This is a genomic window from Pseudomyxococcus flavus (genome assembly GCF_050038885.1).
Taxonomy (GTDB): domain Bacteria; phylum Myxococcota; class Myxococcia; order Myxococcales; family Myxococcaceae; genus Myxococcus; species Myxococcus flavus.
Map to the genome: position 1 here is coordinate 8,845,041 of NZ_CP143624.1, position 114,849 is coordinate 8,959,889.

98 protein-coding genes and 1 riboswitch (2 of these 99 running past the window's edge) are annotated in these 114,849 nt (G+C 71.0%); of the genes, 53 read left to right on the forward strand and 45 right to left on the reverse strand.

Annotated features, from left to right (window positions below):
* From VZL07_RS36600 to VZL07_RS36610, 3 genes are all read left to right on the forward strand, one after another.
* On the forward strand, positions 1–131 hold the final stretch of the coding sequence (locus tag VZL07_RS36600) for an S-(hydroxymethyl)glutathione dehydrogenase/class III alcohol dehydrogenase (protein WP_426752586.1). 982 nt of this gene lie to the left of the window's left edge; the window shows 131 of its 1,113 coding nt (coding positions 983–1,113); the start codon falls outside the window, past its left edge; its stop codon occupies positions 129–131.
* Positions 128–979, forward strand: coding sequence for an S-formylglutathione hydrolase (fghA, locus tag VZL07_RS36605; protein WP_426752587.1), 852 nt, complete (start codon positions 128–130; stop codon positions 977–979). The genes VZL07_RS36600 and fghA overlap by 4 nt, the downstream gene beginning before the upstream one ends.
* A gap of 126 nt (positions 980–1,105) precedes the next feature.
* Positions 1,106–1,849 carry a head GIN domain-containing protein gene (locus tag VZL07_RS36610; protein ID WP_426752588.1) on the forward strand — a complete coding sequence of 248 codons (744 nt, stop codon included), beginning with the start codon at positions 1,106–1,108 and terminating at the stop codon, positions 1,847–1,849.
* A gap of 24 nt (positions 1,850–1,873) precedes the next feature.
* Here the strand turns inward: VZL07_RS36610 and VZL07_RS36615 are convergent, their stop codons facing one another.
* From VZL07_RS36615 to VZL07_RS36625, 3 genes are all read right to left on the reverse strand, one after another.
* Positions 1,874–2,092 (reverse strand): DUF3185 family protein, encoded by a 219-nt coding sequence (locus VZL07_RS36615; RefSeq protein ID WP_426752589.1) that lies wholly within the window; start codon positions 2,090–2,092, stop codon positions 1,874–1,876.
* 51 nt (positions 2,093–2,143) lie between these two features.
* The gene (gene rnr / locus VZL07_RS36620; RefSeq protein ID WP_426752590.1) at positions 2,144–5,830 is read right to left on the reverse strand and encodes a ribonuclease R; all 3,687 of its coding nucleotides are present in this window, start codon (positions 5,828–5,830) and stop codon (positions 2,144–2,146) included.
* Between the two features lie 107 nt (positions 5,831–5,937).
* The gene (locus VZL07_RS36625) at positions 5,938–7,320 is read right to left on the reverse strand and encodes a protease inhibitor I42 family protein (RefSeq protein WP_426752591.1); all 1,383 of its coding nucleotides are present in this window, start codon (positions 7,318–7,320) and stop codon (positions 5,938–5,940) included.
* A gap of 195 nt (positions 7,321–7,515) precedes the next feature.
* On the opposite strand from VZL07_RS36625, the gene glp reads away from it, so the two are divergent.
* From glp to VZL07_RS36640, 3 genes are all read left to right on the forward strand, one after another.
* Entirely contained in the window at positions 7,516–8,748 is a 1,233-nt protein-coding gene (glp, locus tag VZL07_RS36630; protein WP_426752592.1) for a gephyrin-like molybdotransferase Glp, read from the forward strand.
* 117 nt (positions 8,749–8,865) lie between these two features.
* Positions 8,866–9,540: a GTP cyclohydrolase II gene (ribA, locus tag VZL07_RS36635; RefSeq protein WP_426752593.1), complete on the forward strand. Its 675-nt coding sequence runs from the start codon at positions 8,866–8,868 to the stop codon at positions 9,538–9,540.
* A 49-nt stretch (positions 9,541–9,589) separates the two neighbouring features.
* Entirely contained in the window at positions 9,590–10,423 is an 834-nt protein-coding gene (locus tag VZL07_RS36640; RefSeq protein WP_426752594.1) for an MBL fold metallo-hydrolase, read from the forward strand.
* Here the strand turns inward: VZL07_RS36640 and lipB are convergent.
* From lipB to lpdA, 5 genes are all read right to left on the reverse strand, one after another.
* The gene (gene lipB / locus VZL07_RS36645) at positions 10,413–11,504 is read right to left on the reverse strand and encodes a lipoyl(octanoyl) transferase LipB (protein WP_426752595.1); all 1,092 of its coding nucleotides are present in this window, start codon (positions 11,502–11,504) and stop codon (positions 10,413–10,415) included. The two genes, VZL07_RS36640 and lipB, sit on opposite strands and share 11 nt — an antisense overlap.
* On the reverse strand, positions 11,501–13,105 hold the full coding sequence (locus tag VZL07_RS36650; RefSeq protein ID WP_426752596.1) for a ClpX C4-type zinc finger protein: 1,605 nt from the start codon (positions 13,103–13,105) through the stop codon (positions 11,501–11,503). The genes lipB and VZL07_RS36650 overlap by 4 nt, the downstream gene beginning before the upstream one ends.
* Before the next feature lie 207 nt (positions 13,106–13,312).
* Positions 13,313–14,581: a dihydrolipoamide acetyltransferase family protein gene (locus tag VZL07_RS36655; RefSeq protein WP_426752597.1), complete on the reverse strand. Its 1,269-nt coding sequence runs from the start codon at positions 14,579–14,581 to the stop codon at positions 13,313–13,315.
* A 60-nt stretch (positions 14,582–14,641) separates the two neighbouring features.
* Entirely contained in the window at positions 14,642–15,571 is a 930-nt protein-coding gene (lipA, locus tag VZL07_RS36660; protein WP_426752598.1) for a lipoyl synthase, read from the reverse strand.
* A gap of 257 nt (positions 15,572–15,828) precedes the next feature.
* Positions 15,829–17,226: a dihydrolipoyl dehydrogenase gene (lpdA, locus tag VZL07_RS36665; protein ID WP_426752600.1), complete on the reverse strand. Its 1,398-nt coding sequence runs from the start codon at positions 17,224–17,226 to the stop codon at positions 15,829–15,831.
* Between the two features lie 80 nt (positions 17,227–17,306).
* Between lpdA and VZL07_RS36670 the strand changes: the two genes are divergently transcribed.
* On the forward strand, positions 17,307–18,443 hold the full coding sequence (locus VZL07_RS36670; protein ID WP_426752601.1) for a hypothetical protein: 1,137 nt from the start codon (positions 17,307–17,309) through the stop codon (positions 18,441–18,443).
* 15 nt (positions 18,444–18,458) lie between these two features.
* Here the strand turns inward: VZL07_RS36670 and VZL07_RS36675 are convergent, their stop codons facing one another.
* The 10 genes from VZL07_RS36675 to hisG all read right to left on the reverse strand — a co-directional run bounded on the left by VZL07_RS36675 (position 18,459) and on the right by hisG (position 26,357).
* Positions 18,459–18,830 carry a DofB protein gene (locus VZL07_RS36675; protein ID WP_426752602.1) on the reverse strand — a complete coding sequence of 124 codons (372 nt, stop codon included), beginning with the start codon at positions 18,828–18,830 and terminating at the stop codon, positions 18,459–18,461.
* 341 nt (positions 18,831–19,171) lie between these two features.
* Complete coding sequence (hisIE, locus tag VZL07_RS36680; protein ID WP_426752603.1) at positions 19,172–19,783, reverse strand: bifunctional phosphoribosyl-AMP cyclohydrolase/phosphoribosyl-ATP diphosphatase HisIE; 612 nt, start codon at positions 19,781–19,783, stop codon at positions 19,172–19,174.
* The gene (gene hisN, locus VZL07_RS36685; RefSeq protein WP_426752604.1) at positions 19,780–20,559 is read right to left on the reverse strand and encodes a histidinol-phosphatase; all 780 of its coding nucleotides are present in this window, start codon (positions 20,557–20,559) and stop codon (positions 19,780–19,782) included. Before hisN ends, hisIE begins: the two co-directional genes overlap by 4 nt.
* Positions 20,556–21,317 (reverse strand): imidazole glycerol phosphate synthase subunit HisF, encoded by a 762-nt coding sequence (gene hisF, locus VZL07_RS36690; protein WP_426752605.1) that lies wholly within the window; start codon positions 21,315–21,317, stop codon positions 20,556–20,558. Before hisF ends, hisN begins: the two co-directional genes overlap by 4 nt.
* Positions 21,317–21,853: an imidazoleglycerol-phosphate dehydratase gene (locus VZL07_RS36695; protein WP_426752606.1), complete on the reverse strand. Its 537-nt coding sequence runs from the start codon at positions 21,851–21,853 to the stop codon at positions 21,317–21,319. The genes hisF and VZL07_RS36695 overlap by 1 nt, the downstream gene beginning before the upstream one ends.
* A complete protein-coding gene (locus VZL07_RS36700) occupies positions 21,850–22,566 on the reverse strand; it encodes a HisA/HisF-related TIM barrel protein (RefSeq protein WP_426752607.1) in 717 nt (238 codons plus the stop codon). The genes VZL07_RS36695 and VZL07_RS36700 overlap by 4 nt, the downstream gene beginning before the upstream one ends.
* Entirely contained in the window at positions 22,563–23,156 is a 594-nt protein-coding gene (hisH, locus tag VZL07_RS36705; protein ID WP_426752608.1) for an imidazole glycerol phosphate synthase subunit HisH, read from the reverse strand. Before hisH ends, VZL07_RS36700 begins: the two co-directional genes overlap by 4 nt.
* A complete protein-coding gene (locus VZL07_RS36710) occupies positions 23,153–24,190 on the reverse strand; it encodes a pyridoxal phosphate-dependent aminotransferase (protein WP_426752609.1) in 1,038 nt (345 codons plus the stop codon). Before VZL07_RS36710 ends, hisH begins: the two co-directional genes overlap by 4 nt.
* The gene (gene hisD, locus VZL07_RS36715; protein WP_426752610.1) at positions 24,187–25,497 is read right to left on the reverse strand and encodes a histidinol dehydrogenase; all 1,311 of its coding nucleotides are present in this window, start codon (positions 25,495–25,497) and stop codon (positions 24,187–24,189) included. Before hisD ends, VZL07_RS36710 begins: the two co-directional genes overlap by 4 nt.
* Positions 25,497–26,357 carry an ATP phosphoribosyltransferase gene (gene hisG, locus VZL07_RS36720; RefSeq protein ID WP_426752611.1) on the reverse strand — a complete coding sequence of 287 codons (861 nt, stop codon included), beginning with the start codon at positions 26,355–26,357 and terminating at the stop codon, positions 25,497–25,499. The genes hisD and hisG overlap by 1 nt, the downstream gene beginning before the upstream one ends.
* A 301-nt stretch (positions 26,358–26,658) precedes the next feature.
* Here hisG and thiO point away from each other — a divergent pair, with 301 nt between their 5' ends.
* The 3 genes from thiO (at position 26,659) to moaA (ending at position 30,282) form a co-directional block, all read left to right on the forward strand.
* Positions 26,659–27,777 carry a glycine oxidase ThiO gene (gene thiO, locus VZL07_RS36725; RefSeq protein WP_426752612.1) on the forward strand — a complete coding sequence of 373 codons (1,119 nt, stop codon included), beginning with the start codon at positions 26,659–26,661 and terminating at the stop codon, positions 27,775–27,777.
* 182 nt (positions 27,778–27,959) lie between these two features.
* On the forward strand, positions 27,960–29,195 hold the full coding sequence (locus tag VZL07_RS36730; protein ID WP_426752613.1) for an HD-GYP domain-containing protein: 1,236 nt from the start codon (positions 27,960–27,962) through the stop codon (positions 29,193–29,195).
* Between the two features lie 67 nt (positions 29,196–29,262).
* Positions 29,263–30,282: a GTP 3',8-cyclase MoaA gene (gene moaA, locus VZL07_RS36735; protein WP_426752615.1), complete on the forward strand. Its 1,020-nt coding sequence runs from the start codon at positions 29,263–29,265 to the stop codon at positions 30,280–30,282.
* Between the two features lie 82 nt (positions 30,283–30,364).
* Here the strand turns inward: moaA and VZL07_RS36740 are convergent, their stop codons facing one another.
* Entirely contained in the window at positions 30,365–30,703 is a 339-nt protein-coding gene (locus VZL07_RS36740; protein ID WP_426752616.1) for a DUF4870 domain-containing protein, read from the reverse strand.
* A 167-nt stretch (positions 30,704–30,870) separates the two neighbouring features.
* Positions 30,871–32,745: a phosphomethylpyrimidine synthase ThiC gene (gene thiC, locus VZL07_RS36745; protein WP_426752617.1), complete on the reverse strand. Its 1,875-nt coding sequence runs from the start codon at positions 32,743–32,745 to the stop codon at positions 30,871–30,873.
* Positions 32,746–32,791: 46 nt separating this feature from the next.
* Positions 32,792–32,899: riboswitch (TPP riboswitch) on the reverse strand.
* Positions 32,900–33,108: 209 nt separating this feature from the next.
* Here thiC and VZL07_RS36750 point away from each other — a divergent pair.
* The 6 genes from VZL07_RS36750 to VZL07_RS36775 all read left to right on the forward strand — a co-directional run bounded on the left by VZL07_RS36750 (position 33,109) and on the right by VZL07_RS36775 (position 39,735).
* Entirely contained in the window at positions 33,109–33,540 is a 432-nt protein-coding gene (locus VZL07_RS36750; protein WP_426752618.1) for a CBS domain-containing protein, read from the forward strand.
* A gap of 32 nt (positions 33,541–33,572) precedes the next feature.
* Positions 33,573–35,027: an SLC13 family permease gene (locus VZL07_RS36755; RefSeq protein WP_426752619.1), complete on the forward strand. Its 1,455-nt coding sequence runs from the start codon at positions 33,573–33,575 to the stop codon at positions 35,025–35,027.
* A gap of 117 nt (positions 35,028–35,144) precedes the next feature.
* Positions 35,145–35,642 (forward strand): OsmC family protein, encoded by a 498-nt coding sequence (locus VZL07_RS36760; RefSeq protein ID WP_426752620.1) that lies wholly within the window; start codon positions 35,145–35,147, stop codon positions 35,640–35,642.
* Between the two features lie 27 nt (positions 35,643–35,669).
* Positions 35,670–37,085 carry a sigma-54-dependent transcriptional regulator gene (locus VZL07_RS36765; RefSeq protein ID WP_426752621.1) on the forward strand — a complete coding sequence of 472 codons (1,416 nt, stop codon included), beginning with the start codon at positions 35,670–35,672 and terminating at the stop codon, positions 37,083–37,085.
* A gap of 335 nt (positions 37,086–37,420) precedes the next feature.
* Positions 37,421–37,816 carry a BlaI/MecI/CopY family transcriptional regulator gene (locus VZL07_RS36770; protein WP_426752622.1) on the forward strand — a complete coding sequence of 132 codons (396 nt, stop codon included), beginning with the start codon at positions 37,421–37,423 and terminating at the stop codon, positions 37,814–37,816.
* A complete protein-coding gene (locus tag VZL07_RS36775; RefSeq protein ID WP_426752623.1) occupies positions 37,813–39,735 on the forward strand; it encodes a M56 family metallopeptidase in 1,923 nt (640 codons plus the stop codon). The genes VZL07_RS36770 and VZL07_RS36775 overlap by 4 nt, the downstream gene beginning before the upstream one ends.
* Positions 39,736–39,741: 6 nt before the next feature.
* On the opposite strand, the gene VZL07_RS36780 is transcribed toward VZL07_RS36775, so the two are convergent.
* Genes VZL07_RS36780 through VZL07_RS36790 form a run of 3 tightly spaced genes read right to left on the reverse strand, consistent with a single transcriptional unit; the run spans position 39,742 to position 42,723 of the window.
* Positions 39,742–40,848 (reverse strand): sensor histidine kinase, encoded by a 1,107-nt coding sequence (locus VZL07_RS36780; RefSeq protein ID WP_426752624.1) that lies wholly within the window; start codon positions 40,846–40,848, stop codon positions 39,742–39,744.
* Complete coding sequence (locus VZL07_RS36785; protein ID WP_426752625.1) at positions 40,845–41,558, reverse strand: response regulator; 714 nt, start codon at positions 41,556–41,558, stop codon at positions 40,845–40,847. Before VZL07_RS36785 ends, VZL07_RS36780 begins: the two co-directional genes overlap by 4 nt.
* Positions 41,533–42,723, reverse strand: a complete 1,191-nt coding sequence (locus VZL07_RS36790) for a sensor histidine kinase (protein WP_426752626.1) — start codon at positions 42,721–42,723, stop codon at positions 41,533–41,535. The genes VZL07_RS36785 and VZL07_RS36790 overlap by 26 nt, the downstream gene beginning before the upstream one ends.
* Before the next feature lie 578 nt (positions 42,724–43,301).
* Here VZL07_RS36790 and VZL07_RS36795 point away from each other — a divergent pair.
* The 5 genes from VZL07_RS36795 to VZL07_RS36815 all read left to right on the forward strand — a co-directional run bounded on the left by VZL07_RS36795 (position 43,302) and on the right by VZL07_RS36815 (position 50,203).
* Entirely contained in the window at positions 43,302–45,527 is a 2,226-nt protein-coding gene (locus tag VZL07_RS36795; RefSeq protein ID WP_426752627.1) for a hypothetical protein, read from the forward strand.
* Positions 45,524–46,021, forward strand: coding sequence for a hypothetical protein (locus VZL07_RS36800; RefSeq protein WP_426752628.1), 498 nt, complete (start codon positions 45,524–45,526; stop codon positions 46,019–46,021). The genes VZL07_RS36795 and VZL07_RS36800 overlap by 4 nt, the downstream gene beginning before the upstream one ends.
* Positions 46,012–47,034 carry a hypothetical protein gene (locus tag VZL07_RS36805; RefSeq protein WP_426752629.1) on the forward strand — a complete coding sequence of 341 codons (1,023 nt, stop codon included), beginning with the start codon at positions 46,012–46,014 and terminating at the stop codon, positions 47,032–47,034. The genes VZL07_RS36800 and VZL07_RS36805 overlap by 10 nt, the downstream gene beginning before the upstream one ends.
* Before the next feature lie 9 nt (positions 47,035–47,043).
* Positions 47,044–49,371 (forward strand): di-heme oxidoredictase family protein, encoded by a 2,328-nt coding sequence (locus tag VZL07_RS36810; protein ID WP_426752630.1) that lies wholly within the window; start codon positions 47,044–47,046, stop codon positions 49,369–49,371.
* 178 nt (positions 49,372–49,549) lie between these two features.
* Complete coding sequence (locus VZL07_RS36815) at positions 49,550–50,203, forward strand: LysM peptidoglycan-binding domain-containing protein (protein ID WP_426752631.1); 654 nt, start codon at positions 49,550–49,552, stop codon at positions 50,201–50,203.
* Positions 50,204–50,273: 70 nt separating this feature from the next.
* Here the strand turns inward: VZL07_RS36815 and VZL07_RS36820 are convergent, their stop codons facing one another.
* The 4 genes from VZL07_RS36820 to VZL07_RS36835 are packed head-to-tail and all read right to left on the reverse strand — an operon-like array spanning position 50,274 to position 54,316.
* A complete protein-coding gene (locus VZL07_RS36820) occupies positions 50,274–50,726 on the reverse strand; it encodes a MerC domain-containing protein (RefSeq protein WP_426752633.1) in 453 nt (150 codons plus the stop codon).
* 11 nt (positions 50,727–50,737) lie between these two features.
* Positions 50,738–52,153: a DUF3526 domain-containing protein gene (locus VZL07_RS36825; RefSeq protein ID WP_426752634.1), complete on the reverse strand. Its 1,416-nt coding sequence runs from the start codon at positions 52,151–52,153 to the stop codon at positions 50,738–50,740.
* A gap of 20 nt (positions 52,154–52,173) precedes the next feature.
* A complete protein-coding gene (locus tag VZL07_RS36830) occupies positions 52,174–53,601 on the reverse strand; it encodes an ABC transporter permease (RefSeq protein WP_426752635.1) in 1,428 nt (475 codons plus the stop codon).
* Between the two features lie 10 nt (positions 53,602–53,611).
* A complete protein-coding gene (locus VZL07_RS36835; protein WP_426752636.1) occupies positions 53,612–54,316 on the reverse strand; it encodes an ABC transporter ATP-binding protein in 705 nt (234 codons plus the stop codon).
* A 129-nt stretch (positions 54,317–54,445) separates the two neighbouring features.
* On the opposite strand from VZL07_RS36835, the gene VZL07_RS36840 reads away from it, so the two are divergent.
* Entirely contained in the window at positions 54,446–56,347 is a 1,902-nt protein-coding gene (locus VZL07_RS36840; RefSeq protein WP_426752637.1) for a DUF5829 family protein, read from the forward strand.
* A 44-nt stretch (positions 56,348–56,391) separates the two neighbouring features.
* On the opposite strand, the gene VZL07_RS36845 is transcribed toward VZL07_RS36840, so the two are convergent.
* The 7 genes from VZL07_RS36845 to VZL07_RS36875 all read right to left on the reverse strand — a co-directional run bounded on the left by VZL07_RS36845 (position 56,392) and on the right by VZL07_RS36875 (position 64,404).
* Positions 56,392–57,279, reverse strand: coding sequence for a LysR family transcriptional regulator (locus VZL07_RS36845; protein WP_426752638.1), 888 nt, complete (start codon positions 57,277–57,279; stop codon positions 56,392–56,394).
* Between the two features lie 183 nt (positions 57,280–57,462).
* The gene (locus tag VZL07_RS36850) at positions 57,463–58,038 is read right to left on the reverse strand and encodes a TetR/AcrR family transcriptional regulator (RefSeq protein ID WP_426752639.1); all 576 of its coding nucleotides are present in this window, start codon (positions 58,036–58,038) and stop codon (positions 57,463–57,465) included.
* Between the two features lies 1 nt (position 58,039).
* Positions 58,040–59,350 (reverse strand): FtsQ-type POTRA domain-containing protein, encoded by a 1,311-nt coding sequence (locus VZL07_RS36855; protein WP_426752640.1) that lies wholly within the window; start codon positions 59,348–59,350, stop codon positions 58,040–58,042.
* Between the two features lie 97 nt (positions 59,351–59,447).
* A complete protein-coding gene (locus tag VZL07_RS36860; protein WP_426752641.1) occupies positions 59,448–60,047 on the reverse strand; it encodes a TetR/AcrR family transcriptional regulator in 600 nt (199 codons plus the stop codon).
* Positions 60,048–60,141: 94 nt separating this feature from the next.
* The gene (locus tag VZL07_RS36865; protein ID WP_426752642.1) at positions 60,142–60,645 is read right to left on the reverse strand and encodes a DUF6232 family protein; all 504 of its coding nucleotides are present in this window, start codon (positions 60,643–60,645) and stop codon (positions 60,142–60,144) included.
* A gap of 57 nt (positions 60,646–60,702) precedes the next feature.
* Complete coding sequence (locus tag VZL07_RS36870) at positions 60,703–62,988, reverse strand: patatin-like phospholipase family protein (protein ID WP_426752643.1); 2,286 nt, start codon at positions 62,986–62,988, stop codon at positions 60,703–60,705.
* A gap of 228 nt (positions 62,989–63,216) precedes the next feature.
* Positions 63,217–64,404 carry an SRPBCC family protein gene (locus VZL07_RS36875; RefSeq protein ID WP_426752644.1) on the reverse strand — a complete coding sequence of 396 codons (1,188 nt, stop codon included), beginning with the start codon at positions 64,402–64,404 and terminating at the stop codon, positions 63,217–63,219.
* A gap of 235 nt (positions 64,405–64,639) precedes the next feature.
* On the opposite strand from VZL07_RS36875, the gene VZL07_RS36880 reads away from it, so the two are divergent.
* The 13 genes from VZL07_RS36880 (at position 64,640) to VZL07_RS36940 (ending at position 86,846) form a co-directional block, all read left to right on the forward strand.
* Positions 64,640–64,861: a hypothetical protein gene (locus tag VZL07_RS36880; RefSeq protein ID WP_426752645.1), complete on the forward strand. Its 222-nt coding sequence runs from the start codon at positions 64,640–64,642 to the stop codon at positions 64,859–64,861.
* A gap of 160 nt (positions 64,862–65,021) precedes the next feature.
* On the forward strand, positions 65,022–65,702 hold the full coding sequence (locus VZL07_RS36885) for a phosphoribosyltransferase (RefSeq protein WP_426752646.1): 681 nt from the start codon (positions 65,022–65,024) through the stop codon (positions 65,700–65,702).
* Between the two features lie 243 nt (positions 65,703–65,945).
* Positions 65,946–68,066 (forward strand): PAS domain-containing sensor histidine kinase, encoded by a 2,121-nt coding sequence (locus VZL07_RS36890; RefSeq protein WP_426752647.1) that lies wholly within the window; start codon positions 65,946–65,948, stop codon positions 68,064–68,066.
* Entirely contained in the window at positions 68,063–69,430 is a 1,368-nt protein-coding gene (locus tag VZL07_RS36895; protein WP_426752648.1) for a sigma-54-dependent transcriptional regulator, read from the forward strand. The genes VZL07_RS36890 and VZL07_RS36895 overlap by 4 nt, the downstream gene beginning before the upstream one ends.
* 108 nt (positions 69,431–69,538) lie before the next feature.
* Positions 69,539–69,925 carry a response regulator gene (locus VZL07_RS36900; RefSeq protein WP_426752649.1) on the forward strand — a complete coding sequence of 129 codons (387 nt, stop codon included), beginning with the start codon at positions 69,539–69,541 and terminating at the stop codon, positions 69,923–69,925.
* Between the two features lie 441 nt (positions 69,926–70,366).
* Complete coding sequence (locus VZL07_RS36905; RefSeq protein ID WP_426752650.1) at positions 70,367–78,577, forward strand: Ig-like domain-containing protein; 8,211 nt, start codon at positions 70,367–70,369, stop codon at positions 78,575–78,577.
* A 70-nt stretch (positions 78,578–78,647) separates the two neighbouring features.
* The gene (locus tag VZL07_RS36910; RefSeq protein WP_426752651.1) at positions 78,648–80,510 is read left to right on the forward strand and encodes an OmpA family protein; all 1,863 of its coding nucleotides are present in this window, start codon (positions 78,648–78,650) and stop codon (positions 80,508–80,510) included.
* Complete coding sequence (locus tag VZL07_RS36915) at positions 80,510–81,676, forward strand: FecR family protein (RefSeq protein ID WP_426752652.1); 1,167 nt, start codon at positions 80,510–80,512, stop codon at positions 81,674–81,676. The genes VZL07_RS36910 and VZL07_RS36915 overlap by 1 nt, the downstream gene beginning before the upstream one ends.
* A 71-nt stretch (positions 81,677–81,747) precedes the next feature.
* Positions 81,748–83,196 (forward strand): CHASE2 domain-containing protein, encoded by a 1,449-nt coding sequence (locus VZL07_RS36920; RefSeq protein WP_426752653.1) that lies wholly within the window; start codon positions 81,748–81,750, stop codon positions 83,194–83,196.
* 90 nt (positions 83,197–83,286) lie between these two features.
* Positions 83,287–85,071 carry a diguanylate cyclase domain-containing protein gene (locus tag VZL07_RS36925; RefSeq protein ID WP_426752654.1) on the forward strand — a complete coding sequence of 595 codons (1,785 nt, stop codon included), beginning with the start codon at positions 83,287–83,289 and terminating at the stop codon, positions 85,069–85,071.
* Between the two features lie 17 nt (positions 85,072–85,088).
* Entirely contained in the window at positions 85,089–85,670 is a 582-nt protein-coding gene (locus VZL07_RS36930) for an aspartyl/asparaginyl beta-hydroxylase domain-containing protein (RefSeq protein WP_426752655.1), read from the forward strand.
* Positions 85,660–85,866, forward strand: a complete 207-nt coding sequence (locus VZL07_RS36935; RefSeq protein WP_426752656.1) for a Nif11-like leader peptide family natural product precursor — start codon at positions 85,660–85,662, stop codon at positions 85,864–85,866. Before VZL07_RS36930 ends, VZL07_RS36935 begins: the two co-directional genes overlap by 11 nt.
* Positions 85,863–86,846: a sulfotransferase family protein gene (locus tag VZL07_RS36940; protein WP_426752657.1), complete on the forward strand. Its 984-nt coding sequence runs from the start codon at positions 85,863–85,865 to the stop codon at positions 86,844–86,846. Before VZL07_RS36935 ends, VZL07_RS36940 begins: the two co-directional genes overlap by 4 nt.
* Before the next feature lie 182 nt (positions 86,847–87,028).
* Here VZL07_RS36940 and VZL07_RS36945 read toward each other — a convergent pair whose 3' ends face one another.
* The 4 genes from VZL07_RS36945 to VZL07_RS36960 form a co-directional block, all read right to left on the reverse strand.
* Positions 87,029–87,532 (reverse strand): DUF6232 family protein, encoded by a 504-nt coding sequence (locus tag VZL07_RS36945; RefSeq protein ID WP_426752658.1) that lies wholly within the window; start codon positions 87,530–87,532, stop codon positions 87,029–87,031.
* Entirely contained in the window at positions 87,525–87,938 is a 414-nt protein-coding gene (locus VZL07_RS36950) for a DNA-binding response regulator (protein ID WP_426757452.1), read from the reverse strand. The genes VZL07_RS36945 and VZL07_RS36950 overlap by 8 nt, the downstream gene beginning before the upstream one ends.
* A 120-nt stretch (positions 87,939–88,058) precedes the next feature.
* The gene (locus tag VZL07_RS36955) at positions 88,059–89,417 is read right to left on the reverse strand and encodes a sigma-54-dependent transcriptional regulator (protein ID WP_426752659.1); all 1,359 of its coding nucleotides are present in this window, start codon (positions 89,415–89,417) and stop codon (positions 88,059–88,061) included.
* A complete protein-coding gene (locus VZL07_RS36960) occupies positions 89,407–91,524 on the reverse strand; it encodes an ATP-binding protein (protein WP_426752660.1) in 2,118 nt (705 codons plus the stop codon). The genes VZL07_RS36955 and VZL07_RS36960 overlap by 11 nt, the downstream gene beginning before the upstream one ends.
* Before the next feature lie 153 nt (positions 91,525–91,677).
* On the opposite strand from VZL07_RS36960, the gene VZL07_RS36965 reads away from it, so the two are divergent.
* The 9 genes from VZL07_RS36965 (at position 91,678) to VZL07_RS37005 (ending at position 98,338) form a co-directional block, all read left to right on the forward strand.
* Entirely contained in the window at positions 91,678–92,361 is a 684-nt protein-coding gene (locus tag VZL07_RS36965; protein ID WP_426752661.1) for a TetR/AcrR family transcriptional regulator, read from the forward strand.
* Positions 92,358–93,155, forward strand: coding sequence for a CoA transferase subunit A (locus tag VZL07_RS36970; protein ID WP_426752662.1), 798 nt, complete (start codon positions 92,358–92,360; stop codon positions 93,153–93,155). Before VZL07_RS36965 ends, VZL07_RS36970 begins: the two co-directional genes overlap by 4 nt.
* Positions 93,152–93,892 carry a CoA-transferase subunit beta gene (locus tag VZL07_RS36975; RefSeq protein WP_426752664.1) on the forward strand — a complete coding sequence of 247 codons (741 nt, stop codon included), beginning with the start codon at positions 93,152–93,154 and terminating at the stop codon, positions 93,890–93,892. Before VZL07_RS36970 ends, VZL07_RS36975 begins: the two co-directional genes overlap by 4 nt.
* A gap of 42 nt (positions 93,893–93,934) precedes the next feature.
* Positions 93,935–94,972, forward strand: a complete 1,038-nt coding sequence (locus VZL07_RS36980) for an alcohol dehydrogenase catalytic domain-containing protein (protein ID WP_426752665.1) — start codon at positions 93,935–93,937, stop codon at positions 94,970–94,972.
* Between the two features lie 49 nt (positions 94,973–95,021).
* On the forward strand, positions 95,022–96,278 hold the full coding sequence (locus tag VZL07_RS36985) for a hydroxymethylglutaryl-CoA synthase family protein (RefSeq protein WP_426752666.1): 1,257 nt from the start codon (positions 95,022–95,024) through the stop codon (positions 96,276–96,278).
* Positions 96,279–96,443: 165 nt separating this feature from the next.
* The gene (locus VZL07_RS36990; protein ID WP_426752667.1) at positions 96,444–96,932 is read left to right on the forward strand and encodes an Hsp20/alpha crystallin family protein; all 489 of its coding nucleotides are present in this window, start codon (positions 96,444–96,446) and stop codon (positions 96,930–96,932) included.
* 172 nt (positions 96,933–97,104) lie between these two features.
* Positions 97,105–97,509, forward strand: a complete 405-nt coding sequence (locus VZL07_RS36995; RefSeq protein WP_426752668.1) for a hypothetical protein — start codon at positions 97,105–97,107, stop codon at positions 97,507–97,509.
* 101 nt (positions 97,510–97,610) lie between these two features.
* Positions 97,611–97,754, forward strand: coding sequence for a hypothetical protein (locus tag VZL07_RS37000; protein WP_426752669.1), 144 nt, complete (start codon positions 97,611–97,613; stop codon positions 97,752–97,754).
* Positions 97,755–97,837: 83 nt separating this feature from the next.
* Positions 97,838–98,338 carry an SgcJ/EcaC family oxidoreductase gene (locus tag VZL07_RS37005; protein WP_426752670.1) on the forward strand — a complete coding sequence of 167 codons (501 nt, stop codon included), beginning with the start codon at positions 97,838–97,840 and terminating at the stop codon, positions 98,336–98,338.
* A gap of 12 nt (positions 98,339–98,350) precedes the next feature.
* Here VZL07_RS37005 and VZL07_RS37010 read toward each other — a convergent pair whose 3' ends face one another.
* The 5 genes from VZL07_RS37010 to VZL07_RS37030 all read right to left on the reverse strand — a co-directional run bounded on the left by VZL07_RS37010 (position 98,351) and on the right by VZL07_RS37030 (position 104,501).
* A complete protein-coding gene (locus tag VZL07_RS37010) occupies positions 98,351–100,819 on the reverse strand; it encodes a heavy metal translocating P-type ATPase (protein ID WP_426752671.1) in 2,469 nt (822 codons plus the stop codon).
* A 71-nt stretch (positions 100,820–100,890) separates the two neighbouring features.
* On the reverse strand, positions 100,891–101,475 hold the full coding sequence (locus VZL07_RS37015; protein ID WP_426752672.1) for an HMA2 domain-containing protein: 585 nt from the start codon (positions 101,473–101,475) through the stop codon (positions 100,891–100,893).
* Complete coding sequence (locus VZL07_RS37020) at positions 101,472–101,741, reverse strand: hypothetical protein (RefSeq protein WP_426752673.1); 270 nt, start codon at positions 101,739–101,741, stop codon at positions 101,472–101,474. The genes VZL07_RS37015 and VZL07_RS37020 overlap by 4 nt, the downstream gene beginning before the upstream one ends.
* Positions 101,738–102,958, reverse strand: a complete 1,221-nt coding sequence (locus VZL07_RS37025; protein WP_426752674.1) for a hypothetical protein — start codon at positions 102,956–102,958, stop codon at positions 101,738–101,740. The genes VZL07_RS37020 and VZL07_RS37025 overlap by 4 nt, the downstream gene beginning before the upstream one ends.
* 259 nt (positions 102,959–103,217) lie before the next feature.
* Positions 103,218–104,501, reverse strand: coding sequence for a glycosyl hydrolase (locus tag VZL07_RS37030; RefSeq protein ID WP_426752675.1), 1,284 nt, complete (start codon positions 104,499–104,501; stop codon positions 103,218–103,220).
* 56 nt (positions 104,502–104,557) lie between these two features.
* Between VZL07_RS37030 and VZL07_RS37035 the strand changes: the two genes are divergently transcribed.
* The 7 genes from VZL07_RS37035 to VZL07_RS37065 all read left to right on the forward strand — a co-directional run bounded on the left by VZL07_RS37035 (position 104,558) and on the right by VZL07_RS37065 (position 111,506).
* On the forward strand, positions 104,558–104,884 hold the full coding sequence (locus VZL07_RS37035) for a serpin family protein (RefSeq protein WP_426757453.1): 327 nt from the start codon (positions 104,558–104,560) through the stop codon (positions 104,882–104,884).
* Positions 104,885–105,056: 172 nt separating this feature from the next.
* Complete coding sequence (locus VZL07_RS37040) at positions 105,057–105,656, forward strand: DUF6624 domain-containing protein (RefSeq protein ID WP_426752676.1); 600 nt, start codon at positions 105,057–105,059, stop codon at positions 105,654–105,656.
* Positions 105,657–105,667: 11 nt separating this feature from the next.
* Positions 105,668–106,912 (forward strand): hypothetical protein, encoded by a 1,245-nt coding sequence (locus VZL07_RS37045; protein WP_426752677.1) that lies wholly within the window; start codon positions 105,668–105,670, stop codon positions 106,910–106,912.
* 3 nt (positions 106,913–106,915) lie between these two features.
* On the forward strand, positions 106,916–108,244 hold the full coding sequence (locus VZL07_RS37050) for a JmjC domain-containing protein (protein ID WP_426752678.1): 1,329 nt from the start codon (positions 106,916–106,918) through the stop codon (positions 108,242–108,244).
* A 61-nt stretch (positions 108,245–108,305) separates the two neighbouring features.
* Entirely contained in the window at positions 108,306–108,458 is a 153-nt protein-coding gene (locus VZL07_RS37055; RefSeq protein WP_426752679.1) for a hypothetical protein, read from the forward strand.
* A 63-nt stretch (positions 108,459–108,521) separates the two neighbouring features.
* Complete coding sequence (locus VZL07_RS37060; RefSeq protein ID WP_426752680.1) at positions 108,522–109,877, forward strand: IS1182 family transposase; 1,356 nt, start codon at positions 108,522–108,524, stop codon at positions 109,875–109,877.
* 225 nt (positions 109,878–110,102) lie between these two features.
* Positions 110,103–111,506 carry a hypothetical protein gene (locus tag VZL07_RS37065; protein WP_426752681.1) on the forward strand — a complete coding sequence of 468 codons (1,404 nt, stop codon included), beginning with the start codon at positions 110,103–110,105 and terminating at the stop codon, positions 111,504–111,506.
* 34 nt (positions 111,507–111,540) lie between these two features.
* Here the strand turns inward: VZL07_RS37065 and VZL07_RS37070 are convergent, their stop codons facing one another.
* Entirely contained in the window at positions 111,541–112,818 is a 1,278-nt protein-coding gene (locus VZL07_RS37070; RefSeq protein WP_426752682.1) for a cytochrome P450, read from the reverse strand.
* Between the two features lie 99 nt (positions 112,819–112,917).
* On the opposite strand from VZL07_RS37070, the gene VZL07_RS37075 reads away from it, so the two are divergent.
* Both VZL07_RS37075 and VZL07_RS37080 read left to right on the forward strand, forming a co-directional pair.
* Positions 112,918–113,706, forward strand: a complete 789-nt coding sequence (locus tag VZL07_RS37075; RefSeq protein ID WP_426752683.1) for a thioesterase II family protein — start codon at positions 112,918–112,920, stop codon at positions 113,704–113,706.
* Entirely contained in the window at positions 113,703–113,963 is a 261-nt protein-coding gene (locus tag VZL07_RS37080; RefSeq protein WP_426752684.1) for an acyl carrier protein, read from the forward strand. Before VZL07_RS37075 ends, VZL07_RS37080 begins: the two co-directional genes overlap by 4 nt.
* Positions 113,964–113,967: 4 nt before the next feature.
* Here VZL07_RS37080 and VZL07_RS37085 read toward each other — a convergent pair whose 3' ends face one another.
* Positions 113,968–114,849 carry the end of a type I polyketide synthase gene (locus tag VZL07_RS37085; protein WP_426757454.1) on the reverse strand. Its footprint extends 4,641 nt past the window's final position, so only the last 882 of its 5,523 coding nucleotides appear in the window; its start codon lies beyond the right edge, outside the window — the gene reads right to left on this strand; it ends in the stop codon at positions 113,968–113,970.

Genomic DNA, 114,849 nt, shown 5'->3' on the forward strand with positions numbered 1-114,849 from the left:
ACTGGTACATGAACGGGAAGATCAACGTCGACGACCTCATCACGCACACGCTGAAGCTCGAGGACATCAACAAGGGCTTCGAGATGATGCACCGCGGAGAGTCCATCCGCAGCGTGGTGAAGTTCTCATGACGGCAGCCCCCACCCTGCTCAGCGAGCACCATTGCTTCGGGGGCTCCGTCGGCTTCTACAAGCACGCCTCCGAGGCGTGTGGCGGCGACATGCGCTTTGGCATCTTCGTTCCCCCGCAGGCGCGGGAGCGGAAGGTGCCGGTGCTCTACTACCTCGCCGGCCTCACGTGCACGGAGGAGACGTTCCTCATCAAGGGCGGCGCGCAGCGCGTGGCCGCCGAGCTGGGGCTGATGCTGGTGGCGCCGGACACGAGCCCGCGCGGCGCCGGCTACCCGGGCGAGGACGCGTCGTGGGACTTCGGCGTGGGCGCGGGCTTCTACCTGGACGCGACCCAGCAGCCGTGGTCCGCGCGCTACCGCATGGGCACGTACATCACGCGTGAGCTGCCCGCGCTCATCGCCGCGAACTTCCCCGCACAGGCGGACCGCGAGGGCATCTTCGGGCACTCCATGGGCGGCCACGGCGCGCTGGTGACGGCGCTGCGCAACCCGGGACGCTACCGCTCCGTGTCCGCCTTCGCCCCCATCTCCGCGCCCATGCGCGTGCCCTGGGGACAGAAGGCCTTCACGGGCTACCTCGGCGACAACCAGGAGGCGTGGCGTGAGTACGACGCCACGGAGCTGCTCCGCGCCGGCAAGGCGCGCCTGCCGCCGCTGCTCGTGGACCAGGGCACGGCGGACAAGTTCCTCGCGGAACAGCTTCGTCCAGAGCTGCTGCGTGAGGCCTGCGACGCCGCGGGACAGCCGCTCACCCTCCGCATCCATGACGGCTACGACCACGGGTACTACTTCGTGTCCACCTTCATGGAGGACCACCTCCGCCACCACGCCGCGCTGCTGAACGCGTAGGCGGCGCCCGTGCGCACGGTGGAGGAAATCTCCACCGTGCTCATGGGGCCAGGTGACACGCGGCCCCGCCCCGGGTGTTCCGTTCTCCGGGACGTCGATGACGTCCGAACCCCTGGGAGTGAAGGCATGCGCATCGCGAAGTCAGGAGCCTGGGTGGGGACCGCATTGCTCGCGGTGGCCCTCTCCGCGTGTTCGCTCGGCCCTTTCGTGGAGGGCAATGGACAGGTGGTGGAGGAGGAACGGGAGACTCCCTCCTTCGATGAAGTCCATGTGAGTGACGGCATCGAGGCCATCGTCGTCGTGGACCCGGAGCAACCGCGCCGCGTCATCGTCGACGGCGACAGCAATCTGGCGGCGCTCATGCGGACCGACGTCCAGTCCGGAAGCAAGCTCCGGGTCCGGTTCCTCTCGGAGGACGTCGGAGACTGGGAGTCCGCCAACCCGCTGCGCGTGCGTATCACCATGCCAACGCTGCGGGAATTCGAGCGTTCCGGAGGGGGCACCGCGAACCTGGGCGGCTCGATTGACGGTCCCTCGTTCCGCCTCACCGCCAGCGGCGGGGGGACACTCCGGGCGATGGGGCTCGCCGTGGAGCGGATGGAGCTGGAGACGAGCGGCGGCGCGGAGACCACGCTGGAAGGGCAGGTCGACGTGCTGGACAGTGAGATGTCCGGTGGCGGCAGGCTGCACGCCGCGGGCCTGAGGGCTCACGACGCGCGCCTGGAGTCCAGCGGAGGCGGCACCACCGAGCTGCAAGTCACCGACACCTTGCGCGTCGAGGCATCTGGCGGCGCCAGCATCACCATCATCGGAGCCCCTGCGGTGCTCGATGAAGACCTCTCCGGCGGCTCGACGCTCCGCTTCGAGTAGCCCAGGCCTCGAGCCAGGGCCGGCTCAGCGCCGTCGCCGGCCGCCCCCCATGAGCACCATCAACACGCCGCCCGCGAGCGCCGCGCCGCCGCCCGCGAGGTACAGCGTGGTGCGGTCCGTGTTCCGGCCCGTGAAGAGCTCCGTGGCCCGCTCCGCGAGCGAGTCGCGAGCCTTGAGTCCGGACCAGAGCAACACCGCACCCGCGATGGCGAGCATGACTCCCAGAAGCCGGACGAAACTCACGTTGCCTCCCGCTGCCTCGGGCCCTACCACCAGCAAGGGCCCACATCGGACTTAGCGCTTCTTGTTCTTGGCGGGCCGTTTCTTCGCCGCGGCGGCCTTCGGCGTCTTCGCGGCCACACGCTTCGCGGCCTTCTTGGTCGCGACCGCCGTCGACTGGGCTTTTGAAGCTGCCCTGGCTGGCTTCGTTGCGCGAGCAGGTGCGGCCTTCTTCGTCTTGGCCGCGGCCTTCTTGGCGCCTCCGGACACCGCCTTCTTCGCAGTGGCCTTCTTGGCGGCGACAGTCGCCGCCTTCTTCGCCGGAGCCTTCCTCGTGCCTCCGCCGGGCGCCGCCTTCTTCCCCGTGGCCTTCTTCCTGGAGGAGGTCGGCGCCGCCGTTGTCGCGGGAGCCTTCTTGCGCGAAGCACGACGCCGGACTGGCGCCACCTCGGCAGTCGGAGGCTCGCTCACCTCGGGCGCAGACGGACCGCTGCTGAGGGGTTGCGCTTCAGCTGCTCGCCCTTCTTCGGTGCCCACTGGCTTCGCCTGTGCCGCCCCACCCTGCGGCCCTCCCCGGGCCCGGGATGCCGGGCCGGTGTCTGGTATGGGCGCCGGCTGCTCCCACGGCCAACGCTCCGTCGCGGCAGCTTCGGCTGCGGGACGCCCTGGGGCGGCCACTGGCGCAGGCGTCTCGGCCCGCGCCTCCGCCTGCACGCCTGGCGGCTCCAGGGAGAAAGCCCGTTCGGCCTCCGTCGCCGGCCGAGGCCGGGGCGCGGGGAACCGGGGCCCCTGCCCGCCTTGCGGCTTCTGGAAGGACTTCGACTGCCCGGATGGTGCGCCGCGGCCCTCCGTTCCCCTGTGACGCTGTGCCGCCAGGGCCCGGATCCTGTCGAAGCCGGGATGTGGAGACAGCGACGGCTCGGCTGGCGCCTCCCAGGGGGCGGCCGCGCCGGGTGCCTCGGCGGGAGACTGGGCCGCTGGCTCCGCGGGCAGTTCCGGCCGCACGACCATCCTCCGCTTGGACCAGGGCGCCTGGCCGGCCTGCTCGTCGGGCCGCCGCGCCTGCTCCTCGTGCGCGCGGGGCGGGAGCCGAGGCTCCTTCCGGTGTGGCGCGGCCTCCTCGCGCCGGCCCTCTCGCGAGAAGCGCCCGCGCGGGCGTCCGGGCGCCCATTCCTCGCGACCGCCTTGCGCCCCTCGGGCCGCCGCAGCCTCACGCTCCCGGCGCCCAGGCCGACCCGCGTGCTCACGCCCGCCAGCCCGCTCCCGATGCGTCGGCGCTTCGACCATCCACGCCTGACGACGGCGCGGCTTCTCGCCCAGTGCACCGGCCCGGCCCAGCGGCGCCTCGCCCTCGAACTGAAGCGCCTCGAAGTCAATCTTCTTCGCCGTCACGTTCACGGACGTCAGCCGGACGCGGAGCTTCTGGCCCACGCGCACGCGCCGGCCATTCGCGTACACCAGTGAGTGCGTCAGCTTGTCCAGCTTCGCGCCCGGGCCAAGCGTCTCCGCCTTCACCAAGCCTTCGACATGCTCCTCGTCCAGCTCGACGAAGAAGCCGAAGTCGGTGATGGCCGCCACCGTGGCGGCGAACTCCTCGCCCACGCGGTCCCGCATCATCAGGCACGCGTAGAAGGACACGACCTCGCGCTCCACCTGCATCGCCGCGCGCTCGCGCTCGGAGCACTGTGCAGACATGTCCTCGAGCTGGTCCTCCTCGCGCTCCAGCATCGACGGAGACGGCTTGCGCCCCCGCCGCGCCCAGTGCGCCTTGAGCAGCCGGTGCACCAGCAGGTCCGGGTAGCGGCGGATGGGCGACGTGAAGTGCAGGTAGTGCTCCGCCGCCAGGCCGTAGTGGCCCACGCGCGACGCGGTGTACACGGCCTGCATCATCGAGCGCAGCAGGAGCTGGTTCAGCGCCCGCTGCTCCGGATGGCCCTGGAGCTGGCTGACGAACGCGTCCAGCTCCTTCGAGGACACGCCGTCCTCGAAGCGCAGCTTGAAGCCATAGGCCTCCGCGAGCGCGGCGAAGGTGGCCAGCTTCTCCGGGTCCGGCTCGCCGTGGAACCGGTACACGGTGGGCAGGCCCTCGTCCTGGAAGAACATGGCCACCGCCTCGTTGGCGGCGAGCATGCACTCCTCGATGAGCCGGTGACTGTCCTTGCGCTCGCGCTTGTCCATGCGCAGCGGCAGGCCATCCTCCCCCAGCACCACCTTGTGCTCGGGCAGGTCGAAGTCGATGGCGCCACGCTCCTTGCGCATCGTCATCAGCGCGCGCGCCAGCGCCATCAGCCGCTCGAAGTGCGGCTTGAAAGCGTTGCGGTGGGGCACGTCCTTGCCGTCGAGGACGTCCTGCACCTCGTTGTACGTGCACCGCGCCACGCTGCGCATCACGGCCGGATACAAGGCATACGAGCGACGCTGGCCGCGGCGGTCGAACGTCATGTCCGCCACCATGCACAGCCGGTCCTCGTCCGGGCGCAGCGAGCAGATGCCGTTGCTCAGGCGCTCCGGCAGCATCGGCAGCACGCGGTCCGGCAGGTACACGGAGGTGGCGCGCCGCAGCGCCTCCGCGTTCAGCGCGCTGCCCTCCAAGACGTAGTGGGACACGTCCGCGATGGCCACCACCAGCCGCCACCCGTCCGCGCGCTCCTCCGCGTAGACGGCGTCGTCGAAGTCGCGCGCGTCCTCACCATCGATGGTGATGAGCGGCAGCGAGCGCAGGTCGCGGCGCTGCTCCCCACGGGCCTCGTCCTCCGACACCGTCACCGCGTAGCGGTCCGCCTCGCTCATGACGTCGGGCGGGAATTCATCGGAGAAGCCCTGTGAATAGGCGACGCCCAGGACCTCGGCGCTCGGCGTGCCGGGCTTGCCCAGCGAGCCCGTGACTTCGCCGTGAAGGCCCCGGTCCGGATCCAGCATCTGGGCGCCGATGCCCAGCTGCACCTTCACCAGGTCGCCCTCGCGCGCCATCTGCGTCAGGGGCACGCGGATGGGGCCGGGCAGGCTGGAATCCGTGGGGTACACCACGCCATGGCGTCCCTTCACCACGTACGTGCCCACCGCCAGCTCGCGCCGGCGCTGCACGACGCGGATCAGCCGTCCCTCCAGCCGAGGCGGCCGCCCGGAGACGGCCACCACCACCCGGTCGTTGTCGAGCGCCCGCTGCGCCTCGTGCGGCGGCAGGAAGACGTTGTCCCCCTCGCCGGATAGCGGGTGGACGAAGCCAAAGCCATCGCGGTGGACGTGGAGGATTCCCTCCAGCTGGTCCTGCCCGTCGGCCGCATCGAAGCGCCCGTGACGCGAGGGCCACTCGCCCCGGCCGCCGCGGAAGCCGCCGGACTTCGCGCCAGGGCGCCGCTCGCGCCCCGAGTCCCGGTCCTGCCACGCGGAGCCCTTGCCGCGTCCGCCCCCGTCCTGCCGGCGGGCAGCGAAACCACCGGGGCCCGCACGTGGCCCCTGGCGCTTGAGGTCTCCGCCAGGGAAGCCTTCGCGCCGACGGCCCGCGGCCTCGTGGCCACGCTGACGCCACGCGACGGGCCCGCCCTGCTCCCGTGCCTCCGACTCACGCCGGGAGGGCATGCGAGGCACGAAGCGCTTGCCTTCCTTGAGGATGTCGCCCTGGCGGACGAGCTCGCGCAAGGTGCGCTTGAGCACCGTCTGCTGTCCAGGGTGCAGGCCCGCGAGCCGGAGAAGCTCCTTGATGCCCAGCGGGTGGTCTGCGTCAGCGAGGATCTGCTTGAGGAGTTCTGGAGAAAGGCTCACGGTGGGATCGCGGCCAGGCCGCTACGGGAACGGGTAAGCCCGAAGCAGCCGGACGGGAACCCCCCGGCGATCAGCCACCGCCCGGAACCTGCGCCGGGCAGCGACCGTCAAGGCTTGACCGTGACGTTGATTTTGAAGGAGCGGTCAACCAGGCCCGGGGAAAGCGCCTTGGCCAGGAAGAACTCCACCTCGAAGCTACCCGGGTTGCGCGGCGTGAAGAAGAACTCGCGGGTGCCGGGGCCGTCCTCGGGCGCGGGTTCGAAGTTGGCCTCGCGCAGACCCACGCGCTTGGCCACCGTCGGCTCGATGGCCCAGGTGAAGCCGGGCTGCTCAGGCAGGCGCACCGTGAGGCCGTGGTTGAGGCGCACGTCCACGGACGTGGGCACCTCGCCCTCGATGTGCACCAGCTCCATCTCGTCGCGGGACACCGCCCGGGCCTCGGACGGACGCGGCTCCACGTTCTCCGCGTGGATGCGGCCACCCCAGCCGGACGTCTTGTCGATGACGCCCTGCACCTGGAGCGTGTGGCCCACGTGCTTGCGAAGCGCCTTGCCCGCGGCCTTGCCCTCGATGATGAAGGACACCTGCTGGCGCGTGCCGCCGTTGGACACGACGAGCACGTACTCCTCGCCCATCATCTCCAGGTTGCCGCGCACGCCAGCGAAGCCCTTGATGCCCGCGCCCATGCCGGCCGCCGTCACCATGGAGACCTCTCCGGGGGACAGGTAGCGCAGCCGCGCCTCCGTCTCGACGGGAGCGGCCTCCACCACCTCGGCGTCCGGCTTCTTGGCCGAGTACTTGCGCACGTCCACCACGCCGCCGTGGTTGGTCGTCTTGCGGATCAGACCGACGACGGAGACCTTGTGGTCCACGTAGGCCGGGAGCACTTCCTGATCCGGCCCCTGGAGGAGGAAGGTCAGCTCGCGCTTGTCGCGTCCGACCACCACCAGGTGCGGAAGATCATTGGTCACCACCAGGCGGCCCTTGAGGCTGCCCTCGCCCGTCACACCGCGGCCCTCGCCGGCCGTCAGGAGCTGCTCCAGCTCACGCTTGGTGAGCGGCTCGCCCGGAGGCGGCAGCTTGGTGGCGCGGGGACGCGGCTTCTCCACCGGGGGCGCGATGGGGAACGAGGGCGCGGCGGATGCCTTCGCCGTCTTGCCACCCGCGGCGGCCTTCGCGGCAGGTGCCTTCGCGGGAGGCGCCTTCGGGGACTTCGAGGCCGGAGCAGCCTTGGCGGCGGATGCCGTCTTTCCCGCGGGAGCGGCCTTCTTCGCGGTGGCCTTCTCCTGCACGGCCTTCTTCACCGCGCCCTTGGCCCCCTTCGAGATGTCCGACGCCGCCTTCGCCAATTTCGTCGCCGCCTTTGCCACCCGTTTTGAGGCGTTCTTGATCAGATCCAGCCGGGCAGCGGAGTCCTTCTTCGCAGCGGGCTTTGCGCCAGCCTTGCCAGCGGGAGTCGTCTTCTTGGCCCCGGACTTGGGCTTGGCCATCGACGCAGTCTCCTTGAGAGTTCCCGTGTCCTTTCAACGGGTTGGCGACCTACCCTGGGGGCAGGCAAGCCTCGCGATCAACGTTGCTTGTAACGATGATCAGGTAGGCTGTCAAACTAACACTTGATTATCTCACGGACTTTGTCCGTGTACAGGGTTCGCGCCACGAAGCCCGAGCATCGCTATAAGCCGGACATGAACGACTCCGCCACCTTGCTCCCCGAGGAAGAAGCCCGCTCGCGGATCCTGGGCCTGTGCGCTCCCCTGCCCGCCGAATGGCTTGCGCTCGACGAGGCCCTGGGCCGGGTGCTCGCCGAGGATGTCACGGCGCAGCGGACCCTGCCTCCCTGGGACAACTCCGCCATGGACGGCTACGCGGTGCGTAGCGCGGATCTCACGGGTCCCCTGCCCGTCCGGCTCGAGGTTGGAGAAACCATCTACGCAGGCGCCATGCCGGCCAGGGCCCTGGCCCCCGGCGTGTGCGCCCGCATCATGACGGGTGCCCCCCTGCCCGCGGGGGCGGACGCGGTGGTGATGCGGGAGCGGACGCAGGCCGTCCCCGATGGCGGCGCGGATCAGGTGGACGTGCTGGAAGCCGTGGGGCCGGGGAGCTTCGTGCGTCCGCGGGGCGAGGACGCTCGCGAAGGCCAGGTGCTCCTGAAGCTCGGGACGCCGCTGGGCATCCCGGAGCTCGGGCTCCTCTGGGCGCAGGGGCGGCAGGCCGCGCCCGTGCACCGGGCACCCCGGGTGGCCATCCTCTCCACCGGCGACGAGCTGTGCCGCGTCGACGAGCCCCCCAACGGGCGCATCGTCGACACCAACGCCCCGTCGCTCGCGCTCGCGGTCCGGCGGGCGGGAGGCCTCCCCACGCTGCTGGGCATCGCCCGGGACACCCGGGACTCGGTAGAAGCCGCGCTCTCGCGGCTGGACGGGTTCGACGTGGTGCTCACCAGCGCGGGCGTGTCCGTGGGCGAGCGCGACTACGTGAAGGAGGTCCTGGCGGCGCTGGGCGTGGAGCAGCACTTCTGGCGCGTGGCCATCAAGCCCGGCAAGCCGCTGGTGGTGGGCCGGCGCGGCGCCACCCTGTTCTTCGGGCTTCCGGGCAACCCGACCTCGTCGCTGGTCACCTTCGAGCTCTTCGTTCGCCCGGCCCTGCGTCGGCTCCTCGGCCATGCGCAGGCTGCGCCCGGACGGGTCCCCGGTCGCCTGGAGGGGCGGCTCAGCAAGCCCGTGGGACTTGCGCACTTCGTGCGGGTCACGGCCGCCTGGAGAGAGGGCAGCCTCTGGGCGCGCCCGCTGGCGACCCAAACGTCCGGTGTTCTCCGCTCGGCCGCGGCGGCGACCCATCTGCTGCACTTCCCTCGAGAAGCGAACAGCTTGAGTGAGGGAGACGCGGTAGAGTTGCTCCCACTCTCCTGGGTGGCCTGAGGAACGAAGGACGCCATGGGGCATCCACCAGCGGGGCTCATGTGGAAAGCGCGAGCCCGCCTTGACTTGCGAACCTGAGGACCTCAAACAGGGGCTCGTTTCTGGAGATGACTCGATATGTCGGACACTCGCTCACCTCAGGTCCTTCCGAACCGCAAACCCACGCAGCACCTGGAGCGGTTCTCGGAGGCGGACATCCCTACCGAGCGCGGGACGCTGCGGACCATCGTGTTCCGGGACAAGCGCAACGGCCGTGAGCATGTGGCGCTCGTGGTCGGCGACGTCGCGGGGGGCGAGGGCGTGCCGGTCCGCATCCACTCCGAATGCCTGACCAGCGAGGTCTTCGGCAGCCTCAAGTGCGACTGCCGGGAGCAGTTGGACCGGGCACTCGACTTCATCGCCCAGGCCGGACAAGGCGTCGTCCTCTACCTGCGCCAGGAGGGCCGCGGCATCGGGCTGGGGAACAAGATCAAGGCCTATGCGCTCCAGGCCAAGGGCCTGGATACCTACGAGGCCAACCGGCAGCTGGGCTTCGCGGACGACCTGCGCACCTATGACATCGCGGCGGAGATGCTGCGGAGCCTGGATGTGCATTCGGTGGACTTGATGACCAACAACCCGCTGAAGATCGCGGGCATGGTCGAAGAGGGCATTCCGGTCCGGCGCCGAATCCCTTCCCGGACCGAGCACAATCCGCATAACGTCGACTACCTGAGGACGAAGCGCGAGCGCACGGGGCACCTGATTGAGCTCTTCGCCGAGGACGACGACACGGAAGCCAAGGCAGGCTGAGAAGCCCCTCGCGCGGCGGCGCAACACCGTCGCGCGCAATCAAGCCCGTGTGCCCTTCGAGGTGCGGTTCTGGGGTGTGCGGGGCTCCATCCCTTCGCCTGGAGCGAGCACCCGGCGCTACGGCGGCAACACCCCCTGCGTGGAGGTCCGCTGTGGAGACGAGCTGCTGATCTTCGACCTGGGCACGGGCGCGCGTGCCCTGGGTCAGGCGCTGCTCGCGAAGAAGAAGCCGGTCCGTGGCTCCATCTTCATCTCGCACTACCACTACGACCATCTCCAGGGGCTGCCCTTCTTCGGGCCCATGTTCCTGCCGACGAGCGCGCTGGACGTGTACGGGCCGTCTCGCAACGGGCAGTCGGTGAAGCAGCTCCTCAGCGGACAGATGGCGCCGCCCTACTTCCCCGTGACGGCGGAGGGCGTGTTCCGGGCGCAGCTCACGTACACGGACCTGGCCGCCACGCAGACGCTCACGCTGGGCCCGGCCCAGGTGCGCACCATCGAGCTGAACCACCCGGGCGGCAACATGGGCTACCGCGTCGAGTGCCAGGGGCGCTCCCTGGTGTACGCCACCGACCTGGAGCACGGCACCGAGATGGACGATGCCTTCTACGCGTTCGTCCGGGACGCGGACGTCCTCATCTACGACGCCATGTACACCGAGGACGAGTACCACGGCCGCACCGGGCCGGCCCGCACCGGCTGGGGCCACTCCACGTGGCAGGCCGCCGTGCGCGCGGCGGATGAGGCGGGCGTGAAGAAGCTCGTGCTCTTCCACCACGACCCGTCTCGCGATGACGCGGGCATGGACCGCCTGCTGCGTCAGGTGCGAAAGCACCGCCCGGACGCCATCGCGGCCCGAGAGTCGCTGGTCATCAAGCTGTAGCGCCCTTCCCCGCCACGGCGCGCTTCACCGTCTCGCGCAGCCCCCGGAACGGCAGCCGCTCCAGGGCCGTGGGCACGTCCACCCACTCGAAGGCGTCGTGCTCGGCGCCCAGGCGTACGGCCGTGTCCGGCGGGACGTGGACGGCGAAGCCGCTCTCCTCCACCAGCCGGGGTGGCAGGGCTTCGCCCAGCGCGAAGGCATGGCGATAGTCCAGGTCCGTCAGCGGCAGCCGCAGGCCGGTCTCCTCTTCCAGCTCGCGAGCCGCGGCCTGCGCTGGAGACTCCCCGGCTTCGAGCCGGCCGGTGAGGACCTGCCAGAAGCCTCCGCGCTCCGGCCGACGACGCACGAGCAGCACGCGCGCCTCGGGGCCGTGGCCCTTCACCACCGCGATGCTCACCGTCCGCAGGGGCGGTGGCGCATCCACCCGCTCGCTGTCGAACACAGAGCAGAAGCTGTTGGCGATGGCGTCCTCCACCTCGGCCATTGGCAAGGAGCGGCCCAGCTCGCGCTGCATGGACGTCACGCCGGCCTCACGGATGCCACACGGGACGATGAGCTGGAAGTGGTCCAGGTTCGTGTTCACGTTGAGCGCGAAGCCGTGCGTGGTGAGCCAGCGGGACAGGTGCACACCAATGGCGGCGACCTTCCGCGCATCCGGCGAACCCTCCTCGCCAATCCAGACCCCGGGCCACTTCGGAATGGGGCCGGCGGTGATGCCCCACCGCGCCAGGACGTCCATGATGGAGCGCTCCACGTCACGCACGTAGCGGCGCACGTCGCGACGGTTCTCCGCCAGCAGGAAGATGGGGTAGCCCACGAGCTGCCCGGGCCCGTGGTAGGTGACGTCTCCCCCACGGTTGGTCTCGAAGATTTCCGCGCCTTCGTGCGCCAGTTGGGCGTCGCTGGCGACGATGTTCTCCCGCTTCGCGGCCCGGCCCAGGGTGAGCACGGGGGGATGCTCCAGCAGCAAGAGCGCGTCGCTGGAGAGCCCCTGCCGCCGGGATTCGCTGAAGAGGCGCATCAGCTCGAGGCCGTCCTCGTACTCCACGCGGCCCAGCCGGTAGACGGTGATGGTGTTCATGACGTTCGCTTCCTTCGGGCCTTCCGGGTGACGGTGGGCTTCGCCACGGGTTCCAGTTGCCAGGTCCCCGAAGGCACCCGGTTGAGGAGGGCGTGCAGCTCATGGCCCGCGCGTGGCGAGCGTCCCGCCTCTGCGGCCAGCGCGGCGAGCACTTCCTCGGAGAGGGAGATTGCCGGCTCGCGCGAGGCCAGACGCAGGCGGGCAATCTCCACGAATTCGGATTGCGTGGGCACGTGCAGTGTCAGCAGCACCTGCACGTGCTCCAGGAGGTGCGTGGGCACGGCGCCCCGAACGGCCTGACTGAGCGAGGCGGTGGTCCGCAGCGCCAGGGTGCGCGCGTCGCCCCGCAGCGTGAGACCGCGAGACTCCGGCGCCATGCCGCGAGCGCTGAGCACGACGGCGGGGCCGCGGTGACGCGCCAGGAAGTCCTGCAGCGTCGCTTGCGCTTCGGCGCTCAGCCGGTCCACGTCTTCCACCAGCAGGGTGCGCGTGGAGGTGGCCCCATCCAGGTCGGCGACAGCGGTGATGACGCCCTTCCCCTCGCGCTGGAGCTGCTGGAACCAGGTGCTCTTTCCGCTGCCTTCGGGGCCGACCACCAGGAGACACCGCACCTGGGCCTGAAGTGACCACGTCAGCAGCTCCTCGGCCTCGTGCTGGCCGACGAGGCGCATGCCAGGTTCGACAGGAGTGTCCGGCCGGGGACTGGGAGGCAGCGGCACGGGCGTGACGTCTTCCAGCAGGGACTGGGATTCGAGCAGGCAGCTCTTGCAGATGAAGGCGCCCGCGGGCCCGGCGACCAGGTCCCCCGTGTCGGTGCGAGGGCGGCAACAGAACGAGCACCACGCGTCGAGTGCGGCGTCCGCGCGCGTGGGGCCCCGCTCGATGAGCCGGGCCTCCCGGCGGCGACGGGGGCGAACGTCCGAGGTGGCGTCCGCCGCTACATCATCCGCACGCGGAGCCCCAGAAGGACGCACGGAAGGGGCACCGGCGTCATCCGCCGTGGCGGCAGCCGAGAGCCGAGCATCGACCGGCGGCAGGTGCTCGGAGCTCCCACGGTCGTCCCCTGCCGCGCCCGTCGTAGACGGCTCATCAGACGAATGCAGCCCTTCCAAGGTGCCACCGCCGCCCTCCGCGGCAACGCGCGCGAGCTGGGCTTCGAGCCGCTGCGGATCCTCCGGGACCTCGGTCTCGATGACCCAGGCCTGGGCGGCGTCCCGAGGCGCCTCGTCACTGACGCGCATGGCCGCTTCACGTACGGCATCCTCGATGAGTCGTTGCCGCAGCACGACGTCCGGCAGGAACTCCGAGTCCAGGGACTGCTCCAGCGGTGACGCCTGCGATGCGTCCTCGTCATCCTGCGGCTGGGGCCGCGAGAGCAACATCTCCGGCATCCACTCCAGCCGGTTCACCGCCTCCGCGAGGTCGGCACGACTGCCGTCCAGCCGCTGCGCGTGACGCAGCAACTGCAGCGCCCGGCGCGTGTTGCCGGCCTCCCGGTACAGCTCCGCCGCTTTCTGGAGGCACTCCACCGCGCGGACCACATCCCCCTGTGTCTCGGCGGACTGCGCGGCGCGGATCAGCTCGCGAGGGTTCTCGGCCATACGTGCAGAGCCTAACCGGCTCGAGCCACCGACGCGCGGCCCGCGTGCGGGGCCACTGCGGCCGGGCGCTTCCAGGGCCGGCTCCCGGGCCCCGGAGCAGCCACGCCCTGTGAGTGCTGGGACGCGGAGCCTACGCGCTCACCTCACGCCGCGCCGAGCAACCACGCCCCATCACCTCAGGGACGTGGCACCGCCACGGCGCACACCTCACGCCATGGCGAGGAACAGGAGGTCCGGCTTCTCCAGGTACTTGATGATCTCGTACGTGAAGTCCGCCGCCACCGAGCCGTCGATGACGCGGTGGTCGCACGACAGCGACAGGTTCATCATGTCGCGAACGACGACCTGGTCACCCACCACCGCCGGGCGCTTCTTCAGGCGGTGCACGCCCAGGATGCCCACCTCGGGGTGGTTGATGATGGGCGTGGCGAACAGGCCACCGCTCTGGCCCAGCGAGCTGATGGTGAAGGTGCCGCCCGTCAGCTCCTCCATCTTCAGCTTGCGGTCGCGAGCCGCCGCGCCCAGGCGCGCCGTCTCCCGCGCCAGCTCCGCCAGCGTCAACCGGTCGGCGTTCTTCACCACCGCCACGGTGAGCCCGTCCGGCGTCGCCGCCGCCATGCCGATGTTGTACTCGCCGCGGACCACCAGCTCCTGCGCCGCCTCGTCGAAGTTCGCGTTGAGGTGCGGGAACTTCTTCAGCGCCGCCACCGTCGCCTTGATGATGAACGGCAGGTAGTTGAGCTTGGTGTTGTCACCGGCCGCCGCCAGCTGCGCGTTCAGCCGCGCGCGCAGGGCCACCAGCTCCGTGGCGTCCACTTCCTCCACGAACGCGAAGTGCGGCGCGGTGAACTTCGACCGCACCATCTTCTCCGCGATCTTCTTGCGCAGGCCACGGAGCGGGATGCGCTCGTCGGCCGCACCCGAGCTGACAGCGGGCGCCGCGGGACGGGCCTGCTGCGCGGCCGGTGCCGCCACCACGTTCTTCTGGCCCCCCTCCAGCGCCGCGACCACGTCCGCCTTCGTCACGCGGCCCTGCGGACCGGTGCCGGCAATCGCCGCCAGGTCCAGGCCATGCTCGCGCGCCATGCGCCGTGTCACCGGCGTGGCCAGCACCTTCGTCGCCGAGACAGGCGCCCCAGCGCCGTTGCCACCCGAGGCGGGCGCCGCGGCGACGGGCGTCGGTGCCTCCGAAGCCGTGGCGGCGCCGTGCCCACCGGCCTGCACCGGCACATCGCCCTCGACCTCCAGGGTGACGAGGAGCTGGTGCACCTTCGCCATGTCGCCTTCCTTGCCGTGAGTCTTCACGACGCGGCCCGCCTTGGGGGCGGGAACGGTGACGGTGGCCTTGTCCGTCATCACCTCGGCGAGCACCTGGTCTTCCTTGACGGAGTCCCCCTCCTTCACGTGCCACTTCACCAGCTCACCCTCCATCACACCTTCACCGAGGTCGGGGAGCTTGAATTCGAAGATCGCCATGGGGTCGTCTTTCCGGGAGGCAGGGGTGTGGGGTCAAGCCATGAATCGGAGCATCACGGCTCAGCCGAGCCGTTCGAGCCGCTCACGCTCCATCAGGCCCTTCATGAAGAACTCTGCGGCCCGGTAGCTGGACCGCACCAGCGGACCGGACGCCACGTAGAGGAAGCCGTAGGACTCGGCCAGCGTCTTGTACGCCTCGAACTGCGCGGGCGTGACGAAGCGCTCCACGCGCAGGTGGTACTGCGACGGCTGCAGGTACTGGCCCAGCGTCAGCACGTCCACGCCCACGTCGCGCAGGTCCTTGAACGTCTGCTCCAGCTCCGCGTCCGTCTCCCCCAGGCCCACCATGATGGACGTCTTGGTGTAGAGGCCCTCGGGGCGGTTCTTGAGGTACTCCAGCACGCGCAGGGACTGGCGGTACTTCGCGCGCCGGTCGCGCACCGTCGGCGTCAGCCGCTCCACCGTTTCCACGTTGTGCGCCACCACGTGCGGCTTCGCCTCCGCCACCGTGGCCAGGTCCTTCTCCACGCCCTTGAAGTCCGGGATGAGCACCTCGACGATGGTGCGCGGGCTCTCCCGGCGCAGCTCGCGGATGGCGGACGCGAAGTGGCTGGCGCCGCCGTCCGGCCGGTCATCCCGGTTCACGGACGTGACGACGATGTACTCCAGGTCCATCTCCTTCACCGCCTGGGCCAGATGGATGGGCTCCATCGGGTCCAGCGGCGGGGGCGCGCCGACCTTCACGTGGCAGAAGCGGCACGCGCGCGTGCACACCTCGCCCATGAGCATGACGGTGGCGGTGCCGCCGCCCCAGCACTCGGCGATGTTCGGGCAGCGGGCCTCCTCGCACACCGTGGCCAGCTTCGTGCGCTTCACGATGGCCTTGACCCGCTCGTAGCCTTCGCCGTGCGGGAGCCGCACCTTCAGCCACTCCGGCTTGCGGGTGGTCTCGGGCACCTGGGGAAGCGGGAACCGGTCGGGAGTCGCCATGGATCGCGGGCCTTCTATGGGTTGGGCGAGGGACGTTCAAGCGGAAGCCACTAACGCAAGGCGTCAGCATCCACCAGGCGTCTGCCAGTTGTCGCCTCTCTACTAATGCCCCGGCCCCCTGTGGGCAGCCCGCGAGGACATCCCCCAGCGGCCTGCCGGGGGACCGGGACCTCGCGTGGCCGCCCGGGCCGGAAACGACAGGGCCGTCCACGGCGCACCGGGACGGCCCTGGGGACTTCAGGCGAGGCGCGCGCCGCTCAGAAGTGACGCGGGTGGCCCAGCGTGGCCTCGGCGCCCTCGTGGACGATCTCGGAGAGCGTCGGGTGCGCGTGGATGGTGTTCGCCAGCTCCTCGGTGGTGATCTCCAGCTTCAGCGCGACGCACGCCTCGGCCAGCAGCTCGGTGGCGTGCGGACCGATGAGGTGCACCCCGAGGACCTCGTCGTACTTCTTGTCCGACACGATCTTGATCATGCCGTTGGACTCGTTGGAGATGGCGGCCTTGGTGACGGCGCCGAAGGGGGCGATGCCCACCTTCACGTCGTAGCCGCGCTCCTTGGCCTTCTTCTCCGTCAGGCCCACCGAGGCGACCTCGGGGTAGCAGTACGTGGCCGACGGCGTCAGGTCGTAGTTGATGGGCTGCGGGTTCTTCCCGGCGATGTGCTCCACCGCCACCACGCACTCCGCGCTGGCCATGTGCGCCAGCATCGGCGTGGGGATGACGTCGCCCACGGCGTAGACGTTGGGCTCGGAGGTGCGGAGCATCGAGTCGACCTTGATGTAGCCGCGCTCGGACTTGATGTTCGTCTTGTCCAGGCCCACGTCCTCGGTGACGGGCGAGCGGCCCACCGCCGACAGGAGGATCTCCGCCTCCAGCGTCTTGGTCTCGTTGCCCACCTTCATGGTGACTCGCACGCCGTCCGCCGTGTGCTCCACCTTCTCCACCGCGGAGCCGGTGTGCACGTCGATGCCGCGGCGCTTGAAGATCTTCTCCAGCTCCTTGGAGATGTCCGCGTCCTCGATGGGGAGCAGCGCGGGCATGTACTCCACGATGGCCGTCTTGCTGCCCACGTGGTTGAACACGGAGGCGAACTCGCAGCCCACGGCGCCGGCGCCCAGCACGATGATGCTCTTGGGGACGCGGTCGATCTGCAGGATGGAGTCGCTGTTCAGCACCCGCTTGTGGTCCACCGGGACGTTCGGCAGGGACTTGGGCACCGAGCCGGTGGCGATGATGATGTTCTTCGCCTCCAGGACCTGCTTCGAGCCGTCCTCGGCGGTGACCTCCACCTTGCCCTTGCCGGCGATGCGGCCATGGCCCTTCACCACCGTCACCTTGTTCTTCTTCATCAAGAAGTCGATGCCGTTGGCACCCTTGGTGACGACCTTGTCCTTGTGCTTCATCGCGTTCGGCCAGTTGATGGCCGGGCTGCTCACATCGATGCCGAAGTCGGCCGCCTCGCGGACGTGGTGGAAGAGCTCCGCGGTCCACAGCAGGGACTTGGTCGGGATGCAGCCGCGGTGGAGGCAGGTGCCGCCCAGCCGCTTGTCCTTCTCGATGATGGCCGTCTTCAGGCCGAGCTGACCCGCGCGAATGGCACCCACGTAGCCGCCAGGGCCCGAACCGATGATCACCACGTCGAACGTCTCAGCCACGCACGCCTCCGTAATTATTGCGGATGGAACCCGGTGGGGCTGATAACCCCCGGTCCCGGTTGGAATCAAGGAGTTTGCTCGTGCGCCGTTTCCCGCTCCGAACCCTCCTCTTGATGTTGGTAGCGCTCATCGCCTTCGGACGTCTGTGGTGCGTGACGCATCCGGATGAGGCGTCCCGTCCTCCGTCCGAAAGCCAGGCCCGGGCCCCCGCCCCGACGGCGGGAGCGCCAGTCCCCTCCTCCGTCCCGGAATGCCGCACCCTGGAGCGGACGCTCGAGAACGCCCTCCGGGCTCCCGAGGAGGCGACCGTCCTGGCGGAGGCCCGGCGGCAGCTGGAGGCCTGCGCGGAGCCTCCGGTCCGAGCCTGCGCGCTGGGAACGGCCCTGGACATGCGCTCGCCCTTATCCAATGGAGAAGCCACGCCGCTTCGAGGGCTGCTGGGTACCCTGTGCGAGCGCTGCCCGCCCGCCGCCAACAGCTGTGCCCAGGCCGTGGGGCAGGCGATGCTGGCCGCCGCCGTGGGCCCCCAGGTGGACACCGCCCGCGTGAAGTGGAACCTGGAGCATGCGGGGCCGGGACTGGGAGCGGCGTGCGCGTCCCTCGTTCAGTTGGGGCTGGCCCCCGCGGCGCAGTCCGACATCACCGTGCGGCCCCCGGTGCTGGCGCTCGTTGGAGCGCTGGCGCCGCGCTGCTCCCAGGAGGGCCACCTGGATGACGCGGTGCTGCGCGCCGCCGCCGCGAACCTGGTGGCGCCAGTCCCGGCCCTGGTGGCGCTGGCCGCCGCCCCCGTCGCCGGGGAGCCGGGCCCGGTGGAGCCGGACCGGGTTGAAGGCACCGAGCCCGCGCGCCAGGCGTTCGACCGCGACGAGAACACCAGCGTCGCCGTGGGCAAGGCGCCCAGGGGCGAGCGCTGGGACGCGGACGGCGCGCTGCGCGCGAGCTACGCGCCCACGCTGAAGCAGCTCGTGGCGGTGCAGGTCCGCGCCACCGGTCCGGGGACGGTGAGGGCCATCGTCCGGACGCCGCGGGGCGTGGGCTTGACGGATCCGGAGAAGAACTTCTCCTTCGTCAACCCCACCATCTGCCGCTTCCAGGGCACCGGTCAGCTGGAGCTGTGCCAGCTCCAGGTGCCGCTGCGCGACGTGGACGCGGTGAGCGTCTTCCCCGAGCGTGAGGACGTCGCGCTGAACGAACTGGAGGTCATCGGCGCCCGCTAACGGGCGCCGCGGACGTCAGTTGACGAGGAGGCCGCGCTCCTTCGCCATGGCGAAGAGCGGCGTGGCGTCCTTCTTCAGCACCGCGCTGACATCCTTGATGATGGAGTCTCCGGACTTCGCCACCGAGAGGAAGTTGTCGAAGGTGCGCGTGAGGATGAGCACGCCGGAGATGATGACCCGCTGGAGGTTGTGCTGCAGGTCGGAGCCCTCGTAGATGAGCCACGCCTGCTCCATCCAGGTCTTGCGGCCATCGAGGAGGAACTGGTTGAGGATGGCGCGGTCGTTGGCGTCCGGGACCTTCGACTTCGCGCTCACCGACGCGATGTAGATGAGCTTCGAGTTGAGACGCGCGGAGGCTTCCTGCACCTGCGCGAACAGCAACGTCATGTCCTCCTTCGTCGGGGGATTGTCCCAACGGGAAAACACGATTCGGTCGAGGATCTCCGCCTTGTACGTAGGGCCGTTCACAATGCCTCCGATGAGGCGAACGCCTGACGGGCGCCCGCCCGGCTTTCCACTCCGCCGTGCGCTCGGATCTGTAGCAGGAACACTCCATTCGTTGAAAGACACGGTCACAGAGCGGATCCGCTTTCCGCACGTGGAGGCCCCGCGCGGCTGTAGCAGCGGCGGACAAATTCGGCAGGGTCGCCATCGATTCTCGTGGAAACCCCGTATTCGTCGCGAACAGTTCAGGAAATAACAGGATACCTGCGACCGAGCACGGCGTCTCAGCGCGTGGCTCGACGCGCGAGGATGGCTTTCACGTCCTCCAGCGTGAGGCCCAGGGGCCGGATGGCGACGAGCACATGGTAGAGCACGTCCGCGGCCTCCTCTCCCGCTCGAGGTGGATCCGCATCCGCGCACGCCGTCACCAGCTCCGCGGCCTCCTCGCCCAGTTTCTTCAAACGCAGGTTTCGGTCCTCCAGCAGCCTTCGCGTGTAGCTCGGGGGCGCGTCTTCCGTCTTCGCCAGGGCGTCAGCACGCTGCGCGAGCGTGGCATCCAGCGCGGCCAGCGCGTCCCACCCGCCAGGTCCGAAGCAGGACGCTTCTCCGGTGTGACAGGCCGGCCCCGCCTTCTCCACGCGTGCGAGCACCGCGTCGCCGTCACAGTCCGCGTGGAGCGATACCACCCGCTGCACGTTGCCGCTCGTGCCCCCCTTGTGCCACAGGCCGCGCGTGCGCGAGCGGTAGTGCATCTCTCCGGTGGCCAGCGTGCGCTCCAGGGCCTCGCGGTCTGCATGTGCCACCATCAGCACGTCCCCGGTCCGCGCATCCTGCGTGACGACCGTCACCGTGCCGTTGCCCTTCGTGAAGTCGAGCGCATCCAGGTCGAGCTTCATCGTCCCTCCACGGCACCCAGGCGCTCACGAACCACGCGGGCCAGCGCGGCGTTGGTGGCGATGCCGTTGCCGCCAAAGGCGGTGCGCCGGCCCGTCCAGTCGGTGAACACGCCGCCGGCCTCTTCGATGATGGGCTGCAGGGCGGCGGCGTCCCAGGGCGACAGCAGCTCGTCCACCATCACCTCCGCGCGCCCGGTGGCCACCAGCAGGTAGCCGTAACAGTCCCCCCACGTGCGGTCCACCGCGGCCTCCTTCGTGAGCGCGCGCCAGGCGGCACCGCGCTCCGGGTACACCGGAAAGCGCTCGTCCGTGGACAGCACGACGGCCTGGGACAGCTCGGCTTGCTGCGAGACGCGCGCGGGCTTGTCATTCCAGAAGCAACCGTGGCCGAGGGCCGCCACCAGCAGCTCTCCCACCGCGGGGAAGTAAGCGGCACCCACGAGGATGCGCTCGCCTTCCGCCAGCGCCACCAGGGTGCCCCACAGCGGGACCCCGCGGATGAAGGTCTTCGTCCCGTCGATGGGGTCCAGAATCCAGCGCCGCTTCGCGCCAGGCCGCGTCTCGCCGAACTCCTCGCCCAGAATGCCGTCATCCGGGAAGCGCGCCTCCAGCCACTCCCGCGCGCGAGACTCCGCCGTGCGGTCCGCCACCGTCACCGGAGAGCCGTCCGACTTCGTATCCACCGCGATGCCCGCCCGGAAGAAGCCCAGCGCCACGTCGCCGGCCGTCCTCGCCACCTCCGCCGCGGCCTGCATCAACGCTCCCGTGTCCGTCATGTCACGCTCCGGATGTGAAGGCCGCTCTCGCCGAGCAGCGATTTGATGGCGCCCACCGTGGTGAGGCCGTCGTGCAGGATGCCGGCGACCAGCGCCGCGTCGGCGCCACCTTCCTGAAGCGCCTCCCGGACGTGCGCCGCGCCGCCAGCGCCCCCCGAGGCGATGACCGGCACATCCACCACGTCCGAGACGGCCCGCGTCAACGCCAGGTCATACCCCTGCCGCGCACCATCCCGGTCGATGCTGGTCAGCAGCAGCTCTCCCGCCCCGCGCGCCACGCACTCGCGCGCCCACGCCACCGCGTCCAGGTCCGTGGGCCTCCTGCCGCCGTGGGTGTAGACGCGCCAGCGGTCTCCGTCGCGCTTCGCGTCGATGCTGGCCACGACGCACTGCGAGCCGAAGCGCTCCGCGCACGCCGTGAGCAGCGCCGGGTTGGCCACCGCCGCCGAGTTGATGCTCACCTTGTCCGCGCCCGCCCGCAGCGCCCGGCCCACGTCCTCCACCGTGCGCACGCCGCCGCCGACCGTCAGCGGGATGAAGAGCTGCTCCGCCGTGCGCCGCACCAGCTCCCACAAGGTGTCCCGCTCGTCGGCGCTCGCGGAGATGTCGAGGAACGTCACCTCGTCAGCCCCCTCCGCCTCGTAGCGCCGGGCCAGCTCCACCGGGTCGCCCACGTCGCGGAGCCCCTCGAATCGCACGCCCTTCACCACGCGCCCACCCTTCACGTCCAGGCAGACGACGAGTCGCCGCGTGAGCATCACTTCACCTCCAGCGACACGGTGCCCTTCATGCTGAACACCGAGCCCGAGTCCACCATGGCGTCCCGCAGCGCCAGCCCCAGCGCCTTGAAGGCCGCCTCCGTCGCGTGGTGGCTGTCCTTTCCCCGGAGCACGCGCAGGTGCAGCGTCACCCGGGCGTGCTCGCAGAACGAGCGCATCCAGTGCTCGTAGAGCCGATTCTTCAGAGGCCCCCGGTAGTAGAAGCGCCCGCCCGCATCCAGGCACGCCTGCACCAGCGCGTCGTCCATGGGAATGGTGCGCTCGGCGAAGCGCGCGGCCGTGACGGGAATCACCTGCTGCACCGCGGTGCCCACCGTTATCGCCACATCCTCCATGACGTGGTGGGTGAGGTCGCCGCGCGCGCGGAGCGTGAGGTCCAACCCCGCGTAGCGCGCGAAGGTGGCGAGCATGTGGTCGAAGAACTTCAGCCCCGTGTCCACGCGCGTGACGCCCTGGCCGGGCGCCAGCTCCACGTGGACCTGTGTCTCCTTCGTCTCTCGAATGACAGTGGTCATCCCGCGAACTCCCGCGCGACCGCGCTCGCATCCAGACGTCCCGTGTACAGCGCCATGCCAATGACGGCCCCGTAGGCGCCCGCCGCCGCCAGGGCCCGCAGGTCCCCCATCGTCGTCACGCCACCGGAGGCGTAGAGACGGTGCCGGCTGGTGCTCGCCACCTCCCGCATCAACGGCAGGTCCACGCCCGACAGTTGCCCCTCCTTGTGGACCGCCGTCACCAGCAGCCCGCCCAGCGGCAGCGGCTCCAGCGCCGCGAGGACGTCCCGCACGTCCCGGGCGCTCCCCGCCGTCCAGCCCCGGGTCACCACCTCGCGTCCCTTCACGTCCGCGGCCACCATCACCTGGCCGGGGAAGGCTTGCGCGATGTGCGCCAGCCAGGCCTCGTCCTCGATGGCCCGGGTCCCCACCACCACGGACGCAGCGCCACCGGCCAGGACCGCCTCCACGCGGTCGGTGTCCCGCACCCCGCCTCCCACCGAGAAGGTGAGGCCCCGTTCGAAGGCCGTCAGCTGGAAGATGGCGTCCGCGTTCGAGCCCCTGCCCAGCGCCGCGTCCAGGTCCACGACGTGGAAGGTGCCGAAGCCGTGACGCCGCCACTGCTTCAGCGCCTCCAGCGGGTCATCCACCCGCACCTTCTCTTCCGCATAGGAGCCTCCCACGAGCTGGACGCAGGCGCCCTCGCGCAGGTCGATGGCCGGAATCGCAATCACGATGCCACCTCCTGGAGGAAGGCCTGGACGAAGCGCACACCCGCCTCGGAGGACTTCTCCGGGTGGAACTGCACGCCCACCACCTTTCCCTTGCGGACCGCCGCCGGGAAGCGATCGGCCTCGTGCGTCGTCCACCCCGTTACCACCGACGGGTCCGCCGCGCGGCAGGCGAAGCTGTGCGCGTAGTACACGGTGTCCAGGCGCGCGGACGTCAGCGTGCAATCGCCTTCCACCTGGTTCCACCCCATCTGCGGGACGCGCCTCGCCGAGAGCCGCGTCACCCGGCCCTGGAAGTACCCCAGGCCCGCGCCCTCGCCTTCGTCGCTGCCCTCGAAGAGCAGCTGCATGCCCAGGCAGATGCCCAGGCACGGCAAGCCATTCTCCAGCGCCGTCCGCATCGCGTCGCGTCCGGGCTCGAGCCGGGCCACCGCGGCACCGAATGCGCCGACGCCCGGCAGCACCAGCACATCGGTGTCCAGCGCGCGCAGAGGGTCCTCCTGGACGCGCACCTCCGCGCCCGGCACGGTGGCGAGCGCCTTGGCCAGGGAGTGGAGGTTGCCCGCGCCGTAGTCGAACAGGGTGACTCTCATCGCAATGACTCCCGCAGCGCCGCCAGCGCCGTCTCCATCAAGGGCCAGGGCCCCACGCCCACCCGGAGCGCGTCGCCCACGCCCGTCAGCCCCTGGAAGGCCCGCACATTCACGCTCCGCTCCCGCATCCGCTCCGCGACCGCCTGCGCGCCTGGCAGCGGCACCATCAGGAAGTTCGCCTCCGAGGGCAGCGGCGAAAGCCCCAGCGCCGTCAGCTCGCCCCGCAGTCGCTCACGACAGGCGACGGCCGCTGCCGCACGGTCGCGCACCCAGTCCGCGTCATCCGTCAGCACCGAGACGGCCACGGCCTCCGCGACTCCGGTGAGCTTGTAGGGTCCACGCGCCTTCTCCACTTCCGCCACGAGCTCGGGCGAGCCCACGCCCCACCCCACGCGCAACCCCGCCAGCCCGAAGGCCTTGGAGAAGGTACGTGTCACGAGCACGTTTCGGCGCGAGCGCGCCAGTTCGAGGAAGGCCTTGCCCGGCGAGAAGTCCGCGTAGGCCTCGTCGATGACGACGATGCCGGGTGCGCCGTCCACCACGCGCTCCACCGCCGCGCGCGACAGCGCCGTGCCGGTGGGATTGTTCGGCGAGCACAGGTAGATGACCTTCGCTCCCGTGGCGAGCAGCGCGTCCGCGTCCACGTCGAAGTCCGGCGCGAGAGGGACGGGCACGGCATTCAGGCCGTTCACCTTCGCGAACATCGGCACCATGACGAAGGTCGGGTCCTGGAAGGCCAGCGTGTCCCCGGGCTCCAGGAAGGCACGGAGCGCCGAGTCGATGATGTCATCCGAACCGCAGCCCGTCGTGACCGCTTCAGGCTCCGCGCCGATGCACGTCGCGAGCGCCCGGCGCAGTTCCGGTGCGTAGCCCTGGGGGTAACGCGGAACAGCGGACACGCAGGACGTGAGCACCCGCTCCACCGAGGGCGGGACGCCAAAGAGGTTGGTGTTGTCGCTCAGGTCCACCCGGCAGGGCCGCTTCGACGGCGCATACAGGGGGATGTCCCGGTACGAGGCCCGCCGGGGAATCATGGCCGCCCCCAGGCGCGCGCCGCTTCGGCGTGCGCGAAGAGCCCCTCGCTGTCCGCCAGGCGCCCCACGTCCTCCGCCAGCGACTCCGCCGCCCGAGGCGCCACCCGCTGGTAGGTGGTCCACCGGTAGAAGTCGAGCAGGTTGAGTCCCGAGTACGCCCGCGCCAGCCCCGCCGTGGGCAGGACGTGGTTGGAGCCCGTCATGTAGTCGCCGTAGGCCACCGACGAGCGCTCGCCCAGGAACACGGTGCCCGCGTTGCGCACGCGCAGCAGGTCGTCCTGGGGCGTCGCGGTGGCGATGAGCAGGTGCTCCGGCGCGAAGTCCGCCACGAAGGGCCACGCTTCATCCAGCGACGACACGCTCAGCACCGCCCCGCGCGAGCCCAGCGCCGAGGTGACGATCTCCCACCGCTTCGCGCGCTCGGCCAGCCGGTCCACCTCCTCGGCGATGGCGTCCGCCAGCGCGTCGCCCAGGGCGAGCGTCACACAGGCCGCCTCCGGATCGTGCTCGGCCTGGGCCAGCATCTCCCGCGCCACCGCCGCCGGGTTCGCGGTGCCATCGGCGACGACCAGGATTTCGCTCGGGCCCGCGGGGGCTTCGATGGCCACCGCGCCCACCACCTGGAGCTTGGCCTCGGCCACGTAGGCGTTGCCCGGCCCTACGATGCGGTCCACGCGCGGCACGCTCTCCGTGCCGTAGGCCATGGCCGCCACCGCGCCCGCGCCGCCCAGCGCGAAGACGCGGTCCGCGCCCGACAGCGCCGCCGCGGCCAGTACGCTCGCGTGTGGCAAGCCATCCGGCCCCGGCGGCGAGCAGACGATGACCTCGCCCACGCCCGCCACCTTCGCGGGGACCACGCCCATCAACACGCTGCTGGGGTACACCGCGCGGCCGCCCGGGGCGTAGACGCCCACGCGTCCCAGCGGATCCGGCCGCCGGCCCACCAGCACACCGGGCTCGGTCTCGACCTCCACCAGGCGCGGCGTCTGGGGCGCATGGGCCAGCGCGACGTTGCGCGCCGCGCGGGCCAGTGCCTCCCGGACCGAAGGCTCCAGCGCCGCGAGCGCCGCCTCGCAGGCCGCGCGCGGCACCTCCAGCGTGGTCAACTCCACGCGGTCGAACTGACGCGCGAAGTCGAAGAGCGCCCGGTCACCGTCGGCGCGAACCCGGGCGATGAGCTCGCGCACGCGCATGGCCACGCGCGCGTCCGAGCCCGCCGCCCGGTCCATCAACCGGCGCAAGTCCTCCGCGGACAGCCCGGACAGCGGACCGCGGTACCTCAAGGTCGTGGAAGCCAGGAGCGCCATCACGCCATCAACCTTTCGATGCGGGTGACGAGGATGCCCTCGCAGCCCAGCGCCTTCAGTGCATTGATGGTGCGGTAGATGGTCCTCGCGGGAACCACCGCGTGCACCGCCACGAAGTTGCCGCCATCCAGCACGTCCACCACGGTGGGGCCGTTGAGGCCCGGAAGCACCTCGCGCACCTGGACGAGCGCGTCCTTCGGCACGTTGGCCATCAGGTAGCGCTTGCCGCGCGCCGCCAGCACCGAGCCCAGGGCCTGCGTGAGCTCGTCGAGCTTCCGCTGCGCGTCCACGGCGTTGCCCTTGCACGCCACCAGCCGGGCGCTGGACTCCAGCACCGTGGCCACCTCGCGCAGGCCATTCATCTTCAGCGTGGAGCCGGTGGACGTCAGGTCCACCACGATGTCGGCGATGCCCAGGTGGGGCGCAATCTCCGCGGCGCCCGACACCGGCACCACCGTCACCCGCTGCCCGCGCTTCGCGAAGAACGCCTGCGTCAGCCGGGGGAAGCACGATGCCACCCGCGTGCCGGGCTTCACGTCATCCGGCGAGCCAAGGCCGCTCTCCTCTCTCGCGGCCACCACCAGCCGGCAACGGCCGAGCTCCAGGTCCATCAGCAGCTCCAGCTCGCGCCCGGCCTCGTTCACCAGGTCCCAACCGGTAACCCCCGCGTGCGCGGCGCCGTCCGCCACGAACTCGGGGATGTCCTGGGCGCGGACGAAGATGGCCTCGAACTCACCGCCCAGCGACGCGGTGAGGGCGCGCTCTCCGCGGACGCGGACCTCCAGGCCCGCGTCGTTGAACAGCTCCCTGACCTCCTCGGACAGGCGGCCTTTGTTGGGCAATGCAATCTTCAGCTGCATGGGGGACCCTTCGAGACGTCGAGGGAACGGACGACGCGGAAACGAAAAAAGGCCCGTCCTGGGGGGACGGGCCTTCGGTCGCTGCGGCAGGTGCCGGAGTGGGTGCGTCTAGCGTCTCACCCAGGCATGCGCATGGCGAACGGTCCCGTCGGGGCCGAGCCGGTGATGCGCATGATGGTGATGAAGGGACGCGAAGAGCATTGCCTCATGAGTAACGGCAAAGCGCTCCGCCGTCAACCGGGCCTCGGACAGAGCCCGCGTGACGCTTGCAAACACCGGCAAGGGCGAGCAGGAAGCGCCCATGAACGCTTCGGACGTCATCATCGTGGGCGGGGGCATCATGGGCTGTGGCATCGCGCTGCGACTCCGGCAGGCGGGAGCACGCGTCGTGGTGCTGGAGCGGTCCATTCCTGGCGCGGAGGCGTCCAGCGCGGCGGCGGGAATGCTCGCGCCGCAGATGGAGTCCGACGGACCGGGCGCGTTCCTGGAGCTGTGCCTCCGCAGCCGGGGCATGTACCCGGCCTTCGCCGCGGAGCTGCGCGAGCTGTCGGGTGTGGACGTGGCGTACCGGCCCAGCGGCATCCTCAAGGTCGCCTTCGATGAGGCGGGCCTGCACCACCTGGACGCCACGGTCGCGTGGCAGAAAGGGCTGGGGCTCCGCGCGGAGCTGCTCGACGGCGCGGGCGCTCGGGCCCTGGAGCCCCGCTTGTCCGCGAAGGCGGTGGGCGCTGCCCACTTCCCGGATGACCACCAGGTGGACAACCGGCTCCTGGTGCGTGCCCTGACGATGGCCGCCGCGCGCGTGGGCGCGGAGTTCCGCAGCGGCTATGTGCGCGGCGTGGTGCAGGAGGGCGGCCGGGCAGTGGGCGTGGACCTGGACGGCGAGTTGCTGCGCGCCGACGCGGTGGTGCTGGCCGCGGGCTCCTGGTCCGCCCTGGTCCACGGCGCGGGCGTGGAGGCCCGGGCGGTGCGGCCCGCGCGTGGGCAAATGGTTCAATTCCAGACACGGCTGCCGCTGATGGACCGCGTCCTGGTGTCCGAGAAGGGCTACCTGGTGCCTCGTGCCGACGGACGCGTCATCGCGGGCAGCACCATGGAGCTGGTGGGCTTCGACAAGCAGGTGACGGCCGCGGGGCTGGCGCGCATCCTCGACATGGCCCTGGAGCTGTGCCCGGAGCTGGGCGCGGCCCCCGTGACGGAGACGTGGGCCGGCTTCCGCCCCTGGACGGAGGACAAGCGCCCCTACCTAGGGGAAGGCCCCCTGCCCGGCCTCTTCCTGGCCACCGGTCACTTCCGCAACGGCATCCTCCTGGCGCCCATCACCGCGAGGCTCGTCGCGCAGGCCGTGCTGGGCGAGAAGCCCGCAGTGGATCTGGCCCCCTTCCGGTACGACCGCCCCTCGGCGCCGGCACGAGCCTGAGGGTCGACCGACGCATCGGGTCAGGGCCCCTGAGGGAGCCCACCGGGCCGCGAGGGAGGGCCCCCCTGCCCGCCTACCCCACCCGCCACGCTCCCCAAACGATCAGCCGTGAACCCTGATCCGATGCTAAATTCCCGGACTCGTTGGCCAATGAAACCCGGAAACCTCTAGAATCGCTCGCCGTGGAAGCCATCCCCCCTGCCCCACCCCGAATCCTCATCGTCGACGATGACGACTCCGTACGCGACGTCATCTCTGTCCTGCTGCGTGAGGAAGGCTACAACTGCGTCGTCGCCAACGGGGCCGAGATGGCCCTGGACCTGGCGGGCGAGGAGGAGACGCCGCTCGTCATCAGCGACATGAAGATGCCGGGCAAGGACGGCCTGTGGCTGCTGGAGAACCTGCGCGAGCGGCTCCCGGACACCTCGGTCATCATGCTCACCGGCTACGGCGACACCGAGTCCGCCGTGGACTGCCTGCGCCGCGGCGCGGTGGACTACCTGCTCAAGCCACCCAAGCTCACGGACCTGATCCGGGCCATCGAGCGGGCGCTGGCCAAGCGCCGCATCGAGATGGCCCGCAAGCGCTACCAGAAGAAGCTCGAGCGCAAGGTGCGGGACAGGACGGCCGAGCTGCGCAGCGCCCTGCGCGACATCGCCAACACCTACCAGAACACCCTGCTGGCCCTGGTGGCCGCGCTGGACGCGCGCGAGCACGAGACGAGCGACCACTCCCAGCGCGTGGTCAGCTACACGTCGGCCATCGCCCAGCGCATGGGCATCCAGGGCAAGGAGCTGGAGGAGATCGGGCGCGGCGCGCTGCTGCACGACATCGGGAAGATTGGCGTGCCGGACGCGGTGCTGCTCAAGCCCGGCAAGCTGACGCCGGACGAGTGGCTGGAGATGCGCAAGCACCCGGAGATTGGCTTCCAGATGATCCAGAACATCCCGTTCCTGGACACGCCTGCCTCCATCGTCCTCTCGCACCAGGAGCGCTGGGACGGCGCTGGCTACCCGCGCAACCTCCAGCGGCACGAGATCCACATCGGCGCGCGCATCTTCGCGGTGGCGGACACGCTGGACGCGATGACGAGCGACCGGCCGTACCGCAAGGGCACGACGTTCACCAACGCCATCCAGGAGATCAAACGCTGCGCCAACACGCAGTTCGATCCGGAGGTCGTCCGGGCGTTCCTCGATATCGGCGAGGAAGGGTTGATCCGCATCAAGCAGGAGATGGCGACGAAGAAGCTGCAGCTCCCACAGGCCGAGCAGGACGCCAGCGACGCGGAGGCCGAGCTGGCCCGGCTGACCGACCTGGAGGACGACGTGGACGCCGCCACCCCCGGGCGTTCCGCCAGCGACGATGACGCGCCCAAGCCGGCCGTCGTCCGTTCGGCGGCGGGCAACAAGGGGTGAGCGGGGCAAGGCCCTGGCTGGAAGTGATGACCGTTGCGGGTGCGGCTGTTATGAGATCAGGCCCGCCGTGACGACCCTTGCTTCCCAGCCCGCGCCCTCCGCGCTTGCCCCGCCTCTGCTGGACGCGCAGGGGCGGCGGATGACGTACCTGCGGCTGAGCATCACCGACCGGTGCAACTTCCGGTGCAGCTACTGCTCGCCCGCCTCGTGGGGTGGCAAGCGAGACCTGCTGGGCCCCGAGGAGTTGGAGCGCATCACCACCGTCTTCGCGCGCATGGGCATCCGCCGCGTGCGGCTGACGGGCGGTGAGCCGCTGATCCGCCCGGACATCCTCGACATCGCGAGGCGCATCGCCGCGGTGCCCGGCATCCAGCACCTGGCCATCACCAGCAACGCCAGCCACCTGGAGCGGCTCGCCACGCCCCTGCGCGAGGCCGGCGTCACCCAGCTCAACCTGAGCCTGGACACGCTCTCCGAGGTGACGTTCCGGCGCATCTCCAAGCAGGGAGACTTCGGCGCCGTCATGCGTGGCATGGACGCGGCGGCGGCCGCCGGCTACGCGTCGCTGAAGCTCAACGTCGTCGTCATGCGAGGGGTGAACGACGAGGAAGTGCCCGCTCTGGTGGACTACGCGCACACGCGCGGCTTCACGCCCCGCTTCATCGAGCTGATGCCCTTCGGCCAGGGCACGCCGGTGCCCACCTCGGAGCTGGTGGAGCGGCTGCGGGCCTCGGGCCTGCCGCTGGAGCCCGAGCCCGAGGACACCCAGGACGCCGCCAGCTCCGCCACCTCCGGTCCCGCCCGCTACTGGCGCGCGCCCGCGGGCCGCGTGGGCTTCATCTCCCCGCTCACCCAGAACTTCTGCGGGGGCTGCAACCGCGTCCGCGTGGCCTCCAATGGCGACCTGCGCAGCTGCCTGGGCGGGCGCGCGCAGGCGCCGCTGCACCAGCTCATCCGGGGCGGCGCCTCCGACGTGGAGCTGGCCATGGCCGTCCGCCGCGCCCTGGGCGACAAGCCGGAAGGCCACCGCTTCACCGAGCCCGGCAACGGCGCCACGCTGCTCTCCATGATGGGGATTGGCGGCTGAGAACACGACGGGCGGGCCCGCGCCTTCGCGCCTGACCCGCCCGTGTGCGCCGGGCCCCTGTCCGCTGGGCCGGAACGACTCGCTACTTCACCAGCCGGATGTTGACCGGGTACTTGTAGAGCTGCCCCTCGTTCGCCTTCAGGCCCGCGATGATGCAGAAGACGAGGGCCGCGACACCGACGATCGGCAGCAGGATGGCGCCGACACCGATACAGATGGTGATGCCGCTGATGACGGCCGCGATGAAGACGGTGATCTGGAAGTTCAGCGACTCCACGGCGTGAGCCCGGATGAACGCCGACTCCTTGCCCTTCGTCAGCATCAGCACCAACGGGACGGCGAAGCCCAGCCCAAAGAGGCTGGCGGCCAGGGCGCCGATGTGAGCGAGCAGCCCCATCGTCTTCTCATCCTGGGTCGGCATCGGGGAGCCACTGATGAACGAACCCATTTGCTCCTGCGGCGGAGTCTCCATTGAAAATCCCCTCCAAAGATGACTCGGGCGCGCGCACCGCGCCCTTTGGGGTCCACCATGACACGCACCCGCGGCAAATGTCACGTCCAGGACAGGTGCTCTGACGGGTCACCTGTCTAGCGGTACAACTGGCTCCCCGCCTTCTTGAATTCCTCGCTCTTCTCCTCGAGCCCGGCCTGGAGCGCGGCGTCCTCGCTCACGCCCTGCTTCTCCGCGAAGTCACGCACCTCTTGCGTGATTTTCATGGAGCAGAACTGAGGCCCGCACATGGAGCAGAAGTGGGCGACCTTGGCGCCCTCGGCCGGCAGTGTCTCGTCGTGGAAGGCGCGAGCACGCTCGGGGTCCAGGGAGAGATTGAACTGGTCCTCCCAGCGGAACTCGAACCGGGCCTTGGACAGGGCATTGTCGCGCGCCTGAGCGCCTGGATGGCCCTTGGCCAGGTCCGCGGCATGGGCCGCAATCTTGTACGTGATGACGCCTTCCTTCACGTCGTCCCGGTCCGGCAGGCCCAGGTGCTCCTTGGGCGTCACGTAGCAGAGCATCGCCGTGCCGAACCAACCAATCATCGCCGCGCCAATGCCGCTGGTGAAGTGGTCATAGCCCGGCGCGATGTCCGTGGTGAGAGGCCCCAGCGTGTAGAAGGGCGCCTCGCCGCACACCGCCAACTGCTTGGTCATGTTCTCCTGGATGAGGTGCATGGGCACGTGGCCCGGGCCTTCGATCATCACCTGCACGTCGTGCTTCCAGGCAATCTTCGTCAGCTCGCCCAGCGTCTCCAGCTCGCCGAACTGCGCGGCGTCGTTGGCGTCCGCGATGGAGCCTGGCCGCAGTCCGTCGCCCAGGCTGAAGCTGACGTCATACGCCTTCATGATCTCGCAGATCTCCTCGAAGTGCGTGTAGAGGAAGTTCTCGCGGTGGTGGGCCAGGCACCACTTGGCCATGATGGAGCCGCCCCGGCTGACGATGCCGGTGAGGCGCTTCGCCGTCCACGGCACGTAGCGCAGCAGCACGCCGGCGTGGATGGTGAAGTAGTCCACGCCCTGCTCGCACTGCTCGATGAGCGTGTCGCGATACAGCTCCCAGGTGAGCTCCTCCGCCTTGCCGCCCACCTTCTCCAGCGCCTGGTAGATGGGCACCGTGCCGATGGGCACCGGCGCGTTGCGGAGGATCCACTCGCGCGTCTCGTGGATGTTGCGGCCGGTGGACAGGTCCATCACCGTGTCGGCGCCCCAGCGGATGGACCACACCATCTTCTCCACCTCCTCCTCGATGGAAGAGGTGACGGCCGAGTTGCCGATGTTGGCGTTGATCTTCACCAGGAAGTTGCGGCCGATGATCATCGGCTCCAGCTCCGGGTGGTTGATGTTGGCGGGAATGATGGCGCGGCCCCGCGCAATCTCGTCGCGCACGAACTCGGGAGTCATCTCGCGCGGAATCGACGCGCCCCACGACTGGCCCGGGTGCTGGGCCGCGAGCGAGGCCTCCACCCGGAGGTTCTCCCGCAGCGCCACGTACTCCATCTCCGGAGTGATGATGCCCTTGCGCGCGTAGTGCAACTGCGTGACGTTGGCGCCGGACTTCGCCACGCGCGGCTTGCGACGGTGGGCGAAGCGCAGGCCCGCCAGGCGCGGGTCCGCCTCACGGGCGCGGCCGTACTCCGAGCTGACGCCGGACAGGGCCTCGGTGTCGTTGCGGCCCAGGATCCACGGCTCGCGCAGCGCGGGCAGCCCCTGGCGCAGGTCGAGCTGTGCGGACGGATCCGTGTACGGCCCGCTGGAGTCATAGACGTGCACGGGCGGGTTGGCCGTCAGCTTCGCATCCGGTCCATGGCCGTGGCGCGTGGGCGTCTGGCTGATTTCGCGCATGGGCACGCGCAGGTCCGGGTACAGCGTCCCGGGCACGTACACCTTCCGGGAGGCCGGCAGCGGCCCCCGGCTGATTCCCTCCAGCGCCTTCCCATCGACCTTGAGACTCCTGGACGCTCCGCTCATCACGCTTCCTCCTCGGTAGGCGGACGGGCGGACGGTCGAAGGGCGGCAGGGCCCCGCGCCGCTTCCCTCCGCCGGTATGAACCGGTTCAGGTTCCAAGGGTCGGCCGGCACTACGGCCCTCTCAGCCCCTTCCGGGGCACCCCTAGCGACTGGGTGAGCATCTAGCGCACAGCGAGGCCGTCATCAACCCGCCCTGGCGAGTGAGGCGCCGTCACATGCGCAATCCCTGCGGGGAAGGGCCCGCCCGCGCAAACCTTGCGCCTTCCGAGGCCGGGAAACACCGTTCCCTGGGGCAGACCGGTTGGCCCCGGAGATGCACAACACAGGGACTCGTAGGGTTCCCCACAGCCAGGAGTGCCGCTCATGCAGATTGTTGGAGAGCTGATGACCCGTGACGTCGTCACGCTCAAGGAAACGCAGAACCTGGCCAAGGCGGACGAGCTGCTTCGCCTGCACCGCATCCGGCACCTGCCCGTGGTGCGTCAGGACAAGCTGGTGGGACTCATCACCCACCGCGACCTGCTGCGCGCCGCCGCGACGCTCGCCACCGACCCGGCGGCCCAGCCCTTGTGGGCCGCGGACATCATGACCCGTGACGTGCAAACGGTGCGTCCGGACACGTCGCTCAAGCGCGCGGTGACGCTGATGCTCGACCACAAGTACGGATGCCTGCCCGTGGTGGACGAGACGGGCTGCCTCCAGGGCATCCTCACCGAAGCGGACCTGGTGCGCTACGCGCAATACCTCATTGGCGAGCAGGACCGCCGGGACCTCGCGGCCGAGTACGGCGCCTGAGCCAGCCGCGTCCGCGCGCGAGGGCGGGCCCCATGGCGCTCCTCGCCGCGCGGCCGCACCACCCCGCCATGTCCCCCCTGCCCCTGGCCGGCCTGGCACCCGCCGAGGCCCCCTCCTCTCCGCACGACGAAAACTCCCACGGCGCCGCCTCGCGCGGAGGCCGCACCCGCCCTGCCCTGGCCGCGGCCGGGCTCGCCGCGGTGGCGCTGGTGGCCTTCTTCGGCCTCGAAGGGGCCGTGGCGACGCGCACCGTGCTCATTGGCGGCGCGTGCCTGGTGCTGTGGCTGACGGAGGTCGTCCCCGGCTTCGTGCCCACGCTGCTCCTGCTGGGGGCCACGCCCGTCCTCCTGGGGCCGCTGGACAGCGCCTACCACCTGCCCTCGGTGCTCGCGTGGTGCGCGGACCCGGTGCTCATCCTGTTCCTCGGCGGCTTCACGCTGGAGGTGGCGGCCATGCGGCACGGGCTGGACGCCTCGGTGGCGCGGCACGTGGTGCGCGGGTCCGCCGGACACCCGCGCCGGCTGGTGATGCTGGTGATGGCCGGCGTGGCCTTCCTCTCCATGTGGATGTCCAACGTGGCCGCGGCGGCGATGATGCTGGCCGCGCTGCGCCCCCTGCTCAAGGCCACGCCCGCGGGAGCTCCGTTGAAGCCCGCGCTGCTGCTCGGCGTCGCGCTGGCCGCCAACGTCGGCGGCATGGCCACCCCCGTGGGCAGCGGCCCCAACGCGCTCGCCGTCGCCGCCGCCGCGGAGCACGCCCAGGTCACCTTCGCGAAGTGGATGCTCTTCGCCCTGCCGCTCGCGCTGCTCCTGCTGGGGGTGGGTTTCGGGCTGATACTGCTGCGCTTCCGGCTGGGCGGCAGGCTGTCCCTGCCCGCGGAGGACGTGGCCTCAGCACCGCTGTCACGCGCCGGACGCCGCGTGCTCTGGGTGAGCGCGGTGTGCGTGGCGGCGTGGCTGTCCGAGCCGCTGCACGGCGTCGCAGCGCCAGTGGTGGCGCTGGGAGCCACCGCCCTGCTCTTCGGAACGGGCCTGCTGAAGCGCGAGGACCTGGGTCGGCTGGACTGGGCGACGCTGCTGCTCATCGCGGGGGGCATCGCCCTGGGCCGGCTGCTGGAGCACTCCGGCCTGGTGGCGCGCGCGCTGTCGGGGGCGGACCTGGAGGGCTGGCCCGTGCCGGCGCAGCTGGGCGTCCTGGTGGTCGCGGCGGCGCTGCTGTCCGCGCTGATGAGCAACACCGGCACCGCGGCGCTCCTCATCCCCCTGGCCACGCAGCTCCACCCCGCCGCCTCGACGCCCGTCCTCGTCGCCCTGGGGTGCTCGCTGGGCATGCCGTTCGTCATCAGCACACCGCCCAATGCGATGACGGTTGGCGAGGGGCTCGATTCGTCCGAACTGATGAAATTGGGGGTTCCCCTGATGTTGGGCGGCTGCCTGCTGGTTAGCCTCACCGGACCTACCGTGCTGCGCCTCTTGGGTCTGCCATGAGCTCCACTCCCCGACTGCCTGGCACCACGGTACGAACGCGGCGTCCCGGAAGAAGCACTCGCGCGGCATGCGCGTTGAAGGGGCACTGCCTGCTCTGTCTTCGGCGGAGGTGAGCCCGTGACGACCGTGACCATCAATGAGTATGAAACGCGCCTCTATTGGCAGGGAGAGCGCGGCGCCGTGCTGACGAGCGACCGAGCGCCGCCCGTGCCCATCGGCCAACCGCTGGCCGGGCAAGGCGCCGTGGCGGCGGGCCCCTGGTCCCCCGAGGCCCTGCTGGTGGGTGCCGTGGAGGGGCGGACGCTGCTGGCGTTCCTGGAGCAGGCGCGGGAGGCAGACGTGCGCGTGCTCTTCTACCAGAGCTCCGCGGTGGCCCGCGTGGTCTGTGGGCCGGACCAGCCGCCCCACCTCACGGACCTCATCGTGCGGCCACACGTGGCCGTCTCCAGCGAGGCCGACGCGGAGGCGGTCCGCCTCATCTTCTCCGAGCTCCCCTCGCACTGCTTTCCCAGCTCCGTCGTCCACATCACGCCCCGCATCGAACCCGTGGTGGAGACGTGGCACGCTCGTAGCACCGGACCGAGCGAGCCCTCCGCTACCATTTCCGCAACCTGACCTGACAGCAAAGGCCCCCACCTCCCCATGTCCGCACAGCGCATCCTGGTCGTCGACGATGAGGACAACGCCCGCCGGGCGATTGCCACCATCCTGAATGAGGAAGGCTACGAAGTGGCCGAGGCCGCCAATGGCGCCGAGGCCCTGGCTCGCATCGGTGAGTTCTCCCCCGCCGTGGTGCTCACCGACGTGCGCATGCCGCAGATGGACGGGCTCACGCTGCTGAAGACGGCGCGCGAGCAGGGCAGCGACGCCACGTTCGTGATGATGACGGCGTTCGCGAGCGTGGAGACGGCGGTCGAGGCGATGCGGTCCGGCGCGGACAACTTCCTGCTCAAGCCGCTGGACGCGGACCAGGTGCTCGTCACGCTGGGCAAGGTGCTGGAGAAGCGCAGCCTGCGCCAGGAGGCCGAGGCCCTGCGGGACCAGGTGCGCTCGCGCGTCCGCCGCTTCCACGACATCATCGGCGAGTCGCCGCAGCTCCAGGGCATCTACGACGTCATCCGCAGGGCGGCGGGCACGCGCGCCACGGTGCTCATCCTGGGCGAATCGGGCACGGGCAAGGAGCTGATTGCCCAGGCCCTGCACCAGGAGTCGCCACGCAAGGACAAGCCCTTCATCCGGGTGCACTGCGCGGCCTTGTCGGAGAACCTGCTGGAGAGCGAGCTCTTCGGCCACGAGAAGGGCGCGTTCACCGGAGCGCTGGCCCGGAAGGAAGGCCGCTTCGAGCTGGCGGACGGGGGCACCCTGTTCCTGGATGAGATTGGCGAAATCTCCCCCGCCGTGCAGGTGAAGCTGCTGCGCGTGCTCCAGCAGCGTGAGTTCGAGCGTGTGGGCGGCACCCAGACGCTGAAGGTGGACGTGCGCATCGTCGCGGCCACGCACCGCGACCTGACGGCGGAGGTGAAGGCGGGCCGGTTCCGCGAGGACCTCTACTACCGGCTCAACGTGGTGAGCGTGACGCTGCCGCCGCTGAGAGATCGCAAGAGCGACGTGCCCGCGCTGGTGAACCACTTCCTGGAGAAGTACGGCGACGCGTATGGCAAGCAGGTACGGGGGCTGGCGCCCGGGACGCTCCAGGCGCTGCTGTCCCACGACTGGCCGGGCAACATCCGCGAGCTGGAGAACGCCATCGAGCGCGCCGTGGTGCTGGCGCAGGGCCACGAGCTGACCACGGACGACTTGCCGCCCGTGCTGCGCGGCCCCCGGCCTCACGGGTCATCCGCGGGCGCGCTCATCCCGGGCGCCACGCTGGCGGCCATCGAGCGCGAGGCCATCCTGCGCACGCTGGAGATGGTGCAAGGCTCCACCTCGCGTGCCGCCGAGGTGCTGGGCATCAGCGTGCGCAAGATCCAGTACCGGCTCAAGGAGTACGGCACCCTGGGCGGCGCCCCGCTCAAGGCCGTACCCGACGAGGCGGATGACCTCGCGGCGGAGTCATAGCGGCTCCGGGAAGTCTGGGAATGGACTCGGGTACATTCCCCGGACATGCGCCCGAGTCCGAAGCGATGGCAGCGCTCCCGGGGAATCAAGTCCTGGCCGATCCCCTGCCACACCTCGAGCGACTCAAAGCACTGCGAGCCCCGCCGGTCTCCGCGGCGCCATCGGGCGCGCCTCAGGCCCCTGGCACACGTCAATCCCAGCGCACCGAGAGGTGCTGGGCCAACAGCGTCCTCCCACAGCAGGGCGCCCCCCTGGACCGGTGCCGCATTGTTCGGGGCGGACGTCTACGACGGGCGTCGTTGACTCTTACGACGGGCGTCGTAATACTCCGCGCCATGACCACCCACGCCCTCCCGCAGCCGACGCGTGCCGAGCTGGCCATCCTCCGTGTGCTCTGGAAGCAGGGCCCCTGCACCGTCCGACAGGTGCACGAGCTGATGCGCGGCACCCAGGACAAGGACACCGGCTACACCACGGTGCTCAAGCTCCTCCAGAACATGACCGAGAAGGGCATCGTCCAGCGGGACGAGAGCGAGCGGACCCACGTCTACGAAGCCGCCATCAGCGAGACGCGCACCCAGCGCGACCTGCTGCGCGACTTGATGGACCGGGCCTTCGGTGGCTCGGCCATGTCGGTGGTCGCCCAGGCGCTGTCCATGAAGCGCGCCTCCGCCGAGGAGCTGGCGGAGATTCGCAGGCTGCTCGACGCCCACGAAAAGCGGGGGAAATGATGGACGCGCGTTATCTCCACGCTCTGGAGCAGGCCCTGCTCGGATTCGTGTGGCAGGGGGCGGTGGTGGCCCTGGCCATTGCGGGACTCCTGGCCCTGACGCCGCAGCGCGCCGCTCGGACGCGCTATGCCACCGCCTGCCTCGGGCTGGTGGCCATGGCCGTCCTGCCCATTGTGACGTTCCTGATGGCCCTGTCGGAGGCCACGCACGCCGCGCCTTCCGGGACCTTCGCCCCCCTGGCCGACGCCAGCCTCGTGACGGTGGTCTCCACGGGCGGCGCCGCGCTGGCGGAGCTTCACTGGACCGAGGTCATCCGCCCCTGGCTGCTGCCAGCCTGGTGCTGCGGCGTCCTGCTGCTGTCTGTCCGGACCGTGCTCGCATGGGCCATCACCCAGCGGATGGCCCGGCGGGAGACGCAGGCACCCGCGGCCCCCTGGCGCGAGGCCCTGACGCGCGCGCTCGGCCGCGTCCGCCTGTCGCGCCCGGTGCGGATGCTGGCGTCCGCTCGCGTCGACGTCCCCATGGTCATCGGGCTGTGGCGGCCGCTCATCCTGGTCCCGGTCGGCGCCATCACCGGCCTGACCCCCGCGCAGCTCGAGGCCATCCTCGCGCACGAGCTGGCCCACGTCCGTCGCCACGACTACCTCGTCAACCTGCTCCAGTCCCTCGTGGAGACCCTCCTCTTCTACCACCCGGCCGTCTGGTGGCTGTCCCACCGTATCCGCGTGGAGCGCGAGCACTGCGCGGATGACCTGGCCGTCCAGTGCTGTGGCGACGCGGTGCTGTACGCCCGCGCCCTGGCCCACATCGAGGAGCTGCGCTTCACCGCCGCGCCCCAACCCGCGCTCGGCGTGGGCGGCGGCGCGCTGCTGGCGCGGGTCCGCCGACTGCTGGCTGATGTCGAGACCACCCCTCAGCGCCGTCCCTGGCGGCTCGCCAGTGGCCTCGGGAGCGCGCTGCTCGCCGTGGCGCTCGGGACCTCACAGCTCCCCGAGACAGCCCACGCGGAAGCCCCCGGGAGCCCGCTGCCCCTCGGCGCCGAAGCGCCCAACGGGCCCGCTCGCCCCCTGACGAGCTCCACCCCGATGCATCACCTGCTCGTCGCGCCCCAGGCCTTCACGTCCCCCTTCCGCCACGCGCCCGCGTCCGCGCAGCGGGCCGCGGTGGCAGCGCCGCCGAAGCCGGAGCGCGCGGCATCCGCGAAGGCCCGGCCCGCCCGCCCCCAGCCCCTGCTCATCCCGGATACGGGGGCGATTGGCCGCACGGAGCTGTCGCGCGTCCCCTACTCGCTCGAGGGCGCTCCCGCCGCGCCGGTGGTGGCGGACGACAGCGCCGCGCCCCAGCCCGACAGCGCCCTGGCGGACGTGGCCTCCGCGCACGCGGACGAGCACGCGACCGAGCTCCCCTCGGTGGTCGTCTCCGCGCCCGCGCCCGCCCGGGCAGCCGCGTTCGATGCCGTCTTCCGGCACATGAAGCAGTTGGCGCCCGTGAAGAAGCTCCGTCCCGGCATCACCCCGCCCCGATTCCTCTCGGGGGAGCGCATCAGCTTCCCCAACATCGCCTATGGGATTCAGTCGCAGCTCGGCGGCTTCCCCAAGGGCGCGGTGGTCGCCCGCTGCATCATCACCGCGCAGGGCTCCGTCACCGACTGCGAGCCCATCCAGGGGCTGCGGGGCCTCGAGGACGGCGTCATCCGCACGCTCTCCACGTGGCGCTACGAGCCCGCCATGCTCGATGGCAAGCCGGTGGCGGTGCGGTGGGTGTTCGACATCTGGTTCACCAAGGAGCCCGGCGGTGGCCCGAGCGAGTCCCGGCGCCTGGCGGGCGTCGACCTCTCCGACGTGCTGGGTGCCGCGGACACGGACACCTGCGACGACTGCGACGCCTTCGAGTTCCACAGCCCGACGGCCCAGCGCTGACGGGCCCTACGCCGCCAACGGCAGCCGGAGGATGAAGCGGGCGCCCCCACCGGGCGCCGTGTCCACCTCCAGCGAGCCCCCGTGCTGCGTGACGATGGCGTGGACGATGGAGAGCCCCAGCCCCGAGCCCTGGGCCTTCGTGGTGAAGAAGGGCTCGAAGATGCGGTCCCGGACGTCCTGCGGAATACCGGGGCCGCTGTCATCCACCGTGAGCCACGCGCGTCCGCCCTCGTGCCCCGCCGACAACGTCACCTGTCCCCCGGCGGGCGTGGCCTCCAGCGCGTTGAGGCACAGGTTGATGAGCACCTGACGCAGCCGCTCCTCCTCCCCCGCCACGGGAGGCACCGAGGCGTCCCGGGCCACGAGCTCCAGCGCCACCTTGCGCGACGCGGCCTGGCCGCTGAGCAGGTCCACCACCCGCCTGAGCAGCTCGTTCACGTCGACGGCGGCGGGGCGGAACTCCCGCGGCCTCGCGAACTGGAGGAAGTCTTCCAGGATGTGGTCCAGGCGACGAATCTCGTCCCGGACCAGGAGCAAGGGCTCCAGCAGGGGCGCCTGCTGGCCATCCGGCAGCCGCCGCACCCGCCGCTCCAGGACGGAGAGCTGGAGCGCCGCCGCGTTCAGCGGGTTGCGGATTTCGTGGGACAGGCCCGCCGTCATCGTCCCCACCGCCGCCAGCTTCTCCGTCACCTGCGCGCGCCGCGCCAGCTCACGCTTCTCCGCGTGCAGGCGCACCTGGCGCATCGCCTGCTCCAGCGTCAGCAGCAGCTCCTGGGGCGCGCACGGCTTCATCAGGTAGGCACAGGCCCCCGCGCGCACCGCCGCCACGGCCGTCTCCAGCGTGGCGAAGCCCGTCAGCAGCACGACCTCGGAGTCCGGTGACGCGGCCTTCAGCTCGGCGGCCAGCGCGGTGCCATCTCCGTCCGGCAGGCGCAGGTCCACCAGCGCCACGTCGAAGCCCTCCCGCGCACGCGCGTGCGCCGCCTTGCAGCTCGACGCGCCCCGGACCGCGTAGCCCGCGTCGCCGAGCAGCTCCTCCAGGTTGTCCAGGAACGCCGCGTTGTCATCCACCACCAGGACGGTGGGCAGCGACGGAGAGGTGGGCTCGCTCATGAGGGATGGGCGGGCCGCGCCGCATGCGCCGTTTCCAGCACCTCCAGAAGCGCGCCCGGGTCGAAGGGTTTGGAGAAGACACCCGCTGCCTCTTGCAAGGGGGCCGCGTCGGGATAGGCGGTGATGACGAAGGTGGGCAGGCGCGGATAGCGCGCGCGCAGCCGCCGCAGGGCCTCGCCATCCGGCCCGCCCGGTACGCGCAGGTCCACCAGCGCCGCGAAGGGCTGGGAACACAGGATGCGGTCGGCATCCAGCACCGAGGCCGCCGTCACGGATGAGAATCCGCGCCCGCGCAGCAGCTCGGCCAGGTTGTCGCTCAGCGCCGGGTCATCCTCCACCAGCACCACCAGGGCGTCCCGGCGCGCGGCCGACAGCAGCTCCACCAGCGTGGGAATGGGAACGGGCTTCGGCAGCACCGCGAGCAGGCCCTCGCGCCGCGCCGTCTCCAGGTCGTCCTGGCGCGGATGGGCGGTGATGACCACGGCGGCCAGCCCCGGGTCCACGCGGCGGAGCTGGTGCACCACGTCCGCCCCGCTCATGCCGGGCATGCGCATGTCCGTCAGCAGCACGTCGAAGCGCGTGGTGCGCGCCAGTTGCACGGCCTCGTCGCCACTGGTGACCACGGTGGCCGCGTCTCCCCCGTCGCGCAGAATCTCCGCGAGGTTCTCCGCGAACGCCCGATTGTCATCCAACAGGAGGTACTGGCGCATGCGTCTCCTCCGAAGCGATGAGGGGAAGTCGAATCACGAAGCGCGCCCCCTCGCCGGGACGGGGGACGTACGCGATACCGCCGCCGTGCCGCTCCAGGATGCGTTTGACGAGCGGCAATCCCAGTCCGATGCCACGCGCCTTCGTCGTCATCAACGGCTCGAAGAGGCGACGGCGGATGGTGTCGCTGACGCCAGGTCCGGAGTCCGCCAGTACCAGCTCGACATGGCCCGGCTCGCTCACGCTGCCCGTCAGCGACACCGTGCCCCCCGTCTCCTCGAGCGCCTGGACGGCGTTGTCCAGCAGGTTGACGAACACCTGCCGGAGCTGGCCCGCGTCGCCCTGCACCACGGGGAGCGACGCCAGCCCTTCCTCGCGTACCGTCACGGAGTCGGGCCGCTGCACCGCCTTGAGCGCCTCCTGCCAGACTTCGTCCAGCCAGACCTCCTGCCGGTGCAGGGGCCGGTCGCGAATCATGTCCAGCAGGTCGGAGACGATGCGGTTGGCGATGCCCACCTGGTCGCCGATGCGGGTCAGGTGCTTGGCGGTGCGCTCATCCACCGCGCCTGGACGCCCGCGGAGGATGTAGAGCGAGGTCTCGATGACGCCCAGCGGGTTGCGCAGCTCATGGCCGATGGAGCCCACGAGCTGACCGAAGGTGGACAGGCGCTCGCTGCGCGCCTGCTGCGCCAGCAAGTCCTCCCGATACGTGTGGAGCATGATGGCCAGCTCCAGGTCGAGAATCTTCCCCACCGCGCTGCGCGCCGCCTGCAGCGCGGCCGGCTGCTCCAGGTACGTCGAGTCGATGAGGCCGTTGAACTCCTGCCTCAGCACGTTCATCGCGCCGAACATGTAGTGCTGGGGCAAGGCGATGCGCACATGCATGCGACCGATGCGGCAGCGCAGCGCGTAGTAGGCCTCGTCCCAGGGGCCGCGGAGGAGCTGGTCCATCCACACCTGCAGCGTGCCCCGCAAGTGGCCCACCTGGCTCTCACCTCCCTCGAGCGCCTGGCGAGCCCCCTCGTGCTCCAGGATGCGGTCGTAGAAGATGCGAGCGATGCGTGAGAAGTGAGGCTTCGCGGTGCCATGCAAGGTCACGAGTGCCCGCTCGTCAGCCGAGCTGAAGCCCACGTACCGCTTCAATTCCTCGAACAAGGTTTCCGCCATGAGTCCTGGGGTAAGAGCCTAACCGCGCAGAACGCCGGGCAGCAGGAACTTCCTCCCCACCGCTGCGCGGGTGCGGCCTGCCACACGTCGACACCAGGACTTGAGCAGGCGGCTCCGGCAACGACGGTGAAGCAGACAGCCTGTCGTCTGGCGTGACGGGTCATGAAGGGCGACTCTCCGCCCGGCCGCTCCGGCCCGGCGAGGACACTTCAGCAAGCCGCAGGCCAGCGGGCCCCGCCCTGCCCGGCGCCGGACGTCCCGCGCAAGATATGCGCAGTCCGGCTCCCAGCGCCCGTGACGCGCAAGGATTGCGCCCCACCCCAGCGGCATCGCGCTTCGCACGGGGCCGGCGTGCCGCGAATCCTCCGCCGCGCCCGCAGGGCACATCCCAGGCCGTCGACCGCACGTCGCTCCACCCATGGCAGCCCCTGGCTCATGGCAATTCCAGCCATCGGAGAGCTCCCGCCAATCCGGCGCAAGCACTCCGATACACGCGACGCCCGGGAGTGCCATTTCGACATCTTCATTGCAAATGAAACATGGTTGCAATAACCAGGACGCCTCTCACCCGAGGCACCATGACACTTCGAAGCACGAAGACGTTGTTCTGGCAGTGGACGCTCACCTCGACCCTGCTCCTGCTGGGCACGGCGTGCAGCGACACGCCCGCGTCCGGGAGGCCCGACGGCGGCGTCCAGCTCGACGCGGGGGCGACACCGGATGCCGGCGGGCTGCCGGATGGCGGCGTCGACGACGCGCGAGACACGCTGGAAGTCCTCGCGGGCAACACATCCACGGGCTTCGTGGATGGAATGGGCATCGCGGCGCGCTTCAGCGGCCCCGCGGGGGCGGTGCTGACGCCGGACGGCGCGTTCATCTACGTCGCGGATACGTTCAACAACCTGCTGCGGCGCATCGATACCGCCACGGGAGCGGTCGTCACGCTCGCGGGCCGCGTGCAACAAATGGGGGCCGTGGACGGCAGGGGCACGGAGGCCCGCTTCAAGAGCCCGCGAGCGCTGGCCCATGCGCCGGACGGAAGCGCGCTGTACCTGGCGGACGGCCCGACCGTCCGCAGAATCGCGCTTCCCGACGCGGAGGTGACGACGCTGGCGGGAAGCCCGGACTCGCCCGGCAACGTGGACGGCATCGGCGATGAGGCGCGATTGGGCTCGCTGCTGCACAGCCTGGCCATCTCCGAGGACGGCACCACGCTCTACATCGCGGACCGCTCCAACCGCGTCCTGCGGACGCTGGACGTGGCCACGCGCCGGGTCACCACGGTGGCGGGGACCCGCTACACCGGCGCGGACCAGAGCGTGGACGCGCGCGGCACGGACGCCCGCTTCAGCGGCCTGGGCGGCATCGTCCGGGTGGGCGCTGCGCTGTACGTGGCGGATACCTTCAACAATACGGTGCGCCGGGTGGACCTGACCACCTACGACGTCACCACCCTCGCGGGCAGAGCGGGCGAGGCCGGAAACCAGGACGGCGTCGGCTCCGAGGCGAGGTTCGACACGCCGCAGTCCCTGACGGGCGACGCCCAATTCCTCTATGTCACCGGCTGGGACGGACTGCTTCGCCGCGTCGCAGTGGCGGACGGCGCGACCACCACGCTGGTGGGTGACGCCGACGACGTGCGCCCCGTGGACGGCGTGGGTGAGGCGGTGAGGCTGGGCATCGCCTTCGGGCCGCCGCTGCTCGACAGCGTGCGCGGCGTCCTCTACTACAACGACCGCGACGCCAACGCCGTGCGCCGCCTGGACCTGGGCTCGCTGGAGATGACGACGCTCGCCGGCTCCGCGCGTCCGTCCGGTAGCGAGGATGGCCCGGGCAACGAGGCCCGCTTCGACTCCCCCTCCGCCATCGTCCCGGGGGACGGGGCCTGGTTCGTCGCCGACACGTACAACCACACCGTGCGCACCGTCGAGTTCGCCTCGGGCGAGACGCGGACGCTCGCAGGACGGCCGGGGCTGGCGGGCGGCGAGGATGGCCCGCTGGAGGCGGCGACGCTGGGATACCCGGCGGGACTCGCGTGGCATGCCGCCTCCCAGCAGCTCTATGTCGCGGACCTGGGCGCCCACACCGTGCGCGTCGTCGACCTGACGACCCGCAGCGTGCGCACCCTGGCCGGGACGCAGGAAGAAGCAGGCGCCGCGGACGGCTTGGGCCCGGCGGCCCGATTCTCCGGGCCACAGCAGCTCGCGCTGTCCCCGGATGGTCTCACGCTGTACGTCGCGGACTCGGGGAACGCCACCGTGCGTGCCGTTGAGACTGACACCGGGGCGGTGACGACGCTGGCCGGCGCGGCGGGCGAACGCGGCACCGTGGACGGCGTGGGCGCCGCGGCTCGCTTCCGGGAGCCCACGGGGCTCGCGCTGGACGCGGCGGCAGGCCGGCTCTACGTGGTGGACGCCAGCGCGCAGACCCTGCGCGTCATCACCCTGGCGACCGGCGAGGTGACCACCATCGCCGGAACGGACGAGACGACAGGTGTGGTGGACGGCCCCGTCGCCGAAGCGCTTTTCAAGTACCCGGCCAGCCTCGCGCTGAATGCGGCGGGCACGCATCTCTACGTCGCCGATAACGGCAACCATGTCATCCGCCGGGTGGACCTGGCCGCTGGCACGGTGTCCACCTGGCTGGGCAACGCCGTGCGCAGCGGCGGCATCGGGCCGGGCCAGCGCCTGCCCTTCCGTGAGGCGACGCTGTACTTTCCGCAGGCGCTGGCGGTGGGCGCGCGCGACGTCGCGATCCTCTCCGAGAGCGCCGTCTACCTCGCACGTCCGGAGGCCACGCCATGAAGGGCGCGCCTCTGCGAGCTCTCGCCACCGCGGCGTGGCTCGTCGGCTGCGGCGGCACGACGGAGCCTGGCGAAGATGCGCCCGCGACGAGAACGCCGCGCATCGCCGTGGGCGTCGGGCGACCGGGCCAGTACACACCGGTGAAGCCCGGGGACACGCTGCGGCTCCAGCGCGGTTGCCAGGGCAGCCAGCACGTCTTCGTGTCGCTCCAGGCCTGGGAGCTGGACCCCTTGATCGCGACGGTGGAGCTGACGCTCACCCGTCAGTCGGACGGCCAGCAGGTGTCGCTGCCGTATCAGCTGCGCCTGCCCTTCGAGCCCGCCACGGCGCAGCGCCCCGCCATGCTCTCCGGCCTGCTGCTCGTGGTTCCCGAGCCATCCGAGGCCCTGGGAGCGCACGTGACGCTCCATGCGCGCATCGAGGACACCAGCGGCCAGGATGCCACGGATTCTCGTGAAGGCGTCATCCAGTGGGGGCCCGACGCATGTCCCTGATGCTTCGCCTGGTAGGGGCCACGCTGTGGCTCGCGCTCGCCACGGCGTGCGGCGAATCCTCGCCCACCGGCGTCCCCGCGCCCTCCGAGCCCGCGGCCTGGAGCACCGCTTTCGACGCCTCGGCCGCGGGCTGGCTCATGAACGTCTCCGCGCCGCCCGGTGGAGCCCTGCTGGCGGTGGGAGGCAGGCTCGACGCGGGCGCCATGTATCAACGGCGGGAGGATGGCTGGGGCCCCGTCCCCCTCACCGAAGCCGTGCCGCTGCTCAACTGGAGCCACGGCTTCGGCCCGGCTGACATCTGGGTGGTCGGCAACGGTGGGACGGTGCTGCATTGGAGGGGCACGCGGTGGCAGCGTGTGCCGGTGCCCACGGACCAGGACCTCTGGGGCATCTGGGGCGCGGCCTCGGATGACCTCTGGGCCGTGGGCGGACGGGGCCGGCAAGCAGGCGATGCCACCCTGCTCCACTACGACGGCCTCGAGTGGACGGTGGTGCAGGTGCCACCGCTCCAGCGCGACCGCGTGGACGCCTTCTACAAGGTGTGGGGGAGCGCGCACGACGACGTCTGGGTGGTGGGGCAGAAAGGCGCGGTCCTCCATTGGAATGGCAGCAGGTGGACCGAGCACTTCGTGGGCGTCAGCGACGACCTCATCTCGGTGTGGGGGACCGGACGCGAGCGCGTCGTCGTCGTGGGCGGACGCAGCAACGGCGTGGTGGCCCGGTGGGACGGCCAGGCATGGACGCACCGCGAGCTGGCCCCGCTCCCCGGCCTCAACGGCGTGTGGATGCGCGCCCCCTCGGTGGCGCACGTGGTGGGTATCGAAGGCACGCTGGCCGTGCTGGACGTGGAGACGCTCGCCGCCCACCCGGTGCCGGCCACGACACGGCTCTCCTTCCACAACGTGTTCGGCGACGCGTCCGGAAACCTGACCGCCGTGGGCGGCAATCTGGGTGCGCTGGCGGATGACTACCAGGGCCTGGCCTGGACACGGCCGCTGGGTCCCAACGAGTAACGACACGAGATGACGACGATGACCAAGCTGACACGTGGGCTGGCCGGATGCGCCCTGGTGCTCCTGGGGTGCTCACCAACCCCCGAAACACCCAAGGTGGCCGACAACATCTTCGGCGACCTGGGGGACGTGGTGCCATTCGCGACACCAGCGCAGCGCGAGAGCTTCGAGCGGGGGCGGCAGGTCGTGCTTCGCCGCTTCACGCCCGAAGACGGGCTCGGGCCCTCCTTCAACGTGGTGAGCTGCGTGAACTGCCACGAGAAGCCCGTCGTGGGTGGCGGCGCGGGCCGGTACCGGAACTTCCTGCTGGTGGGGCAGACCCTGCCGGATGGCTCCTTCGTCAACACCGGCATCAACGGCGTGCAACCGCACTTCACGCTGGACGGCGTGCGGCGTCCTACCGATGCCGCCACCAACACCTTCGCCACCCGCAATCCAGTTCCCTTCTTCGGCGTGGGCCTGCTGGCGGAGATTCCCGACGAGGTCATCCTCCGGAACGCGGACCCGGACGACGCGGACGGAGATGGCATCAGTGGCCGTCCCAACTACGACCGTGGCTTCGTGGGGCGGTTCGGGCGCAAGTCACAGACGGTGTCTATCGAAGGCTTCATCCGAGGGCCTGTCTTCAACCACATGGGTATCACCTCCAACCCCCTGTCGGAGGAGGCGAAGGCGCGGCTTCCAGTCCCCAGCGCGCTGGACGGACTGCCGGGCGCCACGCAGTCCGCCGACGGCCTGCGCACGGTGCGGCAGGCCCAGGCGGCGGCGCCGGACGAGCCCACCGTGGACGATGACGGCGTGCCGGACCCCGAGATGAGCGAGCAGGAGCTGTTCGACCTCGTGTCCTTCTCCATGCTCACCGCGGCTCCGCGTCCCGACGCGCCCACCGCCGAGTCCGAGGCCGGCCGGGCGCTCTTCACCCAGGTCGGGTGTGACGCCTGCCACATCCCCGCGCTGGAGGGGCCCCGTGGGCTCATCCCGCTCTACAGCGACCTGCTCCTGCATGACATGGGGCCGGCGCTGGACGATGGCATCGTGATGAAGCTGGCCAGCGGCTCGGAGTTTCGTACCCAGCCGCTGTGGGGCATCACCGCCGCGGGCCCGTACCTGCATGACGGCCGCGCGGACGACCTGGACGAAGCCATCCGGCTCCACGGCGGCGAGGCCCAGCGCTCCCGCGATGACTACGTGGCCTTGAGCCTCGAGGACCAGGCGCGCGTCATCCACTTCCTGGAGTCCCTGGGCGGCCGCGCGCAGCGCAGTGACGGCATGTTGCCGCCGGACGCCCCGGTTCCGGCCACCGGCGACTGGGGAGGCCCCGCCGTCGCGCTCGGCGCGGAGGAGTTGGAGCGCTTCCGCCAGGGGCAGCACCTGTTCGACCGGGACTTCGGCCTCCGCGAAGGCGTGGGTCCCCACTTCAATGGCGACTCCTGCCGCGCCTGCCACTTCGACCCGGTCCCCGGTGGCGCCGGGGGGCTGGACCTGGACGTCACGCGCCAGGGAATCTTCGCGGACGGTGCCTTCATCTACCCGACGCCGGGCACCATGGCGCACCGACACGGGGCCGTGGACGCGCGGCCGCCGCTGGACCCTCGCAGCAACTTCTTCGAGCGGCGTCAGACGCCCTCCCTCCTGGGACTGGGGCTCATCGAGCGCATCCCCGAGGCCCTCATCCTTGCCAACGAGGACCCGGATGACGCCGACGGCGACGGCATTCGCGGCCGCGTCCACCGCCTGCCCGACGGGCGGCTGGGTCGCTTCGGCTGGAAGGCCAACGTGCCCAGCGTGCACGAGTTCGTCCGCGACGCGCTCAGCAACGAGCTGGGGCTGACCCTGGTCGACGAGCCCGGGCGAACCTTCGGCACGGCGCGGGATGACGACGCCGTCGCGGATCCGGAGGTAGGGCGGCCCACCATCGAAACGCTCGCCTTCTACCTGTCCATGCTGGCGCCCCCGCCTCGAACGGGGGCCCGGCCAGAGCTGGACGACACGGGCCTCGCGCTGTTCCACGAGGTGGGCTGCGCGAAATGCCACGTCCCCTCCTTCCCCACGACGGATGGCCGGGACGTCCGCCTCTACAGCGACCTGCTCCTGCATGATGTGATGCGCGATGGGCGCAGGGGCGTGGAGGACGGACAGGCCAATGTGAACGAGCTGCGCACGCCACCGCTGTGGGGCCTGGCGCACTCGGCGCCCTACCTCCACGACGGCACCGCCAGCACCGTGGCGGGCGCCATCACCCTGCACGGTGGCGAAGCCGATAGCTCGCGGCGCGCCTACGAGGCACTCTCCGCGCCGGAGCGAGACGCCTTGCTCGCGTTCCTCCAGACGCTCTGAGCGGCGCTCGGGAGCCCCCGTCCCGTCCGCGCAGGGCTGGACGGCGGGCTCTCGGAGGCGGGCTTTCGAGTCCTTCCGCCACGAGCGGAATGTTACGAATCAGCAACCATTCCAAGAATCTTGGAAGCGCGCCGCAACTCTGCGGGGGACCTCCCGAAAATGGGTGCAGGAGGTTCCAATGTCCAACTACCGCATCCGCCGTGGCGACACCCTTTCTGCTCTGGCGGTCCGTTTCGGCACCACCGTTGCCAAGCTGGCTCGAGACAACAACATCAAGAACCCCGACCTCATCTACGCGGGGAACACGCTGCGTATCAGCGGCTACTCCGGCCGTGACAGCTTCGACGCGGGCGGTGGCCGCCAGGGCGTCAGTGGCGGCGGCCGTTCGGGTGGCACGGGCGGTGGAGCGAACGTGGGCGGCCCCACGGGCGCTGGCCCCAGCAACGCGAGCCCCGCGATGCGCCGGCTGGCAGAGGCGGGCCGCGCGGCGGCGCTGAGCATGGGCGGCTACAACAGCCAGGGCCTGTGCGCCACGGGCGTGAGCCGGGCCATCCAGAACGCCTTCGGCTTCAAGGTGTGGGGCAACGGCAACCAGATTGACAACAACCTGCCCCGCGACAAGTTCAAGCAGGTCAACATGTCGCTGGAGGAGGCGCTGAAGATTCCGGGCCTCGTCCTCACCTGGGAGAGCACCTCCACGCGCCTGGGCAGCATCTACGGCCACACCGCCATCACCACCGGCGACGGCCGCTCGTCCGTCAGCGACTTCATCGAGCGCAACACGACCAACAACGGCCGCTCCGGCTTCAAGGTCTTCATGCCCATCATCTAGCGCTCCACCGCGCACCGATGACGGCTCCCGAAGCCCCTGGTCCCAGCGAGGACCGGGGGCTTCGTCGTTCTCAGGCCTGGACGGCGGGGCGCTGGCGCCAGGCCCGGCGCTCCCACAGGCCCCCCGCGAGCAACACCGCCACCCCACCCCACGTCAGCACCGGGTTCTCCTCCAGCGCATGTCCCAGCACCAGGAGCGCACACCCCGCGGCCGTCGCCAGCAGCGGGCCCAGGCGCCGCAGACGCCGGAACCGCCAGCCGCTGACGGCCAGGGACACCGTGACGGCCACCGCGAGCATCACCTGGTGCACGGACTCCGTCAGCGACAGGCCCACGCCGACGAACGACAGCACCTGCGCGTAGGTGGAAAGGCATGCCGGGCACACGGCGCACGCCAGAAGCGGCACCAGCACCGACCAGCGGCCCCCAGGCACCTTGCCGCGCTCGTTGGGGTTGGCAGGGGACTGCCCTCGGTGGTGGGCGCAGTCGCAGGCAGCAGCGGACGTCGAGGACGAGTGAATCATGGTCTTCATTCTCAGGAGATGCGAGGGCGCCGCAGCCACGCCAGGCCCAGTCCCAGCGCCAGCAGCGTCGGCAGCACGAGTGCGAGGACGCCCAGCGCCACCTGGGGCACGACCTCCTCACCTGGCTGCTCGACGTAGGTGAATCGAGGCAGGCGCGCGTGCTCGGCGGCCCCCAGGGTGGCACCCGAGAAGACGCGCGGCAGCAGGGCATCGCGCCAGGCCGTGTGGAACCGGTCGACCTGCCGCAGGAAGTGCGCGTGCCGCGAGCCGCCTGTCCCCGCGACGTCCTGGAGCGCCTGCTGGAAGGCCAGCGCGGGGGACACGAAGCGCAGCACGCCGAGCGCGGCCTGCTGGCGCTCCAGTTGCGACTGGAAGGCCGCCACCACGGGCGCGGTGGCCCGGGCCGCCTCGTCCTGCACGGCCAGCGCGGTGGGCCAGTAGCCCTCCGCCTTGGCGCCCTTCGGGGCCAGCTCCGGGTGGTCCTCGAAGTAGGCGGACAGCACCTCACTGCCGCGCCGCTGCGCCTCCAGCGAGGCCTCGCGCGTGGCCCCGACCAACGCCACGCGCGATGGCACCGGGTACAAGCCACTCACCCCGAGCTGCACGGCCGCGGGCACCACGACCACCAGCACGAGCCACGCGCCCACCAGCACCAGGGCATTGGTGGCGGAGCTCAGGGCCCGCGCATTCACGGCCAGCGCCAGGGCGAACCAGAAGGCGCCGTAGCCGACGACCAGCGCCACCCACCCCGCCAGTCGTCCCAGCCCCCCTTCCCCACCCGTCAGCACGTAGCCAGCGACGCCCGCGAGGACACACAGGCCCAGCAGCACGCCCGCGCGCACCAGGAGCCGTCTCAGGGCCCAGCCACGGAGCCCCGTGGCCTGCACCAGCACCAGCCGCAGCGTGCCGTCCTCGCGCTCGCGCGACACCAGGTCGAAGGAGAACGCGAGCGCGAACAGCGGCAGGAGGTAGAGCAGCACGAACGACAGGTCCAGCGTCCCCGTCGCCAGGTGCATGGGGTGCTCCAGCGTGTCGCGCGCGAAGTCCGTGAGGCGGCCCTGCAGCGACACCTGGTAGGCGGACGGCAGCAGGTCCATCTGCCCCACGGTGAACGCGCCCAGCGGGCCCGGAGGCAACAGGGCCTCGGGCTGGACCAGCGTGTTGCCCACCGGCACCGGCATCGCCGGGCTCTTCCAGGGCGGCAGCACTGGCCCCCGCCCCTGGCGCAGGGCCTCCGCCACCTCCGCCAGACGGGAGCGCCGCTCCGTCTCCTGGGTGACGAGCCGCTGCTGGTAGGCCCGCAGGTCCCGGGTGAAACGCCAGCCATTGTAGAGCCCCAACGCCATCAAGCCGAGCAGGAGCGCGGCGGAGAAGGCGAGCATCCGGTCCTTCCGGAGCAGGAACCACTCGTGTCGAAGCAGGGACATGTTCATGTTCTCGTCGCGCCTCAAACGGCGCTCAGGCGATTGCCAGCGCGCAGTGCGAAGGCCGTGGTCCAGGCCAGCCAGAGCCCCAGCAGGAGCAACCCGGGCACCTGCGCCCCGAGCGCGTCCGAGAGGCGCTCCGCGTCCAGGCGCAGCGCTGGCACCTCACGCCACAGGGCCGCGTCGGCCTTGTAGTCCGCGTCGCCGTACTTCGAGCGGTACGTGATGGCGTCATTCATCTGCTTCACCAGCCCCTGCCGGTACTGCTCCGCCTGCTTCGTGAAGCGAAGGTGCGAGGCCAGGTCCGTCTGCGCGAGCGATGCCGACAGGTGTCTCAGCGCCAGCATGGGCGACAGCGGCGCGAAGACGCGGTGCAGGCGCTCCTGCTCGTGGTAGCGCGCCTCCAGCTCACCGAAGCGCACCGCGCCCACGCGATTGCTGTACTCCTCGCCTGCCTGGAGCGCGATGCCACGGAAGTTGACGGGCAGCGCCTCCAGCGACGCCGCGCCATAGCGGGCCAGCGTCTCGCGCTCGAGCGCCGCCTGTCGCTGGTCCGCGGGGTCGTGACCGCTCAGGCCCTTGTCGTAGTCCTCCGCCAGTTGCCGCGCGAAGTCCTGCGCCGTGGGCACGGGCGCCCACGCCCGGGCCGCGTCCACCGCGAGCCGAGGCACCAGCAGCGCGTTGACCATCCACACGCCGAGGAGCACCACCAACGCCCCCCGGGAGGTCCGCGCCCACGCGCTGACCGCCAGCCCCAGGAACACGAAGCCCGCCAGGTACAACCCATATCCCAGCGCCAGTCCCGACAGCCGTCCCAACAACTCGCCCAGCGAAATGCCCGAGCCCCCTCCCAGGCCCACCACCAGCGCCACGGCCACCGCGAAGAGCGGCACCAGCAGCGCGGCCAGCGCCAGCCCCACGCCCAGGGCCTTGCCCAGCACGAGCTGATACCGGCGCACGCCGGAGCTCAGGAGCAGGCGCAGCGTGCCCTGCTCCCGCTCGGCGGTGAACGCGGAGTAGGTCAGCAGGATGATGAGCAGGGGAACGAGGAGCTGGAGGACGCCCGCCCCCGTGAGCTCTCCGAAGCGCGCCACCGCCGTGGCATCCGCGGCGGGCCGGTACTGCGTGTGATTCCGCTTGTGGGCCTCCAGGTAGACGGCGACGCCCACGTAGGGCTCCACGCCACGGTCGAACGCGGCGAGGATGGACTCCGGCTTGAACGCCCAGACGCCATAGTGCGCGGCCGAGTGCGGATTCTTCTCTCCCTGCTCCAGCCAGTGCTCGCGCGTCAACCGCGCACCGGCTTCGCGCTCGGCACGAGACTCCCGGACATGGAGCGCGCCCACCGCGATGCCCACGGTGGCCAGCAAGAACACCAGGGCGCCCGCGACGCGGAAGCGTCCGTCGCGCGACAGCTCCACCCATTCCTTTCGGGCGATGGCTCGAATCATTCGTCCGTCCTCAGCCACGCATGTGCGTCAGGTAGAGTTGCTCCAGCTCCGCGTGCCCCAGCTCCCGCGTGGCGCGCGTCTCCACCAGCCGGCCTGCCTTCATGATGCCCACCCGCGTTCCGGACTCCTTCGCGCGGAACAGGTCGTGCGTGGCCATGAGCACCGCCATGCCTTCCCCGCTCAAGCGGAGGAGCAGCTCGGACAGCTCGTTGGAGGCCAGCGGGTCCAGCCCGGACGTGGGTTCATCCAGCAGCAACGCCCGAGCGCCCTTCGCCAGCGCGATGGCGATGCCGACCTTCTGCCGCATGCCTTTCGAGTAGCGGCCCACGGGTACGTCGAACGCGCCCGGCTGGAGGCCCGCCCGGGCCAGCCAGTCACTGGACTCCTGCGTGGAGAGCGCGGGTCTTCCCGCCAGGGTGTTGAAGTAGGCCAGGTTCTCCCGGCCCGTCAGCCGGGGGTAGAGCATCACCAGCTCGGGCACGTACGCCAGCAGCCCTCGGACCTGCGCCTCGTGCTGGCGCACCTCCAGCCCCGCGACCCGCGCCTCGCCTTGCGTCGGGGTGATGAAACCCAGGAAGAGATTCAGCGTCGTCGTCTTCCCTGCCCCGTTGGCGCCCAGGAGGCAAAACACCTCTCCAGCTCCGATGGACAGGTCCAGGGACTCCAGCGCCAGGTGCTCGCCATAGCGTTTCGACAGCTTCTTCGCTTCAAGCATGGACACCCCATAACGGAGCACCCATGACAAACGCAACTTGATTGCATCAACCAGCCCTCTCGGGCAGCATTCGTCGAGGTCAACCGAGCCTGTGGGTGCGAGTGGCCGACCGGGCCCTGGAGGATGAACGTGCTGGCGACGATGGTGCTCCTGAACATGGTGTGGGTGGCGTCCGCGCTACCCGACGCGGAGAAGGTGGCGTGGGGAAGCGCGGTGGCCGCGCGTGGCCAGCAGGCCCACGGCTACCTGCCCGTCCCCGGCGAGGGCGACGCGGTGCCGTCCATTCCCGTGACGGTGATTCATGGAACGAAGCCGGGACCGGTGGTGGCGCTGATGGCGGGCATCCACGGCGCGGAGTACGTCCCCATCCTCACGCTGCAGCGGCTCGCGGAGCGGCTGTCCCCGGAGACGGTGCGTGGGACGGTGGTCATCGTCCACATCGCCAACGTCCCGGCCTTCCAGCGGCGCACCGTCTATTACGGACCGCTGGACTGGAAGAACCTCAACCGCGTCTTTCCAGGCTCGGCCACGGGCTCGCCCACCGAGCGCATCGCGCACGTACTCACCCAGGAGGTGTTCAAGCGAGTGGACGCGGTGGTGGACGTGCACTGCGGTGACGCCAACGAGGCCCTGGCGCCCTATGTCGCCTACATCGCCAACGCGAAGGACCCGAGCGTCACGGAGCGCTCACGCGCCATGGCCATGGCCTTCGGCGCCCCCACGGTGAAGCCGCTCTGGCCGGACTTCTCGCAGCCCACCCGCTACACCTCCGCCACGGCCGTGGCGCTGGGTGTCCCCGCCATCGGTGTCGAGTGGGGAGGCGAGGCTCGCGCGTCCCTGGAGGAGCGCTCCCGGGTGGAGACCGGGCTGCTCCGCGTGCTCAGGCAGCTCGAGGTCATCCCGGGCGGTGCGCCTCCGCCGGTCAAGTCGCGCTTCGTCAGCTGGTCGGAGTCCGTGATGAGCCCCGTCCATGGCGTCTTCTCGCCAGCCGTGCGGCCGGGGCAGCGGATCGAAGCGGGGGCCCGGCTCGGCGAGATTCGGGACGCGTTTGGCCGGACGCTCGCCGTTCCCGCCGCGCCCTTCACGGGCGTGGTGCTGTTTGGCGCCACGACGCCGCCCGTGAATCCGGGCGAGCCGCTCGTGTCCCTGGGACAGATGGCGGATACGCCGCCCCGCACCGCCCCGGTGCAGCCGCCCCGGCCCCCGCCCGTCGTGCTCAACCACCTGTACGTCGTCCTTCCCGCGGAGTCCTTCGAGGCGCTACGAGCGCTGGAGTTCCTCTCGCAGGAGTTCGCGCAGGTGGATGGAGGTCTGCCTCGGTTCGAGGCGCCAGTGCCCACGGCGCAATCCCTGTACGTGCGTGGCCAGGACACCTATCTGGAGCTGCTGGGGCCGGACAACGCCTTCGGCGAGCCCGTCGGCAAGGTGGGCGTGGGCCTCGGCGTCGAGCAGAAGGGTTCCCTGTCACGGCTGGTCGGGCCGCTGCGGCTCGCGCTGGGAGGCAAGGTGCACCAGGAGCGAACGCAGCGGCAGTTCGAAGGCCGGGGCCAGGTCCCCTGGTACGACGTCCTCTACCACGCGGGCACCGCGCGAGACGCCACCCTGGCGCTGTGGGTGAGTGAGTACGTTCCTGAGTTCTTCCGGGCGCTGGACCCGGACCGGCCCTGGCGCGCGGATGACGTCAGCCGCCGAGCCTTCCTGGGCCCGCGCTTCAAACCCGAGCGCCTGCTCCGGAACGTGGAGCAGGTGTCCCTGGAGCTGTCCCCGCAGCGAGCCGCCACCTTTGTCCGCGAGCTGGTCGCACTGGGCTACCAGCAAGCCGCGCCTCCAGGTGAGGTCTTCGTCCTGGAAGGTGGAGGCATGCGCTGGCAGGTGCGCGAAGCCGCCCGGCCTCGAGGGCTCCTGGAAGTCGCGTTCTCGCTCAACCGGGTGAAGACGGGCCCGCGCGTCTATGCGCTGGGCAAGGGCGCGAAGCTCGAGTTCTCCCAGAACACGCCCGAAGCTCGCTGGGTGCTCGCGGACAGCGAGTGACCGGCCAGCTCTTGAAGCCCTGGCGGCGGGTGCGCCGCGGCCTGTCACGCGTCCGCGAGCAGGTGCTCCACCAGGTCCCGGGCCGTCGCCGACAGTCTCCCCCAGTCCAGGTAACAGACGCAGAGGCGGCGCCGGGCCCAGGCATCGGACAACGGCACCATTCGGTATGCGCCCTCCCGGCGATGTCGGTGGGCGACGCGCTCCGGGACCAGGCCCAGGCCCACGCCGTGAGACACCATCTCGCACAGGCCGCGGAAGCTCTTCATCCTGACCCGGAAGGACAGATCGAATCCCGCCCGGCGGGCGTGTCCACTGACGTGCTCCTGCAGGGCGCTGTCCGGGGCCAAACCGACGAAGGGCTCCGTCCGCACGTCGCTCAACGCGAGGCTCCGGGACGAAGCCAGCGGATGTGCGGAGGGAAGGATGAGGACGAGAGGGTCCGGTGCGAGCGGGCGGACCTGCAACTCGCCCGTCTCCACCGCGGAGGAGATGAGCCCCACCTCCGCCAGCCCCGACTCGACGGCCTTGACGATGTCCACGCTGGTGCGCTCACGCAGGTCCACGTTCAGCTGGGGATGTCTGGCCAGCCAGGGCGCCAGCTTCTCGGGCAGGAGCTCGGTCAGCGCGGCGGTGTTGGCATGAAGGCGGAGCGTGCCGCGCCGGCCCGACACGAACGCCTTCAGCTCGCCCTTCAGCAACTCCTGTTGATGGAGGATGACCCTGGCGTGATGCGCGAGCGCATCCCCCGCCTCGGTGGTGACGACGCCGCGCGGACGACGCTCGAGCAGCTTGACGCCCACGGCCTCCTCGATGCTCCGCAGGCGCTCGCTCGCGGACGCCAGCGATAGATGTGCCCGCTGCGCGCCCTGCGTGATGCTCCCCGCATCCACGATGCAGAGGAACAGGTGCAGGTCCGAGATATCGAGCCGCATCGCGCCTCCTGATCCACCTGCCTTCGGCGGCACCGAAGGGAGTCCCGAGTCCATCCGCATTGTGCCAGGGCAACCCGGGTGGCGCCCCCTCCCGGATAGTGGAAGGTGAGTCCTTCACGAGACGCTGCGAGGGGAACGCGCCGAGGGGTGTTGACCCTGCTCGGCGCGTGGCCTCGCTCCACATCAACGCGCCGACGGGTCTGGCGACTGGGCGGGCTGCGCTGACGCCGCGAGGAAGCGCACCATGGCGCATTCGATGTCCTGGAGCCCCACCGCCAGCGCGCGCGCAGCGGTCCGCGGTCCGCGCACCGTGAAGGCGAAGCTGCCCTCCACCCTTCCCTCCTCGAAGATGGACTCCAGCAGCGCCACCTCGCGTGCCCGAGGCGCGGCGAGCCGCTGCTCGAGCAGCGGAAGGATGTCTCGGAGCGCCTCCAGGGTGATGCGCGAGTCACGGAGCATCCGCTCGGCCTGCCCCTGACGCAGATGGATGAACGTCTGCAACTTCGCTTCGGGGCTTCGCGCCTCGCCGACCGCGGCTTCGAGGCGCGCGAGGGCAGACGCCCAGGCCTGGTCCACCCAGGCGTCGAACAGGTCCCGCTTGCTCCCGAAATGGAGCTGGACCCAAGCCTCCGACAACCGGGCACGCCGGGCAATGTCTTGCATGGAGGCAGCGGTGAATCCCCACCGGGCAAAGACGTCACCGGCCGCTACCAGGATGGCGGCGCGCTGCCTCGGAACCATCGAGACGACATTCATCATGCTAGAAACCGAAGCCCACCGCCGCGGAGGGCATGAGCGAGCCCGTCTGCGGGTCACGCGACACTTCGACGCCCACGGCGGGAATGGCGACTTCGCGGACGTAGATCCGCAGCCCCACGCCCGGCGTCACGTAGCGAAGCACCGAATTCGTCCAGGCCACCCGCCCGACATCCACGAACGCATGCGCCGTCAGGGTCGCCAGTCGAGGCCGCCAGAGCGGCACCTGATACTCCAGCGTCGCGGAGCTCGCCTGCTCTCCCCACAGCGTCGCGGGGGCAAAGCCGCGGCTCCCGGGACGCGCCCCCAGCAGCTGCGCATCCAGGAACGGGTCGCCCCAGGCCTGTCCATGCATGGCGGTCAGCGTCAGCGCATGGCTGCCCGCCACCGGCAGCGTGTAGCTCGCGAAGAACGAGACCTGGCGGAGCTCCCGGGACGACCCCAGGAAGCCCAGCCCTTCGCGATAGAGCGCCCGGGCGACCAGGCCTTCATTGAAGAAGAAGTGGAAGTCCTGTCCCAGATACTCGGCCGAGACGCTCACACCATGCACGTCCCCGCGCGGCGGCGCGGGCGTGCGCTCCTGGCTCGCCAGCGGCTTGTTGATGAGGGAGAACCAGCCCGCGCCCACGTTCAGCTCCGGCGTCACCTGGTACCCGAGCGTCCCGGCGACATCGAAGCGGCGGTCGGTATACGCGTCCACGAGGACGTCACGGACACGCCGCTGCCGCTCCGTCTTGGAGACCAGGAAGGAGACGAAGCCCGTCCAGCGGCTGCCACCGATGCTCGCGTCCCGGTACATCGAGAACAGCGTGCCGCCGCGATTGCCACCCAGCGCGCCCGCCACCAGCGTCTTGTTGAGGCCGAACAGGTTGCTCTCGACGGCGAACACCCCCGCCTGCCATTGCCCCTGGCCCGACGAGAAGACAGGCACCGGCAGCAGGGTCCAGCGCTCTTCGACGGTGACGTGGAGCGTGACGCCCCCAGCCGTCGGCCGGGTCGCCACCTCGACGCTCTTGAAGAGCTTCAGGTTGAGGAGCCTCCGCTTCAGCGCGGCGGCCTCTTCCGCGGTGAACACGTCCCCCGGCGCCAGGCGCAGCGCCTGGAGGATGACGGAGTCCCGCGTGCGGGTGTTCCCCTGGATGTCGATGCGCTCGATGTGCCCCGTCGACAGGGTGGGAGGTGCCGCGGTGGCCGCGAGCAACCCTCCATCAGGGACTGGCTCCGAGGGCGGCCGGGACTCCACGTCGCGAGCCCACGCTCCACCCGCCAGGCCCACCACCTGAAGCACCACGAGGAATCGAAGCGGTCGTGACATGGGAACCGCGGGCTGGGTGACTGAATCGGCCATCTGGTCAGTCTCGGGCATGCGACGTCCCGCACCACCCAGGGGTGGGGCGGGCAGTGGCGTTGTCTCAATGCGGCTTTCGCTTGGGGCCAGGCGGGGCCAGGAGGCCGCGGATGAACACCTCGAAGCAGCAATTCAGCGCCTGCGGGTCCGGGGCGTCCGGCAGCTGCGTCATCGTTCGGAAGGCGAGCATCGTGAGGAGCTCCACGAAGCCCAGGGCCACCTGGAAGGGCTGGCCCACCGCGAACGTCCCCTGTGCCACGCCCTCCTCGATGACGCGTGCCAGGATTCGAGCTTCGGCCTCCCGCATGCGCGGCAGGTAGTTGGCGGCCTGCGTGCCCAGCTCGAAGAGCGTGCTCATCTCGATGCGGTGCCCCAGGGGCGCCCGGGTGTACTGCTGCCGCTTGCACTCGATGAAGGCTCGGACCTTGGCCTCAGGCGTCGACGCGCCACGGATGCTCGCCTCGAGCTCGGAGAGCGACTGCGCATGCGACAGCTGGAGGCTGGCCTCGAACAGCGCCTCCTTGCTCTCGAAGTGCAGGTAGATGCTGCCCTTTCCAACACCCGCACGGCGGGCGATGTCCTCGACGGAGGCCTTCTTGAAGCCGAAGCGGGCGAAGACCTCGCTGGCGGCATCGAGAATGGCGGTGCGCGGGCTCGTACTCATTGACCAGCTTGATAGCTCGGTCACCTGGTCACAACAAGCTGTCTGACGCGGCCCCTGGGCTCTTGCCTGGTCGCCAACCGATGGCGCCCTGTGCTCAGGCGGCGTCTGGGTGTGCATCGTCCATCCCCTTTCGCCGCACGGCGGTGCGAAGCGCGTGGGCCAGCGCGCGGGTCATCGTGGAGGAACGCCCCCGGTACACCATCTGCGAGCTGAAGCGGGTGTGCAGCCAGATGTAGACGCGCTCGGCGTTGAGCACGCGCCAGGCCAGGACCGAGTAGGCCGCGAGCGCCGCCACGCTGAACACCCCACCGCCCACGCTGCCACTCGCGTGCGCCGCCGCGAGCGGACCCCGCACGAGCAGGTCCACCAGCACCATGGCGCCTGCGAGCACCGCGAAGCCGTGCATCCAGCGGGCCGTCGGTCGCTGGAACAACACCGTGACGCCGCAGACGTGCTCCAGCCCCCACCGCCGACCGTGCATCACCACGCTTCGGGTCGTCACCCGCATGCCGTCGCGGTCGAAGAGGACTTCGTCCACCGACGTCGGGAGCGCGGCCGTTCCCGTGGGCGACTGTTCTCGCTGAAGTACGTCCTGCACGCCGTCACCTCGTGTGTTGAGGAGGTCTCCACCCACCCTGCTTCGTTGCTCGCCGGCTCATGGGCTCAACTCGACGCCGATGCCCGGCGCGATGGTCCACAGCCCCCGGTTCCCCCGTGATGGGGGGTACCACTCACCGACCAGTTGCACGCGAAAGCGCTCCAGGAACGTCGCGCCGAGGAGCGCCTGCACCACGGGGCGCGAGCACGCGCTCACTCCGGCGGCGCTGCAGTCGTCGCGGCTCGAGGACTTCCGCGTGCTGAACTGCCAGCCACCACGCAGGGCGAGGCGTCCCTGGACGAGCGGCGCCCGCAGGGCGGCGGGCCGGAGCTCGGGACCCGCGACCGCGACCAGCGCGAAGTGCTCGCCGCCCCCCGTGGAGAAGACGCGTTGCAGCCCCCGCATGCCAAGCGCCCCCGCCAGCCGCAGCCCTCGGGGGACCTCGGGCGCATCGGTGCCAAGGCTCACGCCCAGCTCGGTCAGGGTCGGCCCCATCACCAGGTGCAGCGAGGTCCGTGGAGGTTCGTAGGCGATGGTATCGGCCACCAGCTTTCCGGCGAACTCGACCGCCGCGGGGCCCTCGCCCGGCTGCACGTCCGCGAGCCGCTGCACCGCGCCGCCCAGGACCTGCCGGATGCGAAGCAGCGCGAGGTCATCCCGGCCTGGCGGGACCCCCAGGTCGGTGAAGCGGAAGCCGTAGGCGCTGAGCAGCCGCAGGGTGTGCCCGAGCTCGCTCTCCCGTTCTCCCCGCCGCCAGTCCGGCCACTTCGCCGGAGTGACGCCCGGCACCCGTGGGGGCGCTTCACCGGCGGCGGCGCGCTCGCACTGCGCGTGGCGCCAGCCGCGCGCCCCCAGCGCCTCCTTCGCGTCACGGCACACGGCATAGAGCCGGTCGAGGGACACCTGGAGCAACACCCGGAAGTCGGCCAACGCCTCACCGTCACAGGCCGCCTCCGCGCCCGGCAGACTGTCGTAGACCGCGCGCATGCAGGACAACGGTGAGCGGTCCGCCGCGGCCGCGTCGAGCCCCTCGATGCCCGCGAGCCCGGCCGCGGCCGCCTGCTCGTACATGACCCGCGCGTCGTACATGCCCAGGTGGAAGTCGAAGCTGCGAAAGGCCGTCTCGAAGAAGCCGAGGAACGCGCCCAGGGGCGCGCCCGCGGCGGGATAGTGCCGACGCGGGAGGGCCAGCCGCCTGGCGATGTCCGGCTCCTCCTCGAGGAGCAGCGCCAGCTCCTTGGACCGCGCCGTATCGATGAATGCGGCAAGCACCCCGCCCACCAGTTGTGGCAGGTGGAGGTCCGCGCGCGGCGTCTTCGGGCCGGGCTCTGCCGGGTACTCGGTGGCGTCCGGGTCGAGGAACGCGAAGAAGACATCGGAGGGCGAGCGCCGGCCCCCGGGCTCGGGCACGTCGCGCCAGCGCGGAACGCCGCCGTCGGGCCCCGGGACGAGCCCGTCTCGCGCGAGCCCCACGGCCAGCCGCAGCGGCGTGTTGTCGAAGATGCCGCCGTCCACGTAGTCGGAGACGTGCGCCTCTTCGGCCAGGCACACGCCGGGACGGGCCGTCGCCCCCGCCACACAGGTGGCCAGCGCCTTGGGCGGGAACGCCACCGGAAACGCCATCGATGCCAGGACGAGGTCGCGCACCTGCTCGAACGCCACCTCGCCCTGGGCGTCGGTGACGAGCAGCGGCTCCCGCCGTGTGCTGCCGGGCGTGGTGTAGTTCGTCACGCGCGGCGGCCGTCCGGGGCCGCGCCCCTGGATGCGCAGGGCGAACTTCTCCTCCATGCGCGGCAGGGCCATGCGCCCGCCCGCCACGTGCACCAGGCGCGGCTCCACGCGCGTGACGGACACGCCCAGCACCACGTCGCAGGCCGGGGTGAGGCCCCGGTTCCACGCCTCCTCGATGCGACGCGCCTGCACCTCCAGCCACGCACGGGAGAAGACGCCCAGCGGTGTCACGTCCTCGGGTACGAAGAGGCGGCCATAGCCCACGGGAATCCACGTCTCCCAGAAGAGCGACTGGGTCGGGTCGCCGGGCGCCGTCTCACCACACGCCGCGAGGACGGCCAGCAGCACGTTGAGGCTGCCGGCCGACGCCCCCGTCAAAAGCCGCATGCGCTCCACGCCATCGGCGCGGGCCGTGCTGGCGGCATACGCGAGGAAGCCGGCCTCGTAGGCGCCCAGCGACACCGCGCCACTGACGGTCAGCGAGTACGCGCTCGCGCGAGGAACCGGCTCGAATGGGGACGCCTCGGGGGTGTCCGCATGCGCCACGCGCGTGGCGAGCAGACATGCGATGAGCGCGACGGTCGCGCACCACCGGGTCCTCCAAGACTCCATGACTGACTTGGTTTTCTGGTCAGTCCTGGACGCCAAAAAGCCCGACGCGCGGGTGCCACGGAGGGCCCCGGGGTGCTTCATCGAACGCGGCGGCGAGCTCATTGACCGGAATGGTATTTTGGTCAGGTGGTCAACACAAGCCCACCTCGGGTGTCAGGCCATCAGGTCCGGGGCGGCGAACGGCTCGCAGCGGTGGATGCCCACCACCGCGAGCCACATCTTCTCCACTCAGTGCGTGAGGCTGTCTCGCGACTCGCCGCGTCGTGGCGCCACCTGCTCGCGCGTCACCGTCTCCCGGCCGGTGGCCCTCCCCCGCTCCAGCAGCGACTTGAAGCGCAGCAGGTCGTCGTCCATCTGCTTCTTGGGGTCCACGCCCAGCAGCTTCGCGAACGCATGGCCGATGGCGCCCGCCGGTGGGTTGTACGCCAGACGGATATCGAGGCGCGTTCCGCCGCGCGGCGTGGGCTCGAAGTGGATGACGCCCAGGTTCTCCACCGCCGTGCCCTCCACGCTCCTCCACGCGAGCACCTTGTTGGGCTCGTACCTGGTGACGACGGCGTCCCACTCGAAATGCACGCCCGCGGGACCGCGCACCTTCCAGTGCGAGCGCCCCTGCTCTCCCGGGATGACCTCATCGACGTGCGTCATGAAGCGGGGGAAGTTCTGCATCTCGCGCCAGAAGGCGAACACCTCCTCCACGGGCGCGTTCACGGTGATGTCCTTGTGCAGGGTGATGGCACGGCGCCCGGCCCCCAGTCCCGTGAGCTGCTTCATCCCCAGGTTCGTGAGTGCCCGGGTGCCCAGCACCACGCCGCCGAGCGTCACGAGGGTGCCCGAGAGCCCCCGGCGCCCCAGTCCCCAGGCCGTCAGCATCAGGCCGCCCACCGCGCCGAACAGCCGCTCCGAGGGAGACCAATGTTCCTGGAAGAAGGCCCGCGACTCGCCAGAGCGCATGATGCCGCCTTGCAGCGCGGGGTGTGACGCGCCATCCGCATGCGGGACGAGCTGGTTGTCCAGCCCGCGCACGCCATGAACCTTGCCGAGGCGCGGAATCACGCGCCGCAGCTCGTCGCGCAGGATGACACCTTCCAGCTTCACGACGCCGTCTTTCGCGGAGACACGGATGGCGCCGGGATGCGAACACACCCGCCCCAGCGCCGAGCGCACCCGCTCTTCCAGGACCAGGTCCTCCACGGGCGCCCGGTGCAGCCTGCGGCGTGACTCGAAGAAGAGGCCACGCGAGCGTTGAGAGAGGTCCCGGGCGACGACCCCCACCGCATCCCCTGCTTCATGCGCTGCGTGGACCGCCTTTCCTTGAAGGTGGGACCTGCGCCAGCGGCCACTGCGTGGGTCCGCCCAGTACATCAGGCCCAGGCCCAGCCCCGCGCCTCCAATTCCCCATAGGGCAGCTTTCATCGTTCCTCTCCTCTCGAATCTCTTTGTCCGCTTCCCGGAACGTGAAGGCGGCGATGGCGCAGTGCAGCAGACGGGAAGGGGCTGCCCCGCTCGCGTCCGCGACGTCCGTGTGCCTCCCAGGCGAACGGGCTTGCGCCTGGCGCCCCTCGCGTTGACTGGGCAACGGCGGCGGTGCCCGCGCGCCCGGGCGTGCCCACTGTGTCCAGGCTGGCGAACCCGAGAGGAGCAACGCTGCATGCCTGAAGTGCCGACGACGCCTGACGCGCCCGTGAAGGAGCCGGACCCGAACAAGAAACCCGGGCGCGAGCCGCCGGGTCCACAGGAGCCGCCGAAGAAGGACCCGCCGAGCCGGCAGCCCCCCGAAATCGAGCCGCCCCGGCCGCCCGACATCAAACCGCCCGGCATCCACGACCCGCCCGTGCCCAACCAGCCCGGCCGGCCCGAGATCATCGCCTGAGCGACACCGCGACGGACGTACCGAGGGTCCGCGGTGCGGGCATCCGAACGGGGGCTCGCATCATCCGCGCGCGCCCGCCCTGTTCCGCGAGGCACCTCGGATGCCCAGGTTCATGAGGGAGGCGCACCCGCTCGTGTCGGGGACGCCGAGGAGCCCCGGCATGCGAGAACCCGAGTTCCAGGACCGTTACGAGGCAGGCCGCGTGCTCGCGGGGCACCTGCTGCGCTACGCACGAGCCCCCGGCACGCTGGTCCTGGCCCTGCCGCGAGGCGGCGTGCCCGTAGGGGCCGAGGTGGCCCGGCAGCTCGGGGTGCCGCTGGACGTCTTTCTCGTCCGCAAGCTGGGCACGCCGGGCCACGAGGAGCTGGCCATGGGCGCCATCGCTTCGGGCGGTGTCCGCGTCCTCAACCGCGAAGTCATGGATGAGCTGAACATCGGCCGCGATCAGCTCGAGGACGCCACCCGGCGCGAAGCGTTGGAGCTCGAGCGGCGCGAGCGCAGCTATCGGGAGGGCCGGCCTCCCCCCGACGTGCGCGGACGCACCGTCCTCCTGGTGGATGACGGGCTGGCCACCGGAACGACGATGCGCGCGGCGGTGGCGGCGCTCCGAATCCATGAGCCCGCCTCCATCGTCGTCGCCGTCCCCGTGGCCGCCGTCCAGTCCTGTGAGAGCCTGGCCCAGGTGGCGGATGACATCGTCTGCGTCCGCACGCCCGAGCCCTTCTATTCGGTGGGCCTGTGGTACCGCGACTTCGCGCAGACAGAAGACGACGAGGTCCGCGCGCTGCTCACCCAGGCCGCCCGGGAGCAGGCCCCGGCCGGTGCTCAGCCCTCCGCTTGAGCCCCCACGCTCCGGTGTCGTGCCTCAGGGCCGGGAGGCCAGTCCCCACGTGCGCATCGTGGTGCGTCCCACCACGTGTCGACGAGCCGCTGCACGCGCCGGAAGGGGAATCCATGGACGCGGGGAGAGGCCTCGGAGGGTCCGTTCCCCCGCCCGCCACACCGCCAGGGTGGCGCGCCCATGGCAGGCACATCACCGTCCCGGAACGAAATGTGGATAAGCTCCGGGGCCGCCGCCCACCGCATGCACGCGTTCCCTTCCCGTCGACTGTTGCTGATGGCCGTCCTCGTGGCCACCACTCTCTCCGCGGCCGTCGAAGGGGTCTGGCGCTACTCCGGGGTGGTGAGCACCCCGGCGCGAATCGTCCTGACCGCGGCCTTGGGACTTCTCATCAGCGGCGCCCTGGCGCTGCTGCTGCTCGCCCGGGAGCGCGCGCACCGGGCGCGGGACGCGGCCTCGCACAGCGCGGATGCCGCCAGCGCCCTTCGCGAGGCGGTGATGAACGTGACGTCCGTGGGCTTCGCGTTCTTCGACCGCGAGCTGCGCTACGTCCACGTCAACACGGCCCTGGCGGCGATGAACGGCCTGCCCGCGGAGCGCCACCTGGGCCGCCACGTCACGGAAGTGATGCCGGACCTGGGCAAGCTCATCGCCCCGCGGCTCCAGCTCGCGCTCGACACGGGAGCCCCCATCCAGGACACGCTCCTCCAGGTGGAGACGCCCGCCGCGCCGGGAGAGAGCCGGTACTGGTTCGGCAGCTACCTGCGCGTGTGCGGCGCGAAGGGCGAGGTCCTGGGCGTCGTCGCCTCGCTGTCCGAGCTCACCGAGCGCATGCGCGCCGAGAAGAGCCTCCAGGAGCACGAGGGCCGGCTGGACGTGCTCACGCGCTCGCTGCCGGACTACCTGTGGGGCGGCAAGCTTCGCGACGGCCGGCTGCGTGACTTCTACTGCACCCCCGTCATCGAGCGCACCACGGGCTATGCCGCCTCCGCCTTCGTCCGGCCCGCGCCGGATGGCGGACCTCCGCCGCTGTGGGCGGAGATGATCCACCCCGAGGACCGCGCCCGCTACCGCGCCAGCATCGAGGGCATGGCCCCGGGCGCCGAGGCGGAGCTGGAGCACCGGATCATCTGCGCCGACGGCCGCGTGCGCTGGGTGCGCAGCCGCGCCGCCGCGTCCGCGCTGGATGCCCAGGGCGAGCTGCACGTGGGGTGCGTCGTCACCGACATCACCGACCGGCGTCTCGCGGACGGCCTGCGGCAGCGCCTCCACGACAGCTTCCGCCGCTCCGCGCAGGAGTGGCGCCGCACCTTCGACGCCGTCGCCTCGCCGCTCATGGTGCTGGGCGCGGACGGCACCGTGCAGCGGCTCAACGCCGCGGCCATCGCGCTCTTCGATGGCCTGGACCCCTCCGGCCAGCCCCTGTTCACCGCGGCCAGCGCCCCACCCTGGTCCCACGCCCTGCCGCTGGTGGATGAGCTCCGCCGCACCCGCGCCAGCGCCACCCGGGAGCTGGGAGACCCCGTGTCGCGGCGCACGTGGGAGGTCTCCGCCACGTGGGTGGACGAAGCCGGCGGCGAGGACTCGCGCATCATCCTGGTGGCCACCGAGGTGACGCGCCTCCTGGAGCTTCAGGCCAGCCTGCGCCGCAGCGAGACCATGGCCGCCATGGGCGCCATCGTCGCGGGCGTGGCCCACGAGGTCCGCAACCCGCTCTTCTCCATCTCCGCCGTGGTGGACGCGGTGGAGGCGACCTTCGGCGCCCGCGCGGAGCTCAAGCCGTATGTCGACGTCCTGCGCGGCGAGGTGAAGCGCCTCAACCACCTCACCCAGGAGCTGTTCGAGTACGGCCGCCCCACCCGGGGCGAGTGGGTGGAGGGCCCCGTGGCCCCCGTGGTGGTGGACGCGCTCTCCGCGTGCACCCTGGCCAGTGAGCGGGCGGGTGTGTCGGTGGACCGCACGCTGGCGGCGGCGCTGCCGCCCGTGCGCATGGACGCCCGGCGGCTCTTCCATGTCTTCCGGAACGTGGTCGAGAACGCGGTGCAGCATTCCCCCGCGGGCAGCACGGTGCGGGTGGCCACGGACGAGGTGGAGGAGGCGGGCCGGGCGTGGGTGCGCTGCACGGTGCGCGACGGCGGACCGGGCTTCCGCGAGGAGGACCTGCCCCACGTCTTCGAGCCCTTCTTCAGCAAGCGACGCGGGGGAACGGGCCTGGGCCTGGCCATCGTCCAGCGCATCCTGGAAGAGCACCAGGGCGTCATCCGCTTGCGCAATCACCCGGAGGGCGGCGCGGAGGTCACCCTGCAGCTACCAGCTGTTTCTTCGCCCGTCTCGGATCAACACGTAGACTCCCTGGCTTCATGACGCGTACCCGTATCCTCCTCGTGGACGACGAGCCTGGCATCCGGCTGGGCATGAGGGGCTTCCTCACAGCCCACGGGTTCGATGTGGACGAGGCCTCGAGCCTCGCCGAAGCCCAGGAGGCGTTCCGCACCACCCGCCCGGACGTGGCCGTGGTGGACTATCGCCTCACCGACGGCACCGCGCTGGAGCTGCTGCCGCGGCTCAAGGACATCGACGCCTCGGTCCCCCTGGTGGTGCTCACCGGCCATGGCTCCATCGAGCTGGCCGTCCAGGCGGTGAAGGAAGGCGCCGAGCAGTTCCTCACCAAGCCCGTGGAGCTGGCCGTCCTCAAGGTGGTGCTGGACCGGCTGGTGGCGCAGCGCCGGGAGCGGCAGCGGCTGCTGGCGGAGCGCTCGCGCGCGCCACGCACCACGGTGGACCCCTTCATCGGCACCAGCGCCGTCATCCGCGAGCTCCAGGCCCAGGCCGAGCGCATCATCGAGAGCGACAGCCCGGTGCTCATCACCGGCGAGACGGGCAGCGGCAAGAGCGTGCTCGCCCGCTGGCTGCACGAGGGAGGCCCCCGCAAGGATGCGCCCTTCGTGGACCTCAACTGCGCGGCGCTCTCCAAGGACCTGCTCGACTCGGAGCTGTTCGGCCACGAGAAGGGCGCCTTCACCGGCGCGGTGTCCGCCAAGCAGGGCCTGCTGGAGGTCGCCGACCGGGGCACCCTGTTCCTGGACGAGATTGGCGACATGGACGCCGCCGTCCAGCCCAAGCTGCTGAAGGTGCTGGAGGAGAAGCGCTTCCGTCGCCTGGGTGACGTGAGGGACCGGCGCGTGGACGTGCGCCTCATCGCCGCCACCCACCAGGACCTGGGCACGGCCGCCCGGGAGAAGCGCTTCCGCAGCGACCTCTACTTCCGCGTCAGCACCCTCATCCTCCACGTGCCGGCGCTGCGCGAGCGGCCCGAGGACATCGTCGAGCTCGCGCACCACTTCCTCGCGGAGCTGGGCGCGGCGCGGGGCCGAAGCGGCGTGGGCCTGCGGCCCGACGCGGAGGCCGCCCTGAAGCGCTACGCGTGGCCCGGCAACATCCGCGAGCTGCGCAACGTGCTCGAGCGCGCCGTGCTGCTGTCCGGCGGCGGCCCGCTCTCCCGGGGCGACCTGCGCTTCGAGGCCAGCACCGCCGAGGCCGCGCCCGACGCGGACGAGGACCTCACGCTCGAGGAGCTGGAGCGCCGCCACATCGAGCGCATCCTCCGCCGCGAGCACGGCCACGTGGAGCGGGCCGCCGCACGGCTCGGCATCCCCCGCTCGTCCCTCTACGAGCGCCTCAAGCGCCTGGGCATCAACCGATCCGGATTCCAGAAACCGGATCCGTAGCCTGGACGCAGCGCGTGAAAACACGCCCGACCTCTGAAGCAAGCACCGGAATTTACTTGGAACCATGACAAGCCCGTTGCTGGCCCCAGCTTTGCTGGGGGCCGCTCCGTGGCGCGGAACATCCTGATCGTCGACGACGAGTCCTCTCTCTGCTGGGTGCTGGGCCAGTTCTTCTCAGGCGCCGGGTACCGTGTGGACTCGGCGGGGGCGCTGGATGAAGCGTTGGACCTGATGACCACGGGCCGCTACGACCTGGTCATCAGCGACCTGCGCCTGAGCGGAACGCTGTCTGAGGAAGGGCTGATGCTGGCCGACTTCGTGCGCCGCTATGCCCCCCAGACGCGGATGGTGCTGTTGACCGCGTTCGCCACCCAGGAGCTCACCGACCGCGCCCAGGCGCTGGGCGTGGACCTGGTGCTGCCCAAGCCGCAGCCGCTGCCCGCGCTCGCCGAGCATGTCTCGCGCCTGCTCAGCGCCGTGGCCGCCACGACCTGACCCACAAGCCCGGCCTCCGCGTGTGAGTCCCCCGTGGCCCCGCGCGTCGACGCGTCACGACGACGCCGGAATCACAGAACAGTAATCCCAGACATCCAATTACCGCGACGGTCCGCCTGCTTGCCGCGGCCCCATCCGGATTCCAGAAATCAGATCCAGCCTTCGGAAAACAGCGGCGGCGTCCGATTCCAGGATGGATGCAAATGACGAACATGACAGGGGTGGGCATGTGTCAAATCCCTGGCACTGGGGTTGCTCTTCGCCGGATTCGTGACTCAGCGAGCCCCCACGCCCGTAGCGCCTTCCTCCCAGCGGCAGCCATCTGGCAGGGATTCCACGCCCTCCGGCAGTTCCCTGGCTTATGAAACACTGTCCGCTCTCCCCACGTCCTCGAGCGCCTCACAGCGCGTCAAAAGACAGACAAGGGGGCTGAAGTGGGTTGTGCCCCTGCTGTTGTGCGTGGCTGCGGGCCAGGCGGCGGCGGACCCCGTCCTCCGTCACAGCGTGGACCAGCGCGGCGACCTGCTGATGATTGGCAACACGCTGGCCCAGGACTGCGCCAGCAACGTCCCGGGGCCGCTGGTGGGCACGGTGGGGAACTGCGGGTCGAACACGTCGGATGACTCGGTGGACGTGTACTGGACCATCGAGTCGGGCGTGGCCTTCGCGAACACCTCGGTGACGGCCACCCAGGCCCGGAGCCGGGCCGCGCTGGAGGTTCCAGCGGGTGCCATCGTCACCTACGCGCGATTGTACTGGGCCGCGCACCTGTCCACGACCACGTCCAGCCGGACGCCGGACACCACGGCGGAGTTCAGCCGGCCCGGGGCGTTCTCCCAGATGGTCACGGCCGACGTCACGCACCAATACAACCCGAGTGGCCGGTTCATCTACGAGGCCTCCGCGGACGTCACCAGCCTCGTCGCGGCCCATGGCACGGGCGTCTACGAGGTGAGCGACGTGGATGCCGCGCCCATCACCCACCTCAACAGCACGGACCCATTCAGCGCCTGGGCACTGGTCGTCTTCTACCGGCATCCGGACGCGCCCATCCGCAACCTGACGCTGTTCGACGGCCTGGACCGCGTCTCCAGCGGCGCGCCCCAGACGGTGACGCTGTCCGGCTTCCAGGTTCCGCAGTCGGGGTTCGATGCCAAGCTGGGTGTCCTGGCCTTCGAGGGCGAAGCGTCCCGCTCCGGAGATCAGTTCCGCATCAACGGCACGGCGATTTCCGACGACACCAATCCCTCCAACAACTTCTTCAACAGCTCCCGCTCGGTGATGGGCTCGCCCGCGTCGCACGCCGACGACCTGCCTCGGCTGACGGGCGGCCAGGCGAGCATGTCCGGTGTGGACCTGGACGTGGTGGACATCACCAACCGCGTCACCGGTGGCGCCACGTCGATGACCCTGACTGCCACGTCGACGAATGATGCCTACATCCTCGGCGCCTTCGTCACGTCCATTGCCACGCTCCGGCCCGACTTCATCAACACCTACAAGACGGCCGCGGCGGTGAATCCCCGCGCGGATGGCTCCCTGCGCGGCGGCGACGTCATCGAATACACCATCGTCACCACCAACACGGGCGACGACGTCAGCATCGAGACCATCCTCACCGACCCCCTCCCCTCGCAGCTGGCCTACGTCCCCAACTCGCTGTCGATTGTCACCGGCCCCAACGCGGGGCCGCTGACGGACGCCTCGGGTGATGACGTGGGCGAGGTCAGCCCCGCGGGCGTCATCACCGTCCGCCTGGGCACGGGTGCCACGGCGACACTGGGCGGCAGCCTGCAGCTCCAGGAGAGCACGAGCATCCGCTTCCGCGCGGTGGTGAAGCCAGACGCCTCGGGCGTCGTCGCCAACCAGGCGACCATCACCGCGGAGGGCGAGCGTGGCGCTCCCGCCAGCTCCGCGACCAGCTCTCCGTCCCCCAGCACCACCGGTCCGACGAACATCATCGTGTCCGTGCCGGATGCGCCCGAAGTGACGGCGCCGGCGAGCGGCAGCACCGTGACGACGAACGCCCCTGTCTTCACCGGCACCGCCGAGCCCGGCAGCACCGTGAGCGTGGTCATCGGCGGCAACGTCGTCTGCACCGCCGCGGCCCACCCGACGACGGGCGCGTGGTCCTGCACCAGCAGCACGCTGCCGGAAGGCACGCACACCGCCACCGTGACGACGAGCGACCCGGCAGGCAACGTCAGCCCGCCCACGCAGGTGAGCTTCAGCGTCGATGTCACGGCGCCGGACACCAGCATCCTCACCGGCCCCACGGGCGCCGTGGTGGCCACCAGCGCCGCCTTCACGTTCGCCTCCAATGAGAGCCCGGTCACCTTCGAGTGCAGCCTGGACGGCGCGCCCTACTCGGCCTGCGCCTCCCCGGCGGACTACGGCAGCCTGGCCCAGGGCCACCACACCTTCGCCGTCCGCGCCCGTGACGTCGGCGGGAACGTGGACCCCACGCCCGCCACCCGCACCTGGACCGTGGACACGGTGGCGCCGGACACCACCATCGTCAGCGGCCCCTCCGGCCTGACGAACTCCGCCAACGCCACGTTCTCCTTCGACTCCAATGAAGGCACCGTGGTGTACCAGTGCGCCCTGGACGGCGCGGGCTTCGCGCCCTGCTCCAATCCAGTCACCTTCTCGAGCCTGGCCCAGGGCAGCCATACCCTGGCGGTGCGCGCGGTGGACGCCGCGGGCAACCTCGACGCCACGCCCGCCACCCGCGCGTGGAGCGTGGACACCGTGGCGCCGGACACCACCATCTCCGCCGGGCCTCCGGCGATGACGAGCGCCAACAGCGCGACGTTCACCTTCAGCGCCTCGGAGACCCCGGCGACACTCGAGTGCAGCCTCGACGGTGGGCCCTTCACGGCCTGCACCTCGCCCCGGACCTACGTCAACCTGCCCGACGGCGACCACACCTTCGCCGTGCGAGCGGTGGACGCCGCCGGCAACCTCGACGCCACGCCCGCCACCCGCACCTGGACCGTGGACAGCGTGGCGCCGGACACCACCGTCGTCACCGGACCTTCGGGGACGACGAGCGTGCCCAGCGCGACGTTCACCTTCGACGCCACGGAGACCCCGGTGACGTTCCAGTGCGCGCTGGACGGCGCCACCTTCGCGGCCTGCACGTCGCCCCTGACGTTCAGCGGCCTGTCCGAGGGCAGCCACACCTTCGCGGTGCGCGCGGTGGACGCCGCGGGCAACGCCGATGCCACGCCCGCCACCCGCACCTGGACGGTGGACACGGTGGCGCCGGAGACGTCCTTCGCCAGCACCCCGCCGCTGATGACCCGCTCGGTGGACGCCACGTTCAGCTTCACCTCCAACGAGAGCGACGTGAGCTTCGAGTGCCGGCTGGATGGCGCCGTGCTGTTCACCGCCTGCACGAATCCGCAGACCTTCCCGGCGCTCGCCCAGGGTGAGCACTCGCTGGAGGTCCGTGCCGTGGACACGGCGGGCAACGTGGACCCCACGCCCGCCGTCTACGCGTGGACCATCGACACCACCGCGCCGGAGACCACGCTCTCCGGCGGTCCTTCGGGGGTAACGGGGGACACCGACGCGACGTTCAGCTTCAGCGCCAGTGAGACGCCGGCCACCTTCGAGTGCTCGCTCGATGGCGCACCCTTCGTCGCCTGCACCTCGCCCCAGTCGTTCACGGGCCTGTCCGACGGCAGCCACACCTTCGCCGTGCGCACGGTGGACGCTGCGGGCAACACGGACGGCTCGCCGGCCACGCGGACCTGGACGGTCGACACCACCGCGCCGGACACGTCCTTCGTCAGCACCCCGCCGCAGCTGACCCGCTCGGCGGACGCCACGTTCAGCTTCACATCCAACGAGAGCGCGGTGACCTACGCGTGCTTGCTCGATGGCGCGAGCTTCGCCGCCTGCACCAACCCGGTGACGTTCCCCGGCCTCTCGGACGGCTCCCACACCCTGGCGGTGCGCGCGAGCGATGGCGTGGGCAACGAGGACGCGACGCCCGCGACCTACACGTGGACGGTGGACACCACCGCGCCGGAGACGAGCATCGTCAGCGGCCCCTCCGGCCTGACGAACAGCGACGACGCTTCGTTCACCTTCGACGCCAGCGAGCCCGGCGTGTCGTACGAGTGCTCGCTCGACGGCGCGACCTATGCCGCCTGCACCAACCCGGCGGCCTTCGAGGCGCTGGCGGAGGGCAGCCACACCCTGGCGGTGCGCGCGGTGGACGCCGCGGGAAATATGGACGGGACGCCGGCCACGCGGACGTGGACGGTGGACACCACGCCGCCTGGCACGACGCTCGCCAGCACGCCGGCCGCCATCACCAACGCCACCTCCGCCACGTTCACCTTCTCCAGCGACACGGACCCGGTGACGTACGAGTGCGCGCTGGACGGCGCGACCTACGCCGCCTGCGCCACCCCACAGACCTTCGATGGCCTGTCCGAGGGCAACCACACGCTGACTGTCCGTGCGCGCGATGCCGCTGGCAATGTGGACCCGACGCCTGCGACCTACTCGTGGACGGTGGACACCACCGCGCCGGACGCACCGGACATCGACGCGCCCGCCAACGGCGTCTCGGTGCCCACGCAGCAGCCCGTCATCTCCGGCACGGCCCAGCCCGGCACGCTGGTGACGGTGACCGTGGACGGCAACGTGGTGGGGACCACCCCCGTGGACGGGAATGGCGACTGGACGTTCACCCCCACCGTGGCGCTGGACCAGGGGCCGCACACTGTCACCGTGACGGCCACGGACACCGCCGGCAACGTCAGCGAGCCGAGCGAGCCCACCACCTTCACGGTGGACACGGTCGTCCCGGAGGCGCCCGCCATCAGCGCGCCCGGCGACGGTGACGCCATCGCCACCGCGACGCCCGTCTTCGAAGGCACCACCGAGCCCTATGCCCAGGTGACCGTGACGGTGGACGGCGAGGTGGTGGGCACCGTGACGGCGGACGGTGACGGCAACTGGAGCCTCCCCAGCCCGGACACGCTGGACGAGGGACCGCACACCGTGGAGGCCACCGCGACCGACGCGGCCGGCAACACCAGTGAGGCGACGTCGCACGACTTCGTCATCGACCTGTCCACGCCGGAGACCTTCATCGACTCCGGTCCGGCGGCCTTCACCCGTGACACGTCCGCCACCTTCGAGCTGCGCATGGACAATGGAGGCGTCCGCTTCGAGTGCAGCCTGGACGGCGCGACCTTCACGGACTGCACCTCTCCGGCGGTGTTCACCCACCTGGCGGAGGGCAACCACACGCTCGCGGTGCGCGCGGTGAACGCCCTGGGCACCGTTGACCCGACGCCCGCCACCCACGCCTGGACGGTGGACCAGGAGCCGCCCGTGTCGCCCGCAGTTGTCTCGCCGGCGAGCGGCGCCGTGGTGGGCACCGGGACGCCCACGCTCACGGGCACGGCCGAGCCGAACAGCGCCGTCTACCTGGACGTGGGGGACGCCACGTACGGCCCCATCCCGGTGAATGGAGACGGGGACTGGAGCTTCACGCTGCCCCAGCCGCAGCCCGAAGGGCTCGTCAACGTCTCCGCGGTCAGCGTGGACGCGGCCGGCAACACCTCGGGCGAGGCGTCCCACGGCTTCTTCGTCGACCTGACGGCGCCGGAGACGTTCATCGACGCCGGTCCGGCGGTCATCACCCGTGAGACGTCGGCCACCTTCGAGCTGCGCGCGGAGGGCGGTGGCGTGGCCTACGAGTGCAGCCTGGACGGCGCGACCTTCTCGGAGTGCACGTCCCCGGTGAGCTACACCCACCTCGCGGATGGGGAGCACCTGCTGCGCGTGCGCGCCCTCGACGCGGTGGGCAACGTGGACGCCACGCCCGCCGAGTACGCCTGGACGGTGGACACCTCGGCGCCGGACACCCTCATCGTGTCCGGCCCGGCCTCGCCCACCCACGAGACGTCCGCGACATTCGAGCTCACCGCCGATGAGCCCGGCTCCACCTTCGAGTGCAGCGTGAATGGCGCGACCTATGCGGCATGCACCAGCACCGTCACCTTCAACGGCTTCGCGGAGGGTGAGCAAACCGTGGCGGTGCGCGCGGTGGACGCCGCGGGCAACGTGGACGGGACGCCGGCCACCTACACCTGGACGGTCGACCTGACGCCTCCCGAGGCTCCGGTCATCTCCTCGCCCGGCGCGGGCGCGGTGCTCGATGACGGCGCGGTGACGCTCACCGGCTCCGCGACGGACGCGGTGTCCGTCATGGTGACGGTGGGCGGGACGACCTACGGCCCCATCGCCGTGGACCCATCCGGCAGCTGGAGCTTCACGCCACCGGTGACGCTGGCGGACGGCGCCTACACCGCCGTCGTCACGGCCACGGACGCCGCGGGCAATGACAGCGCCCCGGCGAGCGTCAACTTCACGGTGGACACGACGGCGCCGGATACGGCCATCGACAGTGGCCCGGAGCACCTGACGCGCGAGCCCGTCGCCCACTTCGTCTTCTCGTCGAATGAGGCCTCCGTCACCTTTGAATGCAGCCTGGATGACGCGGCGTTCGTCCCCTGCGCGGCGCAGGCCCAGTTCGGCCCGCTGGGAGATGGCGACCACACCCTGGCGGTGCGCGCGGTGGACGCCGCGGGCAACGCGGACGGGACGCCGGCCACGCACGCGTGGACGGTGGACACCCTGGCGCCTGCGGTGGCCATCACCTTCCCCGCCCAGGGCGAGGTGCTGGACACCGCGACGGTGACGTACGCCGGAACCGCGGAGCCGGACAGCACGGTGGTGGTCGTCGTCGATGGCGTCACCCTCGGCTCGGTGGACACGGATGCCGCGGGCCAGTGGACGCTCCCGGCGAGCGCGCCGCTCGCGGAGGGCTCGTACACCGTCTCCGTCACCGCGACGGACGCGGCGGGCAACACCAGCGACGCCGTGGTCCACACCTTCACCGTGGATGCGGAGCCGCCCGAGACGTCCTTCACCCAGACGCCGACGCTGCTGAGCCGGCTCGATACGGCCACCTTTGGCTTCGACTCGGATGAGGACCCGGTGACGTACGAGTGCAGCCTGGACGGCGAGGCCTTCGCGGCGTGCGGCAACCCGACCGAGCTGACCGGCCTGTCCGACGGCGAGCACACGCTCGAGGTCCGGGCGCGGGACGCCGACGGCAACGTGGACCCGACGCCGGCCAGCCACACGTGGACAGTGGACACCACGCCCCCGGAGACGCTCATCGCGAGCGGTCCGCCGCTCACGGAGGCGCCGGCCGTGGCCACGTTCGACTTCGACTCGGATGACGCCTCGGTGACGTACGAGTGCAGCCTGGACGGCGCGGACTTCGCGCCGTGCACCGACCCGGTCACCTTCACCGACCTGGCGCTGGGCTCGCACACGCTCCACGTCCGCGCGGTGGACGCGGCGGGCAACGCGGACGAATCGCCGGCCGTCTACAGCTGGGTGGTCACCGCCGACGCGGATGGCGACGGGCTGACGGACGCTGACGAGGTTGCGCGGGGCACCGACCCGAACAACGCCGATACGGACGGCGACGGCCTGCCGGACGGTATCGAGGTGAACGTCGCCGGGACGGACCCGCTGGATGACGACTCGGACGATGACGGCATCCTGGACGGCAACGAGGACGCCAACCACAACGGCATCGTCGACGAGGGCGAGACGGATCCGAACAACTGGGACACCGACGGCGACCTGCTCTCCGACGGCTTGGAGACGGGCCTCACCGAGCCCCAGGGTACCGGCACGGACCTGACGCGCTTCGTGGCGGACGCGGACCCGACGACGACGACGGACCCGCTCAACCCCGACTCGGACGGCGGCAGCGTGCGAGACGGTATCGAGGACGCCAACCACAACGGCTATGTCGACCCGGGCGAGACGGATCCGCTGCTCGCCGCGGATGACATCGACTCCGACCTGGACGGCATCGATGACGTGACGGAAGTCGCGCTGGGGCTGGACCCGCGCAACGCGGACAGCGACTCGGACGGCGTGGCCGACGGTGAGGACGGCATCACCGACACGGACGATGACGGCCTCATCGACGCGCTGGACCCGGACAGCGACAACGACGGCATCCTGGACGGGACGGAGCTGGGCGTGACGCTGGAGAGCGCCCCGCGGGACACCGACCGCGCCTCGCCCCACTTCCGGCCGGACGCGGACCCCAGCACCACCACCGACCCCAAGAAGGCGGACACGGATGACGATGGCCTGAGCGACGGCGAGGAGGACGCCAACCACGACGGTCGCGTCGACGCCACGGAGACCGACCCGAACAACCCGGACACGGATGGTGATGGCCTGGTTGACGGCATCGAGGTGAAGGGCGCCAACCCCACCCACCCGCTCGAGCCCGACACGGACGGTGACGGCCTGGAGGACGGGGTGGAGGACGCCAACCACAACGGCGCCTTCGACACCGGCGAGACGAACCCGAACGATGCCGACACGGACCGTGGCGGGGCCAGCGATGGCGAGGAAGTCACCGGCGGCACCGACCCGCTGGACGGCAACGACGACTTCGTCATCTCCGGCCACGGCTGCAGCACGGGCGGCGCGGGCACCTTCGCTCCGCTGGCGCTCATGTTGCTCGCCTACCCGCTGAGGAACCGGCTCCGCCGGACGGGGCGCCCTCACACCCCGGCCGATTGAGTCCGCTCCTCCCTCCTTCTCGACACCGGCGGAGGCCCGGCTCCTCGTCTCTTGAGTCGGTCATCCGCCGGTGACAACCTTCGCGGCTCCCACGCGGGGCCCGTCCCAGCCTCGACCTTCCATGCACTTCCCCATCGTTTCTCCGTCCGCAGCGCGCAGCCTTCTCCGCCGCGTGTCACGGCTCGCCGTCCCCCTGCTGCTGGTGGCCGCGGCCACGGCCAGCGCGCAGCCCTCCGTGTCGCAGGCCATCGACGTGCAGCAGTACAAGCCGGCACCGGGTGCCTATGACGTGCTCGGCATGCACGGCGCGCGCATCGCGCCGCACCTGAGCTGGAACCTGGGGGCGTCGCTCAACTACGCGGACGACCCGCTCAACCTCGTGGATCCGCGCGCGGACCGGTTCCTCTACCGCATCGTGGACAGCCAGCTCACGCTGGACCTGATGGGGGCCATCTCCCTCTTCGACCGGGTGGAGCTGGGTGTGTCGCTGCCCGTCTCGTACACCACGTCCCAGCCCTCTGGCGCCGTGGCGCCCGAGCTCGCCAGCGGCGTGGGCACCACCGGCGTGGGGGACCTGCGGCTGGTGCCCAAGGTCCGCCTGCTCTCCACGGACGGGGGAATCCACCTCGCCGTGGCCGCGCCGCTGACGCTGCCCACGGCGGGCGGCTCGAAGTTCCTCGGCTCGGACACGGTGACAGTCCAGCCGCGCTTCGTGGCGGAGTGGGCCACCACCGCCGTCCGGCTGCTGGCCAACGTGGGCTTCAACTTCCGGCGCGAGGAGCAGCTGCGCAACCTGCGGGTGGGCCACGAGCTGGCGTACGCGGTGGGCGCCGAGGTGCCGCTCACGGAGAAGCTGACGGCCCAGGCCACCCTGGCCGGCGCGCTGGGCTTGAAGGAGACGAGCTCCGAGGAGCGCCCCCTGGAGGCGCTGGCCGCGCTGAAGTACCGCTTCCTCGAGGGGCTCGCCGCCCACGTCGGCGCGGGCCCCGGCCTGTCGCGCGGTTACGGCACCCCCTCCTTCCGCGTGCTCGCGGGCGTGGCCTGGACACCCACCCCGTCCAAGGGGATGCCCGCCGCGCCGCCACCCGCCTGCGACCTGGGGCCCGAGGACTTCGACGGCTTCCAGGATGACGACCACTGCCTGGACCCGGACGACGACGGCGACGGCATCCTCGACGTCGACGACGTGTGTCCCACCGAGCCGGAGACGGTCAACGGCTTCCAGGACGAGGACGGCTGCCCGGATGACCCGAACGCCCATCAGCCTCTGGCCGAAGAAGGCACCCCCGCTGCCCCGCCGGCGCCGCTGGCGCTGCCGCCCGCTCCGCTGGACACCGATGGGGACGGCCTCCTGGACTCGGAAGACGTGTGTCCGAACGCCCCCGAGGACGTCGACGGGTTCGAGGACGAGGACGGCTGCCCGGACCCGGACAACGACCAGGACGGCATCCCGGACGCGGCCGACCAGTGCCCGCTGGAGGCGGAGACCATCAACGGCGTGAAGGACGACGACGGCTGCCCGGACAAGGGCAAGGCGCAGGTGCGCGTGGAGGGCGCGCGCATCGTCATCCTGGACAAGGTGTACTTCGCCACCGGCAAGGACGTGATTCTCCCCCGCTCCTTCAGCCTGCTGCGGCAGGTCGCCTCCACCCTCAAGGCGAACCCGCAGATCCTGGTGGTCCGCGTGGAAGGCCACACGGATGACAGGGGCGCGGATGCCACGAACCTGGACCTGTCGCAGCGCCGGGCGAAGAATGTGGCCACCTTCCTGGCGAAGGAGGGCATCGCCGCGGAGCGGTTGGAGGCGGTGGGCTACGGAGAGGCGAAGCCGGTGGACACCAACAAGACGGCCAAGGGCCGTGAGAACAACCGGCGCGTCGAGTTCAACATCGTGAAGGTCGCCGAGCCTTCGACGGGAGGAGGCACGCATTGATGCGGACAGCCCCTTGGATGATGGCGGTGCTGCTTCTGGGCGCCCCCACGCTCGCCGCGGAGCCAGAAGCGCCGTGCGGCGGCCTGCGCTTCGAGAGCGGCCGGCTTCTCTTTGGCCGGCCGCTGGCGCCGCAGGGCGCGCAGACGGACGCGTGCCTCCAGCACGTGGCCGAGGCGCTCCAGGCGCGCCCCGCCATCCGCTCGGTGACGGTGGCGGCGAAGCTTCCGGACGCGGACCGGCTGGACGGCCGGGGCCTGGCCGCGGCGAAGCGGGCCGCGGACGTGCTGGTGGCCGCGGGCATCCCCCGCACGCGCGTTTCGGCCGTGGCGCCGCCGTCCATGCAGGGCGAGCCCGCGCAGCTCCAGCTCGCCTATGTCGAGCGGCCCGCGCAGCCTGCGGTGGCCCGGGTCCGCGCGGCCAGCGGCGAAGTAGAGGCCGGCGCCACGGAGGCCCAGCTCCAGCCCAGGACGGTGGGTGACTCGCTCTACCCGGGCGAGCTGCTGCGCACCGGCGCGGACGCCCAGGCCGAGCTGGCCCTCGCGGACGGCAGCGTGGTGCGGGTGGTGGCCGACAGTCTCGTCAAGCTCGGCGCCGTCGAGCTGACGGCGAACCTCCAGCGCAAGGTGCAGCTGGACCTGCTGCGCGGCACGCTGGAGACGGACGCGGCTGCCGGTGGCGCGGGCTCCATCTTCGAGGTCCGCACGCGCGGCGCGGTGGCCGGCGTTCGCGGAACGCGGTTCCGCGTGGCGTCCCAGGACGACGGCACCAGCCGGCTGGAGACGCTGGAAGGCAAGGTGGCGCTGAGCGCGGCGCAGGCGGAGGTCGAGGTGGCCGGAGGCCAGGGCTCGCGCGCGAAGCCGGGCATGCCTCCGGAGCCCCCTCGCGCCCTGCTGACGGCGCCCGCGCTGGTGGGCCCCCGGGGCGGCGCGTTCCCGGCGGCGCCGAAGCTCTCCTGGCGCGCGGTCGACGGCGCGGCGACATACCGCGTCGAGCTTGCGCGCACAGCCGACTTCGCCGCCGGTGTCCAGACGTACGGCTCCCCCAGCGCCGAGCTGGCCGTCCCCGGTCCAGGGGAAGGCAAGTGGTTCTGGCGGGTGATGGCGGTGGACCCGGACGGCTTCGTGGGGTTCCCCTCGAAGATCTACACCTTCGACGTCCAGCGCTGAGACGGGCGCATTGCGCGGGTCCATACGGACACGCATGATGGCCGGGCCCTGCCCCTCCGCAGGGTCCGTCCATGGATTCCCACCCCGCCGAGCCTGGCCGCCGCGACGGCCTCCGTCTGCCCTCGCCCGCCGTGTCGCGGGCGCTGGGCGCGTGCGTGGGCATCGTCCTGGCGGTGGTGACGGCGACCACGGGCGGCGCGCCGGGCTTCCTGGAGCGCTCGCTCTACGACCAGGCGGTGAGCCGGCTGCTCCCCGCGGTGCCACCCAGCGCGAACCTGGTGCTGGTGGAGGTGGATGACCGCGCGCTCGCGGCGCTGGGTGAGCGCTGGCCGCTGTCGCGAGCCACGTGGGCCCGCGCGTTCCAGGCGCTCGCCGCGCAGCGTCCGGCCGCCGTGGCGGTGGACGTCGTGTTCGACCAGCCGGGCCCTCGTGACGCGCTGGAGCTGGGCGAGGACATCCTGGAGGCACTCCAGCGCTCGGGGCTCACGGACCAGCCCGCGGGCGCGGCGCTCGCGGCGGACCTGGAAGCGCGGCTGCGTGCGAAGGATGGCGACGCCCGCCTCGCCGAGGCGCTCGCGGAGGGCCGCGGCGTCATCCTGGGGGCCGCCGCCCTCACCGAGGATGTCCCGGTGATGCAGCCCCTGGAGGATGGCGCCCTCGGCACGCCGCTGGCGTTGTCCGCCCAGGCGCTGCGGCTCCAGGCGGAAGAAGTGGCGGGCAGCATCGCCCCGCTGCGCATGGCGGCGCGGGGCAGTGGCACGCTCAACATGCTGGTGGACAGCGACGGCGTCATCCGCCGCTACCCCTACGCGGTGGGCGTGGGCGGCCAGTCCTGGCCTTCGCTGGCGCTGGCCACCGCGCTGCACCTGATGCCGGAGCGCGCCGAGTCCCTGCGAGCCCTGGCGGCCCTGGACCACGGCGCGCCGCTGATGCGCCTGCCGGCCCCCAACTGGCTTCCCCGGGTGAGCCTGGCGGACGTGCTGCACGCGGATCCGCGCTCGGTGGGGCTGGACCTGGCGCTGCGGGGCAAGACGGTCTTCGTGGGCGTCACCGCCACCGGCCTCCATGGACAGAGCACCCTCCCCGGTCAGGTGGCCGTGCCCGGCGTCGAAATCCACGCCTTCGCATTGGACAACCTGCGCTCGGGCCGGCTCATGCGCTCGACGGGCATCGTCGCGCTGCTGGGCGTGCTGGAGACGGCAGCGGTGCTCGCGACGTTCGCGGTGCTGTGCCGCAGGGCCCGTACGCTGGGCGCAGCCCTCCGGCGGGCCGCGGCGCTGGCGGCCGTGCACACCGCGCTGGTGGCGTGGCTGGCGTCGGACCCGGGCTGGGTCATCCCGCTGGTCCCCGGCTGGGTGGGGCTGGTGCTGATGCTGCTGGTGCACGCGGCCTCGCGCGCGGAGGAACTGGGACGCCAGCGGGGTGCGCTGCGACGGCTCTTCATCCGCTACCCCCAGGCCTCCGGGGAGCCGCCGATGCGCGAGCCCCCCAGCCGCACCGACGTGATGCGCCAGGACTAGCAGGCAGCCAGCCGTCACAGCCTTGCGGGCGCCCGTGCAACGCGGAGCATTGAGCCCGCTGGCATCCATGGCAGCATCCCGGTCTCCTCCATGGTCCGCTACGCCCTCATCGCCGAGCCCGATCCACAGCGCGCCGCAGGCCTGCTGGCCCTCCTCACGGCGGAAGGGCTCGAAGGCGTCATCGTCCGGGACGGCGCGGAGGCCCAGGAGCAGGTGCGCCAGCGCGGCGCGCCCCAGTTGCTCGTCACGGACCTGGCGCTGCCCCGGATGGACGGCTTCGCGCTGCTCACCTGGCTCCGGGAGCAGGACGGCGCGGCCGGGACGCAGGTGGTGGTGGTGACGGCGTTCGACGAGCTGCGCGTCCGGGCGTGGCAGCTCAAGGGCACGCTGGGCATCCACGCGCTCCTGAGCCGCCGCGCTTCCACGGAGCTGATGCGGGACACGCTGCGGCGCGTCCTCGGCGGCCAGCTCGCCTCCCAGGCGCCTCCGGACGAGGCCTCCTCCGAGCAGGAGAAGCAGCGGCTGGCGAGCATCGCGGCCATGCGCCTCGTGGACGATGGGCCGCCCGAGGCGGAGCTCCAGCAGCTCGTCACCGAGGTCGCGCAGGCCTTCGGCGTGCCGGTGGCGCTGCTGACGCTGGTGCTGGGCGAGCGCCAGTGGTTCAAGGCCCACGTGGGCCTGCCGCCGTCGCTCGCGAAGGACCGGGGAACCCCGCGCGACTGGGCCTTCTGCCACCACGTGGTGCAGGGCCGCGAGCCGCTCGTGGTGCCAGATGCCCGGCGCCACCCCGTCTTCCGTGACAACCCCCTGGTGCGCGACGGCATCGTCGGCAGCTATGCCGGCGCGCCGCTCCAGACGTCCACGGGCGAGGTGCTGGGCTCACTGTGTGTCATCGACACGCGCCCGCTCGTCCTCGGCGTGGAGGACCTGGCCGCGCTGCGTGAGCTCGCGAGTCGCGTCGCCGAGGACCTGGAACAGCGGGCCCGGGCGAAGCAGGCCACCGCGCAGGCCCAGGCGGCGCCCGTCGTCAGCGAGGCCTCGGCCCTGGCGCTGCTGCGCGAAGCGGTGCAAGCGCTGGATGTGGCGGCGCTGCTGGTGGCGCCCGGACGCAGGCCTCACACCTGCAACGCCGCGATGGCGGACCTGCTGGGACTGCCCTCCGACGCTTTCCCGGGGATGACGTTCGACGCCTTCTGCCAGCACGTGGCGAGCCTCACGACGGATCCGGCGGCCACCTTGCGACAGCTCGACCTGGCCGCCGGTGCTTCCCGGGGCCTCCGCCTGACGCTCGCGCTGGAGCGGCCGCAGCCCCGCCGGCTCCGCTGGGTCGCCCGGCCCTTCCCAATCCCCGGCGGCACGGCGCAGATGTTGACGCTCTCCGACATGGTCTCCCCCCGGCCGCCTCGCGAGGAGCGTGAGCGCCAGTTCCGGGTGGACGCGCTGACGGGGCTGGACTCCCGTCGCTTTGGTGAGGAGCGGCTGCTGCGCGAGATTGGCCGATGCCGCCGCAGCGGCATGCCCTTCAGCGTGCTGCTGGCGGACGTGAGCGGGCTGGGCCGCCTCAACGCGACCCGGGGCTTCGACGCGGGCGATGCCGTGCTGCGAGACTCTGCGCGCGTCCTGGAAGCGCTGGGCGCGCCCACGGGCTTCGCGGTGCGATGGGAAGGGGGCTTGTTCCTGCTGGCGCTTCCGGGCGTGGACGCGGAGCGGACGGAAACGCTGCGCCAGCGCCTGCACGCCACGCCGGGAGTCCCCGCGATGGCCTCCGCCACCGTCACCGTCGAGGGCGAGGAGGATCCCCAGGGTACGCTGACGCGTGCCCAGGCGGCGCTCACCCGCGCGAAGATGGAGCAACGACCGCCGCACCTGCCCTGAGCCGCGAGGTCCACCGCATGCCAAACTCCGTGCCCGACCGCCTCCGACTTCCCTTCCACTTCGACGCGGCACCGCTCCAGCGCGAGCTCGCGAGCCTGCCCGCCGAGGCCTGGGTCCCCCACTTCAACAAGCGCGAGTACGAGGGAGAGTGGAGCGGCGTCCCCCTGCGCTCCATCGGGGGGATGGAGGGCCGCATCTATCCCGACCCCACCGGGAGGGAGCGCTACGCGGACACCCCGCTGCTGTCGCGCTGCCCCGCCTTCCGCGCCGTGCTGGCCACGTTCCAGTGCCCCATCGGCGCCGCGCGGCTGCTGAAGCTCGCGGCGGGCGCGCGCATCCGAGAGCACACGGACTACAACCTCGGGTACGACGACGGCGAGGTGCGGCTCCATGTCCCCGTCACCACCCACCCCGACGTGGCCTTCTTCCTCGCGGGCGAGCGCGTGGTGCTCCATCCCGGCGAGTGCTGGTACCTGGACTTCAACCGGCCCCACCGCGTGGACAACCCCAGCGACACCGACCGCGTCCACCTGGTGCTGGACTGCGAGGTGAACGACTGGCTGCGCGACGTGTTCGCCGGAGCCGTCCATGGGGCCTGAGGACTTCGAGCGCTTCCGGCAGCGCGTGCTCGCGGACCCGGCCCTCCAGGATGCCCTGCGCGACACGCCGGACACGGCGACGTTCATCCGTCAGGCCGTGGCCCTGGGCGCGGCGCACGGCTGTCACTTCACCGCCGAGGACGTCCACGAAGCCCTGCGCGCGGCCCGCAGGGCGTGGCGGGAGCGCTGGATATGACGACGCACCTCGAAGGCTGGGTGCCCGCGCGCATCCACGTGGACGTAGACCGGCTGCGTGTGGACTGGTGCCACCTGGGCGCCCAGCGCTTCACGGACCCGTTCTTCGACGAGACGCTGGAGCGGCGGCTCCGCCATCCCTTCGCCCTGCTCTTCCGCCATCAGACGTCCATGGAGGAACTGGTGGCGCGGCACGCCCGGCAGCCCGGCCTGCCGGTGCGAGGGCTCGTCTTCCACATGTCCCGCTGCGGCTCCACGCTGGTGGCGCAGCTCCTGGCCGCCCTGCCACGCCACGTCGTGCTCTCCGAGGCCGGCCCGGTGGACACGGTGCTCCGCGCGCACCAGCACCTGCCGGGCGTCACCGACGCTCAGCGAATCGAGTGGCTGCGCGCGGTGGTGGGCGCGCTGGGGCAGCAGCGGTTTCCAGAGGAGCGCGCCGTGTTCCTCAAGCTGGACGCGTGGCATGTGCTGGAGCTGCCCCTGCTCCAGCGAGCCTTTCCGGGCGTGCCGTGGATGTTCCTCTACCGCGATCCGGTGGAGGTCATGGCCTCGCACCAGAACCACCGGGGCGCGCACATGCTGCCGGGCCTGCTGCCGCCCCAGCACCTGGGGCTGGAGCCCCGGCAGTTGGAGGGCATGCCCCTGGACGAGTACGGCGCGCGCGTGCTGGCGGCCATCTGCGAGGCCGGGCTGCGCGGCTACCAGACGCGGCGGAGCCCGGCGCTGCTGATGGACCACCGGGAGCTCCAACGTGACGGCCTGTCACGGCTCACGGCGCAGTTCGGCCTGGAGCTGACGCACGAGGACGCCGGACGCCTGCGCGACGTGCTGGAACGGAACGCGAAGAATCCGGTGCTCCCCTTCGAGGACGACACCGAGGAGAAGGCCCGGCGGGTGACCTCGCTCGCGCGAACGCTGGCGGAGCGATATTGCCGCCCGGTCCACGACGCACTCGAGGCAGAGCGCCTCGGCGGGGGTTGACGCGACGTCGCGCTCAGCACCGCGGGCCGCGCTGGGCTTGCCACCGGCACGACGCGCGTGAGGCCACGCGCCTCGGGAGAGCTGATGGGCTGTCGCGCTCACCACTGCGGCAGTGCCGTGCTGACCTCCAGCACGACACGCTAGAAACGAAGCGCCTCGGCGGGGCTGACGCGCCGTAGCGCTCAGCGCCGCAGGCGCGCCGCCACCGCCTCCTGGATGAGCCCCGACAGCCGGAGCGCGGCCTGCGCGTCCCTGCTGGTGTGCACGCGCCAGGCGCCAGCCCGGGTGTGGAGCACCAGCCGGTACGAGTCCTCGGCGAGGACGAGCCGGGCGATGCAGCCGAAGATGACCAGGACGACGGCGATCAGCGCCGCCTCGTAGAAGCCCCTGGCCGTGGTGCTGGACACGGACAGGGCCGACAGCGCCGGCAGCCCCACGCTCATGCACAGGCCCAGCGTGGCCAGCACCGGCACCATCCGCGGGGAGCGCCGCACGGACTCCACCCGCTGGACGTCCGCGAGCAGGTGCGTCTTCCCGCGCGCCACCACCCGCTCGGTGGTGACGAGCACCCCGCCGTCCTGGAACAGCGGGGCTTCGGCGGGTGCAGCGGGAGACACCAGGGCCGGCCGTTCCGGGAACGCGGGAGTGGCGGGCAGCGGCGCGGGTACGGCGAGTGGCTCAATCATGGGGTGACCCAGGAGACGGCGGCACGGCCCCGCCGGAAGAAATGAACGCGGCGGCGGACTGCGGCCCGGGGACATGCGCCAACAGCACCCGCCGCAGCTCCTCGAGCGGGCGGCCCAGCGCGAAGCAATCGCGGGCCCCCAGCCGCAGGGCGAGGCCCACCAGCCGCTCATCAGCGAAGGGGACCAGCACGATGACGGGCGCTTGGGCGGAGAGCTCCCGGGCGCGCTGAAGCTGGCGCTGGAGGCTCTCACCCCGCTCGACGTGCACGAGCACGAGGTCCGTTCGTCCATCCTCGGGCGCGCTCAGCTCCAGCGCGATGCCCAGCTCGGCCAGCACGTCCATCAGGAGCGAGCCGAGCGACGCATCCCCTCCGAGCAGGAGGGCACGGGCAATGGACGAAGACATCACGTTGGAACATCAAGCAACACCCATGCCCGCGGGCCTCGCCCCGGAAGCCACGCCACAGAAAGCGCGGACCGTTGCATCACGCCAGCCGGGCATGGCGGATTACCACGGTGTCCCGCCCTACCCGCGCTCGCGCTCCCGACGGTGGATGGTGGACACATCGATGCCGAGCACCTCGGCCGCGCGCGTCTTGTTGCCGCCGCAGCGTGTCACCATCCACGCGATGTACTCCGCCTCCAGTCGCCGCAGCGGCCACAAGGCGTGCTGCGCCATCACCAGCGGCTGCACCTCGGGCGACTCGGGCGGCAGGTGTGGGCGCAGGTCCTCCAGCCCCACGACCTCGCGCATCACCATGACGGCCAGCCGCTCTATCAGGTTCTCCAGCTCCCGCACGTTTCCGGGCCAGGGCAGGTTGGCCAGGGCGGCCACGGCCTCGGGCGCGAGCGACTGCATGCGGGCGCGCGGGTTGCGGGCGCGAGCGCGGGCCGTGAAGTGCTCCACCAGCAGGGGAATGTCCTCGCGCCGCTCTGACAGCGGCGGCAGGCGGAGCGTGACGACATTGAGCCGGTAGAAGAGGTCGGCGCGGAAGCGGCCCTCGCGCACGCGCGCCTCCAGGTCCTGGTGCGTGGCGGCGATGACGCGCACGTCCACCGTGCGGCTGCTGTCGGCGCCCACCGCGCGCACCTCACCATCCTCGAGGACGCGCAGCAGGCGGGCCTGGAGCTCCAGCGGCATGTCGCCAATCTCGTCGAGGAACAGCGTGCCCTGGTCCGCCTCCACGAAGAGCCCCCGGCGCGCGTAGGTGGCGCCGGTGAAGGCGCCCTTCAGGTGGCCGAAGAGCTCGCTCTCCAGCAGCTCGTGGGGCAGCGCCGTGCAGTTGACGGCCACGAAGGGCCCGGACGCGCGAGGCCCCTGGAAGTGCAGCGCGCGGGCCACCAGCTCCTTGCCGGTGCCGCTGGGGCCGCGTAGCAGCACCGCCGCATGGGCATGCGCGACGCGGTCGATGAGCTCGTACAGCTCGCGCATGACCGCGCTCCGGCCCACCAGCGCGCCCAGGCCGCTGCGCTCGGCGGCGGCCCGCCGCAAAGCCCGGTTCTCCGCCTGGAGCCGGCGCTCCTTCAACGCGCGCTCCAGGAAGACGAGCACCTCGTCCAGGCGGAAGGGCTTGGTGAAGTAGTGGTACGCGCCGCGCTTCATCGCCTCCACCGCGCTCTCCACACCCCCGAAGGCCGTCATCATCAGCACGGGGATGTCGGCGTCGAGCGCCCGCACGGCCTCCAGCACGTCCAGGCCATCCACACCCTCCATCCGCATGTCGCACAGCACCGCGTCGTAGGTCTGCGCGCGCGCCATCCGGATGGCCTCCTCGCCGCCCGTGGCCAGGTCCACCGTGTAGCCGGCGTCCATGAGGGGCTCGCGCAGCATGAGCCCCATCTCCACGTGGTCATCGACCACCAGGATGCGTCCCTCAACCGACATTCCGCTCCTCCGTACCGGGCTTCGCGCTGGGCCACCACACGGTGACGCAGGTGCCTCGCCCCTCCTCGCTCTCCAGCTCCAACCGGCCGCCATGGTTGCGCACGACGTGGGCCACCATCGTCAGGCCCAGGCCGGTGCCCTGCCCCCGCTTCTTGGTGGTGAAGAAGGGGTCGAACACCTGATTCAGGTGCTCCCGGGGGATTCCACAACCGTCGTCCCGCAGGGTGAGCACCACCTGCCCCCACGCCTCCGTCCCCGAGCCGTCCGGCGCCGCCGCGGACAGCGCCACCCGGCCGCCCTCGACACAGGCATGGCAGGCGTTGAGCGCCAGGTTCACCAGCACCTGCTGGAGCTGGTCGGGGTCGGCGGCCAGCGGCGGCAGCGACTCCGGCACGTCCACCTCGAAGCGCACCCGGCGCCGCTCGACCTCCACGCGCAGCAGCTCGTGGACGTCGCGCAGGATGGGGCCCAGCGGCACCGGCCGCACCGCCGTGGGCTGCAATCGCGAGAAGTCCAGGAGCTGGCGCAGCGTGCGGCTCACCCGGTCGATCTGCTCGATGATGACGGCGATGCCGGGCCCCTGGGGGTGCTCGCGGCCCAGCTTGCCCAGCACGTACTCCGCCCGGCCGCGCACCACGCCCAGCGGCGTGCCAATCTCGTGCGCGATGCCGGCGGCGAGCACGCCCACCGTGGCCAGCTTCTCCGCGCGGAGCAGCTGCGTCTCCAGCGCGCGCACGTTGCTCAGGTCCTCCACCACCAGCAGCGTCTGCACCTCCGGATGGCGCGCCTCCAGCGGCACCGCGTGGAGGTTGAAGCGGCCCTCGTCGCCGAAGAGCACCAGCGTCTCACCCAGCACGCTGTGGGCCCGCGACTCGCTCGCGGCGGCCGCCACCAGCGCGCGAATCCGCGCCACCACCGGCGCCGGGGCCTGGGGGAAGGCCGTCTCCAGCGGCCCGCCCACGGCATCCGGCGGCATGCGCGCGCGCAGCACCTGGTTCACCGCGCTGATGCGCCCGTCCACCGTGAGCGCGAGCACACCGGAGGGAATGTGGTCCAGGATCTTCTGCGTCTTGTCATGCAGGTGCGCCAGCTGGTCCGCGTGCTGGCGGCTCTCCCGGAGCGCCACCGCGCGGCGCTGCGCCAGCACCACGTACACGGCGAAGGTCACCAGGAAGAGCGCCACCAGCAGCGCCGCGGCGAGCAGCCGCCAGATGAGCGCCTGCTGGTGCGCGCGCAGCGTGGCGGTGGACACCAGCGTGGCCGCGGCCCAGTGGCTGCCGCCCCGGACGCGGATGGGGGTGAAGACGGCGATGGCCTCGGCGTGCCCCAGCCCCAGCCGCTCGGCCTCGTCCGCGCGGAGGGGCAGCGAGCCCCGCTCGCCCTCGCGCATGCGCGCCGCCAGGGCCGTGAAGCCCGGCACCAGCGAGCCCTCCACGTCCAGCCGCCGGAACCAGTCCGTCAAGGTCGCGTCGCTGGCGGAGCTGGGCTGGCCATGCGAGCCCAGCAGCAGCAGCCGCGCCTCGGGGTCCGACGTGACGATGCGCAGCGGCATGAAGAAGGACGCCGTGTCCACCAGCACCGCCACCGCGCCCGCCGGGCGGCCCGTGTCGTCCGTGGGCAGCGCCGTGGCCATGACGCGCAGCCAGTCCGAGCCTCCGTCCTCCACGGGCGGTGAGGTGGTGATGTCCCCCGGCGGACGCGCCAGGGCCTGCCGGGCCGCGTCCGCCATCTGCGCCAGCACCGGCGCGCGCGCCACCTGCTTTCCCATGCGCCGGTCCAGCATGCGCAGCCATTCCCGGCCGTTCGCGTCGTACGCGATGATGACCTTGTACTGCCCCACCGCCTCCAGCAGCGCGCGCAGCTCGCGCCGGTGCTCGGCGAGCGTGCCCGGCTGCGACATCAGCTCCCCCGCGAAGCGCAGGTCCTCCGCCACGTCCTCCAGCGTCTCCGCCACACCCCGCGTGGCCTCGTCGAGCTGGGCCTGACGCTCCACCGCGAACTGGCGCGTCTGGGCTTCCCGGTTGCGCTCGAGCAGGGTGAAGACGCCCACGCCCACCGTGGTGAGCGCGGCGCAGAGAACCAGGATGGGGACGAGCGCATACCGCATGTGCCGCCGAGTTTAACGCTCAACGTTTGCCCAACCCCTTGAAATAGCAGGGAAATCGGGACGCCTCCCCACCTGGGGGCCGAGCTTGCTGATTGACACTCCGCGTCGGACACTGCTACCTACCGGTCGGTAGGTCTTGAAGGAGGAGCACACGTGACGAACACCGGAGGACGGAAGCCGGACGAGGGCGAGCGCTACCGGGCCATCCTGGAGACGGCGGCGCGGCTCATCTGTGACCGGGGGTACGAGGGCACGTCGATGCAGGAGATTGCGGCCGCGTGCCGCATGACGAAGGCGGGCCTCTACCACCACATCCAGAACAAGGAGCAGCTGCTCTTCGCCATCATGAACTACGGGATGGACCTGTTCGAGGAGCAGGTCCTCTCGCGCGTGCAGGACATCCCGAACCCGGTGGAGCGGCTGCGCGCGTGCATGCGCCACAACATCCTGCTGGTGACGCGGGGGTGGAGCAAGGAGGTCATCATCATCCTCCACGAGCACGCCACGCTCACCGGTGAGACGCGCGCCTTCATCGACGCCCGGAAGAAGCGCTACGTCGACTTCCTGGAAGAGGCCTTCGCGCAGGCCTCGCAGCAGGGCCTCATCCGTCCCGTGGACCCGACGGTGGGCGCCTTCTCGTTCCTGGGCATGGTGCTGTGGGTCTACAAGTGGTTCAAGCCGGACGGGCGCCTCACGGACGAGCAGATCGCCGACGGCATGGTGGACCTGCTGTTCCCGCCCCTCGTCGCCGCGGACAGCGCCGGGCAGCCCGGCTCCGCTTCCTTGCGCATGGTGCCGCGCGCGCCCGTCACCGGGACGGATTCGGAGGGCGCATGAAGACGGCGCGCTGGTGTTCGCTGGAAGAGGCGGTGGCCTCCATTCCGGATGGCGCGTCGCTGGCCACCGGGGGCTTCATGCTGGGCCGCGCGCCCATGGCGCTGGTGATGGAGCTCATCGCCCAGGGCAAGCGGCGGCTGGGCCTCATCTCGCTCCCCAACCCGCTGCCCGCCGAGCTCCTCGTCGCCGGAGGCTGCCTGGAGAAGCTGGAGATTGCCTTCGGCGCGCTGAGCCTGCAGGGCCGCGTGCGCCCCATGCCGTGCCTCAAGCGAGCCATGGAGCAGGGCACCCTCTCCTGGCGCGAGCATGACGGCTACCGCGTGGTGCAGCGGCTGCGCGCGGCGTCCATGGGGCTGCCCTTCATCCCCGCGCCGGACGCGGACGTGTCCGACCTGGCGCGCACCGAGCCGCCGCCCACGGTGGTGGACCCCTTCACCGGCCAGCGCGTGGCGGTGGAGCCGGCCTTCTATCCCGACGTGGCGCTCATCCACGCGCGCGCCGCGGACGAGCGCGGCAACCTCTACATGGAGGACCCCACCACGGACCTGCTGGTGGCGGGCGCGGCGAAGCGCGTGATTGCAACGGTGGAGGAGCGCGTGACGAAGCTGCCTCGCGCCACCCTGCCCGGCTTCCAGGTGGACCGCATCGCCCTGGCGCCCCGGGGCGCGCTGCCCACCGGCTGCGCCGGCCTGTACCCGCACGACGACGACATGCTGGCCCGCTACCTGGCGCTGGCCGAGACGGGCCGCGAGGCGGAGTTCCTGGACGCGGTGCGGACGCGGAGGGCGGCATGAGCGCGGCCCTGGACATCACCCCGGCGGAGACGGTGGTGGCGCTGCTGGCGCGGCAGATTGACGACGGCGGCGTGGTGGCCACGGGCGTGGCCTCTCCGCTGGCCATCCTCGCCATCGCCGTGGCGCGCGCCACCCATGCGCCGGACCTGACGTACCTGGCCTGCGTGGGCTCGCTGGACCCGGAGATTCCCACGCTGCTCCCCTCCTCCGAGGACCTGGGCTACCTGGACGGCCGCTCCGCGGAAATCACCATTCCGGACCTGTTCGACCACGCGCGGCGCGGCCGGGTGGACACCGTCTTCTTCGGCGCGGCGGAGGTCGATGCCGAGGGCGCCACCAACATGACGGCCAGCGGCAGCCTGGACCAGCCGCGCACGAAGTTCCCCGGCGTGGCGGGCGCGGCGACGCTGCGGCAGTGGGTGCGCCGGCCGGTGCTGCTGGTGCCCCGGCAATCCCGCCGCAACCTGGTGCCTGAGGTCCAGGTGGCCACCACGAGAGACCCGCGCCGGCCGGTGACGCTCATCTCCGACCTGGGCGTGTTCGAGCTGGGCGCGGGCGGGGCCCGGCTCCTCGCGCGCCACCCCTGGGCCACGGAGGCGTCCATCGCCGAGCGCACCGGCTTCGCCTTCCAGGTGCCCCAGACGCTGCCTGTCACGGAGCTGCCGGATGCGCGCACGGTCGAGGCCATCCGCGCCATCGACCCGCGGGGCTACCGCGATGCCCTGGTCGGAAGCTGACGTCTGTCTCGACACCCCTTCTTGGATGCACGGAGAACCCTGATGAAAGCCGTCGTTCTGCGCAGCTTTGGTGAAGCGGGCAACCTGAAGATGGAGACCGTGCCCATGCCGCGGCCCGGGCGCGGCGAGGTGCTGCTCCGCGTGCACGCCTGTGGCGTCTGCTACCACGACGTCATCAACCGGCGGGGCAACCTGCCTCGCACCAGCGTGCCCGCCATCCTCGGCCACGAGGCCGCGGGCGAGGTCATCGAGGTCGGCCCGGACACGCCGGGCTGGAAGACGGGCGACCGCGCCGCGACGCTGCAGCGCATGTCCTGCGGCGAATGCGCGCTGTGCAAGAGCGGCCGCAACAGCCTCTGCAAGACGGACAACCGCTTCTTCGGCGAGGAGCTGCAGGGCGGCTATGCCCAGTTCATGGTGGCGCCCGTGCGCGGGCTGGGCCGGGTGCCCGCGTCCCTGCCGTGGAACGAGGCGGCCACGGTGTGCTGCACCACCGGCACCGCGGTCCACACCGTGCGCACGCGGGGCCGGCTCCGCGCGGGCGAGACGGTGCTCATCACCGGCGCCAGCGGCGGCGTGGGCCTGTCCTCCGTGCAGCTCGCGCGGCTGGACGGCGCGCGCGTCATCGCGGTGACGTCCAGCGAGGCGAAGGTCCAGGCGCTGAAGGAGGCGGGCGCGGACGAGGTCATCGTCTCGCGCGGCCTGGACTTCGCATCCGAGGTCCGCAAGCGCACCCAGGGCGCGGGCGTGGACATGGCCGTGGAAATCGTGGGCAGCGCCACGTTCGACCAGACGCTGAAGTCCATGGCGCCGGGCGGCCGCGTGGTGGTGGTGGGCAACCTGGAGTCGGGGCTCGTGCAGATCAACCCGGGCCTCGTCATCGTCAAGGAGCTCGAAATCCTGGGGGCCTACGCCACCACCCAGGCGGAGCTGGACGAGGCCCTGCGCCTGACGGCCACCGGCGGCGTTCGGCAGTTCGTGACGGACGCGGTGCCCCTGGCCGAGGCGGCGAAGGCGCACTTCCGGCTGGAGAACCGCGAGGTCGCGGGCCGGCTGGTGCTGGTGCCCCCCGAGGCGTGAGCGAAGCGGCGGCTGGAATCCAGAGCACGACAAGGAATCGAGGACTCCGATGAAGAAGCGCGTGGGAATCGAAGCGTTGGCGGTCGCGGTGCCGTCCCGGTACGTGGACATCGAGGACCTGGCCCGGGCCCGGGGCGTGGACCCCGCCAAGTACACGGCGGGCCTGGGCGCGAAGGAGATGGCGGTCAACGACCCCGGCGAGGACACCGTGGCGCTGGCGGCCACCGCGGCCTCGCGCCTGCTGAAGCAGCAGGACGTGGACCCGTCGCGGATTGGCATGCTGGTGGTGGGTACGGAGACGGGAATCGACCACTCGAAGCCCGTCGCCTCGCACGTGCAGGGCCTGCTGAAGCTGCCGCGCACCATGCGCACGTATGACACGCAGCACGCGTGCTACGGCGGCACCGCGGGCCTGATGGCGGCGGTGGAGTGGATTGCCTCCGGCGCCGGCGCGGGCAAGGTGGCGGTGGTCATCTGCTCGGACATCGCGCGCTATGGCCTGAACACCGCCGGCGAGCCGACGCAGGGCGGCGGCGCGGTGGCCCTGCTCGTGTCCGAGCAGCCCGACCTGCTCGCCATCGACGTGGGCCTCAACGGCGTGTGCACCATGGACGTGTATGACTTCTGGCGGCCCGTGGGCCGGCGGGAGGCCCTGGTGGACGGGCACTACTCCATCAGCTGCTACCTGGAGGCCCTGTCCGGCGCATACCGCGGCTGGCGCGAGAAGGCGCTGGCGGCCGGGCTGGTGCGCTGGTCGGACACGCTGCCGGGCGAGCAGCTCGCGCGCATCGCCTACCATGTGCCCTTCTGCAAGATGGCCCGCAAGGCGCACACGCAACTGCGGCTCTGCGACCTGGAGGATTCGGCGGGCACCGCGGGCTTGACGCCGGAGGCGCGGGAGGAGCGGGCGAAGTCGGCCGCGAGCTACGACGCCCAGGTGGCCTCGTCCCTGGGGCTCAACGCGCGCATCGGCAACGTGTACACGGCGTCGCTCTACCTGGCGCTCGCCGGCCTGCTCCACCGCGAGGCCGGCGCGCTCGCGGGCCAGCGCATCGGCCTGCTGTCCTACGGCAGCGGCTGCGCGTCGGAGTTCTACTCCGGCACGGTGGGCGAGAAGGCCGCCGAGCGGATGGCCCGGGCGGAGCTGGACAGCGTGCTCGCCCGCCGCGAGCGGGTCTCCATCGAGGAGTACGAGCGGCTGATGAAGCTCCCGGCGGACGCGCCCGAGCCAGTGGCTCCAGCCCCGGGCGCGTTCCGGCTGACCGGGATTCATGACCACCGCCGCCAGTACGCCGAAGGGGCCTGAACCCGCGCCGGGCGGCCATCCCAGAAGCGCGACGGGGCACCGGAGTCCTGCCCGGTGCCTCAACTCCCGCCAGCACCTCCCTACCGTGTGTTTCGAAGCCCGTGTGGTGACCTCCGTTCCCCGCGGGCCGCGTCGAATCCGAAACGGACGAAAGGAGAAGGAACCATGGCGGACTTACCTGCCCGGAGAGGCGGAGGCGTGATGGGGCCTCAGCGCGGCTGGGACCCGTTCGAGCGCATGCAGGAGCTGCTGGGACTCGACTTCGGCCGGATGCTCGTTCCCCCGGGTGCACGGGAGGGCGGCTTCGTCCCCGACTTCGAGGTGAAGGAGACCAAGGACGCCTTCATCTTCAAGGCCGACATCCCCGGCGTGGAGGAGAAGGACCTGGAAATCACCCTCGCGGAGAACCGGCTCACCATCAGCGGCAAGCGCGAGGAGGAGAAGCGGGAGGAGAGTGACCGCTACTACGCCTACGAGCGCAACTACGGCTCCTTCAGCCGCACCTTCACGCTGCCCCGAGGCGTCAACTCGGACGACGTGCAGGCCGACTTCAAGAACGGCGTCCTCAACGTTCGCATCCCCAAGAAGACCGAGGACCAACCCAAGCGCATCAAGGTCGGCGGCGAGCGCAGCGGCGAGAAGGCCAAGGCCTGACGCCCGAGCCGCCAGGGCCCGGTGGGGCCCCTGTGGGTGAGCACGACGAATCGAGGCGTTAAGCCAGACGCTTCGTTCCCGAGCCTCGGGCGCGCTCGCCGCGGGGGCCTGGCGCCTTTCCCGCCCGGTGCGCATTGCGGCGGGTTCACGGGCGGCATATACAAGCCCCACCGTGTCTGGTCTTTCGCGAATCCTCGCGCTCGCGTTGTTGCTCCTCTGGCAAGCCGTGGCCAGTGGCGCCGCGGGGCTGGGGCATTACTGCGAGAAGCAGGTCCAGACGCGGTCCAGCGTCTGCAAGTGCCCGCACGGGGCCATCCACTCGGAAGCCGCCGCACGCGGCGAGCCCGTGCTGCACGCGCACTGCTGCGACGCGCCCCACTGGGACCTGCCCGCGCCCACCGAGGCGGGCTCCGCCAGCCACGCGCCCCTCATCTCGGCCCCTCATGTCCTGGTGCCAGCCGCCTGGCTGCCCGGCCCGCCTGTCGCGAACACGCCGCGGTCCGCGTTCGCGCGCAGGGACGCGCCCCAGGGCCAGGGGCCACCTGTCTTCCTCCGCATCCGCACGTTGCTGATTTGAGCCGAGCGCCCGTTCGTTGACGCTCGATGCCGGCAGTCGTCCGTCCTCGAGCCCCTTTCGAATGCGCTGTTTTCTCAAATCAATGACGACGGAGTCGCGACGTGGACATGTTCTGGGAGCTGATGCTGGGAACCGTGGTGTTGACCCTCCTCATCGTGGTGGTGACACCGGCGATGTGGAGCTCGAGGCTCTACCTCCGCGAGAAGCTGAAGAAGGGCCCTGAACACCAGAAGCCTGACGCCTGAGCCGAGGGAGGCTGCTTTCGGGAGAAGCCGGCCGTGTTATGGGTTTGACACGACAACCGGCTTTTCCTGAAAGAAGGCTCCTCATGATGGGTCGTACTCCTGCCCTCCCCTTCGTTGCGTCCCTCCTCCTGCTGACCTCCGCGTGCGCGACCACCGGCGCGCCGCCAACTGAAGCGGACCTCGTCCAGCTCGTGAATGCGCAGACGGAGGCCTGGAACCGGCAGGACGCCAAGGCCTGGTCCAAGGACTTCGCGGCGGACGCCTCGTTCATCAACATCGTGGGAACCATCTTCGAGGGCCGCGACGAAATCGAGCAGCGGCACGCGGGCATCTTCGCCAGCATCTTCAAGGGCAGCCGGAGCCAGGTCACCGTGCGGAAGGTCACCTTCCTCCAGGACGACATCGCCATCGTCGACACCACGCACGAGGTCACCGGCCATCCTGGCCTGCCCCCGGGCGTGCAGGACACCGAGCCCGGCCTGCTGCGCACCCAGATGCGCTACGTGATGAAGCACGTGGATGGACAGTGGCGGATTCTCGCTGGCCAGAACACGGACGTGAAGCCGCGCCCCGCCGCCCCCTGACGGCGCGCCCGGTCAGTGCCCGGCGGCCACCAGGGCTACATGCTCCTGACGCCGGGCGGCGCGGGCCTGACGGAACAACGGGGCCAGCGCGGCGAAGCCCGCCACCACCGTGGAGCCGTTGTTCACCACCGCGGCGGCGGCAGGCGGCAGCCAGCCCAGGGCGGCTAGCACCATGGCCACGGCGTTGGGTACCAGCACCAGCCCGAGCCCCACGCGCACGCGGGAGAGCGTGTCCCTTCCCGCGGTGAAGGCCAGCAGCAGGTCCTCCAGGCTGCCCCGCAGCAGCACCACGTCCGCCGTCTCCAGCGCCACGTCCGTGGCGCCTCGCAGGGAGATGCCGACGTCGGCGAGCGCGAGCGCGGGCGCGTCGTTGATGCCGTCCCCCACCATGGCCACGATGCGCCCCTGCCGCCGGAGCGAGCGCACGTGCGTGGCCTTGTCCTCGGGGAGCAGCTCCGCGATGGCCTCGTCCACGCCCAGGCGGCCCGCGACCTCGGCCACGCGGGCTGGTGTGTCGCCCGATAGCAGGACGATGCGCCGGCGCCCATGCGCCTTCAGGGCCTGGACCACCCGCGCGCTCTCCGGCCGCAGCGTCTCCACGTAGACGATGCACCCGGCCAGCTCGCCATCCACGGTGACCCACAAGGTGGCGGCCCCGCTGTCCACGGGCCGGAGGAGGTTCGCGCAGCCCTGGGCCACGTCCACGCCCTGCTGCTGCATCCACCGCCCGCTGCCCACGCAGACGCGGCGCCCGTCCACCTGGGCACAGACGCCGCGTCCCAGCACGAACTCCTCCAGGCCCGCCTCGGGCTGCGGCACCACCACGCCCCGGACCTGGGCATGCCGCCGCACCGCCTCCGCCACCGGATGGGACTGGCGCAGCTCGGCCGCGGCGCTCAGGGACAGCACCTCGTCCTCGGCCCACCCCTTCGCGGGGATGACGTCCACCACCTCCGGAACGCCCAGCGTCAAGGTGCCCGTCTTGTCGAAGACGATGGTGTCCGCCTGGGCCAGCCGCTCCAGGTACTGCGCGCCCTTGATGAGGATGCCCTGGCGCGCGGCGAGCGTCATCGCCACCAGCGCGCTCGCGGGCACGACAATCCGGACACCGGTGCCAAAGTCGGTGATGAGGATGCTGATGGGCCGCGCCATCTCCCGCGTCCACAGGCCCGTCGCCAGGGCGAGCCCGAACGTGGGGAGCACCACGCCGTTGGCCACCCGGTCCACCCTTGACTGCAAGGTCATGGGCTTGGCGCCGGCGCCTTCGAGGATGTGGAGAATCTTGGACGCCGTGGTCTCCCCGCCCGCGCGCAGCACCCGCACGCGGAGGCTCCCCTCGCCCACGACGGACGCCGCCAGCACCCGGTCCCCCGCCTCGCGGACGCGGGGCTCGGACTCGCCCGTGAGGGCCTTCTCATCCACCCAGGCGGTGCCGGACTCCACCGTCCCGTCGGCCGGCACGCTCTCCCCCGAGTGCACGACGATGAGGTCGCCCTCCTTGAGCCGGTCCGCCCGCACCTGCTCCACGTCGCCGTCGGGCCGCAGCCGCCAGGCATGGAGGACCTCCAGCCGCATCAGCCGGGAGATGGCGGAGCGCGCCCGGTCCGCGCTGCGCTCGATGAGCAGGTCGCCGATGCCCAGCAGCCAGGTGATGAGCGCGGCCGTCTGCACCTGCCCCGTGGCCAGCGAGACGCCCACCGCCGCCAGGTCGAGCAGGTCCACGGTGATGCGCCGCTCCGAGACAGTCTGCAGGGCGCGCTGCGCCAGCGGCAGGCTCGTCAAGGCGACGCCCGCGGCCAGGACGGGCATGGGCGCCGCACGCATGACGCACGCGGCGAGCACCGCCGAGTTGAAGGCCGTGGCAACCCACTCCCTTCGCGGCGGCTCGGGCGCCGCCGGCCACGTGGCGGGCTCGCTGGCGCGCAGGGCCGCCACCAGCTTGTTCGCCTCCAGGACCTCCGGGTCGAACGCCACCACCAGCGAATGGATGGCGGGCGAGGCGCTCGACTTGTGGACCCCCGGCTGGGTCGCGGCCCAGGCCGCCAGCTTCAGGATGTCATCGTCCTCCAGCCCCCGGACCCGCAGGCGCAGGCGCCCGGGAAGCGCGTGCAGCACGTCCACCTGGAACGGCCTGGGCGGACGCTGATGCAGCGTGAAGGCGAAGTCCCGGACGCGCAGCGCGAAGGCGCCCGGGAAGCGGGGCGTCTCGCGGTAGTGCACCTTGACCAGGCCCGTGCTGCGCTGGCACGTGGCCACCTGGACCTCGGGCCGGGACTCGAGCCACCCGAGCAGCTTGCGCAGCGTCTCCGAGTCGTCCGCCGCGCCGCGGATGAGCAGGCGGCCCGGCGCCACGGCCGACACCCGGAGCGACGCGGACCGCCCCGTGCCTCGGACCTGCGTGTGACGCCCATCCAGGACGTCATGCGCCCGGCCCTTCCAGCCGCGCGCGATGCCACTCAGGAACTCCACCTCCGCCCGCATGAACGCCCCTCCAACGCCGATGCGTGTGTCCGTCCCCGGGCCCGACGGCACCGCGCGCCAGGCCCAGGGCGTCAGGCATGGGGCCTGGGCCGGAAGGCCACGGTCCCACTGACGCGCGCGGCGTCTTCCCGCTCCTGCTCATGGACCCCGTCGCGAAAGACGCTGTAGGCCCAGTAGAGGGCGTTGTCCCAGCGGGGCAGCCACCCCTTCTGCTTGGGGTTCGCCACCAGGGAGTAGACGCCTGTCACCGTCAACACCGCGGGAATCAGCTCGTACAGGCCCGCGCCGGTCAGCTCACGGGCCAGGCCGTCCAGCCACCGTGCGCCGTCGACGACGTGCTCGGCCGGCGGCTTGCGCGACCTCGCCATGGCCTGGGAATCGACGATGCCGTCCAGTCCCGCGGTGTCGACGATGGACGCGAGGAGCGACTCCACGTCGGCGATGTCCGGGCTGTACTCGATGAGCAGGCTGCCGGTGAGGGGCGAATGGACGGTGCAGAACACCCCCTGCGTCTCTCCCAGCTCGCCGCGCACGCGGTCCGCCACGTCCGAGGCATCACGGAAGCAGGCCGCGCGCACCCGAAGCCGGCCCGGGGAGTGGTGGACGAGCAACAGCCACTCCCCTTCGACGGCCCCCGTGTCCGGGTCGAGCCTCATGCGTGGCTCTCCCGGCCGTTCGCCACGGGACGGGCACCGTCCGCCGCGCGCCGTCCGTGGGACTGGTGGACGTCCGACCGGGACCTCGCCTCCGCGATGAGGTCGGAGAGGTACTCACGCTCGGTCGCGATGAGCCGCCGCGTCCACCCCATCAGGTCGAACGCGGCGGTCGCGACGGAGACAATGGCACCTCGCGAGGTGTCGACGGTGCTGCGCGCCATCCAACCCGTGGCGACGCCCGCCAGGAAGGCCGCCACCGTCTTCATATGGCCCCCGGCACGACCTGCGCATCCGCGCGAAGCCCCGCGTCCTGGGGCTCGTGCATCCGTTCGCCGCGCATCCGGTCTCCGGCCTCGGAGACCCTGGGCACGATGCCGTGCGAGCGGAACTGCTTCACCAGCGCCTGCACGTGCTCGCGCCGCAGCGGGCGGCCCAGGGCGCTGGCCGCCTGCCGCAGCAGCTGCCACTCCGCGCTCGAGGTGGACATGTCCACCGCGGCCATCACCTCCAACGCGTGCATGAAGGCGTCACGCGCCGGTTCGGCCACTTCGTGAAGCCGCTCGACCCAGGCGTTGTCGTCCTCGACCAGGCGCTCCAGCACCCGCGTGCGCGCCACGGACGGAATGCTCCGGAGCAGGTGGACCAGCATGACCGACTCCTCGGCACGCAGCGCCCCGTCCGCGTTGAACAGGAACCACGCGCCCTCGATGAGCAGCTCCAGGCACCGGGCGTCCTGGCTCCGCACCGCGGAGAAGGCGTCGTCCAGCGCACGGCGGTAGCGCGCATACTCCACCGCGGCATTCCCGAAGCGGCGGGTGTACCGCCAGCTCGTCACCGAGGACGTGGCCACCCCCACGAACGGGAGGATGTTCCGCAGCACACCTTCGCCCATCAGGCGGTTGCCGAGCCGCCGCTCCGCCTCCTCCGTATCCGCCGTCAGCATCCTGTTCACCAGCTCCGCGCCATGCGCGTCGCCGCCCCGCGCGGCGCCGAACGTGAGGGCATGGAGGTGGAGGAAATCCCACGGGTCATCCGGGTCGATGCGCACGCCGAACGCCGCGGCCACGTCGCACGTCATCCGGGCCTGGATGAGCGAGCGCAACATCGTATCCAGCCCCATGGCGGCCCCCGCCACGGGCACGGCGACCAGTGCGCCCAGCAGGCCGGTGTCCATGGTGAACACGGTCGCGCTGGTGGAGATCCCCGCCGCGCTGGCGCCCACCAGGGCCGCGTCCCTGCACGCGCGGCGGATGATGGCGTCCGTCTCGGAGGGCCGGAGGGCGCGGGCCCCCGCCGCGGTGGCGGCCTGCCGCGCCTCGTGGTGCCGCACATACGCGGTCACCAGCCGGGCGTGCCACGCGCCGGAGCGGATGTCTTCGAGACGAAGCTCCCGCCCGAGCTTCTCGGCGAAGTCTCGCAGGGGGTGCAGCGCGGCCGCCGACGTCGCGGCCTCTTCGGGGTGGAATGCAGCGGTTCGTGTCATGGGTATGCGTGCGGAAACGGCCGCCCGCGCCCGGCCTGGCGGGCACGGCACGGCACGGCACGGCCGGTGGGGGTATCCGATGTGGGCTTCCAGGCTTCGGGGCGCTCAAACTAGAGGGGCGAGCGCGCCTGGAGAACCGGTCCGGCGGGGCGAGCGCAACGCCGCCGGGTTGACGGCGGCGCGACTCCGCGGTGCGCCCCCACTCCGCTCAGCGCGAGGAGACCGCGGCACGCGCGGTGCGCGGAAGCACAACGCGCGCCTACGGCGCGGAACCTGCTTCCGGGGCGCCAGCGGGCAGCGAGAGGTAGTGCTCCCCCAGCTCCGTCAACGTCCCCGCGGCGCCCAGCAGGCTCGCGAAGCAGGGGTCGTTCGTCCACCGTCCGGTGAACCATGCATAGCGGAACACGTCCTGGCGCCGCTCGCACACGGCGACCATCTCCGTCATCTGCACGCGCTGCTTCGCCACCGAGTCAATCTGCGCGCCGTCGGGTTGGCTGTGGCAGTTGGCGAACTCGGTGACCCAGAACGGCTTGCCGTACTTCGTGAGCCGGTCCAGGTGGTACTCCAACCCGTAGTCGTACCAGTGGAACCCGAGGTAATCGATGTGAGGGTCCCGGTTGTCGTTGGCGGCGCGGTACGCGGCGTAGAACGCGTCCAGCCAGACAACCGGGTCTCCATAGCCCGCCATCGTGCCCCAGTTCATCGCGGGCCCCACCAGCTTGACGCCCGTGTTCCGGGCGACTTGCTCATAGCGGGGCCAGAGCTCCGCCGCGGCCTGCGGCGACATATTGGCCTGGTCCGTCAGGTTCGGCTCGTTGAGCAGCAACAGGTACTGGATGCGGGGATTGGCCCGGAGGATGGACTCGATGCGGGCCGCATCGAAGTTCCCGTTCCAGAGCATGGGGATGAAATCCATGCCGTACCGCGTCTCGTAATCCGACGGCACGCCGGGGTGCGGCGTGGGACTCCAGTTGTACCACCAGCTCACGCCTGGAGCGACGGCCGCCATGTCCTCGGGTGTCGCGAGGTCGAACGCCAATCCCCGCTTCGCGCTCTTGGTCGTGGGCACGCCGGCGTCAGGCACGGACGTCCCCGCATCCGCTTGCAGCTCCGGGCCCGGGCCGGGTGAATCGTCACTGCAACCCGCTAGCAGGAGCGCGGTGAACCCCAGGGAGACGAGCTGGCGCCGCATCAGACCTGACCTCCCGCGGGAGCCATCGGCGCCAGTGTACTGCGCTTGAACAGGGCCAGCAGTCCGGCGAGCAGCCCCAATCCGGGCGCGCCCCCCCAGCAAGGCCGCTCCGAAGATGGCCCGATTGTAGTCGTCGCCCGTGGGCGCTCCGGCCGTCTCCGGCCCTCCGAACATCCACGCCAAGGCGGACACGCCCACCGCCACCGTGACGACTCCGGAGATGAGCAGGTAGTGCTTCCAGGAGCCGTGCCCCTTGCGCATCGCAAGGAAGTGGATGAGGAGCGACACGGCGCCCACAAAGCCTCCACCGCAAAGCGCCAGCGCGAAGGCGCCGAGGATGATCATTCCCATGCCTTGGCATCCTAGCCCCGAGTCACGGTTTCGGACATGCCCCCGGCTTGCGCTACATGCGCCCGAGGCACGGATTTTCAAGACACGTCCAGGCAACACCCGACGTCGCCACGGCCTTGCAGGCGCTCGGCATGGTGGACGCCTTCACGCCGAACGCGGACTTCTCGGCCCTCTCGCCGCAGCGCCTCATGCTGGCCTCCGTGAGCCACAAGGCCTTCGTGTCCGTGGACGAGCGAGGCACGGAAGCCAGCGCTGCGACGGCGGTGGGTGTGTCGCCCATCTCCGAGCCCACGCCCGCCCACGTGAACCGTCCCTTCATCTTCGTCATCGAGCACGTGCCCACGCGGCAAATGCTGTTCCTCGGGCGCTTCGTGAAGCCGTAAAGCCATTCAATGGCGGCACATCCTTGCTAGGCTGGGCCGCCATGCGTTCCGTCACATGCACTCATGACTTGATGCATCACCCCGTCCAGGGCGAGAGCGGGTCAGGTCTTGAACCGCACATCCCCGCGGAATGTCCGCCAGCGAAGGCGAGCCTCACGGCGCAGGTGACGCAATGACTCGCGCGCGGACGGCAACGCGCAAGTCGCCACCGAGGCCCGCCAGGAATGGGCGCACCACCGCGACGCCCGCCCGGCGCGTCAACCGGGAGTTGCGCGCGCAATTGCTGCGCCTGGACCGGCTCGACAGCACCTTGCGCGCGGCCTGGGTCGCCACGGAGTTCAAGGACCGGCGCCTGGAACGCAAGCTCGAGGCGCTGACCTCCGCGGGCATCGACTGGCTGCGTGAGGTCCTCAAGACGCACGGCTGGCCAGGACACAGCCTGGTGGGGACCTCGGCGGCGGCTGCGGCCTGGCGCCTCGTCCAGCATGCCGAGTGTTCGGTGACGTTCCAGCGGCGTTGCCTGAAGCTGCTGCGCGACGCCGCGGAACGCGGAGAGGTGCCCATCCAGCAGGTGGCCTACCTCACGGACGTCGTGCGGATGCGTGAGGGAAAAAAGCAGTTGTATGGAACGAAGTTCCGCAAGGTGAAGGGCGAGCTCGTTCCGTACCCCATCGAGAAGCCAGACGCAGTGGACGCCCGGCGAAGGCAGATGAACCTTCCCTCACTGGAAGCGTATGCCCGGCGCCTCCGCCGGCAGTTCCTCCCGTCATGACCGGAGCCACCATGGGACCTGGATTCGACTGGAGCCAGTTCGTAAAACACCACTGGGAGAAGTCGCCCGCGCGCCTGCCATTTCGCGCGCCCGCCCTCTCCGCCGAGCACATCTTCCGGAACGCCACCGCCGTCTGCGATCCCTTCCGGCACGGAACGCGCTTTCGCGCCCTGCCCGATGCCCGCTTCTTCGTGGGCCACGCGCGGCTGGCCGCCCCGGGCCCCCTCCTTCCCGGCGTCGACGACGCATCACTCGGCGCCTATCTCGACCGCGCCGCCACGCAACTGCGTGGAGCGCCCTTCCAGCTGCACATCGAGCAGCCCTTCATGTTCGATTTCGCGCTCTGGAGCGCCGTCCGGGAGGTCCTCCGGGGCCTGATGGAACGCGTGGGCGTCCCCGTGCTCCCGGCCACCACCGACCTGGTGCTGGGCCGCTTCGACCGGGGGGCCCTGGGCGTCTCCAAGCGCCCTCACCACGCGCTCCTCCTGCTGGTGGTCCAGGGCCGGTTGCGCGTCCGCATCTGGAAGAAGCTCTGGGGAGCGCCCGCCAACGAGACGTTGGACTTCAACCGCCACCTCGACGAGGCCACGACGCTGGAGGCACGCGCGGGAGACCTCGTCTATGTCCCCTCTCATTGCTGGCAACTCGAGGAGGCGCCAGACGAGTGCATGGCCGTGCGGGTCTGGCTCCCCGTCAAGGGAAGCCGCCCCACGGATGTCGTCAAGAACGTGCTCGTGTCGCAGCTCGAAGGTCAGCACGCCCGGGATGAAGCCGTGCCCTATCTCGCCTATCCCTGGCGCCGCCCGCGCAAGGGGGCACGGGCGTCTGTCGAGGGCCTGGAGCAGACCGCCGACGCGCTCCATGCGCTGACACGCGACGTCGAGGTCCACCAGCGCCTGCGCCTCATCTGGGCGAGGCGCGTCAGCGCGTGCGCGCTCGAGCCCGTGCCGCCGCCGGACACGCCTGCTCCGCTGGCGGCTCACCAGCGCGTGCGACTCGCGCCCTCCGCGGACCTCATCCGGATGAAGGACCCGTCCGGGCTGTGGATCTGGGCCGTGAACGGCCATGCCTTCCCGGGTCCGGGCGATGCCGTGGCGCGGCGGCTCCTCCAGGCCCTGTCCACGGAGGAAGCCTGCAGCGTGGGCACGCTGTGCGGACAGGCCCGGACCGTCACACAGCGGGATGGCATTCGCGCGCTCCTGGAGACGCTGCTGCGCCTGCGAGGCCTCCAACTCGTATCCGGAGCGGAGGGCTGACGAATGCCATCTCTCGAGCTTGCGAAGCGCTTCGACTGGGACACCTTCGTGAGGCGCTACTGGAACCAGCGCCCGGTGCTCTTCAAGGGAACGGGCGCGTCCCCCTTCACGCCCGAGGACGTCTTCGAGGCCGCCGCCGGGGCGACCCGCCGATACCTGTCCCGGAGCTACGCCGCTGATTCGCGGCCGGACGTCGCCTTCACCATCGACCGGCTCCGCCAGCTCCACGTCCGGGACTGGCTGCCCCGGACATCCGACGGCTCCCTGGACGGCTATGACGCGCGGCTCGCGGCCCGGCTCGGTGAGCGGCGCTATGCCCTCATCGTCTCCAGCCTGCACGCCTCCAGTTTCCGCCTGTGGTCGCGAGAGCGCGACTTCTTCTCGGAGCTGTGGCGGCGGGTCGGCATTCCCCAGACAGGGGCCATCACCACGCTCTTCCACGGGACGTATGAGCACAGCCCCGTGGGCGTGCACCTGGACCGCTTCACCACGTTCCTCTTCGCGCTCCGGGGCCGCAAGCGGATGCGGTTCTGGCGCAAGCGCCCCTGGCGCGCGGACGTCTCCACCATCCTGGACTACCAGCCCTACCTGAAGTCGTCGTTCGTGGCGGAGGTCGAGCCCGGGGACATCCTCTACTGGCCATCCACCTACTACCACGTGGGTGAGAGCGTCGGAGCGGGTGTCGCCAGCAGCGTGAACGTCGGCATTCCCATCACCGAGCATCGCACCATCTATTCCGTGGACGACCTGCTGAGAGGGATGATCGACGAGACCTCGCTCGCAGACCAGGAATGGGAGCAGACGCGGCTGGCGCGCGTCGCGGCCACACCGCTTGTGCGCGGCGCGCTCACGGGCGTGGGTGTCCTCTCCGCGGCGCTGCCCCGTGCGCTGACCGAGGCGGTGGAGGCATTCCGAGACGTCAGCGAGCCTCGTGAAGCCCGGCGGCACATCCAGGCCACCTGGCTCGAGCGCCTGACGGCAGGCGGCTTCGAACCCGTGCCCGAGCCTGGACGCACGCGACGCCTGAAGGACGCGCACCACGTCCGCGCGGACCCGCGCTTTCCCATCCTCTTCGAGCGAGATGGCACGCGGCGGTGGCTCTGCGCCGCGAATGGACATGCCCTTCGCGGCGCGGGCGGAGGACGGGCCGTCGACACGTTCTTCCAGCGGCTGAACTCCGGGCGTGCCATGCGCGTGGCCGCACTGCTGCGGCCCTTTCGCGTGTCACACTCGACGGCACATGACCCAGATGTCATTGCTGCATCGCGTGAAGGAATGCACAGTCTCCTGGAAAAACTTCACACCTTCCGCGCAATCACTTTCACCCCTTGACGCATCACTTGTCAGCGCCCACGCTACGCCAGCAGTTCACGCTCACCGACGGAGGCATGTCATGACGAAGGCGAAGCAGAAGGCCCCCCGGTCGTCCAAGCAGGCCAAGGAGAAGCTCGTGCAGATGATGCGCGAGATGGAGAAGTCCACCGTGCCCTCGGCCACGAAGGCCGCGCCCGGCACCTGCATCCGCATCTACTGCTCCCCCTACTAGGAGCCTGTCGCGGTAATCGCGAGGGGCTTGCCCGGCGGAGTCTGAAGGGGCTCAATGCCCCGCATGAGCAAGAAGTACCGCCCCTGGAATGTGCAGCAGGACTTCCTGCTGCCGCCGTCGCTGCTGGACTGGCTGCCGGAGCACCACCTCGCGCGTTTCGTGCTGGAGGTGGTGGAGGAGTTGGACTTGGGGCCCATCTACGAGTCGTACGAGAAGCAGCTGCGAGGCTACCCGCCGTACGAGCCGAAGATGATGGTGGCGCTGCTGCTGTACGCGTACTGCACCGGGGTGACGTCCTCTCGGAAGATTGAGAGGAAGACGCAGGAGGACGTGGCCTTCCGCGTGCTGGCGGCGAACCAGTCCCCAGACCACTCGCGGATTTCGGAGTTTCGACGTCGGCACGGGGCGCACTTCGAGAGTCTCTTCGTGCAGATGCTGAAGCTGTGCGCGAGGGCGGGGCTGGTGAAGCTGGGGCACGTGGCGCTGGACGGCACGAAGCTGAAGGCGAACGCCAGCAAGCACAAGGCGATGAGCTACGAGCGGATGAAGCAGGAGGAAGGGAAGCTGCGCGAGCAGGTGCGGCACCTGCTGGCCCAGGCGGAGGCCGTCGACGCGGAAGAGGACGCCCGCCACGGCAAGGGCAAGCGAGGCGACGAGCTTCCCGAGGAGTTGCGGCGCACGCGGGAGCGGCTGCAGCGCATTCGTCAGGCCCGGCAGGCGCTGGAGGCCGAAGCCAAGGCGGCCGCCGAAGCAGACAAGGGCAAGGATGATGACGACGACGCGCCCCCGCCCGCCCAGGACTTGCCCGGCCACACCGTGCCCCACACGGCCGAGGGCAAGCCGACGCCGAAGGCGCAGCGCAACTTCACCGACGCCGACAGCCGAATCATGAAGAAGGGCGCAAGCTTCGAGCAGGCCTACAACGCGCAGGCGGCGGTGGACGCGGCGCACCAGGTGATTGTCGCCCAGGCCCTCACCAACCAGCCTCCGGACGCCGAGCACCTGCCGGCACTGGTGGACCGGGTGGCCGCCCACCTCGAAGAAGTGCCAGGCAAGCTGAGCGCGGACGCGGGCTACTTCTCGGCGAAGAATGTCCGCTGGCTGGAGTCGGTGGGCGTCGAGCCGTACCTCGCCACCGGCCGCCAGAAGCATGGAGAAGCGCCACCGAAAGTCAGGGGCCGTCCGCCCGCGGGGCTCACCCCCAAGGAGCGGATGGTCCGGAAGCTGGCGACGAAGCGAGGCAAGGAGGTGTACCGAATGCGCAAGGCGATTGTGGAACCCGTCTTCGGCCAAATCAAAGAGGCACGCGGCATCCGCGCCCTGCTGCGCCGAGGCCTGAAGGCCGCCCGGGAGGAGTGGGCCCTCATCTGCGCCACCCACAACCTCCTCAAGCTCTTCCGAGCGACGGCAGCAGCGTAGCGGCCTGCCGCACCCTGCGGCCCACCGGCGTCTCTCACCCCGCCTCGCTCCCAACCCCATTACCGCGACACACTCCTAGGGAAGCACTCCGGGCCGCCGGGACTCCCGAGCGGCCCGTCTTCCAACCTGCGCAGTGTGCCGCGTCATACCGATGCAAGGCATTCTGGAGCGGGCGGCGGCCCTCACTATCCTGTCACCCTCCTACATCCTCCCAGGAGCCGTGACATGAAAAGCGCCGTCGAGTTGCATGGCAACCCCCTGAGCGAGACGTCCCTCGCCGCGATGCGGCGATGGCTGCTCGACGTCGACGTCCTGGGTTATCTGCCGCAAATCGTCGCAACGGAGGCGGAAGGCAGGCTCTGGACCTACTTCTGGTTCGGCATCCGCCGCATCGACGACCTCGTCGACCAGCATGGGTTCCAGATTCTGGATGACCCCAAGGCCTTCACGGAGGACCTGGATGCCATCCAGGTGCTGCGCGAGTTCATGGCCGCGGCCCCGACGCTCATCGACGGCCGGCGGCGCCTCATCGAGCAGATTCGCTCCTTCTACGCGGAGCGCGAGTACCTCGCGCTCGGCCGTCCGTTGACGGTCAAGGAGCTGTTCTCGCTCTGGTACCTCAAGGCCGGCCCCGGCGCGTACATGGTGCAGCGCCTCCAGCTCTCCGACGTGGACGAGGCCACCGTGCGCCGCATCGTGAAGCTGGCGTCGGTGGGCCTGCAGATGTTCGACGACCTGGTGGACCTCCAGGAGGACCTCGACCTGGGGCGTTTCTGGCTGAGCGCGGAGGAGCTGGAGCTGCTGGGCCTCTCCACCACGCCGCCCGCGTCGCTGCCCGCCACCGCGGGCGAGCGCATCATCCGGATGCGCAAGGCCATCTGCCTGGAGTACTTCCTCGCGGTGCATGACGAGGCCTCGCGCATCACCTCTCCCGAGAGCCGCAAGGTCGCCACCGCCTTCGCGGAGGGCTGGCTGAACTTCCTCCAGCAGGGCTACCTGAAAATCTACGCCGCCACCGACACCAAGCCCTGGAACACCATCCAGCGCGTGCTCAAGGTGCTTCCGGGCTCGGAGACGGTGAAGCTGCCGGTGTTGCGCTCCGTCTTCTCGCTGCTCTCCACGCTGCCGCTGCCGCCCGTGGACGTGGCGGCCTGCCGACGCGAGCTCCAGCAGCTCGGCGGCTGCCCCAAGGCCCTTGCCCCGGAGGTGGCCCTGGAGGTCATGGGCGCGTGCGAAGCGGAGGGCGACCGCGAGTCCTTCGACCAGCCCGGACCGAAGGCCGGTGCGCTGGAGCGGCTGCTGCTGTCCACCCCTCCGAAGAGCACCGCGGCGGACTTCGCGCGCAGCTGCCGCGATGCGGCCGCGGGCTCGCCGTCCAACCTGCGCGACCCCGGCCTGTCCGAGGTCGTCGCGAGCAGCTTCAAGCTCGCCGAGCGCACCGCGCGCCACTCCTTCATGGCACGCGACAACTTCCTCCAGCTGTTCCGCCAGGGCGCACGCAGCCGGGGCCCGGTGGTGGACGCGGAGCTCGCCGAGCAGTTCGCGCGGGACAGCGCGGACTGGGTCGCGCTGGGCATCGAGGCCGTCGCAGCGACGGCCCGTGAGCTTCGCGGCGCCTGCCAGAAGTAGGCGCGGCTCCGGACCCGGCCGGAGCCCCTGCCGCTCACCGGGGAACGAGCGGCAGCCGCGTCAGTCCGCGCATCATCAACGAGTCCACGTACTCCCGGCGTGTGTCGGCGCGACGCACGCCGGGGAGCAGTGGCACCAGCTCCTCCAGCGCCACGCGGGCCTCCAGGCGTGCGAGGCCCGCCCCCAGGCAGTGATGGATGCCAAACCCGAAGGCCCGATGAGGCGACGGCGTGCGCGTCACGTCGAAGCGGTCCGGCTCCTTGAAGACGCGCTCGTCCCGGTTCGCCGCCCCGAGCATCAGCGCGATGCTCGAGCCCGCCGGGAGGCACACCCCACCCACCTCCACGTCCTCGACCGCCGACCGCAACGTGAACTGCACCGGAGACTCCCAGCGCAGCGCCTCCTCGACGAGGCCCGGAATCCGCTCCGGAGCCCCGAGCACGAGCGCCAGCTGCTCGGGGTGGTCCAGCAGCGCCGCCGCCGCGTTGCCAATCAGGTTCGTGGTCGTCTCGTTCCCCCCCAGCAGCAGCGTGTGGATGAAGCTGAACAGCTCCTCTTCGTCCAGCCGCTCCGCGTGGGCCGGGTCCACGAGCACGCTGACGAGGTCCTCCCGGGGCTCACGCCGCCGCTTCTCCACCAGCGTGCGCATGTAGGACCGGAACTCCGTCAGGATGGCGAAGAACTCACGCAGGGACCGCGACTCCCGACCCGCGCCCGTCGCATAGGTGATGAAGCCCGCGGCCCACCGCTTGAAGTCCTCGCGCCACTCCGGCTCCACGCCGAGCATCTCGGTCACGATGACCACGGGCAGCGGCACCGACAGCCCCGACACCAGGTCGAACGGCTGCCCCGCCCGCAGCGGCGCGAGGTACTCGGTGACGAGCTGCCGGATGCGCGGCTCCCAGGCGGCGATGGCGCGCGGCGTGAAACAGCGGCTCACCATGCCACGCAGCTCGCCGTGACGGGGCGGGTCCGAGTTGATGATGGCGTCCGGCGGTCCCTGGAAGAACTTCTCCACGTCCACCCGGCCACGCAGCACCAGGCGCAGCATCGATGGGACGTCCGCGAGCGCCGGCCGCTTGTTCTCGAACATCACCGCCGTCATCGCCCGGGACGAGAACTGCTCCGGCCGGCGCAACACGAAGTCGACATCGGCATGCCGGGACAGACAGAAGAGCTTCGCCTTCGGTGCCCAGTGCACCGGGCTCTGCTCCCGGAGCGCACGGTAGACAGGATAGGGGTCATCCCAGTGCGAGGACGAGAACGGCTCGAACTCCACCTGCGGACGAACAGCCCACAGTGCGTTTGACATGACGACCCACCTCACATTGGTGTTTACGAATCAGCCAGGGCGTGCAAGTGATGATTGGCAATCATATACTCCATTCCCAATCACCCCTCCCATTCTCGAATGAATCCTGAACCCCATCCGGCCACGGAGCCGACCCCCTGGCTCATCCGGCGGAAGCCCGCCGTGGCGCCGCCGCTGCGGCTGTTCTGCTTTCCCTACGCGGGCGCCGGAAGCCTCCCCTATTTCAAATGGCCAGACCTGCTCCCCGAAGCCCAGGTCGAGGTCTGCGCCATCCAGCCGCCCGGCCGCGAGAACAGGCTTCATGAGCCCTCCCTGGACGAGTTGCCCCGGCTGCTCGACGCGCTGGTGCGGGAGCTCTCCCCCCTCTTCGATGTGCCGTTCGCCTTCTTCGGCCACAGCCTGGGAGCGCTCATCGCCTTCGAGCTGACGCGCGAGCTGCGCCGCCGGGGCCGGCCCCTGCCGCGAGTGCTGCTCGTCTCGGGCGCGGAGGCGCCGTCGCTGCGCAATGGACTTCCACCCCTGAGCGGCCTGGGGCGCGACGACTTCATCCGCGAGCTCAGCGCCCGCTATGACGGCATTCCCCAGCAGGTCCTGGCGCAGCCGGAGATTCTCGACCTCATCCTGCCCAGCCTCCGCGCCGACCTGAAAATCTCGGAGGGCTATACCTACCGGGATGAGCCGCCGCTTCCCGTGCGCATCTGCGCCCTGGGCGGCACCCGGGACCCGCGCGTCTCCGAGGCCGCGCTGGAGGCGTGGCGTCAGCAAACACAGCAAGCCTTTACGCTGAAGATGTTTCCAGGCGGCCATTTCTTCATCAATGAAATGACTTCCCAGGTGGTCCAGGTCGTTCACCAAGAACTCGTTGTCAATACAGGCGCCACGTCATGAACAGAGATGAATTGCTCCGCGAGCTGACCCGCTACGTCGCCGAAGAGCTATTGGACGGAGACGCGGAGGAGCTCGACGCCTCCACGCCCCTGCTCGAGCTGGGGGTGCTCAACTCCCTGGAGACCGCCCGGATGATGGGCTTCGTCCAGAAGAAGTACGGCATCACCATCCCGTCGGAGGCGCTGAAGGTCGAGAACCTCCAGACGCTCTCCGCCATCGCGGACCTCGTCTACGACGCGAGGCCCCGCCAGCCGTAGCGACTCAGCGGCTCCGCCGCAGCATGGCCTGGACGGCACTGTCGTCCAGGCTGTCCACGTCGGCCAGGAGCGCCTCCAGCTCCGCGTCCTGGGGGGCCTCCTTCACCGGGGCGACCACGGGCGCCTCATCCACGAGCCCCAGCACCTCGGCCGCCAGGTAGTCCACCAGCCCGTTGACGGTGGGATTGTCGAAGGCCACCGTCGCGGGCAGCGAGGTGCCCAGGGTGCGCTGGAGCACGTTGCGCAGCTCCACGGACATCAGCGAGTCCATGCCGAACTCGAAGAAGCCCTGGTTCGGGTCGAGCGGCTCCATCGGTGGACGGCCCAGAACGCCATTCACCAGCGCTCCCACCTGGGCGCGAAGGGCACCGCGACGCTCCTTCGGGGGAAGCCGCTCGAGCTGCTGGCGAATCCCCTCGCTCGCGGCCGGGCTCGCCTTTTCGATGAAGGCCTCGAAGAGGGGCGCACCTCCGCGCCGTCCGAGCACCGTCCAGTCCACCGGCACGATGCCGAGCTGCCCGCTCAGGCCCAGGGACTGCTCGAAGACCTGGAGCCCGTCTTCCGGCGGAATCACCCCGAAGCCCAGCTGCTCCATGCGACGGCGAATCGGGTCCTCGGCCGCCGCCCCCACTTCGGCCCACGCGCCCCAGTTGAGGCTCAGGCCCGGCAGCCCCTGCGCCTGCCGGAAGCGGGCGAGCCCGTCCAGGAACGCGTTGGCGGCCACGTAGTTGGCCTGCCCCGCCGAGCCGATGAGCGACGACGCCGAGGAGAACAGGACGAAGAAGTCCAGCGCCACGCCCTGCAGCGCGCGGTGCAGGTTCCATCCTCCCGCGACCTTGGGCGCGAACGCCCGGGCCAGGCGCTCCGGCGTCATCTGCATGAAGAG

Coding starts and splice junctions, on each gene's coding strand:
- ribA (WP_426752593.1), top strand. CDS start 8,866: ATGTCGGACACTCGCTCACCTCAGGTCCTTCCGAACCGCAAACCCACG.
- VZL07_RS36815 (WP_426752631.1), top strand. CDS start 49,550: ATGTCCAACTACCGCATCCGCCGTGGCGACACCCTTTCTGCTCTGGCG.
- VZL07_RS36850 (WP_426752639.1), bottom strand. CDS start 58,038: ATGATGAATGTCGTCTCGATGGTTCCGAGGCAGCGCGCCGCCATCCTG.
- lipB (WP_426752595.1), bottom strand. CDS start 11,504: ATGAACACCATCACCGTCTACCGGCTGGGCCGCGTGGAGTACGAGGAC.
- VZL07_RS37045 (WP_426752677.1), top strand. CDS start 105,668: ATGGGACCTGGATTCGACTGGAGCCAGTTCGTAAAACACCACTGGGAG.
- glp (WP_426752592.1), top strand. CDS start 7,516: ATGAACGACTCCGCCACCTTGCTCCCCGAGGAAGAAGCCCGCTCGCGG.
- VZL07_RS37065 (WP_426752681.1), top strand. CDS start 110,103: ATGAAAAGCGCCGTCGAGTTGCATGGCAACCCCCTGAGCGAGACGTCC.
- VZL07_RS36750 (WP_426752618.1), top strand. CDS start 33,109: ATGCAGATTGTTGGAGAGCTGATGACCCGTGACGTCGTCACGCTCAAG.
- VZL07_RS36790 (WP_426752626.1), bottom strand. CDS start 42,723: ATGGCGGAAACCTTGTTCGAGGAATTGAAGCGGTACGTGGGCTTCAGC.
- VZL07_RS36985 (WP_426752666.1), top strand. CDS start 95,022: ATGAAGAAGCGCGTGGGAATCGAAGCGTTGGCGGTCGCGGTGCCGTCC.
- VZL07_RS36625 (WP_426752591.1), bottom strand. CDS start 7,320: ATGGCCAAGCCCAAGTCCGGGGCCAAGAAGACGACTCCCGCTGGCAAG.
- VZL07_RS36990 (WP_426752667.1), top strand. CDS start 96,444: ATGGCGGACTTACCTGCCCGGAGAGGCGGAGGCGTGATGGGGCCTCAG.
- VZL07_RS36975 (WP_426752664.1), top strand. CDS start 93,152: ATGAGCGCGGCCCTGGACATCACCCCGGCGGAGACGGTGGTGGCGCTG.
- VZL07_RS36795 (WP_426752627.1), top strand. CDS start 43,302: ATGACACTTCGAAGCACGAAGACGTTGTTCTGGCAGTGGACGCTCACC.
- VZL07_RS36945 (WP_426752658.1), bottom strand. CDS start 87,532: ATGATTGAGCCACTCGCCGTACCCGCGCCGCTGCCCGCCACTCCCGCG.
- VZL07_RS36695 (WP_426752606.1), bottom strand. CDS start 21,853: ATGACCACTGTCATTCGAGAGACGAAGGAGACACAGGTCCACGTGGAG.
- thiO (WP_426752612.1), top strand. CDS start 26,659: ATGAACGCTTCGGACGTCATCATCGTGGGCGGGGGCATCATGGGCTGT.
- VZL07_RS36820 (WP_426752633.1), bottom strand. CDS start 50,726: ATGATTCACTCGTCCTCGACGTCCGCTGCTGCCTGCGACTGCGCCCAC.
- VZL07_RS37040 (WP_426752676.1), top strand. CDS start 105,057: ATGACTCGCGCGCGGACGGCAACGCGCAAGTCGCCACCGAGGCCCGCC.
- VZL07_RS36955 (WP_426752659.1), bottom strand. CDS start 89,417: ATGTCGGTTGAGGGACGCATCCTGGTGGTCGATGACCACGTGGAGATG.
- VZL07_RS36770 (WP_426752622.1), top strand. CDS start 37,421: ATGACCACCCACGCCCTCCCGCAGCCGACGCGTGCCGAGCTGGCCATC.
- VZL07_RS36940 (WP_426752657.1), top strand. CDS start 85,863: ATGACGACGCACCTCGAAGGCTGGGTGCCCGCGCGCATCCACGTGGAC.
- VZL07_RS37020 (WP_426752673.1), bottom strand. CDS start 101,741: ATGAAGACGGTGGCGGCCTTCCTGGCGGGCGTCGCCACGGGTTGGATG.
- VZL07_RS36960 (WP_426752660.1), bottom strand. CDS start 91,524: ATGCGGTATGCGCTCGTCCCCATCCTGGTTCTCTGCGCCGCGCTCACC.
- VZL07_RS36860 (WP_426752641.1), bottom strand. CDS start 60,047: ATGAGTACGAGCCCGCGCACCGCCATTCTCGATGCCGCCAGCGAGGTC.
- VZL07_RS36740 (WP_426752616.1), bottom strand. CDS start 30,703: ATGCCGACCCAGGATGAGAAGACGATGGGGCTGCTCGCTCACATCGGC.
- VZL07_RS37030 (WP_426752675.1), bottom strand. CDS start 104,501: ATGGGAATGATCATCCTCGGCGCCTTCGCGCTGGCGCTTTGCGGTGGA.
- hisH (WP_426752608.1), bottom strand. CDS start 23,156: ATGAGAGTCACCCTGTTCGACTACGGCGCGGGCAACCTCCACTCCCTG.
- VZL07_RS36810 (WP_426752630.1), top strand. CDS start 47,044: ATGACGACGATGACCAAGCTGACACGTGGGCTGGCCGGATGCGCCCTG.
- hisN (WP_426752604.1), bottom strand. CDS start 20,559: ATGACGGACACGGGAGCGTTGATGCAGGCCGCGGCGGAGGTGGCGAGG.
- VZL07_RS36650 (WP_426752596.1), bottom strand. CDS start 13,105: ATGGCCGAGAACCCTCGCGAGCTGATCCGCGCCGCGCAGTCCGCCGAG.
- VZL07_RS36930 (WP_426752655.1), top strand. CDS start 85,089: ATGCCAAACTCCGTGCCCGACCGCCTCCGACTTCCCTTCCACTTCGAC.
- VZL07_RS37055 (WP_426752679.1), top strand. CDS start 108,306: ATGACGAAGGCGAAGCAGAAGGCCCCCCGGTCGTCCAAGCAGGCCAAG.
- VZL07_RS36950 (WP_426757452.1), bottom strand. CDS start 87,938: ATGTCTTCGTCCATTGCCCGTGCCCTCCTGCTCGGAGGGGATGCGTCG.
- VZL07_RS36710 (WP_426752609.1), bottom strand. CDS start 24,190: ATGATTCCCCGGCGGGCCTCGTACCGGGACATCCCCCTGTATGCGCCG.
- VZL07_RS36675 (WP_426752602.1), bottom strand. CDS start 18,830: ATGACGTTGCTGTTCGCGCAGGTGCAGGAAGCCTCCGCGCGTCTCAAC.
- VZL07_RS37015 (WP_426752672.1), bottom strand. CDS start 101,475: ATGAGGCTCGACCCGGACACGGGGGCCGTCGAAGGGGAGTGGCTGTTG.
- VZL07_RS36925 (WP_426752654.1), top strand. CDS start 83,287: ATGGTCCGCTACGCCCTCATCGCCGAGCCCGATCCACAGCGCGCCGCA.
- VZL07_RS36890 (WP_426752647.1), top strand. CDS start 65,946: ATGCACGCGTTCCCTTCCCGTCGACTGTTGCTGATGGCCGTCCTCGTG.
- VZL07_RS36920 (WP_426752653.1), top strand. CDS start 81,748: ATGGATTCCCACCCCGCCGAGCCTGGCCGCCGCGACGGCCTCCGTCTG.
- VZL07_RS36755 (WP_426752619.1), top strand. CDS start 33,573: ATGGCGCTCCTCGCCGCGCGGCCGCACCACCCCGCCATGTCCCCCCTG.
- lipA (WP_426752598.1), bottom strand. CDS start 15,571: ATGGCGACTCCCGACCGGTTCCCGCTTCCCCAGGTGCCCGAGACCACC.
- VZL07_RS36780 (WP_426752624.1), bottom strand. CDS start 40,848: ATGAGCGAGCCCACCTCTCCGTCGCTGCCCACCGTCCTGGTGGTGGAT.
- VZL07_RS36885 (WP_426752646.1), top strand. CDS start 65,022: ATGCGAGAACCCGAGTTCCAGGACCGTTACGAGGCAGGCCGCGTGCTC.
- thiC (WP_426752617.1), bottom strand. CDS start 32,745: ATGAGCGGAGCGTCCAGGAGTCTCAAGGTCGATGGGAAGGCGCTGGAG.
- VZL07_RS36880 (WP_426752645.1), top strand. CDS start 64,640: ATGCCTGAAGTGCCGACGACGCCTGACGCGCCCGTGAAGGAGCCGGAC.
- VZL07_RS37060 (WP_426752680.1), top strand. CDS start 108,522: ATGAGCAAGAAGTACCGCCCCTGGAATGTGCAGCAGGACTTCCTGCTG.
- VZL07_RS36915 (WP_426752652.1), top strand. CDS start 80,510: ATGCGGACAGCCCCTTGGATGATGGCGGTGCTGCTTCTGGGCGCCCCC.
- VZL07_RS36855 (WP_426752640.1), bottom strand. CDS start 59,350: ATGTCACGACCGCTTCGATTCCTCGTGGTGCTTCAGGTGGTGGGCCTG.
- VZL07_RS37070 (WP_426752682.1), bottom strand. CDS start 112,818: ATGTCAAACGCACTGTGGGCTGTTCGTCCGCAGGTGGAGTTCGAGCCG.
- VZL07_RS36800 (WP_426752628.1), top strand. CDS start 45,524: ATGAAGGGCGCGCCTCTGCGAGCTCTCGCCACCGCGGCGTGGCTCGTC.
- VZL07_RS37005 (WP_426752670.1), top strand. CDS start 97,838: ATGATGGGTCGTACTCCTGCCCTCCCCTTCGTTGCGTCCCTCCTCCTG.
- VZL07_RS37050 (WP_426752678.1), top strand. CDS start 106,916: ATGCCATCTCTCGAGCTTGCGAAGCGCTTCGACTGGGACACCTTCGTG.
- VZL07_RS36765 (WP_426752621.1), top strand. CDS start 35,670: ATGTCCGCACAGCGCATCCTGGTCGTCGACGATGAGGACAACGCCCGC.
- VZL07_RS36610 (WP_426752588.1), top strand. CDS start 1,106: ATGCGCATCGCGAAGTCAGGAGCCTGGGTGGGGACCGCATTGCTCGCG.
- fghA (WP_426752587.1), top strand. CDS start 128: ATGACGGCAGCCCCCACCCTGCTCAGCGAGCACCATTGCTTCGGGGGC.
- VZL07_RS36835 (WP_426752636.1), bottom strand. CDS start 54,316: ATGCTTGAAGCGAAGAAGCTGTCGAAACGCTATGGCGAGCACCTGGCG.
- hisF (WP_426752605.1), bottom strand. CDS start 21,317: ATGCTCACGCGGCGACTCGTCGTCTGCCTGGACGTGAAGGGTGGGCGC.
- VZL07_RS36845 (WP_426752638.1), bottom strand. CDS start 57,279: ATGCGGCTCGATATCTCGGACCTGCACCTGTTCCTCTGCATCGTGGAT.
- VZL07_RS36875 (WP_426752644.1), bottom strand. CDS start 64,404: ATGAAAGCTGCCCTATGGGGAATTGGAGGCGCGGGGCTGGGCCTGGGC.
- VZL07_RS36775 (WP_426752623.1), top strand. CDS start 37,813: ATGATGGACGCGCGTTATCTCCACGCTCTGGAGCAGGCCCTGCTCGGA.
- VZL07_RS37075 (WP_426752683.1), top strand. CDS start 112,918: ATGAATCCTGAACCCCATCCGGCCACGGAGCCGACCCCCTGGCTCATC.
- VZL07_RS36870 (WP_426752643.1), bottom strand. CDS start 62,988: ATGGAGTCTTGGAGGACCCGGTGGTGCGCGACCGTCGCGCTCATCGCA.
- VZL07_RS36980 (WP_426752665.1), top strand. CDS start 93,935: ATGAAAGCCGTCGTTCTGCGCAGCTTTGGTGAAGCGGGCAACCTGAAG.
- VZL07_RS36935 (WP_426752656.1), top strand. CDS start 85,660: ATGGGGCCTGAGGACTTCGAGCGCTTCCGGCAGCGCGTGCTCGCGGAC.
- VZL07_RS36825 (WP_426752634.1), bottom strand. CDS start 52,153: ATGTCCCTGCTTCGACACGAGTGGTTCCTGCTCCGGAAGGACCGGATG.
- VZL07_RS37025 (WP_426752674.1), bottom strand. CDS start 102,958: ATGACACGAACCGCTGCATTCCACCCCGAAGAGGCCGCGACGTCGGCG.
- VZL07_RS36655 (WP_426752597.1), bottom strand. CDS start 14,581: ATGGCGATCTTCGAATTCAAGCTCCCCGACCTCGGTGAAGGTGTGATG.
- hisIE (WP_426752603.1), bottom strand. CDS start 19,783: ATGAAGCTCGACCTGGATGCGCTCGACTTCACGAAGGGCAACGGCACG.
- VZL07_RS36895 (WP_426752648.1), top strand. CDS start 68,063: ATGACGCGTACCCGTATCCTCCTCGTGGACGACGAGCCTGGCATCCGG.
- VZL07_RS37080 (WP_426752684.1), top strand. CDS start 113,703: ATGAACAGAGATGAATTGCTCCGCGAGCTGACCCGCTACGTCGCCGAA.
- VZL07_RS36830 (WP_426752635.1), bottom strand. CDS start 53,601: ATGATTCGAGCCATCGCCCGAAAGGAATGGGTGGAGCTGTCGCGCGAC.
- hisG (WP_426752611.1), bottom strand. CDS start 26,357: ATGCAGCTGAAGATTGCATTGCCCAACAAAGGCCGCCTGTCCGAGGAG.
- VZL07_RS37010 (WP_426752671.1), bottom strand. CDS start 100,819: ATGCGGGCGGAGGTGGAGTTCCTGAGTGGCATCGCGCGCGGCTGGAAG.
- VZL07_RS37035 (WP_426757453.1), top strand. CDS start 104,558: ATGCGCCCGAGGCACGGATTTTCAAGACACGTCCAGGCAACACCCGAC.
- hisD (WP_426752610.1), bottom strand. CDS start 25,497: ATGGCGCTCCTGGCTTCCACGACCTTGAGGTACCGCGGTCCGCTGTCC.
- VZL07_RS36970 (WP_426752662.1), top strand. CDS start 92,358: ATGAAGACGGCGCGCTGGTGTTCGCTGGAAGAGGCGGTGGCCTCCATT.
- VZL07_RS36785 (WP_426752625.1), bottom strand. CDS start 41,558: ATGCGCCAGTACCTCCTGTTGGATGACAATCGGGCGTTCGCGGAGAAC.
- VZL07_RS36805 (WP_426752629.1), top strand. CDS start 46,012: ATGTCCCTGATGCTTCGCCTGGTAGGGGCCACGCTGTGGCTCGCGCTC.